Origin of the sequence: Halomonas sp. DP8Y7-1, assembly GCF_019801685.1 — a bacterium.
Classification (GTDB): Bacteria; Pseudomonadota; Gammaproteobacteria; order Pseudomonadales; family Halomonadaceae; genus Halomonas; species Halomonas litopenaei_A.
On the sequence record NZ_JAHVIN010000012.1, the window covers coordinates 1 to 115,343 of the forward strand.

Below are 115,343 nucleotides of genomic sequence, written 5' to 3' on the forward strand. Positions count from 1 at the left end.
CTTTGCCAGCATTGATATACATTGCCTTTTTTCGCCTGACGACCATAGCGAGTGGGAACCACCTGATCCCTTGCCGAACTCAGAAGTGAAACCGCTCAGCGCCGATGGTAGTGTGGGGTCTCCCCATGCGAGAGTAGGTCATCGTCAGGCATTTATTCAGAAGAACCCCGATTATCGAGAGATGGTCGGGGTTTCTTAATTTAAAAAGCCGCATGCATGGGTTCTTGATACGTTCAGCCGCTCTTTAATTGTGGGGCCACGCCGAATACCCCCTCGGCGCGGTCCGGCCCGGCTCTTCTCAAGGGCAGGCTCGTGACGTTCGCCACCCCTTGCAGCTTCGCTGCAGCCCTTGCAAAGAGCTCCAGGGTGGCTCACCCCCATGCGACTCCCCTGTAGGGAACAGGGGAGAACCGCCGCAGTCGGGCCCTGAGGAACGAAGGGCGAGTCTCAGGGATGAGGCGAGTAGAGACATTGCTATCTAAGCGTCATCGTCAGGCATTTATTCAGAAGAACCCCGATTATCGAGAGATGGTCAGGGGGTCTCAACTTAAAAAAGCCGCATGGATGGGCTCTTGATACATTCAGCCCGCTCTTTATTTGTGGGGCCGCACCGATAACCCCCTCGGCACGGGCCGGCCTGACTCTTCTCAAGGGCGGGCTCGTGACGTTCGCCACCCCTTGCAGCTTCGCTGCAAAAGCTTGGGGTGACTCACCCCCATGCGACTCCCCAGTAGGGAACAGGGGAGAACCGCCGCAGGCGGGCCCTGAGGAACGAAGGGCGAGTCTCAGGGATGAGGCGAGTAGAGACATTGCTATCTAAGCGTTATCGTCAGGCGTTTATTTAGAAGAAGCCCAATTTCGAAAGGAGTTGGGCTTTCTTTATTTAAAGAGCCGCATGCATGGACTCTCTATACGTTCAGCCGTGTGCTACACGTGGGCGCGCTTAAGCACTATCCGCTGCGCTCCAGTTCGTCGTGATGAGGGGCTGGGCGTCTATGTCCTGTCGTTAGCGCAGCGATCACGGGAGATCCACCCAAAAGGGCATTGTGGAAATGTGTCGACCTATTCGATAGTAGAGCGAACAGGGATGGGCCTCGCGGCTTTTCTCTACTGGATCATCAGGGGCACGAGTGCCCCGGCAGGGAGGCGAACATGCTGGAAACCTTGGGACTTGCGGTATTGATCGGGCTTGGTGGCACTGCGCTACTCGATGTATGGAACCTGCTGCTGAACAGGATGTTGGGTCAGCCGCTACCGCCCTGGCACCTGATCGGCCGCTGGTTCGCCGGCCTGCCGCGAGGTCAGCTGGTTCATCGTCAAGGTATCTCGTCGTCGGCACCTGTCCGAGGGGAGCTGGCCATCGGATGGTGCATGCACTACGTGGTAGGAATCAGTTTCGCGCTGGTACTTCTGCTGATTTGGGGCCTTGAATGGGCCGCTATGCCGACGTTTGGTCCGGCTTTGCTGGTGGGGCTGGTGACCGTTGGGGCCGGCTGGTTCATCCTGCAGCCGGGACTGGGGGTTGGCGTGGCTTGTTCCAATGCACCCAACCCCGGTCTAGCACGCATGAATAATGTGGTAGGTCATGTGGTGTTCGCGCTCGGCATGTATCTGGCGGCGCGACTCTTCACTGCTATCTGAGCGGCGCTCTGATCAGTGATGCAGGGGTGAAGTGTGGCTCCAGGTAGACGGTATTGGCGCTAAGGGGCATGCCTTGCAGCGCTGCAGTGAGTGACGATCGGGTAAGATCCGGCGCTGCCAAGGCTATCGCTTCGCCGAGCAGGATGCCCAGAGCATAGCCTCTTAGGGACTCTGGCCCTTGCTCATGGGCAGCGGCCCAACTGAGTGCTTGCGGATGAGGAATGGCGAGAATCACATCATGACCGTTGGCGGCCAAGGCTGCGGCGTGATTGCCCAGATGACCAAGGCATCCCGCCAAGGTGCGTGGCGTCTGCCGTCGCTCACCGTCTTCCAGCTCTGCCACGATGTCCTCGCTGGTGACCAGCGCAACGTCGGGCGCTGCCGTCACCGGTAATATCATGGTCAGCAGGCGAAAGCGGAACTCATCGCCATCTTGCCCCAGTAGGCCGACCTGCTCGGCGCTGATGCGGCGTACCTCGGCCAAGGCTGCCAGGAGGCAGGCGGTTTTCAGGCGCTCTTTCAACATGGTGTCCAGCTCCACCAGGGTGAACAGGGCGTCCTGTCGTGTGGTCATTTCAATCCGGTGTGACGAAGGACCCTGCTGGTGGTGACGGGAAATGGCGGCGCTAAAGCCGATATCAAGATCGGAGCTGCCGGAGATACCGATCAAGACACGCTGATCGTCTGCAGCCGGAGCGGCATTCGCCGCGTAGCTCGGGTGACTAGGGTGACTCAATAGGGCAACGCACCCTGCCAGAAGCAGGCTTCGAAGGACGGCTCTCAATAGGAAGGTCCTTGTCGCATGTTGTATTAGCAAACCACCAATAGCGTGAGTGATCAAGCCAGGGTGGCCGTCAGCGGGACCCATGCTTGAGCGTTGCGGCCTCTTGCCGCAAGCGTTCCGCCAGGGCGCGAGCCGGCTCGCTCAGTAAGCTGTCTTTGCGAGTGATCAGGCCGAAGGGAGCCAAGGTTCTTGCCAGAGTGAACGGTAGGAGACGGGCCCACCGTGTACTTACTGATGCAGCTGTGCTCAAGATATCATTCGGCGACGATAAGACAGAACCCCAGGTACCAGCCTGGCCACGACTCACCACAATTTCATCGGTGGCGCCTTCGTTGGCTTGTTTGAGCACCTTTAAGTCTTCGACCCAGCCAGCGGGGGATATTCTGCGGCGTATTTTTGGACCGTGGGAGATCGGGCGTCCTCAGTTTTCTATGGCTGAGCCGCTGTTTCTGGCCCTGATGTCCCGTCTTGACGTCCCCGACCCCGACGTCACTTTCCTTGAGCTCTTTGGACCGGGCCATCTCTATCGTTGCTTGTGTTGCTCTATCGTTGCTTGTGTTTCGTTCCCACCACGCTTAGGCATCAATGCTACTGGTCAGTTGCCGTCAGCTCGGTAGACTTCGGCCTCGGCAGGCAGTTGGTTGCAGTTTTCGATCTATGCGTCCATTCTTGTACAAGTTTGGTACATGATGTGGTGCGTCTTGCTACGCACAGTTCGGACCGTGATGTTGCCGGTAATCAGACGCCGCCCACGGCGCGATGCTGGCATCGCTTCAACAAGGAGGAAGAGACCTGTGACCATCTTTGAAGCCCTGCGCGAGAGCCACGATAAACAGCGCCGACTGCTAGAACTGCTGGTGGAGACGGAAGGTAACAGCGAAGGGCGTGACGAGCTGTTCAAGCGACTCAAGGAAGAGCTTGAGAATCATGCCGGTGCGGAAGAGCGAGCGCTGTACGTGCCGATGATGGAATATGACATGACCCAGGAAAAGGCGCGCCATAGCGTGGCCGAGCACCACGAAATCGATGAATTGATCGAAACACTGGAGTCCACGGACTATAGCTCACCAGGCTGGCTGGCCAATGCCAAGAAACTGCAGCATCTGGTCACCCATCATCTGGAAGAAGAAGAGCAGGAGGTCTTTCAGCTGGCAGGTCGTGTGTTTGATGATGCCACCAAGGCCAATCTGGCCGAGGAGTACCATCAGGACATGCAGGATCGCGAGGCAGGATAGCGCGGCCTGTCGGGTCCACAGGACTCGTCTGGTGGGAGAGCGAAAGTACGACAGTACAACAAAGGCGTCGGAGCGAGACTCCGACGCCTTTGTTGTTGAGCGCCGTCTGACGGAGCTTACTGATTCAGTTCCTGTTCGGTGAACAGTTCCGTGAACAGCGCGGAGGTAAGGTAGCGTTCGGCGCTATCCGGCAGTATCACCACGATGTTCTTGCCGGCGAATTCCGGCAGCTTGGCGATACGAGTGGCGGCCGCAACAGCTGCACCGCACGAGATACCGCACAGGATGCCCTCTTCACGCATCAGCCGGTGAGCCATCTCCATGGCATCATCATTGGTGACCGTTTCGATGCGATCCACCAGACTCATGTCCAGGTTGTCCGGGACAAAGCCAGCTCCGATGCCCTGAATCTTGTGGGGGGCAGGAGAGAGGGACTCGCCGTCCCGGGTCTGGGTCAGGATGGGGGAGTCGCTGGGCTCCACCGCCACCGTGGTGATGGCCTTGCCCTGGGTGTTCTTAATATAGCGTGAGACCCCAGTGAGGGTGCCTCCGGTGCCGACACCAGCGACGAAGACGTCGATGGCGCCATCGGTATCCTGCCAGATTTCTGGCCCGGTGGTGGTTTCGTGGATACGCGGGTTGGCCGGATTGGAGAACTGCTGCGGCAGGAAGTAACGCTCGGGGTCCGACTTGGCCAGTTCCTCGGCCTTGGCAATGGCGCCCGGCATGCCCCTGGCAGGATCGGTCAGCACCAGCTCTGCGCCCAGGGCCTTCAGCACCTTGCGGCGCTCCAGACTCATCGAGGCCGGCATGGTCAGCGTCAACGGATAGCCCTTGGCGGCGGCCACGTAGGCCAGGGCAATCCCGGTGTTGCCGCTGGTGGGCTCGATGATGGTCATGCCCGGCTTGAGCACGCCGCGCTCCTCCGCGTCCCAGATCATCGCTGCGCCGATTCGGCACTTGACGCTGTAGGCCGGGTTGCGGCCCTCAATCTTGGCCCAGATGGTAGCGCCTTCATTGACCCGATTCAGTCGTACCAGAGGGGTGTTGCCGATGGCCGTGGCGTTGTCTTCATAGATCCGTGCCATATCAGGGCTCCTTCGCTTGAGGCCCGCCGTCCAGCGCTGTAGCGGAGACCGCCTGTCGCGTGCGGGCTGGGGTGGTCGAGGTATAAGGCGTCTAGGTGTTCTCACTATGCATCAGTATGGCCTCTATCACGAGAGAGCGAGGACTCGCTAACCTTTCAAAGCTATCAGCGCGAGGAAAAGAGCACGCCCGCGCAGGGCGGGCGTGAGGTCGGTGGCGGGAGCCAAGTGCGTGCGCTCACTCACGGTCCCAGCGAACAAAGGCGTCGACCACCTCCTGGGGACGTTCCAGCGGATAGAAATGGCTGGCGTCCAGGTACTCCCAGGTCGCGTGAGGCATGATCCGGGCCAGGGCAACGCCTGAGACGTAGGGGGGCTGGAAGGGATCATGGATCCCCCACAGCAGCATCGCAGGCTTGTTCCACATCACCATCTGGGGGGAGGCTTCAAGGGTCAGGCGATGGTCCATGGCCTTCAAATATTCAATGAAGTGACGCCGGGTGGAGGCGTTCTCTGCATAGTTGCCGTAAAGGTCGTTGAGTATCTCGTCTGTCAGGGTCTCGTCGGGATTCAACAGCCCCGCAGACGCGAAATTCCTGACGATGTCCCGCACATTTTCTTCGTTGAAGATATCTTCCGCCTCATCTGACTTGGCCTTGGCGATAGCCGCGTTGGCCTCAGGGACCGGCCACATGTCCAGCACGGCGGAGTTGCCGATGACGATCTTGCGCACCGCGTTGTGATCTTTCAGCTCAGGATCGGTCACCATGATTTGAGCGATACCACCGCCAAGGTCGTGGCCGAACAGAATATAGGGGCCTGGCATCACCTGATTGGCAAAGGCCGTCATGATCTCTGCCTGGCCCTTGAGGGAATGGTCGGCGTCCATGGGTCCGTCGGTGTAGCTGAGGCCGAGCTGGCCCGGCGCGAACACATGGTAGCCCTGATCTGCCAGCAGCGGACCGACCTTGGAAAACAGCACGCTGTTGAGGGGGATGCCATGGATGAGCATGACAGCAGGATCACCTTCCTGCCCCCACTCCCGATAGGCGACACGGTAGTCGCCCACATCTGCATATTGGCGGCCGGGAATTTCATCGGCCGCGGCGATCTGGGAACCTGCTGCCAGGGGCAGGCAGAGGGCAACAGCAAGAGCGATAGCAGGGATCGTGCGCATCAATTGGCGACTCCTTCAGGGGCTTGGTCTCTTGTGACGCGGGACGAGGTGACGTTGGTCTGCCAGTCCTGAGGGCGTGGGCGGCAGCGTTGGGGCCGCCACTGCCAGCAGTACAGGCGCCGTTCGATGGCACCCGGCTTAAGCAGTCTGGAGCCCTAGCAGAGAGCACCCAGCGAAGGGGTTGTCGGGCACAGTCCAGGTCAAGATCTATCCAAGACAGGTCCGATCCAAGACAGGTCCGATCCAAGACAGCCCCCATCCACGTCAAGAAAAGGCAGTTCATACTCTAGATCAGCGTATGTCGTTTGAGAGTGGGCCTTGCCTATCAGAAGCATGTTTGAGCATAACGTGATGGAAGCAGGCTGATTTCTGCCAAGTGCCAGCTGAGCACAACCGCAACAGGCATGGCGCACTGGCCATCACGAATCAAGGAATCTTGCATATGACCGAGCAATATCAAGCGTCGCCTGGAAAAGGCAGTGTACTGGTGACAGGAGCCTCATCCGGCATCGGCGATGCCATCAGTCGAGCGCTGCTCGAGGAGGGCTTCACCGTCTACGCCGTTGCCAGGCGTACCGAGCGCATGCAGGCATTGGCACAGCAAGGCGCCCACGTCATGGCGCTCGATATCGCCGATGGAGACAGTATTGCCAGGCTGGTAAAGACGCTGAGTGATGACGGAGTGGTACTCGAGGGACTCGTCAATAATGCCGGCTATGGCAGCTATGGGGTGCTGGAAGAAGTCCCCATCGAGGAAGCCCGGCGTCAGTTCGAGGTCAATGTCTTCGGACTGATGGCCTTGACCCAGGCGTTGCTGCCCGGCATGCGCCAGCGTGGCCGTGGTCGCATCGTCAATATCGGTTCCATGGCGGGACGACTATGGATGCCCGTGGGCGGCTGGTATCACGCCACCAAGTTTGCGCTCGAGGCCCTGAGCGATGCGTTGAGGGTCGAGCTGCGACCCTTCGGGATCAAGGTGAGCCTGGTCCAGCCCGGAATGATACGTAGCGAGTGGGCAGACATCGCACGCGCATCCCTGGAGGAGGATACCGCAGGCGCACCCTATGCTCGCATCAAGCGTGGCATGTCCAGGGTGCTGGCCGATCAGCGCCAGGCCGGCGAGCCTGAGCAGATTGCCAGAGTAGTGCTGCACGCGTTGACTTCAGCGCGACCGCGTCGGCGTTACCTGTTGCCGCTGCACGCCAAGATCCTGGTGGGATTGCACTGGTTGCTGCCCACCTGGCTTTACGAACGCTGTGTTCGCGCACTGCTGGCGCGGCAGGGAGCTTCCACGCGAGATCGTCGATCTTAGGAACTCGATTGCCTAACGTCGCTACGTACCGGCACGTGAGGGTGGCATACCCCTGAATGCGACACGCCCCCAGCCGCAAGGTGGGGGCGCGTTTCGTTACGGGCCGACGGTCATGTCAGGCGCCACTCTAAGCGGTTTACAGTCGGCTGGCGGGACGCAGATCGTAGTCGAAGTACTGCTCCATCAGGCGCTCAAAGGTGCCGTCGGCATAGACCTCGTCGAGGGCCTCATTGAAGGTTGCAGCCAGGGCCTCGTCCCGGGGGCGTACGGCGATGGCGTTGCCCCTGCCAAAGATCGACTCCGGTGAATTGATGCGCTCGCCGACTTGGGTGAAGTCGCCGTCTTCCTGCTGGATGGAGAGCGCCTCTATGGCCACCGGGTAGTTGATGAAGGCGAGATCCAGGCGCCCGCTTTCCATATCCAGGGCCACCTCATCGGCGGTGGCGTAGCGCCGGATGTCCAGCACCTCACGATAGCGACCGGTGATGTAGGTGTCCTGGGTGGTGCCGCGCTGCACGCCGACGGTCATGCCCTCGAGGCTTGCCAGGTCTTCGGGATCGACTACGGCGTCTCGGCGAGCCACCCAGACCTTGGGTGACATGGCGTAGGGCTCGCTGAAGCGTACCTGGCGCTCGCGGGCCTCGGTGATGCGCATGGATGACAGGATGGCGTCGTACTTGCGTGCCAGTAGCCCAGGAATGATGCCGTCCCAGCCTTGCACGATCCATTCGCAGTCGAGTTCAGCGCGGCGGCAAAGCTCGTTGCCCAGATCAATTTCGAAGCCGGCGAGTTCACCGTTGGCATCGCGATATTCAAACGGAGGGTAGGGCACATCCACGGCAATGCGCACCTGGCGGGACTCATCGGCGAGGGAGGGGGCTGCCGCCACCATCGCGCAGGTAAGGGCAAGGGGAGACAGCAAATACTTGGAAAATGAACGCATGGAAGACCTTGTGTTGTCGTCGGGGGAGTCTTGATGACGTTGTCGTTATTTGGACCACGGGGGGCTGCTTGCGCCCCCGTGGTCTATCGGGTGTCGGGTGCCGTCCGCGCCGGGGTCAGGCCGGCTGCAGGCGTCGGGAGCGACGGTGGTGGCGTATCGCCAGCACGATGGACAGTGCCGCCAGTAGCAGCAGTCCTAGTGAGATGGGGCGCGTGAAGAACAGCGTCCAGTTCTCATCGGACATCAGTGCCCGGCGCAGGTTGGTCTCGGCGATGGGGCCCAGGATCACACCCAGCACCAGCGGCGCCAGAGGATAGTCGAGCTTGCTCAGCAGGTAGCCGAAGATGCCGACGCCCAACAGCAGGTAGACGTCGGTGACGCGGTTGTTGAGGGCAAAGGCACCGATCACGCAGCACACCAGCACAACCGGAACAATGATCGACTTGGGTACCTCGGTGACGCGCAGGAACCAGCGCATGCTGAACAGGCACACCACGAGCACCATCACGGCGGCCACCAGCATCGCCATGAACATGCCGTAGACCAGGTCGCCATGGTCCATGATCAGCCGGGGGCCGACGCCGATACCATGCACCATCAACGAGGCCATCAGTACGGCGTCCACGGCGCTGCCGGGGATGCCGAGTGCAATCATCGGAATCAGGCCGCCGCCGGAGGTGGCGGAGTTGCCGGATTCCGAGGCGATGACCCCCTCGGGGGTGCCCGTTCCGAAGGCTTCCGGTGTCTTGGAGGCACGCTTGGCCTGGTCGTAGGCGAGCAGGTTGGCGATGCTGCCTCCGGCACCGGGAACAGCACCGATGAAGACGCCGACCAGCGAAGAGCGCAGCAGGTTGATCGGATAGCTGATGGTTTCCTTCAACGCCTTGAGCGGGCTGAAGCTGACGCTCTCCGGCATCAACGCCTTACCGTGCTTGATGCCGTCTGCGTCCTCTACCTCGGACAGCAGCTGGCTGACCGCAAAGATGCCAATCAGCACCACCAGGAAGGGAAAGCCGTTGGCGAGCAGGTCAGAGTCAAAGGTGAAGCGAGCCACGCCCATCATCGGATCGGAGCCGACAGTCGCGATCAACAGCCCCAGTAGACCAGTCATCAGGCCCTTCAGCATGGACTTGCCGACCAGGCTGGCGACCACCGTCATGGCGAAGATGATCAGGGAGAAGTATTCCCAGGCACCGAGCTTGACGGCGATGATCGCCAGCGGCGGGGCGGCGATGATCAACACCACCACGCTGACCAGGGCTCCGAAGAAGGAGGCCCAGATACCCAGTGCCAAGGCACGACCCGGCTCGCCCTTGCGCGCCATGGGGAAGGCGTCGAAGGTGGTCGCAACCGATGACGGCGTGCCGGGAATGCCGAGCAATGCGGCCGAGATCAGACCGCCGCTGTAGCCGCCGACATACACCGCCAGCATGGTGGCCACGCCTTGCAGCGGCTCCATGGTGAAGGTGAGAGGCAGGGTCAGGACGATGGCCATGGTAATGGTGAAGCCGGGAATGGCCGACGCAATCACACCGGCGATGACACCCAGCAGCATGGCGATCATGGTTGAAACGGTAAAAAGCTGATCCATACCGGACAGCAGCGTATCCATCATGAGAAGTTTCCTCGAGACGTCGTTGCCGGTTTAGCCGAACAGGCCGCGGGGCAGGCTGATGACGAAGACGTCACGGAACAGAGTGTCCACGCCTAGCGAAAAGATCACCGCGATCACCACGGCGATGGCCACCGGCTTTGCGGTGCGGGCACCCAGCATCCATTGACCTGCCAGCAGGAAGCCGAAGGACGCGAGACTAAAGCCCAGCCAGGGCAGCGTGATGATGTAGACCGCAAAGAGTCCTAACACGGCAAAGGCCAGTCGATGCCGCCATATCCAGGCGCCGGCCTGGCCACGAGCCGAGGCGGGCTGGGCCATGAAGCGGCGGCCTTCCTTGACGGTAATGGCCAGGTTGAGAGCGACTAGCGCCGCCAGCACCAGACGCGGGAAACTGCCGGACCCCAGTGGCTCCCACATCGAGGAAGGCAGGTCACGGGCCTGCACATAGAGACCGGTGAACAGCGCCGCCAACCCCAGGTTCAGAAGCACGTGGGCCAGGTGTTCGCCACGGCCCTGGGCGACCGGCCCCCCCTGGGGGGAGCCGGCTGATGGAGCGGTTGCAGGGGACAGGGTGTCGTCGTGGGAAGCACTCATCGCGCCAGCTTCCCTGATAGACGCTCGATGGTGGCATCGCTGGTCTCGAGGTATTCGGCGAAGGCGTCGGGGCCTTCAAATACCACGCTGGCGCCAGCGTTGTGCACGGCCTGGGCGAAGGCTTCATCCTGGCTCATGGATTCGAAGGCGGCGGCCAGCACGTCGATACGTTCCTCGGGTGTGCCCTTGGGCGCCAGGATGCCGCGGATGATGTTTAGCTTCAGCTCCGGGTGTCCCAGTTCGGCGAAGGTGGGCACGTCCGGCGCTTCTGGCTGGCGCTCCTCGCTGCCGACGGCCAGGAAGCGCAAGTCACCGTTCTTGACGAATTCGCCGCTGGAAGAGATATCCCCGATGGCGGCATCAATATGACCGCCTACCAGCGCGCGAATGCGAGGGCCGGTGCCTTCGAAGCCGACATAGCGAAACTGCAGGTCCTCGGCTTCCTCCATCATTGCGGCGTGGATATGTGGCACGCCACCCAGGGTCACGCCGAAGCGCACCTCGCCGGGATGTTGCTTGGCGTAGTCGACGAACTCGTCAAAGGTGCTGTAGGGAGCATCGCCGGGCACGGTCAGGTACTGAGGGGACTGAGTGACGGCGGCTACCGCCTCGAAGTCATCGTAGTTAAGAGGTGTGAGGCCGGTGTGGCTGGCGACCATCAGGCCCTCGTGCACCTGCCCGATGGTGTAGCCGTCCGCATCGCGCCGTGAGAGTTCCTTGAGACCGGTAGTCCCGCTGACGCCGGGCATATTGATGACCGGCAGGGGCTGGCCAAGGTAGGTTTCCGCGTGGTTCGCCACCAGCCGCATCAGGGTGTCGCTACCGCCGCCGGGGGACCAGGGCACGATGAACTCGACGGGGTCTTCTGGAAACGCCTCCTGGGCCATGGCCTGGGGGACGATGGCCATGGAAGCAGCTGCCACGGCAAGGGCGAGGGAGGTAGCGCAACGGCGATGTACAGTGGTCATGTTGATGTCCTGAGCAAGTGATCGTTGTTGATGATTGTTGTGAATGAAGCGTCGGTTGTTATGTGTCGTGGTGTTCACGTCTGTCGTCGTCGGCGTGAGCGGATCAGCCCAGCAGCAAGGCCCCGTAGGCGAGGCCGAAACACACCACAAGGGCCGGATGTACCTTGGTCCGAAGTAGCAGGAAGGCGGCCACTGCGGCGATGATGGCCGTGTGCAGCAGGCCTGACGTCGCCATTCCTTCGCGCAGGAAGCTCACCGTCAGGTAGGCCATGAGCACCATGACAACAGGTCGGACCCATTGGCTCATGGACTTGACCTTGATCGAATCTCGGTAGCGATACAGGGTGCCCAGGGCGGCCAGCATCAGCAGCAGCGAGGGGCCAACGGTGGCCAGCACCGCGACAATGGCACCGCCAGCGCCGGCCACGTCGTAGCCGATGTAGCCTGCCATCTTGGTCGCGATGGGGCTGGGCAGGGCATTGCCCAGAGCGAGAGTCTCGGCAAAGGCCTGATGGGTCATCCAGCCGTAGTGGCCGACGACCTCGTTCTCGATCAGCGGGATGATGGCCGGTCCACCGCCATAGCCGACGATGTTGGGAATGAAGAAGGCCAGAAAGAGCTGCCAGTAGATCATGCAGAGGGCCCTCCCTGAGATGCCTTGCGGCTGGCCTCGGGCCGCAGCAGGGCGGCGACGAGAAGGGCGCCGATGACCAGACCTGGATGTACGCCGAGGCCGTAGATCAGCCCGCCGGCGACCCCGCCAAGCACCAGGGTGGCGATAACGCCGAGACCTGCACGAGACTTGTTGAAGAAGTCAAAGGTCAGCTGGGCCATCATCACCATGACCACCGGTACCACCCCGAGGCCCATGCCCTGGACCCAGCGTTGATCGCCGTAGCGACTGTAGAGCCCAAGCAGGGCGATCATCGCGAAGATCACCGGCACGATGACGGCAACCACCGCGTTGATGGCGCCCAGCACGCCACCGACACGGAAGCCGATATAGCCGGCCATCTTGGTGGCAATCGGGCCCGGTAGGGTATTGCCGATCGCCAGCACATCGGCGAAGGCGTCGTCGTCCATCCAGGCGTGGCGCTTTACCACCTCCTGGTGGACCAGTGGGATCATCGACGGTCCACCGCCGAAGCCGAAGATACCGATGCGAAAGAACGCGGCGAACAGTGAGGCGTGTTGTCCCATGGCTTAGAGCACCGCAATGCTGGAGTCGGTACGCGGCTCGGTACCGCCGCAATAGATGCCGGTGTCCGGGTCTCGCAGGATCATCTGTCCGCGGCCATAGCTGCGGCTGTCGGTGTCGACCTGCATCCGGTGGCCGCGCGCTGCCATGGCGCGAACCAGCGGCGCAGCATAGCTGTGTTCGATACCGATGGTGCGTTCGCCCAGCCACTGCCAGCGCGGCGCATCCAGTGCTGCCTGGGGATTGAGCCCGAAGTCGACCAGATTCATCACGACCTGCACGTGGCCCTGGGGCTGCATGAAGCCGCCCATGACGCCGAACGGCCCCAGCGCCTTGCCATGACGGGTGAGGAAGCCGGGAATAATGGTATGGAACGTCTTCTTGCCAGGCTTGAGGACGTTGTCATGATGCTCGTCCAGGCTGAAATCATGGCCGCGGTTCTGCAAGGAGATACCGGTACCCGGGACCACGATCCCCGAGCCGAAGCCGTGATAGTTGCTCTGAATGAACGACACCATGTTGCCATCGGCGTCGGCCGTGGCCAGGTAGACAGTGCCGCCGGCCTTGGGGTCACCAGGCTCGGGGTCGATGGCCGAGTCGCCAATCAGCGCGCGGCGTGCGTCGGTGTAGTGGTCGGACAGCAGCTCCTCGACCGAGTAGGTCATCGCCTCGGGCTCACTGATGTGCGTCTTGCCGTCGGTGTAGGCCAGTTTCATGGCCTCGAGCTGGCGATGCAGCAGTTCAGGATCGTCGCGATGGGACGGTGCAAAACCGTCGAGCAGGCGCAGCGCCATCAAGGCCACAAGACCCTGCCCATTGGGCGGTATCTCCCACACATCCACGTCACGATAGCGGGCAGAAATGGGGGTGACCCACTCGGGCTGATAGCTCGCCAGATCTTCCTTGCGCAGATAGCCACCGGTACGGCGTGAAAATGCGTCGATGGCCTCAGCCAGCTCACCGCGATAGAAGCTCTCCCCATGGGACGCAGCGATCGCCTCCAAGGTGTCGGCCTGACCGGGGTTGGTAAACCATTCACCCGCCTGCGGGGCACGCCCGTCGAAGGTGAAGGTATCGAACCAGCCCTGGGTGGCCTCACCTTCGAGGTGGCGCTTGAAGGTGGCCGTGTCGCGCTGCCACAGGCTGGCGATAACGGGCGAGACCGGAAACCCTTCCCGGGCCAGGCGAATGGCGGGTGCCAGCAGGCTTGCGAAGTCCAGCTTGCCGAAGCGGCGCGACAGTTCCGCCCAGGCTGACGGCGTTCCGGGGACCGTGACAGGGGTCCAGCCGTATAGCGGCACCTTGTCATGACCCGCCTCGACCAGCATCTCTCGAGTCAGCGCCTGGGGGGCGACACCGCTGGCGTTGAGTCCGTGCAGCTCGCCGTTGCCGTTGTCATCGCTGGCGATCCAGACCAGGGCAAAGGCGTCGCCGCCGATGCCGCAACCGGTCGGCTCGACGACCGTCAGTGCCGCTGCCGTGGCGATAGCGGCATCGACTGCATTGCCTCCGCGGGCCAGTACGTCGCGCCCCACCTGGGCCGCCTGGGGCTGCGAAGTGGCCACCATGCCGTGGCGAGAATACGTGGGGCTGCGTCGAGACGGGAAGGGCGTGGCATCGGGATAGGGCGTGGACAGGTGACCGCAAACGGTTGCGGAAGCAGTGCCAGGGATATCGCGCTGGGAAGACATGGCGTCTCTCGTCGAAAGAAAAGGTGGTAATCGGTATTGTGTTTAAAAATCGATTTTGTGCTTTGACTATGCCGTGCGCTGCAGCGAGCGTCAATCCCTGGGCAGGCGACTGACGTCAGTGCCGTGCGGGCTCTCTCCAACCACCGCCCCTGGGCAAGACAGCAGGGGCGGTGGCGACAGGGCTATGGCAACAGGGCTATGGCGTCAGGGCTATGGCGTCAGGGCTATCGCTTGTCAGCGCAGGGTAGCGGGTTGCTGTTGCGGGAGCTCTTCACTGTCGTGGCCCAGGGTCCAGCCGGTCAGGACATACAGCAGGGAAAAGGCGATAGCGCCGTAGCAGAGGATGGCGTAGACAAAGAAGTCCGCCGTGGCGACGCCCAGGGTGGCGGCGGTAAAGGCCCCGGTGACACCCCAGGGCACCAGCGGCGACAGCGTGGTACCGGTATCCTCGAGGATGCGTGACAGGTTCTTGGTAGGGCTGCCGCTGCTGGCGACCAAGGGGCGTAGCAGCGGGCCGAGCAGAGAGAATGTCACGTAGTAGCTGCCGGTCAGCAGAAAGGCCAGGCTGTGCAGTGCCATCGATCCTCCCAATACCTGGCGGCGCGCGGCGTGGCGGCGGGCCAACCAGGCAATGGCGGCGTCCAGGGTGCCGGCGCTCTTGAACGGTGCTCCCAGCACCGCCGCCGCAATCAGCACCGCCACGGTGGACATCATGCCCTGCAGCCCCCCACGAGAGAGCATCTTGTCCACCATCGCCACGCCAGTATCGGCAACAAACCCTGCGTTCATGGCGCTACCGATCTCGGCGAGGCTGGCGCCTTGCAACACCACGGCGATCAGCGCAGCGCTGACGATACCCAGCATGAAGGCAGGCAGCACCGGCTTCTTGGCCAGGATGCAGCCGAACACGACCAGCGGCGGAAGCAGTGTGAGTAGATTGTCGCTGAAGGTAGCGGCCAGGGTGTCGATGATGGCTTGGGTCTGGTCCGACATGCCGTCCGTCGTCATCGCCGCATCGGCTTCGGCGACACCATTGCCGAGCCATGCATAGACGACCAGGGCGATCAGGTACGCCGGTAGGGTCGAATAGAGCATGTGGCGAATGTGACTGATGATGTTGACCTCGCACACCGCCGAGGCCATGACGGTGGTGTCCGACAGGGGCGACAGCTTGTCGCCGAAGAAGGTGCCGGTGACGATGGCTCCTGCGGCGTAGGCTGGCGGAATACCAAGTCCCAGCGCGACGCCCATCAAGGCCACACCGATGGTGCTGAGGGTGCCCCAGGAAGTACCGGCCATGACCGACATCAAGGAGCACGAGAGACACGCTACCACCAGGAACAAACCCGGCGTCAGTGACTCCAGGCCTAATGTCACCATGGCCGGGATGGTGCCGGACAGCATCCAGACCCCCACCATCATGCCGACACTCATCAGGATCAGGATAGGCATCAGCATCGCCTGTATCCCCTTGAGCAGGTCGGCTTCGAGGCGTGACCAGGCGATACCCCACATCAGGCACAGGGTCATGGCGATGGCGCCGGCGACGATCAATGCCACCGCCGTGGGAATGCCGAGGCCCATGATGCCGACCAGCAGGCTGCCGATGGCGGCTACCAGCAGCAGCGCGTGGCGACGGCCAGAAAGGGAGACCGCTGGTTTCTGGGCGCCTTCGGGGTGGGAAGGGCCTCCCGCGGAGGGGGCACGTTCAGCCGCTGAAGAGGGGAGTTGGGACATAGGGCGCTCCAAGGCAAGTTGTTATGGTTGTGTTGTCGAGATCGACGGTTGAGAGAGCCGTTCAGACAGCCTTCGGCCGCTCTTTACGACAGCTCTCTTCACGCACACCGCCTGGTGACCGTCCCTGCTGAAGGTTCGCGAAGGCTCCAGGTCTGGTCCGGCCTGGACGATGGCGCCTGAAGCGTGGCCGAAGGCTGGCTGACGTGCGGTCGATCTCTGATGTTTCTTGGTTGATGTCGCAATTGATGTAAGAAATATCGTCATATGATGGTAAAATCGATATTTCGGCAAAAACTATGCCCCGGCGCTTGGCGAACGTCAATTGCCGACGTACCCTGCATCTCTGTCCTTCACGAGTCCTGTCATGACCACGTCCCAACCGGCCGAGGCGGCCACCAGCGGCGAGACCGCCGCCAGCCAGGTATTCCATGCCCTCAAGGTGGATTTGATTCGCGGTCGCTTTGCCGCCGGGGAGAAACTCGCCATCAGCGCCCTGAAGGACCGCTATGAGGTGGGCTTGAGCCCCCTGCGGGAGGCGTTGAACCGGCTTGCCGCCTACGGTTTGTTGGAACAGCACAATCAGCGGGGGTTTCGCGTGCCGCCGCTGTCAGCGGATGAGCTTGAAGACATCGCCAGGCTGCGGGTGCAGCTGGAATGCATGGCGCTGACTCAGGCGTTTCAAGCAGGGGATGCGGAGTGGGAGTCACAGCTGCTCGCCGCCAGTCACCGGCTGACGCGTGCCAACAAGGTTCAGGGCGAGGTGGAACAGTGGGAGCAGGCCCACCAGCGATTTCATCGCACCTTGCTGGCGCCCTGTGGCTCTCATTGGCTGCTTCGCTTCATTGAACAACTGCACGATCAGTTCGACCGCTATCGCCGTCTGGCCCCGGGCAATCCTGAGATTCGCGAGCGCCTGGACGCCCAGCACGGTGAATTGGTGACGCTGGCGCTGGAGCGCCGCATTCATGATGCCCGGCATCTGCTGGAGGACCACATCCGTCAGTCCTGGGAAGTGGCCAAGGGCGCCTGCGCTGCCCGCTGATATTGCCCAGGCAGCGCCCTGGTAGCGCCGAAATACGGCCAGTGGTCCAGTGTCAGCGGCGGGTTGGATGCAGCTGAAGGTAGCGATTTTTCGACGGGAGCAGGTGCTGGCGACACAGCTCGCGAAGGGCGTCGCGATCTTGACGGCGGATGGCGTCGATCATCGCTTGGTGCTCATGCCGCGCCCTGGAGAGACTGTCACTATCGGCGATCGCGATAAAGCGAATGCCGTGTGCTTTCTGGGCGAATTCATTGATCGTGTCAGCCAGGTAGGGATTGCCGGTCGCGGCAAACAGGGCCCGATGAAAGGCGATGTTGAGGTGAAAGACACGGCGCAGGTCCTGCGCGTCCACCGCAGCGCTGTAGCGCTGGTGCAGTTCGCTGAGCTCGTCAAGCCATGAGCTCGGAGCCGGCAAGGGCAGGGCGTCGACGCCGGCCAGCTCAAGAATCTCGCGCATGGCGTAGAGGTGTTCCACTTCCTCCGGCGTATAGGCCTTGACGAAGGCGCCGCGATTGCGGATGCGCTCGACCAGTCCAATATCCTCGAGCTGGAACAGTGCCTGACGCACGACATGCCGCTTGCAGTCGAAGCGTTCGATCAGATCCTCTTCCACCAGACGTTCTTTCGGGTGCAGGCGCCCCAGAACAATGTCTTCTTCTACACTGCCGACTATCTCCTCAGCCACACTGGCGGCACTGGGCCGAGTCTCGAGGTCGTCAGCATCCTGCACACTAGATCGGCTCATCTCGCGTCCCCTGCGATGGTGGTGGCGGTCGAGCATCGGCGCGAGGACGATGCTCGTCTAGTCTACCAATAGCGGCGAGCGCCTTCACCGCTGGTCTGGCATTGTCACCGCTGGTCAGGTGTCTGGGCACTGCGGCGCGGCACGCGACAGTGGAGTTCAGGGCGACACACGGCAAAATCACAGCCCTGGTCAGCCTGCAGGATCTGCTCCATGAACAGCCGACGATAGCCGAGCAAAGCGCCCGTGTCCGCAGCGGCTGGACTGTGCTGCCGACGACGGCTTTCCAGGGTCTGCTCATCGACCTCGAGCGACAGCCGGTTGGCGGCCACGTCGAGGGTGATGATATCGCCATCGCGCACCAGCCCAAGGGGGCCTCCCTCGGCAGCCTCCGGCGACACATGCAGGACAATAGTGCCGGCGGCGGTGCCGCTCATGCGCCCGTCGGAGATCCGTACCATGTCCTTGACCCCTTGGGCGGCAAGCTTTTTCGGAATCGGTATATAGCCCGCCTCCGGCATTCCCGGCGCTCCCTTGGGGCCAATGTTGGCCAGCACCAGCACGTCGTCCGGATTGACGTCGAGCTCAGGGTCATCAATGCGTTGGGCCAGGTCTTCCAGCGAGTGAAACACTACCGCTCGTCCGCGATGCTGCATCAGGCTGGCAGACGCCGCAGACTGCTTGATGATGGCGCCGCTGGGCGCGAGGTTGCCGCGCAAGACGGCGATGCCGCCCTGGGCATAGATGGGGCGCGAGCGAGGGCGAACCACCGGCTGATCGATCAGGTGCACGGCCGCCTCGATGTTTTCGCCTAGCGTACGACCGTTGATGGTCGGTGCGTCCAGGTGCAGCAGCGGCCCCAGCTCACGCAGCAAGGTGGGCAAGCCACCCGCCCGGTGAAGGTCTTCCATGTAGCCCTCGCCAGAGGGCTTCAGGTCCACCAGCACGGGGGTCTGCGCGCTCATCTGATCGAAGGCCTCTAGATCGATGTCGATGCCCAGACGTCCGGCAATGGCCGTCAGGTGAATCAGGGCATTGGTCGAACCACCCAGTGACAGCAGCACGCGCAGGGCATTCTCGAAGGCCTCGGGGGTGAGAATCTGCGATGGCGTGATGCCTTCCTTGGCGAGCCGCACGGCCTCGGCCCCCGACTGCTCCGCGATTCGCTGACGGTCAGCGTAGACCGCCGGTGCGGTCGCACTATTGGGCAGCATCATGCCCATGGTCTCGGCCAGACACGCCATGGTACTGGCGGTCCCCATCACCGAGCAGGTCCCCACCGTCGGCACCAGCTTGTCGTTCACCTCGCTGATTTCCGCATCATCGATGTCCTGTCCACGGTAGGCCGCCCAGTAACGCCGGCAATCGGTGCAGGCGCCGACACGAGTGCCACGATGGGAGCCGGACAGCATCGGGCCGGTTACCAGCTGGACTGTGGGAATGTCGGCGCTGGCGGCGGCCATCAACTGGGCCGGCACGGTCTTGTCACAACCACCGATCAGTACGACAGCGTCCATCGGTTGGGCGCGGATCATTTCCTCGGTATCCAGTGCCATCAGGTTGCGCAAGTACATGCTGGTGGGATGGGCAAAGGACTCGTGCAGGGTAATGGTGGGGAACTCCACGGGCAGTCCTCCGGCCAGCATGACCCCGCGCTTGACGCTCTCGACCAGCCCAGGGACGTTGCCGTGGCAGGCGTTGTAGCCGCTGTAGGTATTGGCGATGCCGATGACCGGCCGGGACAGCGCGTCGTCGGTGTAGCCCATGCCCTTGATGAAGGCCTTGCGCAGGAAGAGCGAGAAGTCGGCATCGCCATAATTGGTCAAGCGGTTGGACATGCCCAGGGTGGCACTCTTGTGGTTGTTGTCGGAGTCCTGGCTCATGGTGGGGTCCTCACAGTTCTGGGTGCTGACGGGTGAGCGATAGCGTCCGTTTACCTTGGCGTTGTTATCGCTCCCGAAGGGAGGTGACAGGGAAGGGTGTCACTGGTCCTTCCCGCCTCTCGTTGCAGCAAGATTAGGACGAGAAAAGATGGTTAACAAGATTATTGACAATTTTATTGGCAACCTACTACGTTGATGTTGGCAATCACGATGTGCTCGGTGCCGGACCCGATAACACCCAGCGCCCCAGGGCGTGACCAAAGCTCGACATCGAACCGCACGCAACAACAAGCGCAACTACAAGCGCAACACAATGACAACAGCACGTGAGGTGCAGCCATGAACAAGCGTGGAGCATACGCCGCCATTCTCCTCTCGACCCTGCTCTTGCCTGGCGCCGCCATGGCGGACTATTCCGCCGGCGACGAGATCAAGGTACTTCAGGGCTTCAAGGCGGGCGGGGGGAGCGATGCCCTGGCCCAGTTGACGCAGCCTTTCCTGCGCGAGCAGCTCGGGGTCGACTTCGTCAACGAGTATCTGCCGGGGGCGACCGGGGCCATCGCCTGGACGCGTCTGGCCAAGCAGACCGAGGCCGACGGCACGACCATCAGTATCACCAATACGCCGATGCTGATGACCAACTACATCATGAACGACAGCATCACCTATTCGATTGATGAGCTGACGCCCATCGCCAACGTCGTGACCGACCCCGGCATCATCGTGGTGCCGGCCGACAGCCCCTACCAGAGCGTCGAGGACTTTCTCGCCGCCGCTGAGCAGAGTCCCGGCGCCATCACGGTCGGCAATTCCGGTGTTGGTGGAGACGACTTTTTCTCGACCATTCTGATCGAGCAGGCCACCGGGCTGAGCTTCCAGAAGGTGCCCTTCCAGGGCGATGGCCCATCGGCCACGGCGGCCATGGGCGGGCAGATCGACGCCAGTTTCAACAATCTTGGCAACGTCTACGGGCATATCCAGTCTGGCAGCCTGCGTCCGCTGGCCGTGTTCTCTCGTGAACGTCTGTCGATGCTGCCGGATGTGCCCACCCTGAGCGAGAAGGGCATCGAGGTGGTGGCCGGGTCGTCGCGAGGCTACAGCGCGCCCGCCGGTATTCCCGACGAGGCACGCCAGCAGCTGATCGATGCCTTCGAGGCGCTCAAGACCAACGACGAGTTCAAGCAGGTCGCCGAGGAGCGCGCCATGAACCTGGATATCCAGACCGGTGACGACTACCAGCGGATGATCGAGGAGATGGAAGGTCAGTTCGAGCAGATCTGGGCCAGCGTCAAGGATGACGTCAACGGTTGATGGCAGGGGTGGGAGAGGTCGAGCGCCTCTCCCACCTCGACATCATCGGGAGAAGACAAGATGAAACTTAGCCGTCTGCTGTTTGGCCTACTGGCGCTCGGTGTTGCAGCGCTGTTTGGCGTCACCTCGCTGGGATATCCCAGCGCTGCGGCAAGAATGCCGCTGATCTACGCAGTGGTGGTGGCAGCCTTCGCTTTGGCGATGATCGCTCAGGAAGTGCTCGGAGCCAGGAGGGCAAGGACCGCCGAGGCCAGTCATCGACCGACGCGAGAAGGCAGTCAGTTGCGAGATGTGAAGGCCCATGACCCCGCCGCCGTACCAGGTGAAGCTGATACCGCCGACGCTATCGATTCCGCGGGCCTTGCTCAGACCCAGACCCAGACCCAGACCCAGACACCGCCCGCCAAGCCGGTCAAGGCGCTGATGGTGTTCGCGCTGGCTGTCGTTTACGTCCAGGCCATCAACTATCTGGGCTACGTGATCGCGACGGCGGCCTTCATGGGCCTGGCGCTGGTCCTGGTCCGCCACGTATCGCTGCGCTTCAGTCTGATTGGTATCGCGGCGCTGATCACGGTGGTGTGCCTGGTGTTCATCGGCTTTCTGGGCCTGCCCGTGCCGCTGCTGCCGTCGCTGTCATGAGCCGGATAGTGTCCTGCCAATGTGATCCGCTTCGCCGGAGCCTTCAGCGCATCTGAGCGAACCTGGAGCCTGACCCTATGAACGAAAATCTCGTCATGGTGGGGTTGAGCAATGTGCTCACCCTGACCAATGTGTCACTGATCCTCGGCGGTACCTTGCTGGGGCTGTTTGTCGGCGCCATGCCTGGGCTGTCCGCCACCATGGCATTGGCCTTGTTACTGCCACTGACCTTTACCATGGACCCGGCGACCGGGCTTAGCATGCTGGCCTCGTTGTACGTCGGTGCCTCCTACGGTGGCTCCATCGCCGCCATCTTGCTGCGTACCCCTGGCACCCCTTCGGCTGCCGCGACCGTGCTGGACGGATTTCCGCTGTCCCAGCAGGGGCAAGCGGGCAAGGCGCTGGGGATTTCGCTGTTTGCCTCCTTCTTCGGGGGCTTGATGAGCGGCGTCGCGCTGTTGACGGCGGCACCGCTGCTCGGCGTGCTGGTGCTCAAGTTCGGCCCGGTCGAGCTGTTTGCCATTGCCGTGCTTGGCATCACCATCATTGGTTCCTTGTCCCAGGGCTCCATCGTCAGCGGCCTGCTGTCGGGGGTGATGGGGCTTCTGCTCAGTACCGTGGGCATGGACCTGATCACCGGCACCCCACGCATGACCTTCGGCAACATCAACCTGTTTTCAGGCATCGAGTTCACGGTGGCGCTGATTGGGCTGTTCTCGATTCCCCAGGCATTGATCCTGCTGGAGAACGCCCACGACAACGATAAGGTGGCAAGCAAGATCACCGACCGTCTGGTACCGCGGTTCAGGGAGCTGCGCCAATTGATGCCGAACATTCTGCGCTCAGGCGGTATCGGGATCGTGACCGGCTTGATCCCCGGCACGGGGGGCGATACCGCCAGCTGGTTTGCCTACAACGAGGCCAAGCGCTTCGCCAAGGACAAGAGCCGTTTCGGCAAGGGTGACATCGCGGGGGTCGCGGCCCCGGAGTCCGCCAACAACGCCGTTGTCGGCGGTGCTCTGATTCCCACCATCGCCCTGGGCATTCCAGGCAGTTCTTCCACCGCGATTCTGCTCGGCGCGCTGATGGTCCAGGGCATTCTGCCGGGCCCCAACCTGCTGACCGACTACGGCGACGTGACCTACACCCTGATCTGGGCGGTGATTCTGGCCAATGTGGGCCTGCTGGCGGTCGGCCTGGCTTTCACCCGTGTCTGCGTGGGCGTGACCAAGGTGCCGGACAGCTTCGTCGCCTGCGCCATCATCACGCTCTGCGTGATCGGCGCCTTCGCGATCAACAACAGTCTGTTCGAGGTAGGGCTGATGCTGGGGTTCGGGCTGTTCGGCTACTGGATGAACAAGGCCGGTATCTCGCCAGCTCCGATGGTCATTGGCATGATCCTGGGGCCGGTAATGGAAACCAGCTTTCAGCAGTCGATGCTGATTGGTCAAAACAGTCCCGTGATTTTCCTCAACAGTCCCATCGCCATGGTGCTGCTGGGTATCGCGGTGCTGTCGATCCTCCAGGCAACGCCCTTCTTCCGCTGGCTGCGGGGACGACTGACCGGCGCCTCACGCCGGGGCCGCACGGGCTAGCGCCAGAACGTGGCTAGAGCGCGGCTAGAGTGCGGCTAGAGCGCCGGGGCACAGTGCCCACCCCCGGCGTTTATCCTCCAGGGTGGATCGCCGGGTATCGACCCACGTTTGAAATAGACACGTTTGAAATAGGCACGTCCGACATAGAAACGTCTGAAATAGACACGCCCGAAACAGACAGATCCAACAACAATGTCTCAAGGAGTTCGCCATGACCCGTATTACCGATGTTCGTGCTCGTACCGTCAGCGTTCCATTGGATCACCCCACCAGTTTCTCCAACCGCCAGGTATTCAAGCGTGACTATGCACTGGTCGAGGTCGAAGGCGATGACGGAGTGGTGGGTATCGGCTTTTGCTACGGCGGCAATAACGCCGGCGCACTGGTGTCACAGGCGGTGCGTGAGTTGCTAAGGCCGGTGCTGTTGGGGGCCGACGCCCACGCCACGGAAGGCGTGTGGCAGGCCATGTATCAGGAGTCGTTGCTGCATGGTCGAAGTGGCTCGGTGATGCGAGCCATCAGCATCCTGGATACGGCACTGTGGGACCGCAATGCCCGTGCCGCTGGACTGCCGCTGTTCAAGTATCTGGGGGCCAGCGACAGCGAGTCGGTCCCGGCCTATGCCAGCGGTGGCTATTATCTGGAGGGCAAGACCCCCGCTTTGCTGGCCGAGGAGATGGCCGGCTATGTGGCGCAGGGCTTCAAGGCGGTGAAGATGAAGGTGGGGCGCGATGATCTCGCCGGCGAGGAGGCCCGACTGGCAGCGGTGCGCGAAGCGGTGGGGCCGAACGTGGCGGTCATGCTCGATGCCAATAATGCCTGGCGAGACCTGCCGTCGGCGCTGGCCTTCATGCGCATGGCGGAGCCCTATGCCCCTTACTGGATCGAGGAACCGTTCAGCCCTGATGACATCGACAACCATCGCCGTCTGGCAGAGCGGACGCCGGTGCCGGTCGCCACCGGTGAGATCGAGGCCGGGCGGTGGCGCTTCAAGGAGCTGCTGGAGCAGGACGCGGCGATGATCCTGCAGACCGACGCCGCCGTCTGTGGCGGCATCACCGAGTTTCGTCGAATCACTGCGACGGCGGCGAGCTTTGGCGTCGATGTCTATCCCCATTGGTTCCATGACTTGCATGTCCACCTGGTGGCGTCGGCGCCGAACGCGCGCATGGTGGAATTCTTTGCCGACGATCAGGTGCTCAACTTCCGCCGCCTGGTCGATACCCAGCTGGAGTTTGCCGACGGCAATTTGCTGCTGCCCAAGACCCCTGGGCTCGGCTTCAACTTCTGTCGCGATGCGCTGGAGCGTTACGCCAGCGAGCCATGGTCGTGAGACCGGTTCTTGAGGCCCGTTCTTGAGGCAGCTCTTGAGGCACGGTCTAGCCATGGAATAGCGGCATGTGACGTCGTCAATCTGCCGCCCTGTACAGCGTGAGGAATCCACATCATGAACGCGAACCACCCTGAACGCCGGGGCAGCGCCTGGGCGCCGGTCATTACTCCCTTTACATCGTCGCTGAGCGTGGATACGCCGAGGCTGATCGACCACTGTCGTTGGCTCCAGTCCCACGGTGTGGGGCTGGCGGTGTTTGGCACCAACTCCGAGGCCAACTCCCTGAGCGTCACCGAGAAGCGCGACCTTTTGAGCCGTCTGGAGCGAGCAGGGCTGAATCCGGCGCGGATGATGCCTGGTACAGGCCACTGCGCCATCGATGACAGTGTGGCGCTGACCCGTGATGCCGTGCAGATGGGGGCCGCTGGGGTGCTGATGTTGCCCCCGTTCTACTACAAGGGCGTCAGTGATGAAGGGCTGTTTCGTTACTACGCCGAAGTCATCGAGCGGGTCGGCGATTCCCGCTTGAAGGTGTACCTCTACCATATTCCGCCGGTGGCGCAGGTCCCGCTGTCGCTGGGGTTGATCGAACGTCTGCGTGATGCCTTCCCACAGACCGTGGTTGGCATCAAGGACAGCGGTGGGGACTGGGCTCATACCCTGAACCTGATCGAGCGCTTTGCCGCTGACGGCTTCGAGGTGTATGCGGGCAGCGAACGTTTCCTGCTCGATACCTTGCGGGCAGGGGGAGCCGGCTGCATCAGTGCCACGGCCAACGTCAACCCCGCGGCCATCGCAGCGCTTGCCGGTGCGTGGCAAGACGCCGACGCCGACCAGCGTCAGGCTGGCCTCAACCAGGTGCGTGATCTGTTCGAAAGCTACCCGGTGATTCCCGCCATGAAGGCCGCCAAGGCGAGCTTCTCGGGTGTCGACGACTGGCACCGGCTGCGGCCGCCGCTGGTCGAGCTGGATAGCCAGCGCCGGCAGTCCTTGCTGGCAGCGCTCGAGGCTCAGGGGTTCAGCATGCCGGAAGGCAAAGATGTGTCCCACTAACAGGATGGGTGAACGAGGGCATCAGCATGGCAAGCACGATGGCACGTACTAAGACACGTACTAAGTCACGTACTATGGCACAACACGACCTCAGGATTGTGGCCCTGCGCAGATTGAGCGAGGCGCACCTGGCCGCGCTGCAGGCGGTGGCCCAGGTCGACTACTTTGATGAGCTGCATGACGGCAATCGTGCCGAGTATGACGCCGCGCTGGCCAGGGCTCATGGCCTGATTGGCGGCAAGCTGGAGCTGGATGACGCAGCACTCGAGCGCGCACCGCAGCTGAAGGTGGTGTCGACCATTTCGGTGGGTTACGACAATCTGCCGCTGGCGGCGATGAATCGTCGCGGTATCCTGCTTTGCAACACGCCGGATGTGCTGACGGAAACCACCGCGGATACAGCGTTCGCCCTGATCATGGCCACCCAGCGGCGGCTGGTGGAGCTGTCCTGCATGGTGCGCGAGGGGCGCTGGCAGAACCATGTTGGACCCCAGCATTTCGGCCATGACGTGCACGGTAAGGTGCTGGGCATTGTTGGCGCCGGACGTATCGGGGCGGCCATTGCCAGGCGCGCCGCGCTGGGGTTCAACATGCCGGTCCTGTATGCCGCGTCCACCCCCAAGCCGTCTCTGGAGCAGCAGCTGGGGGCCGAGCGTTGCTCGCTGGACGAGCTGCTGGCGCGTGCCGATATCGTCTGCTTGAGCGTCCCGTATCGGGAGGACACCCACCACCTGATCGACGCCGCCGCGCTGGCGCGCATGCAGCCATCGGCCGCCTTGATCAATGTGGCCAGGGGCAAGGTGGTGGACGAGCAGGCGTTGATCGATGCGCTGCGGCGTGGCGTGATTCGCGCGGCTGGGCTGGATGTGTTTGAACAGGAGCCGCTGAACCCCGACTCACCCCTATGCCGAATGGACAATGTGGTGGTGTTGCCGCACATTGGCTCGGCGACCCATGAGACGCGTGCCGCCATGGCTGGGCGCGCGGTCGCCAATCTGATCAATGCTCTGACGGGACGCGGAGAGGTGGACGCGGTCAATGGCGGTGTCCTGGCCGACGACCCTCGGTGAATAACAAGGAAGGGAGAGAGCGAATGAAGCGGTGTCTCGATGACATCTACAGCCTTGATGACTTCGAGCGGGTGGCCCGTCGTCACTTGCCGCGTCCGCTGTTTGGCTATGTGGCCAGCGTCGCGGAAGAGGGTGCCACGGCGCGTGCCAGTCGCGAGGCCTTCGATCGTTATCAGTGGCTGCCGCGAGCGCTGGTGAATGTCTCGACGACCTCCACCGAAGTGGAGTTGCTGGGACAGCGCTATGCCCAGCCCTTCGGGATTGCCCCGATGGGCATCAGTGCCCTGACTGCCTATCAGGGTGACCGGGTGCTGGCCGATGAAGCCCGCCGAGCAGGGATTCCGATGATTGTCAGCGGCTCGTCCCTGATTCCCATGGAAGCGCTCGCCGAGTCACACGGTGCCGAGTGGTTCCAGGCCTATCTGCCAGGCACCCTGGAAGGCATCGACGCCTTGCTTGATCGGGTCATACAGGCGGGCTATACCCGTCTGGTGGTCACGGTGGACTATGCGGTGCCGCCCAATCCTGAAAACCACCGCAGAGCGGGCTTCTCCAGCCCCTTGAAGCCCAGTGTCAGGCTCGCCTGGGATGGGGTGACGCGGCCTCGCTGGCTGTTCGGCACCTTCCTGCGAACGCTGTATCGCCATGGCGTGCCTCACTTTGAAAACAACTTTGCCACCCGTGGCGTACCGGTACTGGCCAAGCATGCGGCCCGTGATTTTGCCGGGCGTCGTCATCTCGACTGGTCGACCCTGGAGCACGTGCGCTCGCGCTTTCCGGGCAAACTGGTGGTCAAGGGGATTCTGCATCCCGATGATGCGCGTCGGGCGCGGGACATCGGTGCCGATGGGCTGATCGTTTCCAATCATGGTGGGCGCCAGCTGGATGCCACGGTGGCGCCCCTGACCATGCTTCCTGAAGTGCTCGAGGCGACCGAGGGCGCTATCCCGGTTATGATCGATGGCAGCTTTCGGCGCGGTGGCCAGGTGCTGAAAGCACTGGCGCTGGGGGCTGACTTTGTCTTTATCGGCCGCCCCTACAACTACGCCGCCAGCGTCGCAGGACATGCTGGTGTGGCCCACGCCACACGCCTGTTGAGCGAGGAAATCGAGCGCAACATGGCGCTGCTCGGCATCACCCGGCTCGACCAGCTGGGGCTCCACTCATTGAGAAAGAGCGGCTGAATAGGAGATTGTTCCTGTAGTCGGCGGGAAGGCGTAGCGATACAGATACAGCGACAGGGGCGCTCGGCTGAGCGCCCCTGTCCGTTCTGCCTGCTATCTCGAGTAGGCACGGAGCTGGTGTCGGGAGCCGGGCCGTCAGGCGCCGTGATAGCCATCTCGTTCCGGCTCATCCTCGCTTGCTGAGTCAGCGCCTGGCGGCAGCGCAGCGACCCAGGCCATGGCGGCGTCCCGCTCCTTGTGTGAAAAGGTGCGGATCTCGATCTTCTTCACCAGCCGATCTTCCAGATGGGCGACGTGCTTGATCCACTCCTTGTCGGTGATCACGGCGGCGCGATGATAGTGGTCGAGCTCCCCAATCTGCGTCAGCCCGTAGCCAAGGTCTCGCAGCAGCGCGGTCAGCGTCATCCAACGCAGGTCATCAAGCTCGGCCACCATGCTGACCTTGGGGCAGCGCTTCTTGGCGGCTTCGATGAGGTCGATGGCCTGCTGCAGTTCCTGAGCGGTCACGGTGCCACCGGCACGGATGGCCACCACATGATCAGCGGGATGTGGAATCTGCTCGAGCATCGGAAATCTCCTTGTCGGGGGACGGTGGGGGCGCGTCGCCAGGTCGCGGGAACAAACCTGGAGCACCATGTTCAGCATAGTCGCTGCTGGCCGCGACGGGCGCTGCGCGGGCTCACGTTGGAAAGGCCTGACGTTGTACCTGTAAGGCCTCTTGGTCGGTTGGCGACGACGATGGAGCAGGGCGAAGGCCTCTTGCCTCGCCTTCATCATCATGCAAACGAGGGTGGCCTTTATGCAAGCTCGGGCAATCAGTGTTCACGGCGGCAACAGGGGGTGGTGGGCGAGTTGGGCGTTGGCGCTCGGGTTGGCCGGGACGATCGGCTGGACGGCTCCCGCCCAGGCCGCTGAGTCTCACGCCGCGCCTCCCAGGGTGATCGAGCTGACCCAGGTGGGCTGTCAATTCCTGGAAAGCGAAAACGGCACCCACCATGGTGTCCAACCGCGCAGCAAGGCTGACTGCGAGGCCTTTAATGATGAGACGGGCGAGGCACGTCTGGCCGCGTCCAAGGTGATCCACCTGCTCCCCGGCGACTACGTCTTTCGGGTCAAGAACGAAGGTGTCCCCTACGAACTGGGCTTCTGGCTGCGCGGGGATGGGCTGGTCAACCGTGCGCGTCTGCCCAGCGTATCAGGGGGCGGGTTGGCCGCCGGACAGACCAAGGATTTTGCCATCAGCCTGGAGCCCGGAGAGTACGTCTATTCCTGCCCGCTTAACCCGACCCTGGACTACACCCTGGTCGTTGAAGGCTGAGCCTGTTTCCCGCACCCAGCCAGGCCGCCGGCGGGGCCACACAGAATGGCCTAGCCAGACGGCGAATAACTGAACCACACCGATACCCGACAGATACCCGCTGTGTCATTTCGGCACGGCGGGTGTTTACGCATCCAGCATGCAAGGTTTCCCGTCTAGGCTCTCAGCATGGCGTGTAACGCGTCAGCAATGGAGAGTCGAATGATGCCAAAGGTCGAACCCCGCCCACCGGAGCCACGTATCGGGCTGATTACCCTCGGGGTCCAATCGCTTGATCGTGCCATCGAGTTTTATCAGCACGGACTATGTTGGCCACGTCTAGAGGAAGATGACGCCAAGATAGCTTTCTTCACCCTGCAAGGCACGTGGCTGGCCCTCTATGGCTGGAACGCGCTTGCCGAGGATGTGATGGTCAATGCCGGTGGCGAGGGCTTTCGTGGCGTGACCCTGGCCTATATGGCTCGCGACATTGATGAGGTGAATGCGGTGCTGGCCCAGGCCAAAGCAGCGGGCGGCACGCTGCTCAAACCGGGTCAACAGGTGGTCTGGGGAGGCTACTCGGGCTACTTTGCCGACCCCGACGGACACCTCTGGGAAGTGGCCCATCATCCCTCTTTCTGGCCAGGCCCATCCGGCAAACCGGGTCCGTGAATGCCGCGTCCCCGGGTGCCCTGGCTGCCCACTGATATCCAGGGTGTCGATGCCCTGGAACGCCTGGCCGGCTGTCTTGAGCAAGCGGGCCTGTGACGCTCTGCTTCAGTGGGCTTCCGGCGACTGTTCCATTTCGCGCTCCAGCTTGCGCGCCACATCCCCGGGAGACCCGGTGCGCCGTGCCATCAGGTCGTAGGCCACCGGTACCACGAACAGCGTAAAGAAAGTGGCTGCGGCGACGCCGGTGAAGATCACCGTGCCGATGACCATTCGGGTCTCGGCGCCGGCGCCGCTGGACAGGATCAGCGGTACGCTGCCGGCGATGGTGGTCACCGAGGTCATCACGATGGGCCGCAGGCGGGTCATGGCGGCTCGCATCAGCGCTTCACGGAAGGCGATGCCTTCATCTCTCAGCTGATTGGCGAATTCGACGATCAGGATACCGTTCTTGGCGGCCAGCCCCACCAGCATGACCAGCCCTACCTGACTGTAGATATTGAGGGACTGTCCCGTCAGCCACAGTCCGAGCAGGGCGCCGCCGATGGCCAGCGGTACCGTCAGCATGATCACCAGGGGGTGGATAAAGCTTTCGAACTGGGCCGCCAGGACCAGGAATACCACCAGCGTCCCGAGCACCAGCAGGAAAGTGGTCGCGCCCGTGGACTCCCGATAGTCACGGGCCGCCCCTTTGACGTCGGTCTGTACGCCCGCTGGCAGCACCTCGTTGACGGCATTTTCGAGATAGTCGAGGGCCTCGCCCATGGAGTAACCGTCGGCCAGGTCGGCCTGAAGCGTCACCGCACGCAGCCGGTTGTAGCGATTGAGCTGGCTGGGGCCGGCGAAGGCTTCCACGGTGACCAGACTTGAGAGCGGAATCAGCTCGCCGCTGCGATCGGAGCGCACCCGCACGTTGTCCAGTGAACTGGGGGTAGGGTTGGACCCGCGTTCACCCTCGAGGATAACGTCGTACTCCTCGCCCTGATCGGTGAAACGGGTCACTGTGCGCCCGCCGAGCAGGGTCTCCAGGGTGCGGCCAATCTCGCTGACGGTGACGCCAAGGTCCGCCGCCCGGGTGTAGTCGATATTGACGTTGAGCTGGGGCTGATTCTCCTCGTAGTCACTTTCCAGATTGAGCAGGTTGGGGTTGGTCTGGCGGATATGGTCCATCAATGCATCGCGCCAGGTGGCCAGCTGTTCATAGCTGCCGCCGCCCAGCACGAACTGCAGGCCCTGTTCGGTACCCCCACCGAAGCCTTGGCGCATGACCGGGAAGGCACGAATGCCTGGCAGTTCTGCCAGGGATTGGCGAACTTCATTCATGATCGGCCAGGCGGGGCGTCGTTCGGCCCAGTCCGACAGGCCAACGATGCTGAAGCCGGAATTGAAGTTCTCGGTATTGCCGCGGCCCTGGGGGGCGATGATCAACACGCGCTCGACTTCTCCACTGTCGCGCAGCGGAAGCAGTCGGGCCTCCACCTCGTCCATGTAGTCCTCCATATAGGAGAAGGTGGCGCCAGGGGGACCGCTGATGATGACGAAGAAGGTGCCGCGGTCCTCTCTGGGCGTGTACTCGGCGGGTAGCTGGGGGTAGAGCCAGGCGATGCCGGCGAGCATGGCGACGAAGCAGGCCACCACCAGCCAGCGCGCTTTCAGGACCGCCTCGAGGCAGCGCCGATAGACCCCCTGGGCACGCTGCAAGCCTTGATCGACAAGGTGAGCCAGGCGCCCTTCGTGGAGACTCGATGACAGGATCTTGGAGGCCATCATCGGTGTCAGGGTCAGCGCCAGTAGGGTGGAAATGGCCACCGCCGCCGACAGTGTCAGGGCAAATTCGGTGAACAGCTTGCCGACGTCTCCCTGAATGAAGCTCAGCGGCACAAATACGGCGATCAGCACCAGGCTGGTGGCAATCACCGCAAAGGCCAGCTGGCGGGCGCCACGGAAGGCAGCCACCAAGGGCGTTTCGCCGTACAGGTGCATGCGCCTGTGGATGTTCTCGAGCACTACGATGGCGTCGTCCACCACCAGGCCGATGGCCAGCACTAGGGCGAGCAACGTCAGCAGGTTGATGGTAAAGCCCATGGCGGCCAGGGCCGCGAAGGTGCCGATCAGGGTGACCGGCACGGTGACCGCAGGGACCAGGGTGGTGCGCAGGTTGCCGAGAAACACGAAAATCGCCACCACCACCAGGCCAATGGCGATCAACAGGGTACTGACCACCTCGCGGATGGCGCCGGAAACGAAGGTCGAGGCGTCATAGTTGAGCGACAGGCTCATGCCATCGGGCAGGCGAGGGGAGAGGCGCTCCATCTCGGCGCGCACGGCACTGGACAGGGCCATGACGTTGGCGGTGGACTGCTTGACCATGCCGAGCCCCACCACCGTGTTGCCGTTGCCGCGAAACAGCGAGCGCTCCTCCACGGTGCCAAGCTCTACCCGGGCGACATCGGACAGCCTGACCAGGTAGCCGCCTTCGCCGCGGTCCAGCACCAGCGCACGGAAGTCTTCCGGGGTCGAGAAGCTGCGCGGCAGGCGTACCATGAACTGGCGGTCCTGGGATTCCACCGCGCCCCCGGGCAGCTCCACGTTTTCTGCCCGCAGGGCCGACTCCACGTCGCTGACGGTCAGCCCGCGGGCGGCCAGGGCATCGTTGTCGAGCCACACCCGCATGGCGTATTCCTTGGCGCCGCCGACGAACACCCCGGACACGCCTTCCTGGACAGAAAAGCTGTCCACCAGATAGCGTTCGGCGTAGTCGGTCAGCTCTGCCGTGGTGTAGCCCTCGCCAGACAGCATCAGCCACATCACCACCTCGGAGCTGGTGTCTTCCTTGCGCACCTCCGGTGGGTCGGCTTCATCGGGCAAGTTGTCGGCGGCGCCAGAGATCCGGTCGCGCATGTCGTTGGCGGCGGCGTCGATATCGGTGGACAGGCTGAACTCGACGTTGATGTTCGAATTGCCGTCGGTGGAGGTAGAAGAAATGACCTCGATCCCGGCGATGCCGGCGATACGCTCCTCCAGTACTTGGGTAATGCGGGTCTCGACCACATCGGCTGAGGCGCCAGGGTAAGCGGTGCGAATGCTGACGATGGGCGGGTCGATGGTGGGATATTCCTGCAGCGGCAGGCGGGTCAGGGCAAGCAGGCCAAAGGCGACAATCAGCGCGGCCATGACGGTGGCCAGCACCGGTCGCTGGACGGACACATCGGACAGGCGCATCAGCGGTCGCCCTCCTGGCGCTGCTCAAGCAGGATGTCGCTGACGCTGGTGGTCTCGTCCTCGATGCCGATCAGCTCGACCCGGGAAGCCTCGTGCAGTCGATCGTTGCCGTGGGTCACGACCAGCTCTCCAGCCTCGAGTCCGTCGATGACCTCGACGTCGCCCTCGCGGCGAGAGCCAACTTCGATATCTCGCTGCACCACGTCGCTGTCCTCCCGTGAGGGCAACACCCAGACCCGCTGGCGCTGGCCTTCGGGGACCAGGGCCGACTCGGGAATGACCAGCGCCTGGCGGGGGCTTCGGGCAATGGTCACACGCATCAGCATTCCTGGCCGCAGCAGGCGTTCGTCGTTGTCGAGCAGAGCACGCACGGTGATGCTGCGACTCACCGGGTCCACTCGAGAATCGATGGTGGCGATCTCGCCCTCGAATACACGCTCTGGATAGGCGGCGGTCGTGGCGGACAGACTAAGACCACGCGATAGCGACCCCAGCTGCACCTCAGGAACGTCGAAGTCGAGCTTCATGCGCGAGATGTCGTCGAGGGTGGTCAGCTCGGTGCCCGGCGTGACCAGGGTACCCACGCTGATATCGCGTACCCCGACCACTCCGTCGAAGGGCGCGCGGACGCGGTAGTTGTCGAGCATGGCTTCGAACCCGGCGATGGTGGCATCCACCTGCTGCAGCTGGGCACGACTGTCTTCTACATCGGCTCGCGGCGCCAGGTTGCGGCTTTGCAGTTGGGCGAACCGGTTGACTGCGTTCTGGCGCTCGGTACGCAAGGCCTCGGCCTCGCGCAGGGCCGCACGCTCTTCGGTATCGGATAGCTCCACCAGAATATCGCCCTGGCTGACTTCCTCACCGCCCTCGAAATTGATCGCCGACACCGTGTCCGTCACCGTGGCCGATAGGGTGACACTTTCATTGGCGGACAGCGTGCCCAGAGATTCCAGCGGGTCTGACCAGTCGTCTAGCACCACTTCTGCAGCGATGATCGGGGTCGGCGGCGGTCCTTGGGGTGTGGCTCCGGGGGGCTGCTGAGCGTGGGAGGGGGTAGCAAAGAGAGCGAGCGCCGGGAGCAGGGCGTTGGCCCATGCCAGGCAGCCTTTCCGGTGCCGTGATGCAGTTTTCGGCAAGAAAGGTGACCGTGGTAAGCGTAGTGGCATGGTAATCGTCCTGATAAACATGGGCGAAGCAGCGGCGTCGACACCCGGCAGCCCTTCGGCGGAGCGTGACAACGAAACGGGTGGGTCACCTTGAGTGACAGAATGTCCGAGTATAGCGACAGCATGCCGGAGACATGGCGTTGATAGCCCGAGCCTGGTGCACTTGCACATTGTTTTCGCAAGTCGTTCGCCGGATAACAACAGAGCGTTGCACACGCCCGTTTCACCCGCGAGACGGCAGAGCGTGACGTCAGGCCGTCGAAGCTGGGCGATTCATGGCGCACTGTTTGCTAGTATTGGCGGCTTTGCCAGGGTGTGGGGAGCAGTCGGATGAAGGTGGATGTGGTCATCATTGGCGCGGGTGCCGCGGGGCTAATGTGTGCGCTCACGGCCGGCTACGCCGGTCGCTCGGTCATGGTGATCGATCACGCCAACAAGCCGGGCAAGAAAATCCTGATGTCAGGCGGCGGCCGCTGCAACTTCACCAATATGGCGACCTCCGCTGCCAACTTCTTTTCCGCGAACCCGCACTTTTGCATTTCGGCTCTCAAGCGCTATCGCCCCGACCATTTTGTCGAGCTGGTGGAGCGGCACGGTCTGGAGTACGTGGAAAAGGCCCCCGGCCAGCTGTTCTGCGCCGACTCCGCCAAGGATCTGCTCAACGTGCTGTTGACCGAGTGTGACTGGGCCGGTGTCGAGCTGTGCTTGAAGACCCGCGTCGAGCGCATCGAACGCCAGGGGGAAGGCATGCGCCTGACGACCTCGGCCGGACGCATCGAGGCGGGAGCCGTGGTCATCGCCACAGGAGGCCTGTCGATTCCGACCATGGGTGCCAGTGGCTTTGGCTACGATATCGCCCGCCAGTTTGGGCTTGAGGTCACCGAGACTCGGGCGGCCCTGGTGCCGTTCACCCTGACATCGCAATGGAAGGAGCGGGCTTCGGCGCTGTCGGGTCTGTCGACGGATGTCGTCGCCCGCTGTCGCGGTGGCGAGTACCGCGAGCCGCTGCTGTTCACCCATCGCGGGCTGTCGGGCCCTGCCATGCTGCAGATATCAAGCTATTGGCAGCCCGGCGATGACCTAGAGATTGACCTGCTCCCCGGTGAAGACGCCTTTGAGGCGCTGTGTGTCGCCCGCCGAGAGACGCCGAAGCGGCGCCTGTCGACCTGGCTGTCCGAGCGCTACCCGAAGCGCCTGGCTCAGGCGCTGGTGGAGTGGCACGGGGATGATGGCGTGCTGGCCGAGCGTTCCAACGCAAGCCTCGCGTCCTGGGCCGAATCCCTCAACCGCTGGCGCATCAAGCCCGCCGGCACCGAAGGCTGGCGCACTGCGGAAGTTACCATGGGGGGCGTGGCGGTCGACGCCATCTCCTCGAAGACCTTCGAGGTCCAGGGCCTGCCGCAGCTGCGCTTTATCGGTGAGGTCCTGGATGTGACCGGCGAGCTTGGCGGCTACAACTTCCAGTGGGCATGGGCCAGTGCCGTCGCCTGCGGGCAGTCGCTGTAGGCAATCAGCTCAAGTAGCACAGGGCAGAGCTTCCATCTCGCTGACCAGGTGGTCGATAAAGCGACGAATGCGGGTGGGCAGGTGGTCGGCGTAGGGATAGACGGCGTAGATGTCGGCGTTGGGGAGCTGATAGTCGGGCAGTACCTGTACCAGTCGTCCCTGTGCCAGATGCTCGTGCACGTCCCACTCTGCCCTTACGGCGATGCCGTGTCCGCGCATCGCCCAGGTCAGGACACTCTCACCGTCGTTGGCGGACAGGTTGCCGCGGACCTTGATCTGATGGTGGCGCTCGCCGCGGGTAAAGCGCCAGTTGCCGTAGGTGTCGTCGTTCTGCCTGAGCACGATGCAGTTGTGATCGCTGAGTTCCTCCGGTGTTCGGGGATGGCCGTGTCGGTCCAGATAGGCTGGCGAGGCGCACAGCAGGCGGCGATGTGAGGCGATCTTGCGGGCATGCAGTCCTGAGTCAGGCAGGCTGCCGAAGCGAATGCCGATATCAAAGGCATTGGCCACCAGGTTGAGCGGGTGGTCCGATAGCTGAAGCTGGCAGTCGATACCGGGATATTGTTCGACAAACGTCGCAACAAAAGGGGCGATATGTCGGCGGCCAAAACCGAAAGGCGCGTTGATCCGAATCTGTCCCGAGGTGTCGTCGGAATTGACCTTCAGGGCGCGTTGTAGTGATGCCATATCCGCCAGCATTCGCTTGGCATAGCGCAGCATCACCACCCCATCCGGCGTCACACTCATCGCACGCGGGGTGCGATAAAACAGCTGAGTCTCCAGCGCTTTCTCCATGTTTGCCAATCGCTTGCTGGCCGCAGCGGGAGTGATATCCAGGTCCTTGGCGGCGCGGGACAGGCTGCCGGCTTCGCACAGGTAGACAAAGAATTCGAGATCGGCAATGGATTTCATGGTTAACCCTAGGGTCAAGGTAGCTTCAACCGCCAGTCTATTGCCGCTATTTCCTGCTGTCACTTAGCCTTCGTTGACACCATCAATGACCAGGTTTTCTGGTAAGTCAACGAGGTCCAAGACAAATGAGAACACACAAGGTAGCGATCATGCCCGGCGATGGGATCGGGCTGGAAGTCATCGAAGCGGGCAAGCAAGTACTGCAGGCTCTGGCCAAGAAAAGTGGCGACTTCGGCTTCGAATTTGAAGACTTTGACTGGAGCTCCAAGCGCTACCTGGAGCAGGGGCAGTACATTCCCGACGGTGGACTGGAGCGTCTGAAGGGCTTCGATGCCATCTATTTCGGCGCTGTGGGCAGCGAAGACGTGCCCGACCACGTGTCACTGTGGGAGCTGCGCCTGGCGATCTGCCAAGGGTTCGATCAGTACGCCAATGTGCGCCCGGCCAGAGTGCTGCCGGGGGTCAAGAGTCGCCTGCAAGGCGCCGACAAGATCGACTGGGTGATCGTCCGTGAAAACAGTGAGGGTGAGTATTCCGGCAACGGCGGCCGGGTGCATCAGGGGTTACCTGACGAGATTGGCACTGAGCTCTCCATCTTTTCGCGCAAGGGCATCGAGCGTATCCATCGCTTTGCCTTCGAGCTGGCCCAGAGCCGCCCGCGCAAGAAGCTGACGCTGGTGACCAAGTCCAATGCCCAGCGTCACGGCATGGTGCTTTGGGACCAGCTGTTTTTCGAAGTGGCCAAGGACTTTCCCGAGGTCGAGATCGACCGGGAGCTGGTGGATGCGGTGACCACCCGCATGGTGCTCAAGCCTGAGACCCTGGACGTGGTGGTGGCCACCAACCTGCACGCTGACATTCTGTCTGATCTGGCGGCGGCGCTGTCCGGCAGTCTGGGCATCGCCCCGACCGCCAACCTGAACCCGGAACGCAACTTTCCATCGATGTTCGAGCCGATCCACGGCTCCGCCTTTGATATCGCAGGCCAAGGCATTGCCAACCCGGTGGGGTCGTTCTGGACGGCCGCGATGATGCTTGAACACCTCGGCGAAACCACTGCCGCAGAACGCCTGATGGCAGCCATCGAACGACTGACAGCCTCCGGCATGCAGACCAGGGATCTGGGCGGTGACGCCACTACCCGAGACGTGACCGCCGCCATCTGTGCAGATATTGAAGCCCAGGGATAAGCCTGACTCCCCCTGGTGCCGTGGCGTCGGGGGGCGATGACGTGACTCGCGCAGCGTCATGTCCACCTGCGTGAGTCTCTGGGGAGCCGGACATCATCGGCTCTCCGCTCCACAAGCCCAGCAAGAGGCTTGTCAGCAACAATCACAATATCGAGGAGCAACGCCATGAACACCACACCGCTTATTGTCAGCGCACTGATCGCTGCCGCCGCCAGCCCGGTCTTCGCCTCCGACGACTCGGCAGACTGGCCGCAGAGCGTCACCATCGGTACCGGCAGCCAGGGTGCCACCTATTACATCTACGGTAGCGGCTGGGGCAACCTGGTCGGCGAGCGCACGGGCATTTCGTTTGGTGCCGAGGTCACCGGTGGCCCGGTGCAGAACGACACCATGGTGCAGATGGGCGAGCATGAGTTCGGCATGGTCACCATGGGGCCCGCCTATCAGGCCTGGCAAGGCAACAGCCAGCTGGCGCCAGGAGTCGAGCACACCGACGTGCGGGCGGTCTTCCCGATGTACCAGACCGCACTGCAGGTCATTGCGCTCAAGGATTCGGGTATCGACTCCGTCGCCGACCTGGACGGCAAGACCATCGGCATCGGGCCTGCCGGTGGAACCGGTGATCTCTACTTCCCGCAGATCTTCGACAAGCTGGGTATCGAGGTCGACACCCGCAATGGCGGCGCCGCTGATCAGGCGGGGCAGGTCCAGGATGGCCTGCTCGATGCCTTTGCCTTCGCTTCCGGTATACCGGTTTCCGCGTTCAGTCAGCTCGAGGCGCAAGCCGACGTCAATATCTTCTCGTTCTCCCCGGAGGAAAGCGCGCAGTTCCTGGAGGACTTCCCTGCGTTAAGCGCCTCGTCGATTCCGGCGAGTGCCTATCAGTCGCTGGAACAACCGACCCCAGCCGTGTCGATCTGGAACTTTGCCATCACCCACAAGGACATGCCCGAAGGGCTGGTGTATGAGGTGACAAAGACGGTGATGGAAGAGCACGAGCGCATGCTCAAGGTGCACGGCTCGGCCAAGGAAACCCTGCCGGAGAACGTTTCCCAGAACAGCTTCATGCCCTGGCACCCGGGAGCGGTGCGTTGGTTCGAGGAAAACGGCTACGACATCCCGGACAACCTGGAAGGCTGATGCGCATGGGCCGGCCGATGTAGCGGCTGGCCTTGATGCCCTTGCGCCGAGGCCCTGGATGGGTCTCGGCGTTGGTGATCTGAGGGACGACTAACATGACCACGACAAGACAAGCGGAGCCCGCTGGCGAGGTGGCTCCTCCGCACACGGTGGTGGCTGAGGGCGCCGATGACCTGCCCCGTGCCCATAATGAGCGCGTGCTTGACGGCCTGGTCGGCCGGACGGTGATGCTGGGGTGCGTGCTGTTTACGGCGATGCACCTCTATGCGCTGAACATTGCGCCGATCGAAACCTGGACCTTTCGCATTCTTCACGTGGCAGGCGGTCTGCTGGTGGGGTTCGCGATCACCGCGGCAATGTCGGTAGACCCTGATGCGGTGACAAGCGGAGCGCGCCGGCCGTCTGGTGCCGAGCGGGCGATGGCCACGCTGACCCTGGCAGCGAGCCTATATGCGGCGGGTTGTGCCCTGGTGCTGTGGGGACTCAGCGATGCCCGTGGCGCCGCCTTTCATCCTGCTTTACCGATGCATCTGGCCGTCTCGCTGACGCTTGCCAGTACGCTCGGCGTGCTCGCAAGCTGGGCCTTCTGCCGCGCGCCGAGCAGTCGAGGGGACCGGATTCACTGGCCGGATCTGGCGTTGATGGTGTCGGCACTGGTGGTGGCCGCTTACCTGATCTTTGTCCTGGGCCGTTGGCGCATGGCGGCGGGCACACCGCTGGTCGGCACCGCTGAGTGGCTGGTCGCGGCCAGCGGTATCCTGCTGATCATGGAGCTTACGCGGCGTATCGCGGGACTGGCGCTGATCGTCATCACCAGCGTCTTTCTGGTCTATGCCTTCGCCGGCCCCTACCTGCCCGGCATCCTGGCCCACGACGGCTACACCGCCAAGCGCTTCTTCACTTATCTGTACACCGACAGTGGGGTGCTTGGGCCGACCACGGCGGTATCGTCGACCTACATCATTCTGTTCATCACCTTTGCCGCCTTCTTGCAGGCGTCCAAGGTGGGCGACTACTTCGTCAACTTTGCCTTTGCCATGGCCGGGCGCTCCAGGGGTGGGCCCGCCAAGGTAGCCGTCTTTGCCTCGGGACTGATGGGCATGATCAACGGCACCTCTGCCGGTAATGTGGTGGCGACCGGGTCGCTGACCATTCCGCTGATGAAGCGGGTTGGCTATCACCCGCTGAGTGCCGGAGGAATCGAGGCGGCGGCCTCCACCGGTGGCCAGATCGTGCCGCCGATCATGGGGGCCGGGGCCTTTATCATGGCGGAGATTACCGGTATCCCGTATACCGAGATTGCCTTTGCCGCGCTGATTCCGGCGGCGTTGTACTTCCTCGCCATCTACCTGATGGTGGATCTGGAAGCGCGCCGGGATGGCATGCAGGGCCTGCTCAGGGAGCAGCTGCCCCAGGTGGGGGAGATGGTCAAGCGGGTCTACCTGTTCCTGCCGATCATCATCCTGATCGCCACGCTGTTCATGGGGTATTCGGTCATCCGAGCAGGCACGCTGGCCATGGTCAGCGCCGCCGTGGTGTCCTGGCTGACGCCGCACTGGATGGGGCCGAAGGCCTTGCTCAGGGCGCTGGAGCTGGGCGCGCGGATGTCGGTGCCGTTGATCGCGGTGTGTGCCTGCGCCGGGATTATCGTCGGCGTCATCTCGCTGACCGGGGTGGGCGCGCGCTTTGCGTCCATGCTGCTGGGAATTGCCGATACCAGCCATTTCCTGGCGCTGTTCTTCGCCATGTGCATCTCGATCCTGCTGGGCATGGGCATGCCCACCACGGCAGCGTACGCGGTGGCCGCCTCGGTGGTGGCACCAGGGCTTCAGCAGATTGGCATCTCGCCGCTGGTGTCCCATTTCTTCGTGTTCTACTACGCGGTGTTGTCGGCGATCACGCCGCCAGTCGCGCTGGCCGGTTATGCCGCAGCGGCGATTTCCAACACCAATGCGCTGAAGACCGCGGCCACCTCATTCAAGTTCGGCCTGGCCGCCTTTATCGTGCCTTTCATGTTCTTCTACAGCCCTGCGCTGCTGATGCAGGGAGCCTGGTGGGAGATCGTCCGGGTGGCGGTCACCGCCAGTATCGGTATCTATCTGCTGGCGGCGGCGCTTCAGGGCTACTTCCTGGCCGCACCTGTGGGCCTGGCGGCAAGACTGGTGCTGGGTGTCGCTGCCCTGGCGATGATTGCCGGCGGACTGGTGACCGACCTGGTGGGGCTGGGGCTTGGTGCGACGATCTGGGGCGTCCAACGCTGGCGCCACAAGAGCGCCGGCACGCTGCCCTCCTGAGTCGCTACGCTGCCCTGTCAAGAACGGCAAGGCAGCGAAGACAGGGCGCAGCGATACCTGGCGTCTTGAAGCAGAGCGCAAGCCCGGGTGGCAAAGCGCGGGGAGGCGGCCTACGGGCCGCCTCTTTTTTATGCTACTACCTTGCACAGACGTGGAGGCTTCCTGTTCAAGGGATGCTGCCTGCGGTTTTTTTTCTCGGCCGCCCAAGGATCAGGGCATCAGCGACGTCTTTACATGAAGACGCCCCCCTGTGGGGTGATGTGATTTTCCGAGAGTCCGACCGCGAGGAGCGGCCACTTGTCGATTCAACAGCCCGAAGCCCGGGTACCAACGGATATAGAACTGGTGAAGGGCGCTGCCGGAGGCGAGCGTGAGGCCTTCGCGCGCCTGCTGTCTCGCCACTACGATCGGCTGTTTGCGCTGGCCTGGCGGCTGACCGGAAGCCGCGCCGAGGCCGAGGATCTGACCCAGGACATCTGTCTGGCACTACCCGATAAATTGCCGAGTTTTGACGGGCGTGCTGCCTTTTCCACCTGGCTGTATCGGGTCGCGGTCAACGCCGCCCATGATCGCCGCCGGCAGCAGGCTACTCGGCGCAAGGCTGCCGAGGGCTGGGAGGCTTGGGAGCAAGACCGACATCGGCGCAATCGACAGCGCGACGATGAGCAGCGCTGGCTCGCCAGGGCAATGGCGACGCTGTCGATGGAGCTGCGTGACACCGTGGCGCTGTCGCTGGGTGAAGGCATGACCCAGGCCCAGGTGGCCGAGGTGCTGGAGGTATCTGAGGGTACCGTGGCCTGGCGCATGAGTGAGGTGAAACGACAACTGAGCGCGCTGGCCCGGGGGGAGGAGGAAAGATGAGTGATGAGCTGAAGCGCCTCGAACGGGCTCTTTCATCTGCACCCGCGCCAGAGGCGGAGGTGAAGTCCGGGCATCTCAAGGCGGCGCTTGACCGGTTCGATCAATGTCAGGCCACCGACCAAGAGTCCAGGGCCGAGCCACGTCTCTTGGGGGAAGGTCGCGACGATACCAGGTCGCGGCCACGTTTCCCCCGGAGGGGTACCCCCATGAATCGATCAAGCACACATCGACCCTTGCACCGTCGACCATCGGTGGCTGCAGCCGCCTCGCTGGCGGCGCTGTCACTGGGGCTTTACCTGCTGTGGCCCCAGGGCCAGGACGTCGACGTCGTGACGGGGTCCGAGCCGAGCCAGGATGCCGAGATGGTCGTCGCGCCACCTCGAACGGCCAGCAAGTCCGAGTCCGCCCTTGAATCGACCGAGCGTGGGCGTCTGGCTTCTTCACCATCGGCGTCACTCTCTCCTGCGACATCGACATCGACATCGACATCGACATCGACGGCGATGCGCGGCCTGATGCCGAGTCAGGAGGTCGCTCGGATAGCGCCCTTGCCGAGCCCGGGGCCTTCGGCCCAGGTGTCTACCGCCACCACGGAAGCCTATCCCGAGTTCGATGCCTCAAGCCTTAGGGTGACCGCCGAGGCGCCGGTGTCGACCTTTTCGGTGGACGTGGACACGGCCAGCTACGCGGTGGTGCGCTCGTCGCTGATGCAGGGACAGTTGCCGCCGCCCCAGGCGGTGCGCATCGAGGAGATGATCAATTACTTCAGCTACGACTACCCGCAGCCTGACGTAGAGGCCTTTCTCCCGATCGTTGACGTCTTTGCCTCGCCATGGAACTCCGGGCGCCAACTGGTACGAGTAGCGCTTCAGGGCAGGGCGGCCACGCCAGGCCCCCGCCCGCCGGTCAATCTGGTGTTGCTGATCGATACGTCTGGCTCGATGCACTCGCCGGATAAGCTGCCCTTGCTCAAACGATCCATGGCGCTGTTGCTGGGTGAACTGGAAGACGACGATGAGATCGCCATCGTCACCTACGCTGGCAGCGCCGGTATAGCACTGAAGCCGACCAGGGTCGCCCAGCGTGATGACATCATCAGCGCACTGGAGCGCCTGACGTCGGGCGGTGGCACCGCCGGTGAGGCGGGTTTGCGTCAGGCCTACCGAGTGGCGAGGCGGATGAGCGGCGAAGGCGAGACGACCCGAGTGGTGCTGGCCACCGATGGCGATTTCAACCTGGGCATCAGCGATCCCGAAGCGCTGGAGCGCTTTATCGCCGACCAGCGCGACGATGGCGCCTACCTGTCGGTGTTGGGCTTCGGGCGCGGCAATCTTGACGATGCCGTGATGCAGTCCCTTGCCCAGCATGGCAACGGTCAGGCGGCCTACATCGACAGCATGGCCGAGGCGCAGAAGGTGCTGGTGGATCAACTGTCGGCATCGCTTGAGCCCATCGCCAATGACGTCAAGGTGCGTGTCGAGTTCAATCCGGCGCGAGTGCAGGAGTACCGCTTGATCGGCTATGAAACCCGGGCGCTGAGGCCTGAGGACTTCCGCAATGACCGGGTAGATGCCGGTGATATAGGCGCAGGGCACCAGGTCACCGCACTTTACGAGATCACCCCGGTGGGGTCCTACGCCGCCATGAGCGAACCGCGGCGTTACGCCAAGGAGGATCACAGCCCGGCGGGCCGCTACAGCGATGAGCTCGGCCATTTGGCGCTTCGCTACAAGGTGCCGGGGGACGATCGCAGCCGTCTGATCGAGATGCCGATCAAGGCGCCGACGGGAGCAGCCTGGCAGCTGCCCGATAGCGAAGCGTCCTTCGCCGCCGCCATCGCAGGCGTTGGTCAGTTGCTCGGTGATGACCGCTATCTCGGTGACTGGGGCTGGGACGATGCCATCGCCCTGGCGGAGGGCAACAGGGGCGAAGATCGCGTTGGCTATCGTGCCGAGGCTGTACGCCTGATGCGACTGGCCCGAGACCTGTCGGAGCGCTGAGGTTTTACGCTACGCTTGGATGTATCACAACTTTCTTGTTCAGGAGGGGGCATGGCCAAGGCGTTGGGGCGACGGCGTGTAAATGCGGCCATGGCGTCCATCATCAGCGCTCTTCTCGATGAGGCGCGCCAGGCCTATCCGCGTATTCGCCAATCCCATGAGCCGGAAGGGCTTCACGATTTCCGGGTGGCCCTTCGTCGCCTACGCTCCTTGCTCAAGGATTTCCGCTCACAGCCCGGCGTGGCTGTCGATAAAGAGCTCTATCGTCAGCTGACAGCGCTGTCACGTGCGACCAACGACGCGCGTGACAGGGAGGTCATGCTGGCTTGGCTGGACGAACAGGTGGCGACCAGTGGAGCCGCTGAGCGGGGCGCACTCGGTTGGTGGCGTGAGCGCCTGGCGCCTCAGGTCGACAGGGAATACGCCAGGCTGGATGCGCCGATCGCGAGCTTCCCTATGCTCGATGCCAAGCTACGCGAGGCGGCCAACCGAGCGCGGGGTAAACGGGCGGCACTGGGCAGCAGCGCCAAGCGGAAGTCGACGCGCAAGCAGGATGTGCGTGAAGCCCCCCGTTTTGGGGTTGCCAGTGCCGAGGTCCTGGAGCGGCTGCGAGACCAGTGGCTGGCGGAGCTTGCCCAGGTGCGCGTTGGCGCTGAAGAGGAAGCGCTGCATCGTCCGCGTATCACCGGCAAGCGATTGCGCTATCTGCTGAAACCCTGGCGAGAACAGGGCAGTGCCTTTGTTGAGCTGGAAGACGAGATGAAGCGCTTTCAGGATGCCTTCGGAGATCTCCATGATGACCTGGTGCGAGCCGATGCCCTGACGGCCGCAGCACTGCAGCACGCCGAAGATGAAATGCTGGAGCGACTGGCAAGCGCTGCGACGGATGCGCCAGTGCGGGCTAGCGCTCCCCGCCATTTGCGCGGATTCATGCTGCTGCAGGGACGCCAGCGAGAGCAGACAGAGGCGCATTTGACCCGTGTCATGACCCTGTGTCGCAGGCCTCAGCTTGGACGCCTGGCGGCCAGGTTCGAAGAAGCCGCTCAGCAGATGAGGGCATCGTCTTGACGTCGGCAGTGACTCACTTCAAGCGCTGGGACACTTCCTTCCACAGGCCGGCATAGGCGTGTGCAGCCGGGCTTGCTGGGGCAAAGTGACGGACCGGGGCACGCTCAAGCCCCATGCGCTCGACCGCACTTGCCGCCGGAATCACCGTCGACAGTCGCAGTGGCCAGCGCTTGTCGAAGCTATCGATGACCTCCCGATGCAGACTTCTGCGTCGATCTGCCAGAGTCAGGAAGGGCCATAGCGGGCAGGTAAGATGACGATCGTCGAGGAAGGTCTCGAGCTGCTCAAGGGTGCGCAGCGACAGGGTCGACGGCACGACCGGCACCAGCAAGGCATCGACACTGGTGAACATGTTTTCCGACATGTGCGAAAGGGTAGGCGGGCAGTCGAGGATGACCAGGTCGTATTCGTCTCTTACCCGCGCCAGTATCTGGCGTAGGTGGCTGGTCCCCTGATGCTCCAGCAGGTGGTCCATTTCCCTCGAGTCCAGCGATGCCGGGAGCACATCGAGACCGTCCACATTGGTCGCGCGAATGACCTTGTTGAAAGCGGCCTTGCCTTTGACTAGCTTCTCGACGCCACCGCGAATCTTTGGCTTCACCTTGAGATAGAAGGTGGTGGCCGCCTGAGGATCCAGGTCCCACAGCAGCACGCGCAGGCCTGATCCAGCGGCTTCACTGGCGAGATTGACGGCGGACGCGGTCTTGCCGACGCCGCCTTTGATGCTGTAGAGCGACAGCATTCGCATCGCCGATTATCCCTGATAATTGATGACGTTATCGAAGGACTCTAACACAGCTTTAGCAGCTTCGCTGTGTCATGGAACGGAGGTTGAGTCTTCCGTCAGCAACGCGCAGATTGCACGGCCGAGTCGTTGTAGGATAAGCCCCTGTCGCGGCAGAGCCCATGCCGGGCTGGCCAAAGGCTGGCGCTCGATAGAGGTAGACGTTGGGACCAGGTTGAAGGCGGAGCAGAGGAAGCGGGGCAGAGGAAGCGAGGCAGAGGGAGGCAGAAAGAGTCGGTCAGGAACAGCGTGGCAAGAGAATGCCAGGCAAGGACCACCAGGCTAGCGCTGGATCAGGCGCCTGACCCGCTGCACGGCCAGCGCGGTCACGACCAGCTTGCGTCCCCAGCGTGTCAGTCGACCTGGGTGGCGCAGAACCGGAATGAGCGCGGCACCGGCTCCAAGCAACACCGGGGTGCGGTAGCGGCTCACGGCCTGCCAGCCAGCGTCAATGCGTCGGCCGGCCTGCTGGTAGCGGTGGGCGGCCAGCAGAATGTCCAGCCGCTGCTGTTCGATAGTGGCTTCGAGCGCTGCCTTGCGCTGCGTTCGAGTGGCAGAAGGTTGATCACGATTCATGCCGAGGGTCCTCGCATATCCCGATGCGCGCCAGGATCGTCGTTGAGCGATGACTCTGCCAGTTCGCGATCCAGCGCCAGGTGTTTCAGCGTGCTGACCAGCAGGGTGCGCTGGCGTGCCATGCGCATGGCCACCAGCGCCATGCCCACTCCCGACAGCAGCAGGACGGCCGCACTGACGGCGATGGCGGTCAGCCGATACGAATCCCAGAAGACAATGATCACGAACGCCGTCAGGGTCGCGATGCCCAGCATCAGCAGTACCATGCTGAGGCCCAGCAGCAGTGCCATGGTGACCAGTCTGGCGCGTTCTTCTTCCAGCTCAAGCACGGCGAGACGCAGACGCGTCTCGCCGGTGGCGATCAGGCTGGAAAGGACACGCTTCCCTGCGCCGAACAGTCGCTGTGCCGGTCCTTGGCTGTCAGACATCAGCGACGCCCGAGCAGCATGCCGATCACGACGCCAGCGGCGGCGCCGATACCGATGCTCTTCCACGGGTTGTCGTGGACATAGCGGTCGCAGGCATCCACTTGCTCGGTCACGCTGTCACGGGTCTGGCGATAGACTCGCTCACCGGTGGCCTCGAGACGAGCGCGGGTATCCTTGAGGCGCGCTTCGGCCTTGCTGCGCCATTCCTTCACCGCTTCACTGGAGTCATCGGCGGTGGCGCTGAGCAGATCCTCCAGTGTGGTGGACAGCTGCTTCAGGTCTGCGCGCAGCTGCTCCGTGGAGGCGCTTGAAGAAGCGGCTTCGGCGGCATCGGCTTTGGCGTTGGTCTTGCTGGTGGTGCTGGAGCTTCGTGTAGCCATCATGTCTTCCTTTGACGTGGGTGGACAGACGCTGAAGAGGCATCAGCCATCTTCTTTATGCTCGCATTAGAGTAGCAGGTGCCGCAATGGCCTTGGCGCCTGGCAAGGCGGCTCGCCAGGGCGCCGGACCTGCGACTCACGCTAGCACCTTATCAGGGACTGAAGCTTCCCGCCGAAAACAGCGGGTTCAAGCTGAAGCCAATCCCCAAGCGGTTGGTACGCTCATCATAGTCGATCAGGCTTTCGCCGTAGCCGTAGTAGTACTGCAGGTGGCCACGCACCTTGCCGAACAGCGGCCAGGAGTAATCCAGCTGGCTGCCGTAGTTACCTTCGTCAGGGTTGCCCCTCATCATCAGGCTAGCTTCATGGGTTCCGAACATTTGCCGCGCCACGGTGATATCGGCGTAGCCCATGTAGTCCTCGATGTCCGGGTTGTCATCGTCGTTATCGTCTTCCGGCACGCGCCAGTAGGGTGCGACGGCCACTGCCCACTCGTCGTTGACCCAGGCGGTGGTGCCGATGACGCGGTTCCAGCTGCGCGACAGCGGATCCGAGCGGCCGTTGGACTGGTGGTTGAGGGAAATACGGTTGCTGACGTTGGTCCAGCCCCAGAGCTTGTAGTCGTTCTGGAATTCGAGGAAGAACTCCGGCTCGTAGTTGGTCTCACGGAAGGGCGATGACTCATCACCGTTGTAGGCCTGCCACCAGCTCTTCTGGGTGTAGGCGAAATACAGATCGCCATTGTCGAACACGAGATCTTCCGCCAGGTTGAACTTGGCACTGAACTGGAACTTCAGTTCGGTGTTGTCCATGTTCGGGTCGTCGTCGTCCGCGCGGAATGCATCCTCGTTGGGGCTGCTGTTGTAGGTCACCGGCAAGATGTAGTTGCGGCGGTGGGTGGTGATCGCGAAGGGGTTGCTCGCGGACTCACGTTCCAGCAGGCGACGCTGTTCAACCGTCTCTTCAATAGGTTTGCCGGACGCCTGGGCGACGATTTCTTCAGACGCTGGCAAGCCAGTGGTATCCGGAGCCTCACCGGCCGTGCCCGTCAGGGCCTGGGCGGTCTCCTGCTGGGCTTCATCGTCGTTGAGCTCGCTTTCCAGCCTGGCAAGTTCGGCCTTGAGCGCTTCAACGCGGGCTTCCTTGGCCGAGCGTTCTGCCTCAGTCAGGCTTGCCGCCTGGGCCGACTGCCCAGCGATGGCAAGCACCAGCAGGGTGGGTAGCAAGGATAAATGGAGGGCGGGGCGGCTCATAGGATGATCCAATGGACAGGTTGAGGCGTTGTTCTACCATGGCGGCAGCACGAGTCAACTTCATGAAAGAATCTTGCACTGGATTGCCATACTGACACACTGGGTTGAAAATCGCGCCTTTCACCCCGTTGCGACAGGAAATTTCCTTAAGATGCCAAGCCCTCGTTCCGCGCTGTTTGTGCTGCTGTCCTGCTTGCTCTGCCTGGCGCTTGCGGCCTCTCCGGTGGCCGCTCAGGAGGCTCCCGACAGGGGGCTGCCCGATAAGCAGGAGCTGCAGTCCCGCCTGGACGAGCGTATCGCCAATGCCAGTGATCCCCCCAGTGCTGCGGCGCAACAGGATATCGATGCGTTGACCTCGGCGATTGACTCCCTGGAGAAGCTTGAGGACGTCAAGCGAGACATGGCGAGTCTCGAGCGACGCCTGGAGGAGGCCCCCGAACGTCTGGCGGCGCTGGAGCAGGCGTTGCGCCAGCGAGAGGAAGATGAGTCCCATGACCTGTCGGAGCTGGAAGGGCTACAGATACCTGCCGTGGAGCAGCGTCTGAGTGACGCTGCTCGTGTGCTTCAGTCGACCCAGGACACGCTCACCAGTGTGCAGAGTCAGCTGTTGGGCGCACAGACGCTTCCGGAGCGCGCGCAACAGGCCATCACGGAGGCCAATCAGGCCATGGACGATGCGCGTCTGTCGCTGGAGGAGCTGAACCGTCGTGATCTACCGGACGACGCTCCACAGCGCCTGGCGGCGAGAGCCCAGCAGGCACTGGCCGACGCACAGCTGGATTTTCATCAGCGTCAGTTGACGACCAATACGCGGATGCGCGAAGTGCTGCAGCAGCGCCTGGAGCTGCTCGAACTGGAAGCCGCCAGCGAGGAAGCCTGGGTGTCCGCGCTACAGGGACGACTTGATCAGCTGCGTCGTGAGCAGACCGAGCGGGCGATTGCCGATGCGGTGCGTGACGAGCCTGAGGCAGTGTCGCAGCATCCGGTCATTCAGGCGGCCCAGGTCACCAATCGGGAGCTGTCGAGGGACTTGCTCAATGCGACGTCCCGGGCCAATGATCTGGTGCGGGATGGGCTCGAAGTCAGGCGCCAGCTTGAAAGGGTGCGTCGCCTGCAGCAGGGGCTCAGTCAGAACATCGAAGCCGTGCGCGGCAGTATTCTGCTGTCTCGCATTCTCCGCGAGCAGCGTCAGTCACTGCCCGAAGTGCAGCCGCGACCCGGGCTGCGTGATGAGATTGCCGATGTGCGCCTGGCCCAGTTCGAGCTGGATAGCGAGCGAGAGGCACTGCGATCCCCCGAGAGCATGGCACGCAAGGCGCTTGACGAGGCCGCGGTAGACAACCCGGAGCCCCTGGTCCAGCCCCTTGTGCAGCTGCTTGACTCCCGTCGGGAGCTGATCAACCAGCTGGAACCCACCTACGGTCAAATCCTGAGTGCGGCCATCGACCTGCAGCTCAACCAGCAACAGCTGCTGGATATCAGTGCTGAGCTGCGCTCGAGTATCGACGAACAGCTGTTCTGGGTCGCCAACGCCCGCCCCATCGACCTGGGGTGGATGATGAAGATTCCCCAGAACCTGCTGATGGAGTGGCGCGAGGGAGAATGGCGGCAGGTGCTGCCGACACACTGGCAGTGGCCCGGACCTGGGGGATGGATAGCGGCGCCGGTGCTGCTGGTCGTGGCCCTGCTGTTGTTACTGCGCCGGGCCATTCTGCGCAGGCTAGGCGAAATTCATGAACAGATCGGCCGCCTGCGCTTCGATAGCCAGCTGCACACGCCGAGGGCGATTGCCCTCAACGCCTTGATTGCCGCGCCGGGGCCACTGTGCCTGGTGGCCTTTGGGCTGCTGCTGACGCTGGGCGGGTCTGAGGTGGCGGTGGATATCGGTCACTCTGTACTGCAGCTGTCGCTGGCCTGGGGCGTGGTGGCCTGGTCGCGCCGGCTGCTGGTGAACGACGGGGTCGCGACCCGGCATTTCCATTGGCCGGTCAAGTACGCCGCCAAGCTGCGCTGGTGGATGCTGTGGCTGGGGGTGAGCTTGGCCCCGGTGCTGCTGATTGCTCCCCACGCCCGGGATGCCGCGCTGACCTTCAATCAGCGTCCGCTGGGGCTCGGGTTGCTGCTGGTGGGGCTGCTCGGCATGAGCGTGGCCCTGTCCAAGCTGATCCTGGCGCATACGCCATTCTTCGGGGTCAAGCTGTTCCGGTTGGTGCTCGGGCTTGCCCTGGCGCTGGTGCCGATTGCGCTGGCTGGGGCGGTGCTCTACGGCTACGTCTACTCTTCGCTCAGCTTGATCAGCCGTTTCGTGATCTCCCTGTATTTGCTCGGTGTATGGATACTGGTCGAGGCGACCGTGGTCCGCGGCTTGGCCGTGGCGGCCAGGCGGCTGGCGTACCGCCGCGCCTTGGCGCGGCGGCGGGCCTTGAGCCAGGATGACAGCGGCCTGGATATCGTCGAGGAGCCACCGCTCGACATGGAACAGGTCAACCAGCAATCGCTGCGGCTGTCCAAGCTGCTGTTGACCATCGGCTTCGCCGCCATGCTGTATGTGGTGTGGGCTGACTTTCTGGCGGTCATCGGGTATCTCGACAATGTCACCCTGGTCGAGGGTGCCATGGGCGAAGGCGGCGAGGCGCTGGAGGACAACCTCAGCGTGGGCGACGTGCTGGTCGCGCTGTTTATCGCCGGTATTACCATGATGCTGGCACGCAACCTGCCGGGTCTGCTCGAGGTGATGGTGCTGTCGCGGCTGGAACTGAAGCAGGGCAGTGCCTATGCCATCAGTTCGCTGCTGTCCTACGTGATCGTCGGTACCGGCTCGGTGATGACGCTGGGTGCCCTCGGCGTGTCCTGGTCCAAGCTGCAGTGGCTGGTGGCTGCGCTTGGTGTGGGTCTTGGTTTCGGCCTGCAGGAGATCTTTGCCAACTTTATCTCCGGCCTGATCATCCTGTTTGAACGCCCGGTGCGTATCGGCGACACCATTACGTTGGGGAACCTGACGGGTACCGTCAGTCGTATTCGCATCCGTGCGACCACGGTGACGGACTTTGATCGCAAGGAAATCATCATCCCCAACAAGACCTTTGTTACCGATCAGCTGATCAACTGGTCGTTGTCAGATAGCGTGACGCGGGTCACCCTGAAATACGGGGTCAGTCATGACGCGGATCGCAGTCTGGTGCATCGTCTGCTGGAACAGGCGGCCCAGGAGAACGAGCGGGTGCTGACCGATCCGCCTCCAGAGATCTACTTTATGGCGTACACCGCCAGCACCATGGAATACGAGCTGCGTATCTACGTGAATGCGCTGGGGGACCGTCTGCTCGCTACGGATGAGCTGAACGGTCGCATCGGGGACCTGTTTGCCGAAAACGGTATTCGTATCGCCTTCGATCAACTCGATGTGCATATACGGCGGTCGGGCCAGCGAGACGTGTGGAAAGGTATTCAGCGCCAGTATGCCGACCCTAGCGATGGTCACCCCCCTCCCGGCGCCAAGGGGGACCCAGGGGATGTCGGTATCGGCGGTGGAGAGGGTGGCGCAGATGGCGGTGGCGATGCCGGGGGGCGCTGATCGCGAGCGCGCAGTGTGGATTCAGGCCCTTGCCGTCAACGGCGTCGGGCCTGAAGCAGGAATTCACGGTTACCGTCGCCGCCAAGGATCGGGCTCTCCTGCCAGTGCAGGATGTCGAATCCGTGCAGGTCGCAGCAGCGGCGAATCCGCTGTTCGACGTCGGCGTAGCGGCGCGGGTCGCTGACCAGTCCACGCTGATCGACTGCGCCTGGCCCCAGCTCGAACTGCGGCTTGACCAGTGACAGTAGCAGGGCGTCGGACGCCAGCAGCTTGGCCAGCTCCGGTAGAATCAGCGTCTGCGAGATGAAGGATACGTCCATCACGGCGACGTCCGGGCGCCCATCCCTTTCCAAAAGCTCGAGCAGCGGCGCGGCGCTTGCCATGTGGCGGGCGTTTAGCCCCTCAAGGCAGGTGACCCGGCTGTCGGCGCGCAGGCTGGCATCCAGCTGATCATGGCCGACTTCGACACCCACCACGTGCCGCGCCCCGGCTGCCAGTGCGCAGTCGGTAAAGCCGCCGGTCGATTGGCCCACATCCAGTACGCGAAGGCCTTCCAGAGATAACCCGAGGGTCTGTAGCACGGCTTCCAGCTTGAGTCCTGCCCGTGAGACGTAGCGATCTTCCGGATCCTGCTCCACCTGGAGTGCCAGGTCTTCAGGGCACTTCTCACCAGGGCGGGTGAGCACCTTGCCATCTGACAGGCGGCTGACGCGGCCGTGGCGTATCAAGCGCTGCGCGCGGGTACGAGAGCGGGCGAACCCCTGGCTCACGAGAAGCTGGTCGAGACGAAACATGGCGATAGAACGTTCCTGACGTGAGATGCGGCGGCATTATGCCATGGGCGCCGCCACTCTCACGACGGGTGCGCACACGGTTTGAATGAGAGGTTGCTCGAGAGGTCGCTTGAGGGATTAACCAAAAGGCCGGTCAGGAGATGGGGCAGAATTCACCGTGCTGCGTGTCACCCAGGGTTGCTGCTGTCCACGGCCTGCAGGCCCCCCGCGGGAATCCTGTCTGCCCCCCAGCTCTCCTGAATCATGGCGATGACCCGGTCCAGCTCTTCTTGCCTCACCTGGGCGAGCTCGCCATGCTCCAGTGGATCGTAGTGGTAGATGTAGAGGCGTGAGGCAAACTGTTCGAAGGACAATGAGGCTTCACCGAAGCGCTCGCCCTGGCCAGAGGTGCTGACCTTGACGCCCAGGCCCCAGTCCTGACCACTGTCGTTATTGGGGTTGAAAAAGTAGACCCGCATGTCGCCGGCGGGGTCGAGAGAGGCGCGCAGGATGGTGATGGCGTGCCAGCCAATGAAGCGGCCGGCGCTGTCGGTGACCGCGATGCCGGCAGGTTGCGGGTGAATCAGCGGTTGGTTGCCGTTGTAGTAGGGGTGGTAGCTGGCATAGAAATGGCGCAAAAAGATGTCCACATCGGCCAGTTGCCCGGTGGCGACGTCGACGTTGATGCCAAAGCCACGGCCGGCCCACCAGCCGTGAAATTCCGGATTGACCCAGCGGTGGGGGTCTCCCTCGCGACCGATACAGCGGCGCCCCATTTCCGCATAGATGCGATCGAGGTGGGGAACGACCAGCAATGACACCGGGTCGAGATCCAGCGGCAAGGTCTGGGCAACCCCTGACTCGCTGTCGCGGGACGAGATGGGCTGGCCCTCGAAGTGCATGATGATTTCATCATCCCTGGCTGCCCAGGTCACCATCTGCAGCAGGTAGTCCGGATCGTTGTAGGCCCACATGGACAGGGCGCGAGCGGACTGGCAGGTGGGGTTGTTGCCCTGGCCGACCCCCAGGGGCAGGCCCAGCATGCACAGCACGCCCTCCATCAGTCGGGCGCGGTGTGACACTGCGTCCCCGAAGGCGGCATGCAGGCGCGCCTCTGACCAGTCCGACAAGGTGAGACCCAATTGCCTCCACAGGGCGGGGGCTACGGGGGGCTGATAGAGAATGCCGCGCTCCAGGGTCAGGGCCAGGCCGTAGACCGCCTGGGCCGTCTGGGGATGAATCGCGGTGCGAATCATGCTGTGCACCAGGTCCCGATAGCACAGCAGACAATCACGTCCGGTCGACGACAGGCCAAGGGCTTCCGACAGTAGGTTGTCGCCCAGGTCCAGCAGGTGCCTGAGCAGGACCGGGTGATAGGGTGACACCAGTCCCGTGTCATGCATGGCCCGGGCAAAACCGCTGGCTTCGTATTGCAGTGCCCTGGCATCCATGGCGGTCAGGCGCTCCCGATAGACTTCCACGCCGGGGTCTTCGCGACAGCCCTGGGTCGGGCCGAACAGCGAGCTGACCAGGCGGTCCGCGCCTTGGCCGCTGGCGCCCAGATCAATATTCGGGTTGGCCTGGCAGAGTGCGATCTGGGTCACCATCTGCTTGACCGGCTCGACCTGAATCGGACGCTGCTGGAGTATCCGCCAGATTTCGCTGATCAGCTCGTCGATGACGTGTTCGTAACCGACCCGGTTGGCCAGGTGCTGGAACAGCGCGCGAGGGATCTGGGTCAGTCGTCCCTGGGTTTCCCGCTCGGCTTCGCTGGGAGCCGAGAACAGCAGCGGCAGGTTGATGGCCATGACCTGGGTCAGATAGCGGTGAGCCCCTTCACTCGAGATCAAGGGGTGTCGGTACTGCTGCTTGGCCACTGCCAGCATACGCAGCTCGCTCAGCACCTCGATCACCACTAGCTGCGCGTCGGCACTCTTTAGCGAGTGGCTGGTCAGCGACGGGATGAGAATGTGGGGGTAGGCCCAGTCGGAACCGTCAAAGACACCGGCCTGCTCCAGGCGCTGTGCTCGCGTTTCCAGCTGCGCACAACCATCGGGCTGCAGCAGCACCCGGCGGCAGATGTCGAGTACATGGGGGAGCTTGCCTGGTTTGGCGAACGCGGCAGCGGCCTCAAGACCAGCGATGGCATCGTCCAACTTGACCAGCAGTCGCTTCAGCTTGTCGTTGTCGGTGGGGGAGATGTCAGGGGAGGTCACTCCGGCTCCTGGGCGGTTGGTGGGCGAGGGCGTCTAGCCGTTCCGGTATGATGCGTGACGCTGGCGCAAATGTGCAACGCCGCCGCGTGCCACGGTGTCGTTGTGCAGGCATCGGCACCGTGGACGGGGGCAATCACCCGTGGTGACATCTTTACGATCGGTTGGCCCGGCGCCTAGACGTAGTAGTCCTCGTCTTCCTGGGCTTTCAGCAGGTCTCGAAGGGTGTGCGCATCGTCACCACGGAAGTACACCAGTCCCCAGTGGGTGCCGAAGGCGGTGCGCTTGGTCACCGTCTCTTCCAGGGGCGCAGTCAGTTCGTGGGACTCGAAGTAGGGGTGGTCCTCCACCGACTCCGGGATTTCCAGACGGCTGACCACACGACGACGGGGGTAAACGCCAAAGCAGCCTGCGAATCCGTTGGCGTCGACCACCTCTTTGGGGAAGAAGTCCGCGACTTCCTCGGCCGTTGTCTTGGGGTCGAAGACCAGCATGCTGGCCTGATAGGCGTTGAAGCCGTAAACCCGCTCCAGCAGTTCGAACACCTTGAAGCCAGGGGGACGATAGGCCACTTCACCGAAGTACATCTCGCCGTCGCTGGTGACGAAGTATTCCGGGTGAATCAGGCCGAAGTCGATATCGAAGGCCTTGATCAGCTTTTCGATCTGTACCCGAATCTGCTCCCGGTAGCGCTCCAGCTCCGGTGAGGCCGGGACAAACACGGAGTAGCCCAAGGTCACGTATTCGGAAATGTTGAGGAATGCGATCTTGCCGTTGTGAATCCATGCCTCGACGGCGAACTCCCAGCCATCCAGGTGGGACTCCATCAGGACCGGGAATTCTTCCTCCGGGATGGTGTCCACCTCGTCTGGCGTGCGAATGACCCGATGACCCAGGCAGCCCGCCTTGTCGAAGGCCTTCAGATGGATGGGGTCGTTGGGGTCGCCATCAAGCTTGAGCAAGGTCTGGTTGACGCGCTTGAGGAAGCGAATCACGTCCTGGTGATCGTGGGCCTCTTCGAAGATGCCGACGCGGATGCCCCCAAGCTGGGCGCGACGCTTCATCAGTGCCTTGTCGCGCAGCAGCAGCGACTGGCCGTAGAGGCGGGGGTTGTCCAGCAATACCGAGTTGATGGCGCCAGACCATTCGACCGTTTCCTCGAACAGCGGAATGGCGACGTCCACGCCCATGTCGCGCAAGGTTTCGGCGATTTCCATGGAGCGATCATTGAGTCGCTCAAAGTTCCAGGAGACATAGGGGATGTCGTGCTGCTTGCAGTAGTCCTCGGCCCAGTCCGGTGCCACCACAACGTAGCGGCGATCGAAGTTCTCGGCGGCTTCGATGGCATTCAAGCTCCAGCCGAGCAGGGCGATGTAGCCTTTATTGGGGTCCTTGTTCATGCAGCGCCTCCTGTAACAGGCATGTAGGTGCGTGAGGTCGGAATCGTCGGTCGTCGTTATCCTCAAATGACGGTGCCCGGAAAGGTGCGCTCCCAGGCAATAAGAGGCTTTCACCATACAGCTTTAGGGGGTAAGAGGCTTTCACCATACAGCTTTAGGGGGGAAGTCTCACATATCGGCCGTCTTTAGGCCGGAAAGGCAAAGTCTACTGGGTTTACCCTTGTGGCCAAGGCGCGACCTTGGTATAGTGCACACGCTCTGAGGCAAGGGGCTGATTTCGAAGGTCTTGTCCTTGAGGTGTTCACCAAAAGAGTACCTCTTGAAAGGCAAGACGAGAGAGTTCAGCATGCCAGCGCTTCAGACACAGGCAGTAGAATCGTTACTCTGCCTCGCTGTGGTGGCCCCGTCGGTCCTCCCGCAACGCTAGACCGCAAACCCCGCCAGGCCCGGAAGGGAGCAACGGTAGTGGTGGACGCGTGTGCCGGGATGTGGCTGTCGGGGCCGCCTCCATTTCAGGCCCCCTCCTTGATGATTCGCAGGTTTTCCCCTCTTTGACCCGCAGTGGTACAACGAGGTGGTACAACGATGCCCGAATCAGCGCCTTCCTCTGTTGAAATGCCAACAGACCAAAATGCTCTGAAGCCCTGTCCAACAAAGCCCGGCCATCAAAGCCCCGCCTATCTTATCGGCAGCGCAAGCGCCCCAGTATGCTCTACCTGTTTAGATCCCCGTCATGGGGGCTGGTACTGTCGCGTTGTTGTGCCTCTACGGGCAAGGGCGGTCATCGGCAAGACCGAGATTCGACGTTCGCTGAGGACTACTGGCCAATGCTCATGCTCAGCGGTATGCATGGGGGCAAAGGCACCCCTCCTGACGCTGGCGATAGCCGGCGAGGCTCAGAAGGGGGCATGTCAGGTATGGCCCTGGTGGGGCGGGAGAATCAGCGAATCTCGCGGTCGAGGGCGAAGTACTCGTCTGACTTGAGCTTTTGAATTTCTGCCGAGAGGGTAGTGCCCTCGTTACGGGCCAGCAGCACACTCGCCACGGCACTCAGCGAGCACAGGACTTCCTTGCACTCGGTACGAGTCCGTTGGATCGACTGACGCGCCAACAGCAGGCACATGGCCTGTGGTCGAGCGGGGTGTTTCAGCAGGCTCCCGTAGAGGTTGCCGATGACCTGGCCGCTTAGCTCGCGATCCTGAATTTCCCGATTGTCGTACTCCCGGTAAAAGGCCTCTTCCTGACCATCGGGAATAAAGTAGTGGGTGAAGTCCTTGTAGTCTGGATCGTAGGCGATGCTACTGACGGCGTTGACCAGCTTTTTCTTGATCTCGGGGTGCTGAGCGTCGTCCTCATCGGTGGCCTGCAGCTCTGCCGCCAGGGCCACGGCGGTCTCGAGCTCGCGCATCAGGTGCGCGTAGCCGGAGTTGATTTCGTCGTGGCAGCGGGCGATATCATCAAAGTCCCGCTTGACGCTGGCTACCATCTCGTCCCCTTCGGGTAAGCTTCCGAGCACGGGAAACAGCAGATACTTGTGAACGTGGCAGCTCTCGTAGTAGCGAGACACCTCGCCCTTGAAGTCCTGGAGATCGCTGCTGACATCCTGCAGGTAGCTGTCATTGTTCTCGATATGCCGTTGCACGGCATCGACGCCATCCTGCTTCCACAGCCGATTCAATCGACGCTCGATCTTGCCGGCGATGGTGATCATGCTGTTGAAGTCTTTTGACAGCTGAATGGTGGTTTCCTGAACCTTGGTGACCGCGATGGCGCGTGCCTGGTCATTGATGCCGACCTCTCTGGCCATGCGACGTTGGCGATGGTTATCCAGGGTCCAGGAGACAAAGGCACCGAGAATCGCCAGGCTGGTGGCGATGTCCACGCCGATCGAGAAGTTTTCCACTGCGTTGCTATCCTTTGGTGGGGGTTCGTTTTTTTTCTGATGGAGGCGCGCTATCTTCGTCGGGCACAGGACGTTGCCGATGCTTCGCTGGTCCTGGGGGGCCGTGGGACGAGTCTGTTGCGCGACAGCTATATGGTAGGGGCGAAATGATTCGCCTAGAAGGATTAATATCAGCATCGTACGATGAGTGTTCTGTTACCTTTTCATGACCAATCCATGGAGCCGACATGTCTTACGTGGTTCAGCGCCTTGCCCGCTTGAGTGCACCAGCGATCGGTCTGGGCTGTATGAACGTCTCCCATGCCTACGGCAGTCCCTTGCCTGAGGCCCGCGCGGTAGAGGTGATTCGTGAGGCATTCGACGCCGGGTATCGGCACTTCGATACCGCCACGCTTTACGGCAAGACACGCAATGAGCAGGTCGTGGGGCAGGCGCTGAAAGGACTGCGAGAGGAGGTCTTTCTTGCCAGCAAATGCGGCATGGCCTTCGATGCATCGATTGGCGCCAAGCGCATCGACGGACGCCCAGAGACTCTGCGACGCCAGTGCGAGGAGAGCCTCGCACGGCTCGGTACGGATCATCTGGATCTCTACTACCTCCATCGGCTGGATCGCCAGGTGCCGGTGGAGGAGAGTGTCGGGGAGCTGGGGCGGCTTGAGCAGGAAGGCAAGATTGGCGGGGTAGGCTTGTCCGAGGTATCTGCCCCGACGCTTCGGCGTGCCCAGGCGGAGCACCCGGTGGCGGCGGTCCAGTCCGAGTATTCGCTGTGGACGCGAAACCCCGAGATTGCACTGCTCGACGCCTGTCGCGAGGCTGGCACGGTGCTGGTGGCCTTCAGTCCGCTGGGACGTGCCTTTCTTACCGGTCGCCTACGCCACCCTGAGGACCTGGAAGAGGGCGATATGCGGCGTGGCATGCCGCGCTTCTCCAGCGCCAACTATGCACACAACCTGTCGCTGCTGGCGTCTTTTGAAGATATCGCCATGCAGCAGGGCTGCACCCCTGCGCAGCTTGCGCTGGCATGGCTGCGAGGGCAGGGGGCGGATGTCATCCCGATCCCGGGTTCCCGTGACCCGTCGCATCAGCGAGAAAATCTGGCCGCCGAGGCGCTGAGCCTGGATGCAGGCGTGCTCGCCTTGCTCAACGCAGTGCTGACCCCCGACCAGGTAGCAGGGCGACGCTACAGTGACGTCCAGCAGGCCGATATCGATACTGAGGAATTCGATCCTGCCGGCTGACCCGAGCGTCATGATGGTGAAGGTCGGTGCCAGGTTCACAAGGTTCATGCCAGGTTCAGAAGGTCTATGCCAGGTTCAGAGGGTTTATACCAAGTTCAAGAGTATTGTCTGGCGGCGGCGTCGAACTCTGGTGGATTCGACCTGTCAACGCCACAAGGCCCCGGCTATGCTGTTGGGTTCTGATATCACCAGAGCGCTTCTGGTCTAGCGTCGGATAGCTCGGTTCACGGTTAACACAGATCTCTTTTACCCCAAGTCATTACCAACACCACGTTGAAAGGAGAAGCCTCAATGAGTCACTACAAGGTCACCAACCCCGCCACGGGAGAGGTAGAGGCGACCTATCCGGATGCCAGCGACGCCCAGATTGCTGAGGCTGTCGAACTGGCCCAGCAAGCCTATCTGGCATGGCGTGGCGTCACCCCGGCTGAGCGTGCAGCCCTGCTGCACCGTGTGGCTGACCTGCATGAGGAACGTCGTGATGCGCTGGCGGACATTATCGTGCGTGAGATGGGTAAGCCGAAGTCCCAGGCGTTGGGAGAGATGTCGGTCGTAGTCGATATCTATCGTTACTACGCCGACAATGGTCCGGCCTGGCTCGAGCCAGAGCCCATCGTGACGGCAGGCGCCAAGGCCGAAGTGCGCAAGCAGGGTCTGGGCGTGCTGTTGGGCATCATGCCCTGGAATTTCCCGTACTATCAGGTGGCGCGGTTTGCCGCTCCTAACGTGCTCAATGGCAATACCATCCTGCTGAAACATGCGCCCCAGTGCCCCGAGTCGGCCAAGGCCATCGAAGACATTTTCCACGAAGCAGGGGCGCCGAAAGGTCTCTACACCAATCTGTATGCCAGCAACGAGCAGGTTGGTGAGCTGATCGCGGACAGTCGCGTGCAGGGCGTGTCGCTGACCGGTTCGGAGCGAGCGGGTGCCGCAGTGGCCGAGCAAGCTGGTCGTCAGCTCAAGAAGGTCGTACTGGAGCTAGGTGGCTCCGATCCCTTCCTGGTACTGCCCGATGCCGACCTGGATCAGGCGGTCAAGCAGGCGGTGCAGGGACGTTTCGGTAACTGCGGCCAGGCCTGCAACGCGGCCAAGCGGATCATCGTCGATGCCTCGGTGCATGACGAGTTTCTGGCGGCCTTCCGCCAGGCGGTCGAGAACATCAAGGTCGGTGATCCGATGGCGGATGACACCGTGATGGGACCGATGTCCTCCCAGCAGGCGCTGGAGAACCTTGATGCCCAGGTGCAGGATGCCGTCAGCCAAGGCGCCACCCTGGTGACCGGTGGCAAGCGCCTGGACAAGGCGGGCGCCTGGTACGCGCCCACCCTGCTGACCGGGGTGACCCGGGACATGCGTATCTTCCAGGAAGAGCTGTTCGGACCGGTCGCCGTGGTCTATCGCGCTGCTGACCTGGAAGAGGCCATTGACCTGGCCAACGACACGCCCTACGGGCTGGGCGCGGTGATCCAGACCACCAATCCCGAGGCGGCGCTGGACCTGGCCAACCGCCTGGAAGTGGGCATGGTGCACATCAACGAGCCGCCCGGCAGCGAGGCTGAGCTTCCGTTCGGTGGGGTCAAGCGCTCTGGCTTCGGGCGTGAGCTTGGCAAGGATGGCATGGACGAGTTCGTCAACCGCCAGATGGTGAAGATGGCGCGTTGAGCGTTGTGTCCTGAACCATCCTGCGCTGTCACGCGCGAAAAAGCGTGAGGCAGCGTGAGGCCGCCGCCTCTCAGGCCCCGTCGAGCTAGCTGGCTCGACGGGGCCTGTTTATAAGAGCCTGTTGACAGGGGCTGTTGATAAGGAGCGCATGTGCAGGATGTGTCGCTGGGGTGACGGGTGTAGGGTACAAGGAAGGACCCGAGCTCCCCCTTGGCGCCAAGAGTGCGGCGCAGCGGTTGCCGGAGGCGGTTAGGGTGAACCTGGCAGCATCGGAGATTCAGGCTCCAGTGATGAGCCCGTTCACGCAGCTTGCGGGGAACCTCATTGCGCTGGAGTATTCCAACGAAGACACGGTTGTCTCACGACCAAGGAGAGCGTCATGAATGCCAAGTTCCTGCTGGACCAGCTGATGAAACAGGCGGGCGGAGGATCCTCATCGTCTGGGTCTTCGCGCGGTGGCTTCGATGTACAGGGGTTGATCAATAGCGTGTCGTCCCAGCTGTCGGGCGGATCGTCCTCCCGCGGGGGGATGGACATGAAAAGCCTGTTGGGAGGTGGTGCGCTGGGCATGCTGATGGGCTCCAAGCGGGGACGCAGCATGGGTGGCAAGGCGATCAAGTACGGTGCCATTGCAGGGGTCGGCATGCTGGCATGGAAGGCGTGGCAGGCATCCCGTTCCGGAAGTACCGATGCGACTCACGCAGCGTCGGCTCAGGAAGGCGCCCCACTGGAGGAGCTCAATGGGGCGGCTCAAGAACAGCGTAGTCTCGAGGTGTTGCAGGCCGTGATCATGGCGGCGCGTGCCGATGGCCATATTGACGCCGAGGAGCGTGCCCTGATCAGCGAACAGATGCAGCAGCTAGGGGCGGATGACGAGCTGCATGCCTGGGTCGAGCAGCAGCTCACGGCTCCGCTGGATGCCGAGGCACTGGCTCGCCAGGCAGATTCTCCGCAGGCTGCCAGAGAAATGTACCTGGCCAGCGCCGCCGTGATCGATGAGCAGAATGCCATGGAGCGGGCCTGGCTGGAGGAGTTGGGTACGGCTCTGGGGCTGGACGAGTCGATGCGGCGTGAGCTGGAGCGGCAGCTGGAAAGCCTGAACTGACGGCCTGACCTGCTTCTGCGATCAGCGATTTGCGTTTGCTATCAGCGCCCGACCGCTTGCCACTCCAACGGGTCGGGCGTTGCTTTACCCTCCGATGTCTTGCCTTCCACGGTGTGCACTGGGCCCACACCGCAGAACAGTGAGCTCACTCGATCATAAGGATAAGGTTTTCCATGCAGGTGTTTCACAGCGAAGCGACCAAATTGCGTCGCGCCAAGACCGAGCTTCACGACGGTCAATTGATGACGCCCTTCGAGTGCCCCGAGCGGGTAGACCTGGTGCTGGAGCAAATACGTCAGCACGAGGTAGGGCAGGTGAGTGAGCCGCAAGCCTTCGGTCGCGATCCCGTTGATGCCGTTCACGACGCCGCCTATGTGGACTTTGTGGCCAACTGCTGGGATGACTGGCAGGCAGCGGGCTATCAGGGCGAGGCGATACCGACCACCTGGCCTACGCGAACCATGCGCGATGACCGTATCCCTGGCCATATTGGGGGCAAGCTTGGCTACTATGCACTCGGTGGGGATACCTCGATTTCCCAGGGCAGCTTCGAGGCGGCGATGGCGAGCAAGGACGTGGCGCTTGCTGCCTACCGGCACACGGCCGCCAGTGGCGAGCCCAGCTTTGGCCTGTGTCGGCCGCCTGGCCACCACGCCGCCACGGATCAGTTCGGCGGCTACTGCTTCTTCAACAATGCCGCGATCGTGGCACAGCATGCCTTGAGTGACGGCCATGGTCGGGTGGCGATCCTCGACGTGGACTTCCATCACGGCAACGGCACCCAGCAGATCTTCTACGCCCGTGACGATGTGCTGACACAGTCGATCCACGGTGACCCGGACCAGTGCTTCCCCTACTTCCTTGGGCATGCCGACGAGCGAGGTGAGGGTCGGGGGCTCGGCTTCAACGTCAACTATCCCTTGCCGCCAGGCACCGACTACACCACCTGGTGTGAGCAGCTGGAGCTGGCGCTGGGCGAGATTCGCCGTCACCAGGCTTCACTGCTGGTGGTGTCCCTGGGGGTAGACACCTTCGAAGGCGACCCGATCTCCAGCTTCCGTCTGAAGAGTGACGATTTCCACGATATGGGGCGGCGTCTGGCCAGCCTGGAGCTGCCCACCGTCATCCTGTTGGAGGGCGGTTACGCGGTGAAGGAGATCGGTATCAACGTGGTCAAGGTGCTGAAGGGCTTCGAGCAGCGCTGATGCGACACAATGATGCCCGCCACACCGAGCAAGAGGTGTGGCGGGCATCGTTACATCTGTAGCGGTCTTCTCGAGAGGTATTTATTCCACGACCCCATGGCAGAGGTTCAGCGTCTGTCGTCTTGGTCGCGATCTGTCCCAGGGGCGGGCAGCATCGGCAAGGGTTGCGGGGGCCGAGCGTAAAGCGCACGAAACAGCTTCATGCCGAGCCACAGGAACAGCAGGGGAATGACCAGGGTACGCAGTACGAACAGCGCCATCAGCTCTAGAATGGCATTGGTACCGGACTCCACGCGGCTTTGGATGGCCGCCAGACTGAGGCTGTCGGTCAAGGCGGAGAAGCGCTGACTGAGGCTAGCCAGCAGGCCTTGGTCTTCCCCTGCCAAGCGACTGCTCAAGGCGTCTCGCCGGCGGTCCAGTTCGGCGAGTTGTTCAAGCTGATGCTCGCGCTGTTCCGTCAGCGCTGCGAGTGAGTCGCGGCGCTCTGTCAGCTGCTGCTGCAGGCGGTCGATCTCGGGGTTGTCATGGAAGGGATTAAGGCGTTCCTTCAGGCTGAGGCGAGCAGTCAGCAGCGACAGGCGTCCACGGCTCTGCTCAACGCCTTGTTCTGCCAGGGCGATCCGACGGTTGAGCGTGATCAGCCCGCCACGCAGCTGGTCGCGCTGGTCCTCGGCGGACGCCAGTTCGCGTTCGATCTGTTCGCGTTGCTCCGCAGGCAGGCCATCATCGGTGTGGGCTTCGCTGGTGGCCTGAACGTCCTCGGACAGGCGTTGGACCTCCTCCATGCTGTTCGTGGTGCGCTCGTCGAGGAAGGCGTGATCGACCAGCGCGCTGGCGGCCAGGGTCAACAGCAGCAGGAAACGGCCCAGGCCGATGAGGGCGAAGGCGCGCCAGGCCATTGCTGTCGTCGGCCAGCCGCGCCAGAGGCTGAGCAGCAGCCACAGGCCGGCAGCGGTGAAGGCCACCTTGAATGCCAGCGTGGCCGTGATCTCGAGCAGCAGGGTCTGGCCTATCAGCGAGCCGATGGCCAGCTTCATCACGCTGGCATAGTCCTCCACCAGGTCGTTGATCGGGTCCAGCACCTCGAAGGGATGGGTCGACGCTGCCACCACCCCCACTTCGGTGGACTGCAGGACGGATATCCCCGCGTTGAGGCCCCTCGCCGCAGCGAAGGCGAGCAAGGCTTGTGTGGTGGCGCCTTCTACCTGGCGCTGGGTGGCGCGGTCGAGTATCCCAAGCCATGACACGGCGATGATGGCCGCAATGGCGAGGGTCATGATCAACTTCAAGCGTGAATCCGTCAGCAGGAGCAAGGGGCGACCGGAGCGCGGGCCGGGGAGGTTGTCAGGCATAAGGTGTTCCGTCGGATGGCGAGGGCGGCAGTCGTGAGTGGCGTGTCATGGCGTGTCGATGATAGCCGCCTTGGCCTGTCGACCGGCGCCGGTGACGGTGTCATGGGTCACGGCCTTTGCGGCGTGAGTCCCACCCGGTAGAATGCCACGACCATCGAGCGGGAAATACTGTTGCGTGCCCGTCACGCCTTGCCCCCGCCTTGTTGACATAGCGGGTCGTCAGGCCCGAAGCCCAGCCGCAGGAAATGACGTTCAATGAGCTATCAGGTTCTGGCCCGCAAGTGGCGGCCTCGCACCTTCCATGAACTGGTGGGGCAGGAGCATGTCCAGCGAGCCTTGGTCAATGCCCTCGACCAAGGGCGGCTGCACCATGCCTACCTGTTCACGGGCACCCGTGGCGTGGGCAAGACCACACTGGCCAGGATTCTGGCAAAGTGTCTGAACTGCACCGACAAGGGCGAGGGTGACGACGGCGTGACGTCGACCCCCTGTGGGCGCTGTGATAGCTGTCAGTCCATCGATCAGGGGCGTTTTGTCGACCTGATTGAGGTCGACGCTGCTTCGCGAACCAAGGTGGAAGACACCCGTGAGCTGCTCGACAATGTCCAGTACGCGCCGACTCAGGGCCGCTACAAGGTGTACCTCATCGACGAGGTGCACATGCTGTCGACCAGCAGTTTCAACGCCCTGTTGAAGACCCTTGAGGAGCCGCCGCCCCACGTCAAGTTCCTGCTGGCCACCACCGATCCGCAGAAGCTTCCGCCGACGGTGCTGTCACGCTGTCTGCAATTTACCCTGAAGCACATGCCTCCTGAGCGCATCGTTGGCCATCTGTCGAAGGTGCTGGAGGCGGAGCAGGTACCTTACGAGGAATCCGCGCTGTGGCTCTTGGGCAAGGCTGCCGCGGGCTCCATGCGTGACGCCATGAGCCTGACGGATCAGTCGATCGCCTTTGGCCAGGGCGAGGTGCGTCATGCTGACGTGGCGGCCATGCTCGGAACGCTGGATCATCGTCATGTGCTGGCGCTGATCGAAGCGCTGGCCGAGGTCGATGCGGCAAGGGTGCTGCGCGAGGTGGCGAGCCTGGCTGAGCAGGGCCCTGATTTTGGTGCCGTGCTCGATGACTTGACCTCGGTGATGCATCGCCTGGCGATCGGTCAGATGGTGCCGTCGGCGCTGGATAATGGCCACGGTGATCGCGAAGCGTTGCTGGCACTTGCCGCGCAGTTTGCGGCTGAAGATATCCAGCTGTACTACCAGATCGGCGTGCAGGGGCGGGCGGACATGGCTCATGCACCGGATGCCCGCACCGCACTGGAAATGACGCTGCTGCGGATGCTGGCCTTTCGTCCTCAGGGCGTGCCGCGACCTGCCAAGACACCGTTGCCGATGCGCGGGGAACCCGAGCAGCCCCAGCCAGCAAGGGCCGAGCAGCCTCCACAGCCTGAACCCGAGCAGCCATCGTCTTACGAGGAGCCTTCGGCAGGCTCAGCGCAGGTCGCTGCTTCCATGGATGCTCCGCCCCCCGATCCGAGTGAGCCGAGTGGGCCGAGCCAGCCGGTGGCCGATCATGAGCCGCCCACCGCTGCTGACAGCCTTCCGCCCTGGGAGGGCGGCGCTCCCGAGGACCCTACGTCGGGCGCTGATGCGCCCGCAGAAAGCCGAGAGCCCGCTGATGCGCCCGCAGAAAGCCGAGAGCCCGCTGATGCGCCCGCAGACAGCCGAGAGCCCGCTGACGCGCCCGCAGACAGCGTAGCGATCGCAGAGGCGCTGCCTCAGGTGGGCATGGATGCCGAGGGTCCCCTCGAGCCCCAGGCGCCGGTGCTAGACGCAAGCCCAGCCGCCTCCGCTGCCTCCGCCGAGGCGTTGGCAGTGTCCCAGGTCGATGCCGCGGCGGCGGAGGTCGCGGCAACGTCTGCTGGCGAGCTCGAGCAGGAAGGCGTGTCCACCGCCGCCGCTGGCAGGCCGACGGACAGCAGTGGGGCCATCTCGGAGGCCGCTACAGAAGCTGCTAGAGAGGCGGCGACAGAGGCCACTAATGAGGCCACGACAGAAGCCGAGGCTGAGGCGGTCACGACTGCGCCACTCGACGGGCAGCGACTGACCCACGCACTGTGGCTGGAGCACTTCGACGATCTGGCCATTTCCGGGCTTACCAGGAACTTGGCGGCGCACTGCATCGTGGCCGGAGATGATGGCGAACGGCTGCACCTTCAGCTGGACCCGTCGCAATCTGCGATGAATGCCGACGTCCACCAGAATCGCATTCGTGATGCGCTGGAGGCCCTTGGCTATGCCCGTCGGCTGGAGGTCGACGTTGTCGAGCTGGATGGTCGCGTCGAGACTCCGCGCCAGATGGCCGAGCGCTTGGCTGCGGAACGCCATGCACAAGCGGTTGAGGCATTGAAACGTGATCCCCATATTCAGCAGTTGCAGCAGACTTTTGGCGCCAGGCTTGTGGAGTCCACCGTGACTCCCGCTGGCGAGACGCGCAAGGCCCGGCGCTGATGACAGACATCGCCGCCGCATTGATCAGAATGTGTTCTTTGCTGGGCCCGGAATCTATTTCTGTCAGGTAACGTACCTGGCAAACGCTTTGCTAAACCGTGTCGTTTGAGAGGATCAGATCATGATGAAAGGTGGAATGGGCAACCTGATGAAGCAGGCCCAGGAAATGCAGGACAAGATGCAGCGCGTTCAGGAGGAGATCGCCAAGGCCGAGGTGCTGGGTGAAGCGGGTGCCGGCATGGTCAAGGTCACCATGAACGGCCGTCACGACGTCAGCAAGGTCGAGATTGACCCCTCCGTCATGGAAGAGGACAAGGAGCTGCTCGAGGACCTGCTGGCAGCGGCGGTCAATGACGCCGTTCGCAAGGTGGAAACCAGCTCCAAGGCTAAGATGGAAGAGGTGACATCTGGCCTCAACCTGCCGCCTGGTTTCAAGATGCCGTTCTGATTCGGCGTCCACCTGCGGCGTTCCGGGCCTTGGCGGGCCCGGACAATATCTGACTGGCGGGGGGCGCTTGCGGCCCCGCCCCGGACGAGACTGTCATGAGTTTTTCTCCCCTGGTCGAGCAACTGATGGACGCCCTGCGCGTGCTGCCCGGCGTCGGCCCCAAGACCGCCCAGCGCATGGCCATGCACCTGCTGGAACGCCAGCGTGAAGGCGGTAGACGCCTCGCTGAGGTGATGCTTGAGGCCGTGGAGCAGGTGGGCTACTGCCAGCGTTGTAGAACGCTGACGGAGGAGCCGCTTTGCGGTCTCTGCCAGAGCGCGCGACGTGACGACAGCGTGCTGTGCGTGGTCGAGTCTCCCGCGGATATGCTCGCCATCGAGGAAGCTGGTGGCTTCCAGGGACGCTATTTCGTGCTGCACGGGCATCTGTCGCCGCTGGACGGGATCGGTCCGGAAGACATCGGTCTCGACCAGCTTGAGGCGCGCATGGATGAGGGGCTGGTCAAGGAAGTGGTGCTGGCAACCAACCCCACCGTGGAAGGTGAAGCAACGGCGCACTACATCGCCACTCAAATCAAGCGCCACGGTGCGCGCCTGTCTCGCCTGGCCTATGGTGTGCCCATGGGCGGCGAACTCGAGTACGTCGACGGGGGAACCCTGAGCCGTGCCTTTTCTGGCCGCCTGCCTTTCGATAGCGAATAACCTAGGCCCGTGCCGTTGACTGAATTGGAAGCCTGAATGCCTGTTACCCCCGATATTCGATGGATCGATAACGACGCCGCACTTGATGAGGCCTGCAAGGCCCTGTCCCAGGCGCCTGTGCTGGCGCTGGATACAGAGTTCTTCAGGGAGAAGACCTTTCATCCGGTGCCAGCACTGATTCAGATCTATGGCGGCGAGGCCACCTACTTGATCGACCCGTTGGAAGTGGCCTGCAGCGACGCCTGTCGCGAGTTGCTGACCAATGACGCCTTGAAGCTGTTGCACGCCTGTAGCGAGGATCTTGAGGTGTTTGCCCATTGGGCGGGTGTGGCACCGACGCCACTGGTCGATACCCAGGTCGCCCAGGGCCTGCTGGGTGAAGACGCCGCCATGGGGTATCAACGTCTGGTGGAGTTCTGGGTGGGCGAGACCCTGCCCAAGGAAGAAACCCGTTCCAACTGGCTCGAACGCCCGCTGAGTGACGCACAGTTGAGCTATGCCGCCCTTGACGTGGTCTACCTGTTGATGGTCTGGCAACTGCAGCGAGAGTCTCTTGAACGGCATGGTCGCCTGGAGTGGGTGCTCGAAGACTGCGCCGATCTGGTAGCCCAGTCGGAGCGCTCCAGCGACAGCGATGGCCAGTGGTATCTGCGTCATCGCCAGCTGTGGCGCCTGGCGCCGCGCCAAGTGGAGGCGTATCGCCTGATGACCACCTGGCGCGAGGGGGAGGCGCGGGCGCGAAATCTGCCGCGCAACTGGATTGTGCAGGATCGCGTGCTCTACGCTATTGCAGAGAAGCTGCCGGCCAACCGCCATGAGCTGTCCCGCGTCGAGGGCGTCAAGCCTCCACTGATCAAGCGCGAGGGCGATGTGTTGCTGGCGCTGGTCAAGCAAGCCGCCCACGCCGATGCGGCAGCGTTGGCGCCGGTGCCACTGGCGCCAACGCTGCCACCCTTCAAGGCGCGCATGAAGGCGTTGAAGAAGGTGGTCAATGGCGAAGCAGAATCCCTTGGGGTGGCCCCTGAGGTGCTGCTGCGGCGCCGAGAGCTTGAAGCGCTGGTGACGGCCAGCATGCGCAATGCGCCGTTACCGCTGGCTTCCGGCTGGCGCGGTGAGCGACTCAACCCAGGCCTGCAGGCCGCCCTGGGCGACCTGGCCCAGGCGGGGTGACATAGGCGGGCTGGCATACCCCGGCTGACGGGGGACGCCGCCTGCTGCCCTCCACTGACAGGGATGCACCCAACCACACCCGTGACAGGGCCCATCAGGGCCCGATGAGACAGCCATGACGACAATGCAAGGCAAGCTGCTGTGCGAAGTGTTCAAGAGTTCGCGCAAGGAAGAGATGTATCTTTACGTGGACAAGCGCCAGGGGCTTGAGCGGATACCGGAACCGCTGCTGGAGCGCTTTGGTGCGCCGGTATCGGTGATGACGATGATCCTGACCCCTGAGAAGACGCTGGCACGTACCAGCGGCGCCGACGTGATGGCGGCGATCGAGGAGAAGGGGTTCTACCTGCAGATGCCGCCGGCCAAGGACGAGTATCTGCTGGACCTGTACCGCACGCCCACGGAAGCTCGCTATTAAACGATTACCTCCAGAGGGAGGAAGACAGAGGTCGGTTTGGAAACATCGCTGAGAGAGCGCTTCTGGGAGCGTTATTCATTGCATGAGCTCAACCCCCAGGAGTGGGAGGCGCTGTGCGATGGCTGTGGCCAATGCTGCCTGCGCAAGCTCGAGGATGAGGACACCGGTGACCTGGCGGTACTGGGGCTCGCCTGCCGTCTGCTCGATGTCCACAGCTGTCGCTGCAGCGACTATGAAAACCGCTTCGCCAAGGTGCCAGACTGTACTCAGCTTACCCCGGAGCTGGCCCACCAGTTCACATGGCTGCCGCACTCATGTGCCTACCGGAGGCTGGCCGAAGGGCGCAAGCTGGCAGGTTGGCACCACCTGATCTGTGGAGATCGCGAACGGGTGCACCGCAAGGGCATCAGCGTGCGCAGCTTCGCCATTTCCGAGACTGAGGTCGACGAAGCCGACTTCGAGGATCACATTATCGCGGTGATCCCCGTAGACGGTTGACCGCCAGCCTGACGGGGCTGAGGGCTATGTGTTGGTCTCTGTGCTCTCGGCCTGGGCCTCATCAGTCCCGTTTTCTTCCGCCGCTGACGTGTCATCTGGGTCCGTATCCTCGTCGTCAGAGGTCGTCATGGCCTCCATCTCGCCTTCCATGGACCCCGTGATCTCGGCGTCGCCATCGAACAGTGGACGCGCGTCCTCGAGGCTACCGAAGTCTGCGATGAGGGTCTCGCCGGCAGGGTCAGCGATCGCTTGCTCGTCTTGGGTCTCGACGTAGCTGTTGCCGTCAAAGCGCAGGCGAACGGTCTGGGCAGGCTCATCGGCAGCGACGTGGCGCCGGACCAGCAGGTCCTGCCAGCCTTCGTGGGCGGCGTCGCCCAGTTGAATGGGAGGTTGGGTGGTGGGCTGGGCGCTGATGACGCGATAGGTATCTCCCTGGGCTTCAAGGATCAGCGTGTCACAGCCGCCGGTGCCACAGACCATGGGGCCCACGACGTGGACGATGGCTTCTTCCCGGCCATCATCGTTGAGGTCGCTCCAGCCAATCAGGTAGCGCACCTCGCCGAGCTGCGGGTCGAAGTTGGCCTTGAGCGAGTCCTCGAGGGCGGCGCGACGCGCATCCCCTGACAGCGCCGGTTCAGCATCGTCAGTGCCTTGTTCCGCGGTGTCGTTGTCGGCAGAACTGGCGGCAGCGCCGTCGGCCGCAGCACTGTCGCTGTGTGTCGCCGCACTGTCCTGGCCGTCCGTGTCACTGTCATCGGAGCAACCGGTCAGTGCAGTGCCGAGCCAAAGGGCGGCGGTGAGGGCGAGCATGGGTTTGGCGTTCATGAAAATCCTTGTCATTTCAGTGGCCGCACGCAGCGGCCAGTGGGTATTCCGTCCTACTACCATATCAGCGCGCCGATCAGCGCGCAGGGGTGTCTGTCGTGGGCGCGGGTGAGTCGCCTTCGTCGGCCAGCCCCAACGCCCAGAGGATGAAGGCATCCTGCTGCGCCCCATCGCGCCAAGCCTTGAAGCGGCCGGATGCGCCGCCATGGCCGGAGTCCATATCCGTCTTCAGTAGTGTCACCCGGTTCGACAGGGCGGGGCTGGCGATGTTCGCCAGGCTAAGCCGTGCGTACAGCTTGGCGGGCTCCCAGTAGGGCACCCGGCTATCGTGCCAGCTGCCTTGCAGGAACACCGGTGGCCAGGCGTCTTCCTGCAGGTTGTCGAGGGGCGAGTAACTGCCGATACGGCGGGCATCGGCGGCATGATTGGGGTTGCCCCACTCGGTATATTCGGCGGTGGTCAGCGGTAGGTCGGGGTTTTCCATGGTGCGTAGAACATCCACGAAAGGCACGTCGAGAACCGCTGCGCAGAAGGCCTGGGGCGATTGGTTGAGGCTGGCCCCGACCAGCAGGCCACCGGCGCTGGCGCCGTAGGCGACGATCCGGTCCGGGGCCGATTGGCCGGCGTCGACCAGGGCATCCCGGGCGGCCAGGAAATCCTCGAAGCTGTTGGGCTTGTGCTCCAGCTTTCCGGCCAGGTACCAGGGTTCCCCCCGCTCGCCGCCGCCACGCACATGTGCCACCGCAAAGGCGACACCGCGGGCCAGCAACTCAAGGCGAGCCACCGAGAACCAGGGATCCAGCGCTTCACCGTAGGCCCCATAGCCGTAAAGCAGAGTGGGTAGCGCCTGATCTGCCAAGTCCTTGCGACAGACCACGGATACCGGCACCTGCTCCCCATCATGGGAGACCGCCCACAGCCTTCGACAGCTCAGGTCTTCGGGCATCAGGTCACCGTGCAGCGGCTGACGCTTGAGCAGCTGTCGCTGGCCACTGTCCAGGTCCAGTGACCACCAGCTGGAAGGACTGCAAAAGGACTCTTCGCGCAGGCGCAGCACGCGGTCATCGAAATGCGGGCTATCCCCCAGGTTGAGGCTGAGGGGACCTGGCGAGCAGGGCAGCGCTGCGTCCAGCGTCAACCGGTGGTCGCCATCGAACTCAAGGCGGCGCAGCCTGACTTGGGCCTCTCGGTGGTCACGTTCGGCCACGACCAGTCCCCAGGCGTAGGCGTCGATGCCTTCCAGCGTGCTGTTCTCGCGGTGACCGATCACCACCTGGCGCGACCCGGAACGGTGCTCTTCTTCTACTTCCAGCTGAAAATGCTTGGCGCCTTGGTTATGCAGGATATAGAAGTAGCCGGGTCGATGATCGATGGCATATTCGACCCCGGTTTCCCGCACCTGGTAGCAGCGGGGCGCAACATGGGGCGTGTGAGCGGGGACCACATGGGTCTCGCTGGTGTCCTTGGAGGCCGCTTCTATGGTCAGCCAGGCGCGGGAACGCGTCTTGCCAAGTCCGATCCAGAACTCGGGGTCGTCCTCGCGCAGCACGAGCTGCTCCTGCTCCACCGACGCTGTCGCGTCAGCGATATTCAGCGCAAGGCGCAGCCGCCAGGCACTGTCGGGTCGCTGGGTGGCATCGTAGCGAGTGAACAGCAGAGTGCAGCGGTCTTCCGCCCAGCACAGCTCCGGACCGATATCGTCCAGCAAGGGGATGGCCTGCCCGTTCGGCAGGCGCTTGATGAACAGGCGATACGTCTCGTCACCCTGGGTGTCTTCGGTCCAAGCCAGCCACTCTTCATTCGGCGACAGAGCCATGTCACCCAGCTCCAGGAAGGACTGCTCCCGAGCGCGTGCTTCCAGATCAAAGAACGTCTCGCGCTGATCGGGCGCGTCGTTGGGGTGGCGCCACCACACCGGGTAGTCGGCATCAGCGGCGGTCTCGCTCCACAGCGTGTAGTGATCCAGGCGGCTGGGTAGCCCGGTCACGGCGAGTTCGCGCCGGGCCAGGTGACCCGCATAGAGGCGCTCTACCAGCGGATCCAGGGGCCTGAACCACTGGTCCGTCTGTGTATTGGCGGCATCCAGAAATCCGCGTACCGCGGGCTCGTCTCTCTCCTCAAGCCAATGCCAGGCCGCGTCATCTTGACGAAGATAGGTAGTGGCGGGGGCAGCCTGTGTGGCGGCTGTTGCATTTGGCGGCTGTGCTTTCATGGTGCGAGATGTACCATACTCGGAACGAGTGTCGTCATGTGCGTTGATGTCGGGAAAAACGGCAATGATGTGAACGGATGATGGGGCAGGGAACCGACCCACCTGCGTGGCTGTCCCAGCGGTCTGGCGATTGGCCTCTGGTGCCAGGCTACCGGCCACGCTGGCATCGCGGTGTCATCTATGCAGTCTTTCCTTAACAGTTGATGGGAGCAAGTAATGTTGATTTCGGATTCCATGTCCACGCTGTGGTTGATCTACGCAGCATTGTCGCTGGTCGTACTGCTGACTGGCTACCTCGGACTGGCATTTTTACCGCGCATGCCAAGGCTGGTAGTGACCTGGGCCGTGGCGGGTGTGATGTGGATGCCGTCGGCATTTGACCTGCCCTTGGTGGAAGAAGGGCAGGTCTACAACGGTCAGGCTCCTGCCATCATGGTGGCCGCAGTTGCGTTCATGGATGGGCGTCAGGGCGTGATGCTGCCGGCGGCCACACGAGTGATCATCGGTGCTGCCATCGGTGCGGTGTTTGGCCTGGCGCTGTGGTGGGCCGGACGTCGTCGTCGCGTGCGCAAGGCAGCAGAGGCCGCCTCTCGCCAGCAGCAGCAAGAGGGCGGTCAAGAACAGCACGAACGTCAGGAGCCTGTATTGAGGTGAGCGGTCGGCGGCGATGGGCGCCATCGCCGTCTAGCGAGACTCGCCTCTCATCGCAACACGCTACCACGTCATGCTGCCGACTCCAGGAGCTGCCATGAAGAAGCCGAACCCCTCGATGTCCGTGCTGGTCGCCGGCTTGGTGGCCGGCGCCATGGCGTTCACGCTGGCGTCCTCGGTCATGGCCCAGGACGTGGGTGATGACGCCTGGGCGGAGCAGCCTCCCGATGTGCGCGTCGTCGTGGACGTCTCCGGCAGCATGAAGACCAATGATCCGAACAAGCTCGCCGGCAGCGCGCTGGACATGTTGGTGGCCCTGCTGCCAGGGGGCGTCAATGCCGGTATCTGGACGTTCGGCCAGAGCGTCGATAATCCGTTGCCCCCGGCCCGCGTGGACGCCCAGTGGCGCGAGCGCGCGCTGGCCTTGCCGCCTGCGCTCGAGCAGTACCAGCAGTACACCGACATTGAAGCGGCGCTGAGCACCGCCGCGGCCGCCGAAGCAGAAGGCTGGCGTCATCTGGTGCTGCTGACGGATGGGGTGATTGATCTGGCGCCGGGCAATGGCAGCAAGCCAGAGATCGATCTTGCCTCGCGTGCCCGCCTTGTCGACGACGTGGTGCCCGCGCTGGCGGACCAGGGAGTGGCGATCCACGCCATCGCCTTTTCCGACGGGGCTGATGTGGCATTGGTGGAACGGCTGGCGCAGCGAACCGGCGGCCTGGCAGCGGTGGCAGAGACGCCGAACGCGCTGCTGGGGGCCTTCCTCGACATCGTCGAGCGTATTTTTCCGGTGGACCAGGTGCCGCTGCAGGATCAGCGCTTCACCGTGGATGCCAGCGTCGACGACTTCTCTGCCTTGGTGTTTCACGAGCCCGGACAGGGCGAGGTGACGCTGGTGGCGCCGGATGGACGTCGCTATACCCGTGATACTGCCCCAGCGGGGGTCCGCTGGCAGCGGGAGCCCCGTTTCGATCTGATTCAGGTGCCTCGGCCCGAGCAGGGGGAGTGGCGCATCGAGGGCCCTGTGGCGGACGATTCTCGGGTGACGGTGAACAGTGACCGGCAGCTGGTGACCGGGGCACTCCCCGCGACGCTGTATTCGGGCTTCTCGGTGCCGCTCAGCGTCAGGGTGGAGCAGGGCGATGACGTGATGGTGCCGGAGGGGCTGCAGGTCACGGCGGAACTGACCGGCGAGGCCGTGGAAGGCTCCCATGTCGTCTCCCTGGTCAATCAGCAAGGCGTATTTCGCGCAGACCTGGCCGCGCCGGCAGGTGTCGGAGCCGCCCGCTTGGTGATCACCGCCAAGGCAGATGACTTTCATCGCCAGCGGGTTCAGGCCGTCAACGTGTTGCCCGCCATCGGGGTCGCTCTGGATCGACAGCAACGCAGCGTGTCGCTGGTCGCCGAGCATCCTCGCCTGGAGCATGGGAACACTCGGTTTGAGGCCGAGCTCACCGGGCAGCCGTTGGAGGTAAAGCCCGCCGGTGATCGTCGCTGGACGCTGCAGCTGCCCGAGCTTGAGGATGACGTGCGCCGGCCAATGCGTATCGTGGCAGTGGCCGAACTCGACGGTGATGAGACCCGTTGGGAGCTGCCGACGGTGTGGATCAATGCCGACGGTGAGGTCGGGATCGATCGTGCTCTGGCAGGCCCTACCTTGAGCGGAGAGCGGTTCGCGTCGGCCAGTGAGGACACCGCTGCGCCTGCCCAGCAGGCCCCCCTGGCAGATCGCTTTGTGGCGTTGGTCAATGAAGGGCCAAAGCGGCTGGTGCAGTGGTGGCGCGATGGTCGTCCTGGACTGGCCCCGGTGATGGAACAGGCCCGCAGCGATCCGCGCGTGCTGGTGTCGTTGGTCATGGTGTTGGTGGTCTGCGTTGTACTGTATCTATGGCGACGCCGCAGGCAGCGTCAGCCCGAACGTGAATCAACAAGAGAAGAGCCGCATGTGTGAGCTTCTGGGCATGAGCGCCAATGTGCCCACCGACATCTGTTTCAGCTTTACCGGGTTTCTCCATCGCGGCGGTGGTACCGGGCCACATCGTGATGGTTGGGGCATCGCATTCTATGAAGAAGGCGGTTATCGCGAATTTCGCGATCCCCACCCCTCCGTGCATTCACGTATTGCCCGATTGATCTGCGAATACCCGATCAAGTCGCATATCGTGATCAGCCATATTCGTCAGGCCAATGTGGGGCAGGTAAAGCTCGCCAATACCCATCCCTTTGTGCGGGAAATGTGGGGGCAGCCTTGGTGCTATGCCCATAACGGGCAGTTGACGGACTGGCAGCAACTGGAGCTCGCCAGCTATCGACCGGTGGGCTCCACCGACAGCGAACATGCCTTCTGTCATTTATTGGGTGAGCTGCGTCGACACTACCCGGACCCACCCGAGGATCGCCGTGGGCTGTGGCAGACGCTTCATCAGCTTTGCGAGAAGTTGCGTGGCCTTGGTGTGTTCAACCTGCTGCTGGCAGATGGGGAGTATCTGTATACCTTCTGCTCAACCAAGCTGGCGCACATTACCCGGCGCGCCCCGTTCGGCGAGGCGAATCTCTCCGATGCGGATATGGTGGTGAACTTCATCGAGCATACGACCCCTAATGACGTGGTGTCGGTGCTGGCCACCGAGCCGCTGACCGATAATGAAAAGTGGACACGCATGCTGCCGGGTGAGCTGCTGGTGTGGCGTGACGGCGAAATCGTGGCGCGCTTTCTCAGCGAGCAGGACTCCGCAGAGCAAGGATAAGCGACGTTAATCTGCCCGGTTTTAAACGAAAGTTTGAATCGGTTGTATTACAGTTTGTTGCGATCCTGGGCTATGGTAGCCATAGTCAAGCAAGCGCTGAATCAGGCGCTGAAGTTCGATAATAAGCAGGAGGCCATGTCCTCCAGTGGAGAACGCCCATGAGTGAGAACGCCGCTGCATCGATCGTCCGGGGGGAGGCTCTGGAAGGGCTTGATGATTACCACTCGGTGATGGACATCTTTCATCGCTCCGTCAAGCGGTATGCCGACAAGGTGGCCTTCTCATGCATGGGCAAGTCATTGACCTATGCGGAGCTGGATCGATTGTCCGGTGACTTTGCCGCCTGGTTGCAGAACGAGACCCAGCTGCAGCCCGGTGATCGCGTCGCCATTCAGCTGCCCAACCTGCTGCAGTTTCCGGTTGCCGTATTTGGTGCCATTCGCGCTGGCATGGTGGTGGTCAATACCAACCCGCTCTACACCGAGCGGGAGATGGCGCACCAGTTCAAGGACTCCGGCGCCAAGGCCATCCTGATCCTGGCGAACATGGCCGACAAGCTGGAAAAGGTGCTCGACAAGACCGATATCGAGCATGTCGTGATCACCGAGATTGGTGATCTGCACGACTTTCCCAAGCGACCACTGATCAATTTCGTGGTCAAGTACGTCAAGAAGATGGTGCCTCGCTATTCGTTGCCCAAGGCGATCGGCCTGCGGCAGGTGCTCAAGCGCGGCGCAGCGCTCGAGCATGCGGAGGCGGACGGCAAGCTCGATGATATTGCCGCCCTGCAGTACACCGGCGGCACGACGGGACTGGCGAAGGGGACCATGCTCACCCATCGCAATCTTGTGGCCAATATGCTGCAGGCCAAGCAGATCATCGGAACAGGGCTTGGTGAAGGATGCGAGGTGGTCGTGGCGCCGCTGCCCGTCTATCACATCTACACCTTCACGGTGAACTGCCTGTTCATGCTGGAAGGGGGGAACCACTCCCTGCTGATCACCAATCCGCGTGACCTGGATAACTTCGTCAAGGAGCTCAAGAACACCCGCTTCACCGGGTTCGTGGGGCTCAATACCTTGTTCAACGCGCTGTGCAATCGCGACGACTTCAAGGCGCTGGACTTTTCCGACCTGCGCCTCACCATTTCTGGTGGCATGGCGCTGACCAAGGCGGTGGCCAAGCGCTGGGAAGAGGTGACCGGCTGCCCGGTGGCCGAAGGCTACGGCTTGACCGAGACATCGCCGATTGTCAGCTTCAATCCGGTCGAGGCGATTCAGCTGGGGACGATTGGTCGTCCTGTCGCGGGTACCGAGCTCAAGCTGTGCAACCCGGATGGCGGTGAGCCACAGCCGGGTGAACCGGGAGAGCTGTGCGTGCGAGGGCCTCAGGTGATGAAGGGGTACTGGCAACGTGACGACGAGACCGCCAAGGTGATCGATGCCGACGGCTTCTTTCACACCGGTGATATCGCGGTGATTCAAGATGATGGCTACGTGCGTATCGTCGACCGCAAGAAAGACATGATCCTGGTGTCAGGCTTTAACGTGTACCCCAACGAGATCGAAGATGTGGTGGCGGCGCACCCCAAGGTGGTGGAGTCCTGTGCCGTCGGGGTGCCCGACGAGACCAACGGCGAGGTGATCAAGCTGTTCGTGGTGGCCAAGGACAGCTCGCTGACCACCGAGGAGCTGCGTAGCTGGTGCAAGAAGGAGCTGACCGCCTACAAGGTGCCCAAGCTGGTGGAGTTCCGTGATGAGCTGCCCAAGACCAACGTCGGCAAGGTGTTGAGGCGCCAGCTGCGCGATGAAGGAAGGGGTGGCGAAGCCGCTTGACCCTCGCTGCAGGGTTGGCAGCGGCCGCTTGAGCGTTACAATAGTGTGTTTTGCGCGCCCTTTGCGGCGACGCCTCCCCCAAGGGATGGCGTTGTCTCGCGAAGGGCGCCGTCGTCCTGACCGGAGCGACGCTCACGCCCACCTGGAGCCTGCGACCCTATCGTGTGTAGTTCGACGTCCACTTCCCCGCAAGATACCACTGCCGCCGCGCGACTCGAACGCCTGAGCTCAGGCCTCGATGAGGTGATGCTGCGCGACCGGCCCGTGTTGACCAAGCGACTGTCTGGCCTGGCGCGTCGCTTGCGCGAAGACAAACCCATTGACCGCGGCCTAGGGGAGCTGGAAGCCCAATGGCAGCGCTCCAACCGCACCCTGCAGCAGCGCCGCGAGCGTCCAGTGACGCTGGAGTATCCCGAAGCACTTCCCGTCGCCGAGCGTCGGCAGGACATCCTGGAGGCGCTGGCCTCGAATCAGGTAGTGGTAGTGGCGGGCGAGACCGGCTCTGGCAAGACGACCCAGCTGCCCAAGCTGTGTCTTGAGCTGGGCCTCGGTCGTCGAGGTTTGATTGGACACACGCAGCCAAGGCGTCTGGCGGCGCGCTCCGTCGCCACGCGCCTGGCGGAAGAGCTCCAGGTGCCCGTCGGCGAGCAGGTAGGGTATCAGGTCCGCTTCACCGATCAGACCAACGATGACACCCTGGTCAAATTGATGACAGACGGGATTCTGCTGGCGGAAACCCGGCAGGACCCTGACCTGCTGCGCTACGACACGCTGATCATCGACGAGGCTCACGAACGTAGTCTCAACATCGACTTTCTGCTGGGGTATCTGAAGCGACTGCTGTCTCGCCGCAAGGACCTCAAGGTGATCATCACGTCGGCCACCATCGACGTGGAGCGTTTCAGCCAGCATTTTGCGACTCGTCACGCCGACGGCTCTGTCCAGCCTGCCCCTGTGGTGGAAGTGTCGGGGCGTACCTACCCGGTGGAAGTCCGCTATCGCCCCTTGATCAGGGACGCCGAGGACGAAGAAGACCGGTCTCTCAGCGAAGGCATACTCCACGCGGTGGAGGAGATTGAAGCCATCGAGCGGGAAAAGCGCTGGTTTCATGGACCGCGAGATATTCTGGTGTTTCTGCCGGGAGAGCGTGAGATCCGCGAAACCGCCGATGTGCTCAGGCGTGCCGACCTCAAGAGCACCGAGGTCTTGCCGCTTTACGCCCGCCTTTCCAATGCTGAGCAGAATCGCGTGTTTGCGCCCCACGGTGGACGTCGCATCGTGCTGGCCACCAACGTGGCAGAAACGTCGCTGACGGTGCCAGGCATTCGCTACGTCGTTGATCCGGGCCTTGTGCGAATCAGCCGCTACAGCTACCGCGCCAAGATTCAGCGCCTGCCGGTAGAGGCCGTCAGCCAGGCCAGTGCCAATCAGCGAATGGGGCGTTGCGGGCGCGTCGCGGAAGGCGTCTGTATTCGGCTGTATGACGAAGAAGATTTTCTGGCGCGCCCGGAATTCACGGACCCTGAGATTCGCCGTACCAATCTGGCGTCGGTCATCCTGTCGATGCTGTCGCTCAAGCTGGGTGACATCCAGGCGTTTCCGTTCGTCGATCCGCCTGATTCACGTTTTGTCACCGATGGCTTCAAGTTGCTGTTCGAACTGGGCGCGGTCGATGACAAGGGGCGGCTGACGCCGATCGGTCGGCGCCTGGCGCGACTCCCCATCGACCCCCGTCTTGCACGGATGGTGCTGGCAGGCGACGAGCATGGCAGCCTGCGGGAGGTGCTGGTGGTGGTCTCCGCGCTGGCGGTGCAGGACCCGCGTGACCGGCCCGCGGACAAGCGTGAAGCGGCGGACCAGGCGCATCGGCGCTGGCAGGATCCGGAGTCGGACTTTGTGGCTCTGCTCAACCTCTGGCAAGGGTTCGAGACCGCTCGGGACGAGCTGTCCGGGAATCGCCTGCGCCGGTGGTGTCGCGATCATTACTTGAATTACCTGCGCCTGCGGGAATGGCATGACACCTTCCGTCAGCTGCGCCAACTGCTGCGTGACATGGATATTCAGGTGCCACCGCCGCGACAGCAGCTACCGGCCGAGTCCGATGAGGCAGACCAGCGCGAGCATGAGGCTCAACGCGCGCAGACCGTTGCCATGCACAAGGCGCTGTTGGCGGGACTGCTCAGTCACCTGGGGACGCTGAACGAAAACCGGGAATACCTGGGCGCGCGTAATCGCAAGTTCATGATCCATCCTGCATCGGGGCTTTCCAAGAAGACCCCGAAATGGGTCATGGCGGTGGAATTGGTGGAAACCTCCAGGCTGTTTGCCAGAACCGTGGCCAAGGTGGATCCGCAGTGGATAGAGCCGCTGGCAGGTCATCTGGTCAAGCGCAGCTACAGCGAGCCTCACTGGGAAATGAAACGTGCTCAGGTGGTCGCCTTTGAGCAGGTCACCCTGTTTGGCCTGCCCATCGTCAGTCGTCGCAAGGTGCACTACGGCCCCATCGCCCCGGCCGAGAGTCGCGAGCTGTTCATTCGCCGCGCGCTGGTCGAAGGTGAGTTTCGCACCAAGGGCAGTTTCTTTGCGCATAACCGTGCCTTGATCGACGAGGTCGAGGATCTGGAAGATCGCGCCCGGCGGCGAGACATTCTGGTCGACGAAGAGCAGCTGTTTGACTTCTACGACGCGCGTCTGCCCGAGGATATCGTCAACGGCAAGGGGTTCGAGGCCTGGCGACGCAAGGCGGAGCGTGATGACCCGCAACTGTTGAAGTTCGACCGACAGGCGTTGCTGGCCAGGGACGCCTTGGATGTGACCGGCGAGGCCTATCCGGATGAGCTGGTCATCGAGGGCGTGCGCTATCCCTTGAGCTACCATTTTGCTCCTGGTGCCAAGGACGACGGCGTGACCATGACCGTGCCTGCGGCGATGCTGTCCCAACTGGATCCGGCGCGACTGGAATGGCTCGTGCCAGGCCTGTTGCGCGACAAGTGCATTGCGTTGCTGAAGTCGCTGCCCAAGTCGATTCGCCGTCAGGTCGTGCCGATTCCGGATTGGGTCGACGCTGCCCTGGAGGCGCTGGTACCCGGTCAGGGGAGTCTGACCGAGGCGCTTGCGGAGTTCTTGCGGGTCAAGACAGGGGTGCGCCTGACCCAGGATGATTGGCGCTGGGACCAGCTTGAGGATCATCTGGTGATGAATCTCAAGGTGGTGGACCACGCTGGCAAGGAACTGGGGCAGGGCAGAGACCTGCGCGCGCTGGAGCGCCGTTTTGAGCAAGCTGCCAGCGAGGGCGCCAGGGCATTGGCCAAGAGTGTGGAAGAACAGGTCGAACTCACGACCTTTCCCCGCGATGCACTCAGTGAGTCACGGGTGACCCAGCAGGCGGGTATTCGGGTCGAGGCCTTTCCGGCGCTGGTGCCTGGGGCAGAGGGCCTGAGGCTTGAGCTGTTCGACCATCCTGACAAGGCGCGAGAAGCCCATCGCCTCGGCGTGGTCAAGGCCGCCATGGACCTGTGCCCATCGCTGGTCAGGGCCATCGAGCGGACTCAAGGGCTTTCAACTTGTGCTCTACTGTTCGCCAAGGTAGGCAGCAAGCGCGCACTGACGGAAGATGTGGTGACGGCGGTGTTTGCCCAGGTGGTGGCGGTAGATCCACTGCCTCGCAGTGCGGCCGCGCTGGAAGAGCGCATCGCCGCTGTCGAGCAGGACATGCTACCCCGTGCCGAGAGCATGGTGGCGGTGCTGGAGCGAGCGCTCAAGGGCCATCTGGCAGTGACCAAGGCGTTGAAGGGCAACCTCAGTCTCTCGCTGGCACTGGTATACAGTGATCTCAAGGCACAGATGCAGCGCCTGGTGCATCCTGGGTTCGTCACGGCGGCAGGACCATGGCTGGAGGCGTATCCGCGCTATATGGAGGCGGCCCTGGTGCGTCTGGAGAAGGCCCCAAGGGAGCGTTCTCGGGATCAGATGCTGATGCAGGCGGTGCAGGACTTCGAAGCGAAACTGGACGCCAGGCGTCAGGCGGACAAGCGCGGCGATGTCGAAGATCCTGCGTTGGTGGAATTCCGCTGGTGGATCGAGGAACTGAGGGTGTCGCTGTTTGCCCAGCAACTCGGTACCGCCATGCCGGTCTCAGAGAAACGCCTGGCGAAACGCTGGGCAGAGCTGACAGGTCGGGCCTGATTCGGTCCGACATGAGCGACAGCTCGAGTAGTGAGCCAATGACGTTGCTTCGTGCAGGCGTTGGCGCAACGATGGAGCGTGACGTGAATCTAAGCGGTCGTTGATAGGCCGCGACAGCAAGGTGGCATGCAAGCTGCCCGATGAAGGAGAAAGGCATGACCCCAGCGAAGGTGCTGATTACCGGCAGCGGACTCTATACGCCGCCAAATGCCATCGATAACGATGCGCTGGTGGCGTCGTACAACGCCTGGGTGGATGCCGAGAATGCGCGCCAGCAAGCCGCTATCGACGCCGGAGAGCGGGAGCCGCTTGCCCATTCAAGCAGCGAGTTCATCGTCAAGGCGTCCGGTATCCAAAGCCGCTATGTGCTCGATGCCGAGGGCATCCTGAATCCCGAACGGATGCGTCCCCAGCTGGACGAGCGTGCCAATGACGCCCCGGGTATCCAGTGCGAGATGGCCCTTGCGGCGTCCCGTCAGGCGCTGGATAGCGCGGGTGTTGCAGCGGCGGATATCGATCTGGTGATTGTGGCCTGTTCGAACCTTGAGCGCGCTTACCCCGCGGTGGCGGTGGAGCTGCAGCAGGCGCTAGGTGCAGGAGGGTACGCGTTCGACATGAACGTTGCCTGTTCGTCAGCGACCTTCGCCATCGACAATGCCGTCAATGCCATCCGCGGCGGGGGCGTGCGGCGCGCACTGGTCGTCAACCCCGAGGTGTGCTCCGCCCATCTCAACTTCCGCGATCGCGACAGCCACTTCATCTTTGGTGACGCCTGCACCGCGCTGGTCCTGGAGAGCGAGGAGGTAGCAACGGCGGCATCTTCCTTCGAGGTGGTCGGTACCCGGCTGCTGACGCGGTTCTCCAATGCGATTCGCAACAATGCGGGTTTCCTCAATCGGGTGACCGACAGCGATCCGCTGGCGGTGGACAAGCTGTTCGTGCAGGAGGGGCGTCGAGTGTTCAAGGACGTCTGCCCGATGGTCGCCGAACTGATTCGAGATCACCTGTCCAGCCTGCAGATCACGCCCTCGTCGGTGTCACGGCTATGGCTGCATCAGGCCAACCGCCATATGAATGATCTCATCGCACGGCGTGTCCTTGGCCACGAGCCTGAGTTGGATCAAGCGCCGATCATCCTTGATCGTTACGCTAATACAAGCTCTGCTGGTTCGGTCATCGCTTTCCATTTGCATCATCAGGATCTCGAACCGGGTGCCTTCGGGGTGGTGTGTTCCTTCGGCGCGGGCTACAGTGCGGGCTGCGGCGTGATTCGACGACGCTGAGACAAGCCCTTGCCAGGACGGCAAAGGTGGAGTGCCGCGGCGACCACCTAGCCCCGATGGTGGTCGCCAACCCCTGGATCCGACGGCGGACGCCGGTAGCGGTCCAGGTGGCTGGTCACAGGGCCCGTAGCGCGACAGTAGAAGACGCAGGGAAACAATAATCGGTAGTGTGCCTCGACGACACGGCATGCTACGGGTGAATGGCAAGCCTGTCTGGCGATGCCACATGCTGTAGGAGGGTTCGCCAGGTCAGGCGGTGATGTCGAGCGCTGGCGCCCTCAAAGTGATGATGGTGACATGGACAGGCAATGGAGGCAGTCGAAAATGAACGCTAATGAATGCGGTGTCCTGAGTAAAAGTGCGCCGAAGGGCGTTGTGGTACTGGCAGCCGCACTGGCGGTCAGTGGATGCGCCAGCAGCGGTGTGAATAGTGAGCCTAACCCGGCGGATCCCTGGGAAGGCTTCAACCGCCGCGTGTTTGCCTTCAATGATGTCCTGGATCGGTATGCGCTGAAGCCGGCTGCTCAGGGCTATCGCTATATCACCCCGGACCCTCTGGAGCGGGGGGTGAGCAACTTCTTCGACAACCTCGGTGAAGTGCGCACGGTGCTCAACAGCCTGCTGCAAGGCAAGCCCGCCAATGCCGGCAATTCCAGCATGCGGTTCTTGATGAACACCACCTTTGGCCTCGGTGGCCTGCTCGACCCCGCCAGCCATGCCGGCTTTACGGCCGATACCGAGGACTTCGGTCAGACCCTGGCGGCCTGGGGTGTCGGCGAGGGGCCTTACGTGGTGCTGCCGTTCCTTGGACCAAGCACGGTGCGTGACACGGCAGCGCTGCCGGTGGACTGGTACTCGTATCCGCTGACCTATGTGGAAGACGACACCGTGCGCTATTCGCTGCGCGGGCTCGAGCTACTGGACGCCAGGGCGCAGCTGCTTGACCAGGAAGACCTGATTCGTGGCGACCGGTACAGCTTCATTCGAGATGCCTGGCTGCAGCGCCGCATGTTCGAGGTCAACGATGGCCAGCTGGGTGAGGACAACTTCATCAACGATGATTTTGACTACGACGAAGATGCGTTCGCCGAGTAAGGCCGCGTGACCATGCTAGCTGCCAAGCCCCTGATCGGTGTCATCGACCATCCGGGCCGTCATCGCGACGCCCTGGTGGATGCCATTGCACGAGATGGCCTGGCGGTGTTCGCCGCGGCGAGTGCAGCAGAGCTGCCTGAGACGACGGCACTGGTGGTGGCCCACTCGCTGGCGGTGCCGAGTCGCGAGTGGATGACCCTGGCCGAGCGCTGGCCGACTCTGGTGGTGAGCGAAGATCGTCGCGACGACGATCTGCTGAAGGCGGTGGATGCCGGACTGATCGATTACGTGATCGAGCCCCTGCGTCACGCTCACTTGCTGCGGCGCATGATACGTCGGGTGGTCGATGTCAATCGCCTGGCCCGAGAGCGCGAGCAGGACCGGCTGCGTCTGGAAGAGCTCAATGAAAGCCTGGAGACGCACCTGGCCATGCTGCGGCTGGATCAGCAGGCGGGGGGGCAGATTCAGCGGCGAATGCTGCCCGTGCGTCCACAGCAGCTCGGCAGGGTGGGGTGTGACTACTGGTTGGCACCATCGCTCTATCTGTCCGGCGACTTTCTCGATATCCAGGCGTACAATGAGCGGTATACGTTATTCTACTTTGCCGACGTGTCGGGTCACGGTGCTTCTTCCGCCTTTGTGACGGTGTTGCTCAAGTACCTGTTCAACCGATGGCAAGGCGAGTGGAATGGAGAGGCCCCAGAGGCCTTGCCGCCGAGGTGGCTGGCGCAACTGAACCGGGAACTTCTGGATACCGGGATCGGCAAGCATGCCACCCTGTTTGTCGGCGTTATCGACCAGCAGAAGCGTTATCTACACTATTCATTGGGGGCCCAGCTGCCGATGCCATTGCTGAAAACGAGCGAAGGTGTGGTGACGCTGGAAGGAGAAGGCATGCCAGTCGGGCTGTTTCCTGACGTGTGCTACCCGACGCTTGGCTGTGACCTGCCGAGCGATTTTTCTCTATGGCTGTGCTCTGACGGCGTGCTGGAGTGTTTGCCGGGGGCTAGCCTGGAGGCGAGATTGGACGAATTGCAGCAGCGGGTCGCCAGCAGCGATTCATTGGATACGCTGCGACGAGGCTTGGCCTTGGGCACCTTGTCCAGTGATGAAGAAGCGCTCGCCGACCCCACCTCGGGTCGCGAAGAGCTGCCTGACGACTTGACGATCATGTTGGTGAGCGGGTTTGGCGATGAAAGTGCATGAAGGCCGCCTGAAGGCAGCATTTGATTCTGGTGTGTTCGTGCTCAAGCTGTGTGGCGATGTCCGCCTCACGCTGTGCGCAACACTGGACCATCAAGCCCAGCAACTGGCACAGACGCCGGGGCTGACGGCTGTCATGATTGATCTGCGGGATGCGAGCAATGTGGACTCGACGGCGCTGGGCTTTCTCGCCAAGGTCGCCATGGCCCTGCGGGGCAAGCTCGAACAGTCTCCGACCATCGTGGCCGACAACCCTGACGTCAAGCGCATGCTGGAGGTGATGGGCTTCGGCAGCTTCTTTACCCTGGTCGAACGGCCCATTGCCGAAGTCGACGAACTGCAGGAATTGCCCGAGGTAGCAGCTGATGAAGAAGGGTTACGTCAGCGCATTCTCGAGGCCCATCGTATTCTGATGCGCATGAACGAACACAATCAGGAGCAATTTCAGCCCCTGGTGGAGATGCTCGAAGCGCAGAGCGAGAGCGCGCACAAGGCCTGATGTCGGCGCGTCAACGGGTAGCCTGTTATTCGCAGGGCTGGTGTCGCAGCCCCAGTGTCTAAACGTGAGTCTGGGGCTGGTGTGTTGCCAATTGGCGTGCCCAGGGCGTCACGCAGCCCGGTTTGGTACCAGAACCAGAGCCAGAACCACAAGCGTTTCAGCGTTGACCTCGCGAGGGCGTAGCTCGACCTGCCGTGGGCCAGCGCCCCGGACTTTCGCTCATGTCCTTGAACGACCTCCGGAGCGTTGGCCACATACGGCCGGATCAGCTGCTGCGCAGGTCAGCGAGCAGGGTTTCCAGCTTGCGCTGATCGGCCATGAACTTGCGAATGCCCTCTGCCAGTTTTTCGGTTGCCATGGCGTCCTCGTTCATCGCCCAGCGGAAGTCGGCCTCGGACTGCGGTTCCGGCGGGCGGGTCTCGGCGTCACTGGCGGTCAGTCGACGAGGCAGGTCGCCTGATGCACTCTGCAGTTCTTCCAGCAGGTTGGGCGAGATCGTGAGGCGGTCACAGCCTGCCAGCGCCTTGACCTCATCGGTATTGCGGAAGCTGGCACCCATCACGATGGTGGAGTAGCCGTGCCCCTTGTAGTGGTCATAGATGCGCTTCACCGACTGAACGCCAGGATCGTTGTCGCCGGAGAAGTCGGCGTCGGGCTGCTGCGCCTTGTGCCAGTCCAGAATGCGGCCGACGAAGGGGGATATCAGGGTGACACCGGCGTCGGCGCAGGCTTGAGCCTGAGCGAAGCTGAACAGCAGGGTCAGGTTGGTTCGAATGCCTTCGCGCTCGAGTACCTTGGCGGCACGAATGCCTTCCCAGGTCGATGCCACCTTGATCAAGATGCGCTCGGCGCCGACACCGTGGCGGCCATAGCGTTCGATCAGTGAGTGAGCGCGCGCCAGGGTCGCATCGGTGTCGAACGACAGCCGTGCGCTGACCTCGGTAGACACATAACCGGGTACCAGCTCACTGATTTCACTGCCGATTTCGACCGCCACCGCATCCAGGGCGTCGTCAATGTCGTTGGCTTCCTTGGCAATCGCGGCCAGACGTGCGCGTCGGTCGTCGTGGCCGGCGGCCTGCAGGATGAGCGAAGGGTTGGTGGTGGCGTCGGTGGGCTGGAAGCGACGGATGGCGTCCAGGTCCCCGGTGTCAGCGACCACGGTGGTCATCGCTTTCAGTTGATCGAGCAGATTATCTGCCATGCAGCTCTTCTCCAATGTCAGAAGGTGTCGGTGGGCTGGGGTTACTGTATCAAGCGGATGAGATTGACAACAGCCGCGAGCGCTGCCGAGCGCGAGGGAGTGAGGCCGTCGGCACATGGCCTGGCCCTGGTGCGACCCTCCGGTCGTCGCTGCGGCATATGGGTTGTCCTGTCATCTATCATCGTCTGGTGACGGCGAAACGCCTCGTCGTCTAGACGTCTTTCTATTGTCATGGAGTGTCCGTGTCTTTGAATGCTCGACGAGTGGCGCTGCTGGTCGCCGCCAATACTGCACTTGCCCCCTTTGCGATCGATGCGTATCTGCCCGCCATGCCGGCGCTTGCAGAGACGGTCGGGGCCAGCGTTCACCATACCGAGCTGTCACTCAGCGTTTTCATGGTGGGCTTTGCCGTAGGTCAGCTGACCTGTGGCCCCCTGTCGGATCGGATCGGGCGAAAGCCGGTATTGCTGGCAGGGCAGATCCTGTTTCTTATTGCCAGTCTGGTGATTGTCAGCGTCGATTCGCTGACCGAACTGCTGGTGTGGCGGTTCGTCCAGGCGCTGGGGGGAGGGGCGTGTGTGGTCAATTCCGCGGCGATCGTGCGGGATTGCTTCAGTGGCCGCGAAGCCGCCAAGGTGATGTCGACCATGGCCATGATTCTGATGCTGGCGCCTCTGGTAGCGCCCATGGTCGGCAGTCTGCTGTTGTATGTGGCGGACTGGTGGCTGATCTTTGTCTTCCTGGCCGTCTATGCCGCCTTCCTGATGTGGCTGTTGGGTGCCTTTCTGCCAGAGACTCGCCCAGTGGACGCGCCGGTGGCATCGCCACGGCAGGTGCTGCGCAACTATCTCAGTGTGCTGATCGATCGTCGGGCCATGGGCTACATCCTTGCTGTCGCGGCATCCTTTGCGGGAATCTTCGCCTTTGTGACGTCGTCGCCCTTCCTGTACATGGAACACTATGGGCTGTCGCCGGCAGCCTACCCCTTTGTGTTTGGAGCGAATGTCGTGATCATGGCGCTGTCGAATCGCGTCAATATCCGGCTGCTGCGCAGGCGCACCCCACAGCAGAATCTACGGCTGGGCCTGGCGATTCAGCTGGTCGCGGCCTGCGGCTTGATGGCCTTGGTCGCCACCGGACTGGACTCGATCTACACGGTCGTGCCGCTGGTGATGACCTTTCTTGGGGTGGTCGGCCTTATTTCTCCCAACGCCATCTCCTCGCTGCTGGAGCGTTTCAGTCATATGAGTGCCACGGCCACGGCGCTGCTGGGCAGCATCCAGTTCAGCAGCGCCGCACTGTCCGGTGCCTTGGTCACGGCCTTTGAAATCGACTCGGCCTGGCCGATGGTCATCGCCATGGTCACGGTCGCCGTGATCGGGAATGTGGGGCTGCGTGTGCTGGCGGGGCGCCCCCCCAAGCTCGATGAGGTGGTGTCGTGATCGAGGCAGCATGGAGCTGCCTGCTGCAGTGGTGGGCGCTCAGTGAATTGACCCTTGGGACCTGGCTGTGGGTCGGTGGGGTGCTGGCACTCGGGTGCTTCGTACAGCGCACCACCGGGTTTGGCATGGCGGTGGTCGGGGCGCCACTGATACTGCTGAAGGCTCCCGCCATGGTGCCGGTGGTGCTGGTGGTCTACGGTTTTCTGGTGTCGTGCCTGGTGGTCAGGCGCTATCGTCGCGAAGTGGCGATGGGTGACATCTCCATGGCGCTGGTCGGCAAGGTGCCGGGCACCTTGCTGGGGGTGTGGTTGCTGTTGATCGCCCCCATGGCAACCCTTGAAGTCATGATCGCCGCCATCGTGCTGTTCGCCGTGCTGGTCACCCTGTTCAAGCTACGCCTGCCGGTCAACCGCAGCTCGCTGTTCGGTGCGGGATTTCTCTCGGGAATCTTTGGCGCCGTCGCGGCGATCGGAGGTCCTCCCATCGTCCTTTTGATGCATGGCATGCCGATGGATCGGTTGAGGGGCAACTTGGCGGCCTTCTTCCTGATATCGTCGCTGATGACGCTGGCAAGCCTTGCCGCCGTGGGCAAGGTGCCGCTGTGGTTGCTGGCGGTCAGCCTGAGCTTTCTGCCGATGGTGTTGGTGGGCCATGGGCTGGGGGCCGCGCTGGCGCCACGACTGCCGAGACGGCTGTTGCAAGGGGCATCCTTGACCCTATGCGCTGCGGCGGCGATTGGACTGCTGTTGAGCTGATCCCCTCTGATCGCGCCGGCGACAACGCCGCCCGCTGCCGCAAGGCGACGGGCGGCGTTTTTTTAGGGGAGGGGGGAGGAAGTGTGGCGACCGGTGTCTCGGGAGCCGAGACGGAATGTCAGCCGTTGGGACACGCCTGTCAGGTATTGCGTGGTAGGGCATATTGCGTTTCGAGGTGGGCTGTCATGAAGCTGTCATTTTTCTGCGGCATTGTGTGCATCGCGAAGGTTGACCATCTCATCATCAGGAGACTTCTCCATGAATCGCATCCTCAAGACCACCGCTATCGCTGCTGCCGTCATGGGCGTGGTGGGTGTCGCTCAGGCACGTGACCAGGTCCGCATCGTGGGCTCCAGCACTGTCTACCCGTTCGCCAGCTACGTGGCAGAAGAGTTCGGCGCGACTACCGACTTCCCGACGCCGGTCATCGAATCCACCGGTTCCGGTGGTGGTCTGAAGCTGTTCTGCTCCGGCGTGGGTGACGATACCCCGGATATCACCAACGCCTCGCGTCGCATGAAGACCTCCGAGTTCGAGACCTGTGAAGCCAACGGTGTGACCGACATCACCGAAGCCTTCATCGGCTATGACGGCATCGCCTTCGCCCAGTCCGCCCAGAATGACGCCATGGACGTGACTCGTGAGCAGATGTTCATGGCCCTGGCCGCCAAGGTGCCGGTTGACGGTGAGCTGGTCGACAACCCCTATACCAAGTGGAGCGAGATCGACCCGTCCCTGCCGGATCGCGAGATCGCCGTCTACGGTCCGCCCACCACCTCCGGTACTCGCGATGCCTTCGCTGAGCTGGTAATGGAAGCGGTCTCCGAGGAAATGGACGCCTACGGTGGTGAGGGCTACACCGACATCCGTGCTGATGGCGCCTTCATCGACGCCGGCGAGAACGACAACCTGATCGTTCAGCGCCTGGCCGAGAACACAGCGGCCTTCGGCATCTTCGGCTACTCCTTCCTGGAAGAGAACGCCGACACCCTGATCGGCTCCAACATCGACGGTGTCGCGCCGACCCCCGATGCCATCGGCAGCGGTGAGTACCCGGTGTCGCGCTCGCTGTTCTTCTACATCAAGAACCAGCACGCCGACGACGTGCCGGCGATGTACGAATACGCCAACACCTTCATGAGCGAGCAGATGATTGGTGATATCGGCTACCTCAAGGGTATTGGCTTGATTCCTGCCCCTGAGGCGGATCGTGCAGAGGCTCGCAGCGCCGTCGAGAGCCAGACTAGCCTCGAGCTGGCCGACCTGAAGTAAGGGACCCGGGTCCCGATCACGCCGGCCGGCATCCTCGATAGGGTGTCGGCCGGTACACGTTCCAGCGAGTATGCGCTCGTTTTGGCACATAACTCCGAGAGACACCCATGCAGACCAATCAACTCCTGGCGATGTTCAGCGGCTCGCTGCTTCTGCTCGGTCTGATCGCCTACTTCCTGGCCCGCGGCAAGGCGGCCAGGGTCCGAGCCTCAGGCACCTCCATGTACGCCCAGCCCGATCAGTACGGCTGGTTCACCGTCATGTCCACGGCGGGTCCGGCTCTGGCGGTAGGCGCTGTCGGTAGCTTTGTGATGCTGCTCGTGGGCGCCGAGATTCCGCCGCTGCTGTTGCTGGCAGGTAGTCTGGTCGTTGCCTGCGCCGGTCTGGTGATCGGTGTCGCCATGGTGCGTCCCGACTTTCACGCGCGTCAGGCGATCGAGCGGGTGATCCGTTTCTTTCTGGCCGGCGCCGCGCTGATCTCCATTTTCACGACCCTGGGGATCCTCTTGTCGATCGTCTTCGAGGCGATCCGTTTCTTCCAGATGCAGAGCTTCTGGGACTTCATTACTGGTACGACCTGGAATCCGGGCGCCAGCTTCCTGGCGGCGGCAGGTCGTGCAGAAGAAGGCGCCAGCGCCGCGCAGTTTGGTTCCGTGCCGCTGTTTGCCGGCACCTTCATGATTACCTTCATCGCCATGCTGGTGGCGATTCCCATCGGCCTGCTGGCTGCCATCTACATGGCCGAATATGCGCCGCCCAAGGTGCGTACCTTCGCCAAGCCGGTGCTGGAAGTCCTGGCCGGTATCCCCACGGTGGTGTACGGCTTCTTCGCTGCCATCACGGTGGCGCCGATCATCGTCGGGATTGCTGGCTTCTTCGGTGTAGAGGCGTCGTTCAACAATGCCCTGGCCCCGGGGATCGTCATGGGCATCATGATCATTCCGTTCATTTCCTCGCTGTCGGATGACGTCATCAACTCGGTCCCCAACAGCATGCGCGAAGGGTCGCTGGCACTTGGCCTGACCAAGGGCGAAATGATCCGCGATATCGTCGTCCCGGCAGCACTCCCCGGGATCATCTCGGCGTCGCTGCTGGCGGTGTCCCGCGCCCTGGGCGAAACCATGATCGTGGTCATGGCAGCCGGCATGCGCCCGAACCTGACGGCCAACCCCCTCGAGGACATGACGACCGTGACCGTGCGCATCGTGGCCGCGCTGACCGGTGACCAGGAATTCGCCAGTGCCGAGACGCTGTCAGCCTTTGCCCTTGGCCTGGTGCTGTTCGTCGTGACGCTGAGCCTTAACCTGGTGTCGGTGATCATGATTCGTCGCTTCCGCGAAAAGTATCGCGTCAACAACCTGTAAGCCGTGGAGCCCAAGCAATGAGACAATCCTTCGACGACATCAGCGCCCAGCTCCGCGCACGCCACCGCAAGTCGGCTCGGCTGAAGTGGATTTCCATGGGGGCGCTTGGCCTGGCGGCACTGTTCCTGGTGCTGTTCTTCGCCGACATGCTGGTCAAGGGGCTGCCCGCCTTCCAGCAGGCCAAGATCCAGGTGGAAGTGGACTATTCCGAGCAGGCGAGCCAGCTACCTCTGGCCGCGGTCAATGAGGACGTTCGACCGCTGGTCAGCCGTGGATACCTGCGCCTGATCCCCGGGCGCATGCGTGACAATCCGGACCTGTTGGGAACGACCCGCATGGAGTGGGTGCTGGCAGATGGCCAGGTGGACCAATATCTCAAGGGACACCACGCCAGGCTCAGCGACAAGGAGAAGGCGGTGGTCGATCGCTTGAAGGAAGAGGGCCGAGCGGAGCTGCCGTTCAACACGACCTTCTTCACCAGCGGTGACTCCAAGATGCCTGAACTGGCGGGTATCGCCTCGGCGGCCATGGGCACGGTGTTGACCTTGCTGGTCACCCTGGCGGTGGCATTCCCCATCGGCGTCATGACCGCGGTGTACTTAGAAGAGTTCGCCCCGGACAACCGCTTTACCCAGTTGATCGAGATCAACATCAACAACCTGGCGGCGATCCCGTCCATCCTGTTTGGCCTGCTGGGCCTGGCCATCTTCATCAACTTCTTTGGCGTGCCACGCTCGTCTCCGGTGATTGGTGGCCTGACCCTGGCATTGATGACACTGCCGGTGATCATCATCGCCACCCGTACCGCTCTGCGCAGCGTGCCAGACTCGATCCGCCACGCCGCCTTTGGCGTGGGATGCTCTCGCTGGCAGATGGTGCGTGACCATGTGCTGCCGCTGGCACTGCCCGGCATCATGACCGGTTCGATCATCGGCCTGGCCCAGGCCATGGGGGAAACGGCGCCGCTGATCATTGTCGGCATGGTGGCGTTCATTCCAGATGTGACCACTTCGTTTACCGACGCAGCGACCGTGCTGCCGGCGCAGATCTTCACCTGGGCGGGTGAGCCGGATCGTGCCTTTATCGAGAAGACGTCGGGCGGCATTCTGGTGCTGCTGGCTGTTCTCATCACGCTCAACGCCACCGCTGTGGTGCTGCGCAAGAAATTCGAGCGGCGCTGGTAAAGCGGCCCCCAAACAGGATACGTTGCCATGAACATGAAAGTTGCCCAGCGCGGAGAGAACGTGATGAAGCAGGATCAGCCCGGCCAGCCGGTCACTCGCAACGACGACGCCAATCATGAGTTGAGCGTTCGGGTGAGAGACCTGGACCTGTGGTACGGCGACTTCCACGCGCTGAAGTCGATCAACATGGATCTCTACCAGAAGAACGTGACGGCACTGATCGGGCCGTCGGGTTGTGGCAAGTCGACCTTTCTGCGCTGCTTGAACCGCATGAACGATCTGATCCCCAGTGTGAGCATCAAGGGTCTGATCGAAATGGACGGTCGCGACGTGAACGAGTCGAAGATGGACGAAGTCGCCTTGCGTCGCAGGGTCGGCATGGTCTTTCAGAAGCCCAATCCGTTCCCCAAGTCGATCTACGACAACATTGTCTATGCCCCCAAGATGCATGACCTGGTAAGCCGCAAGGCCGATCAGGATGAGCTTGTCGAGCGTGCGCTGCGTGACGCTGGGCTGTGGGAAGAGGTCAAGGACAAGCTGCACCAGCCGGGAACATCGCTGTCCGGTGGACAGCAGCAGCGTCTGTGTATTGCACGGGCGATTGCCGTGCAGCCTGACGTGATTCTTATGGATGAGCCGACGTCGGCACTGGATCCGATCTCTACTGCCACCATCGAAGACTTGATGGACAAGCTGAAGCAGCAGTTCACCATCATCACCGTGACCCACAATATGCAGCAGGCGGCACGCGTGGCGGACTACACCGCGTTCTTCCATCTGGGTGAAGTGGTTGAGTACAACGACACCAAGACCATGTTCTCGACGCCGCATACCAAGAAGGCCGAGGACTACATCACCGGCCGCTACGGCTAGACCAGTGATGATGGTAGCTCTGGCGCACTGACCGATCCCGCGTGAACCCGGGAAGACGTCATCAAGCACAGACAAGCGTCAGCAGACCATGACATCCGTGAGGGAGGCCCAGGGGCCTCCCTCATTGTGTTAGGCGATCATGACGCGGTGACGCTCTACGCTGTCGTTCTGCGCGGTGATGTCGGTCGGAAGGCATGCACGGTGATGCTCAAGCCATGCGCCACGAGTGAGGCGAGACAGCCACGCCGGTAGAGAAGAGCCACGCCAGTAGACAGCCATTCCTGTAACCAGCCATGCCCGTCAGGCACCGCCAGTCAGGCAGGTCTGGCGACCCCTCGCATGCACAGCAGACCCAGTAGCGGGCCAGGCAGCAACAGCCACAGCACGGCCACATCCAGGGTCTGCCACAGGCTGGCGCCAAGCCAGATGCCTGGCAGTGTCAGGCTGAAGCCGATGGCGTTCATCACAGACAGGGTGGCACCAATACGTTCTTTGGGCGCTGCACTCGAGGCCAGTGAAGAAAATTGCGCCGAGTCCGCAATGACGCTGAAGCCCCACAACATCAGCAACAGCATCAGCAGGGCCGGGTTGACGTTGGCCAGCAGGGGGTAGAGCAGGCACAGGCTGCCAGAGGTGGCCAAGGCGAGATTGGCGGCCCTGGCACTGCCGTAATGCCGGCTGTAGGCACCGGCGGCAATACAGCCCAGGGCACCCACCGCGATCACCGCAAAGCTGAGCCAGGGGGTCCAGTGGCTGGCCACCGCAAGTCGCGTTACCTCGCGGCTCACCAGCAGTGGCACCAGCATCCAGAAGGCGTAGAGCTCCCAGCAATGACCAAAGTAGCCCCCGGCCACACGCAGGAACTGGAGGTCACGAAAGGCCGCCAGCCCGTCGCGCAGCGACGCCCGTCCAGAGGTGTGCGGCAGATGGGGGCCATCCCCCAGCAGGCCGACAGCAAGCCCGCCAAGGACCGCCAGCAGAGACGCCAGCGCCAGGGTCCAGGCCCAGGGAAGGTCAAGGGTCGCGCCTCGCAGTAGATGCGGCATGGCCGTGCCCAGGGTCAACATGCCGACCAGCCAGGCCAGCGCTGCGCCGGTGTGCTTTGGGGTCCAGCCGATGACCAGCTTCATGCCCAGCGGGTAGATGCCGGCGAGGCAAAGTCCGGTGGCAAAGCGCAAGGCGACGGCGAGGGCAGGGCTCGAGGCCGCGAGGACGAACGCCAGGTTGATGGCGGCCCCTGCCAGGCTCGAACAGAGAAAGATACGGCTGGCTCGGTGGCGGTCCGCCAGACCGGAGCCCGCGATGACCAAGGTGCCCACGATGAAGCCGAGTTGAACGGCGAGAGTGAGCAGACCGATGTCGGCTTCCTGCAAGCCCAGGTCATCGCGAAGGGATGCGGCAACGCCGTTGACGCTGAACCAGAGCGAGGTGCCACACCACTGGGCCAGTACGATCAGTGGCAGGGCGAGTCGAGAGCGGTCCATCCATGGTTCCTGTGAGGGGAGGCATAGGCCGAAAGCACCAGTGGCGCCTTGGGCCTATGTCGATGAATGACGGGCCACACACATGGGCACGCATGACCGCCTCGTTCTCAGTGGGTGAGGCGGTATCAGTCGATCAGCTCTACCGCGACGGCCGTCGCTTCGCCGCCGCCGATGCACAGGCTGGCGATACCGCGTTTGCCGCCCTTGGTGCGCAGGGCATGGATCAGGGTAGCAATAATCCGGGAGCCGGTAGAGCCCACCGGGTGGCCCTGGGCGCAGGCGCCACCGAAGACGTTGACCTTGTCGTGGGGCAGTCCGAGGTCATCCATGGCCATCAGCGTGACCACCGCAAAGGCTTCGTTGATCTCGAACAGGTCAACATCGTCGACCTTCCAGTCAAGCTTCTTCATCAGACTGTCGATGGCCCCGACCGGGGCAATGGTGAACTCGCTCGGATGACGCGAGTGGGTGCTGTGTCCCACCATGCGAGCCAACGGCACAGCGCCGAGTCGATCGGCCGCCGCCCGAGTCGACAGGATCAGCGCAGAGGCGCCATCGGAGATGGAGCTGGCATTGGCGGCGGTAATGGTGCCGTCCTTGGCAAAGGCCGGTCGCAGGGAGCGGATCTTGTCGAGGCGAGCCTGGAAGGGTTGTTCGTCCTGCTCGACCAGACTATCGCCCTGGCGGCTGGTGATGGTCACCGGGGCCATCTCGGCGATCAGGTGTCCTGCCTTGGTGGCCTGCATGGCGCGCTCAAGAGAGGCGATCGCGAAATCGTCCATGCGTTCCCGGTCATAGCCGCGCTCATTGGCCACGTCCTGGGCAAACCCGCCCATCAGGCGACCGGTCTCGGCGTCCTCGAGCCCATCCAGGAACATGTGATCCTTGAGTTCGCCATGGCCAAGGCGATAGCCGCTGCGCGCCTTCGTCAAGACATGAGGTGCGTTGGACATGGACTCCATGCCTCCGGCCAGCATCACCTCGGCCGTGCCGGCCTTGATCAGGTCGTGGGCCAGCATGGTGGCCTTCATGCCGGAACCACATAGCTTGTTGATCGTGGTGGCGCCGCGCTGGTCGGGAATGCCTGCCTGACGCATGGCCTGGCGTGCTGGCCCTTGCTTGACGCCCGCCGGCAGAACGCAGCCAAAGATGCCTTCTTCAATGGCGTCGGGGGGGATGGCGGCTCGTTCGATAGCCGCGGCGATCGCGCAGGCGGCCAGTTCTGGAGCAGTCTTGCTGGAAAGAGAACCGAGCATGCCGCCCATGGGCGTACGGGCGGCGGCAAGAAAGACGATGTCGGTCGGGTGCATGGCGTGCCTCCTGTGACCTTGATGGCCTGGCCCGTTAAGGACCGGCCATGACGGTATTGTGGTTGTTGGCTATCGCGAGCTGGCGCCTGCGGAAGACCTTCAGTGTGGCCCAGCCCGGCGAGATGCGCTTGCAGGTCCCTGGCGTTGACAGGATCAGTCGGCGTTGACCCTGAGGGTGCGCTATGCTTCCCTCATCAAAACCAAGCAAGCGCTAGTGTAACTGTCGATGAATGTAATGAATGACTCGCCTCGCCGCAAGGAGCTGATCCGCCTCGCTGCCCAGCTGTTTGTCCAGGAAGGCTTCGATCGCACGACCGTGCGCATGCTGGCTCAGGAAATGGGTATCAAGTCGGGTAGCCTGTTCCATCACTTCAGGGACAAGCAGGAAATTCTGGCCGCTGTCATCGAAGAGGGGACGCAGAATGCCTTGACGCTGGCTCGCGCGGCCCTCGACGATGCAGGCTCAGACCCCTTGTCTCGGCTGCATGTCATGGCGCGTGCCCATCTGGATACGCTGTTGACCGATCGCAACGCCCACGTCGTCGCGCTCTACGAATGGCGACGCCTGGACGACGCTGCGCGGGATCATCTGACCCACCTGAGGGACGCCTACGAGGGGCTGTGGAACGACGTCATCGACGAGGCCATCGAAGCCGGTCTGGTGGCCGGTGATCGAGCGCTGGTCGCGCGTTTTGTGCTGGGGGCGCTGAACTGGACCGTGCGCTGGTACGATCCGGACGGTCCGCGCAGCCCAGAGCAACTGGCCGATGAATTGGTCAATATGCTGACCCGCCGGACCTGAGCGCCACCTTTACCGCGTCCTGGCGGCGCTATCCCGGGGCAGGGGGCTCAGGCGATAGGCTCCCTCTCCAGTGATCCCCACCCAATGAGTTCATCTCATTGGTCCGCACTCCGTGAGCTCCTCTCAATGAGCGCCTCTGGGTGACTCCCTTCTGTTTACTCGCATTGCCTTTGTTCATCTCCCTTCTTGCGTTGGCATGAGTTTCCCCCTGAATCCTGTCTGCAGCGGCGCTGATGACCTGGCGGCGGTGTCAGGCTAGACGATGGTCTATTCCGGTTGTGCTTGTCACTCCTGTACGAAGGATCTAGTTTTCACCCTAGCGCTTGCTAGGTTTACGCTTACGTCAACGGAATGCTTGGGCCGGGGCAGCGCTCTCCAACAAACACAACGTAAGAGGCACGTCATGAGCCATGCCACACTCCCATCGGCCGAGTCCTATCGCGAGACGTTTGATATACAGCAGGTGATTGACCGCTTGGACGATCATGGTGACGGCTGCCTCAACGCTTACTATGCCTGCTGTGGGCGTCATGTAGCGCAGGGCCGTGGCGAGGTGCTGGCGTTGGTGCACGAAGCACCGGATGGGGCCGTTACACGCCTGAGCTATCGCGAACTGGATAGCCTGAGCGCACGTCTCGCCGCGTGGATGTCGGCCCAGGGGCTGGCAGCAGGGGACCGTATCGCCTGCATGCTGCCGCGCTCGCCCCAGCTGTTGATCGCAGTATTGGCGAGTTGGCGGCTGGGGGCCGTGTATCAGCCATTGTTTACGGCATTTGGCCCGGATGCCGTCGACTACCGTCTTGGGCGAGCCGATACCAAGCTGGTCATCACCGATGGCGCCAATCGTCACAAGTTTGACGGTCTGGCGTCCTGTCCCTCGGTGCTGGCGCTGGGTGGCGCCAGCGAGGCACATCCGCAGGATCTCGACTGGGATCACGCCCTGTCCAGTGAGCCATCGTCGGCTACGCCACCGCGCCTTGGCCCTGAGCAGCCGTTTCTGCAGATGTTTACGTCAGGCACGGTCGGCAAGCCCAAGGGGGTTGCCGTGCCGCTCTCCGCAATGCCCGCCTTTGCGCTGTATATGGAGCTGGCCGTCGACCTGCGTGGGGAGGATCGCTTCTGGAACATGGCAGATCCCGGCTGGGCCTATGGCCTCTATTACGCGATCACCGGACCCTTGCTGTTGGGCGTGACCACGCATTTTTGCGAGGCCGGCTTCAGTGCCGAAGGCGCACTGGCCTTCATGCAGCGCCATGACATCACCAACTTTGCCGCCGCTCCGACCGCCTATCGTTTGATGAAGGCGTCCGGGCTCTTTGATCAGGCACACGAGACACTGTCGTTGCGGGCGGCGAGTTCCGCCGGGGAGCCGCTGAATACCGAAGTGGTCAACTGGGTCGAAAGGGCGCTGGGCTGCGCGGTGATGGATCACTATGGCCAGACCGAAACGGGCATGACCTGCAACAACCATCATTGTCTCGACCATCCCAAGCATGTCGGCGGCATGGGCGTGCCAATGCCGGGCTATCGCCTGGTGATTCTTGATGCGGAATATAACGAGCTGCCGCCGGGCGAGCCCGGTGTGCTTGCCGTCGACGTGGCGAGGTCGCCGGCGCATTTCTTTCCCGGCTATACCTGGCAGGAAAAGCATCCGTTTGCCGAGGGCTACTACTTGACGGGAGATGTGGTCATCCGCAACGACGACGGCAGTTTTCAGTTTGCCGGAAGAGATGACGACATCATCACTACCGCAGGTTATCGGGTAGGCCCGACCGATGTGGAAAACTCGGTATTGACCCATCCTGCCGTGGCGGAGTCGGCTGCGGTGGGGCAACCCGATGATATTCGTGGGGAAATCATCAAGTCCTACGTGGTGCTCCGGGAGGGCTTCGAGGCCAGTGATGAGCTTGCCGAGGATATCCGCCAGCAGGTCAGAGAGCGCCTGTCGACCCACGCCTTTCCAAGGGTGATCGAGTTTGTCGATGAACTACCCAAGACCCCCAGTGGCAAGATTCAGCGTTTCAAGTTGAGGGCGGATGCTGCCGCCAAGGCGTGACGCCTGGCGCCATCTTCTGACGCCCCGAGGGAGCCCTCGGGGCGTGTGTTGTCAAGCACGTCTGGTAAAGAGAGAGAACACTTCATGGATATCAACGATGCCACCTTTGTGATCACCGGCGCTGGCTCCGGGCTTGGTGCCGCCTGTGCCAAGAGACTGGTGGCAGCCGGAGCCCAGGTGGTGCTGTGCGACCTCAGCGACAAGATCGACCAGCAGGCCAAGGACCTGGGTAAGGGCGCTATCGCCATGCACGCCGACGTCACCTCAGCAGACGACATGCAGGCGGTGTTCGATGCGGCACGTCAGCATGGCGAGCGCGAGGGGGTCGACGGCGTCATCCACTGCGCCGGCGTGGTTAGCGTGGCCAAGCTGGTGGATCGCCATGGCCATCCTGCCGACCTGGAGGCCTATGCCCGGACCATCCAGATCAATCTTGTGGGGACCTTCAACGTGATGCGCCTGGCCGCGGCGACGATGGTACACAACAGCCCGGGTCCGGACGGTGAGCGGGGTGTCATTATCAATACCGCGTCCGTGGCCGCTTTTGACGGCCAGGTAGGGCAGTGTGCCTACAGTGCGTCCAAGGCAGGGGTGGTCGGCATGAGTCTGCCCGCCGCCAGGGAATTGTCACGCCATGGGGTGCGGGTAATGGCGATTGCCCCAGGGGTATTCGAGACGCCGATGATGGCCGATATCCCTGAGGACGCTGTCGCAGCGCTGTCGCAAGCCGTGCCGTTTCCCAAGCGGCTGGGCAAGCCGGATGAGTTCGCCCGGCTGGCCGAGCAGATCATCACCAACAGCATGCTCAATGGCGAGGTCATTCGCCTGGATGGCGGTATTCGCATGCAGTAATGCGCAGTGTGCCGGCGAGGCGCGGGCGACGGCCGTCTCGTCGGCTGTCACCCACAGGGTGATGGCGTAGCGTCAGTGACCAAGATGCTTGTGGTGCCAGTACGACCGACGACAGGACGGGTGATCAAGGCATGGCTGACCATGGTGCCAGGGACGATCGTGCCATCGGCACTCAGTGTCTCTGGGATGCCAAGGGTTCAAACGAACGCTTGACTTGTGGTCGGTTGCGCCGCTATTTTCAAACACATGTTTGAAAGCCCGATGAGCCATGGTGGCACGGGCATCGCCTCGGATCGACAGGAGTGACCCATGCCAGATTATCAGGCACCGCTGCGCGACATGCGCTTCGTGATGGATGAGCTGTTCGACTATCCGGCTCATTACGCCCGCTTGCCCGCTGGCGACGACGTTTCGCCAGACGTGGTGTCTGCCATTCTGGATGAGGGAGCGCGCTTTGCGCGTGAAGTGTTGCTGCCGTTGAATCAGAGCGGAGACAAGCAAGGCTGCCGTCTGCAAGACGGCGATGTAAAGGCCCCCGACGGCTTTCGTGACGCCTATCGTCAGTACGTCGATGGTGGCTGGCCCGGGTTGGCCGCAGAGCCCGAGCATGGTGGCCAGGGCTTGCCGCCGTCACTGTCGATGCTGTTGTCGGAAATGATCTGTGCAGCCAACCTCTCCTGGGGCATGTATCCCGGCTTGTCTCACGGTGCAGCAGATGCGCTGCGCCATCACGGCACGCCGGAGCAACAGCGGGTCTATCTGACCAAACTGGTGGAGGGCAGCTGGACGGGCACCATGTGCCTGACAGAGCCCCATTGCGGCACAGACCTTGGCCTGATCAAGACCAAGGCTACGCCGGACGAGCAGGGCGGCTACCGCATCAGTGGCACCAAGATCTTCATTTCTGCGGGCGACCACGATCTTTCCGACAACATCGTGCACCTGGTGCTGGCTAAGTTGCCGGATGCGCCGGAGGGTTCCAAAGGCATCTCGCTGTTCCTCGTCCCCAAGTTTCTGCCCGATGCCGAGGGTGAGCCCGGTCAGCGCAATGGCGTGACCTGCGGTTCGTTGGAACACAAGATGGGGATTCACGGCAATGCCACCTGCGTCATGAATTTCGATGGCGCCACGGGTTACCTGATCGGAGCTCCCAACAAGGGACTCGCCTGCATGTTCACGATGATGAATGCGGCTCGGATCGGGGTGGGCATTCAGGGGCTGGGCCTGGCCGAGGCCAGCTTCCAGAACGCGCTGAGCTATGCCCGTGACCGGCTGCAGATGCGCGCGCTATCGGGGCCCAAGGCGCCGGAGAAGGCCGCGGATCCGATCATTGTGCATCCCGACGTGCGGCGCATGCTGTTGACCCAGAAAGCCATCGCAGAAGGCGGTCGGATGCTGGTGCTGTATACCGCTCAGCTGATCGATGTGGTCGAACAGACGCCGGCTGGGGAAGAACGGGAGCGCGCCGAAACGCTGTTGGGGTTACTGACGCCCATCGTCAAGGCATTTCTGACCGAGCTAGGCTTCGAGGCAACCAATGAAGGCGTACAGGTCTTCGGTGGACACGGTTTCATTCACGAGTGGGGGATGGAGCAACTGGTGCGTGACGCCAGGATTACCCGTCTCTACGAGGGCACCACTGGCATCCAGGCCCTCGATCTGCTTGGACGCAAGGTGCTGATGAACCAGGGCGAAAGCCTGAAGGTGTTCACCAAGGAGATCCATCTGTTCTGCAAGGCGGAAGCAGACAACGAGGACATGGCCGCCTTTGTTGCTCCTCTGGCTAAGTTGAACAGTCAGTGGGGCGAACTGACCATGGCGATCGGGATGAAGGCGATCAATGATCGGGAGGAAGTCGGCGCGGCGTCGGTGGACTACCTGATGTATTCCGGCTACGTCACCCTGGCCTATCTGTTCGCCAAAGCGGTGAAGGCATCCCGCCAGGCGCTGGCACAGTCGCCAACCGATGCGGCCTTCTACGAGGCCAAGATCCATACCGCCCGTTTCTACTTCGAGCGCCTGTTGCCGCGCACCAGAGCCCACGCCGCGCAGATGCAGTCAGGTGCAGAGAGCCTGATGGGATTGGATGAAGGGGCCTTTGGTCTGGGCTTCGAGCGGTAGTCGTGAACCGTACCGGCCTCTGCGTGTCGTCGCTGAGGTCGGTCAATCGAGCTCTCTCGGTCAGGTGACTGATCGTTGGCGGCGAGCCTGGCTCGCCGCTTTTTTTATATGTTGTCGATCGGCTGGCCAGCGCCTGCATCGGTATGTGAGTTATTTGATATCAGTAAATTCATAAATATCAGACTACACTGATGAGCGCGTTCATTAGCGGACATAGGGGTTTCATGGCATGATGCGCAGCAAGTGAATGTTACCTCCAGTGAAGCCCAGGGCTCACGCTGTTGTCTTCTTTGCCCCTCCAAGGAGTTCTGATGAGTCGTCATCTGGGCTTGCGCGTCAAGTCTCTGCTGGTGCCGCTGTTGTCGTTTCTCATGGCGTTGGTGCCCATGGTCTGGATAGGCATGCACGCGCTGCAGGATCTGGAACGTCACTTCGTTCAACGTTATGCCGAACAGTACAGCCGCCTGCACCTGCAGCGCATGCTCACGCCGCTGTCCCGCGAGCTGGCGTTGGCCAAGCGCTTTGGCGACATGGCGGTCACCCGCGAGTGGCTGGCAGATATCGATAACCAGGAACTGAAGGCTCGCTTTTTCCGTGAGGCCGAGGGGTTTCGCCAGCAGTTTGATGGGGATGACTACTACGTCGTGCACCATCAGACAGGGCAGCTCTACTACAACGACGGCAGGCTCGAGGAGAGTCGCGACCCGCGCTATAGCCTCGACGCCGACAGCGACGAAGATGCCTGGTACTTCCGTGCCATGGACAGCGGCGCGCCATTTGGTGTCCAGGTGGCTTACAGTCGAGCGCTGAATACCACCCGGGTGTGGGTCAACGTCCGCGTGGATGGTGTTGACCAGCCGCTCGGTATGGTGGGTGGAGGTCTGAATTTCCAGCACCTGCTGGCCAGCAGCTTCGACGACCAGTCACAGGGTGTGTCTTCCTACGTGCTTGACCAGCAGGGGCAGGTGATGGCGACCGCCGAGGGAGGCGACTTCCAGGCCACGGACCTTAGCCGTGATGCGGGTGAAATGAAGACGTTGTCACCCTTGGTAGAAGACGCCGATGCTTTGCAGCAGATGCTTACCCAAGCTCGAGACGGTGATGAGGATGTCATCAACAGCACCCTGGTGTGGGGCGGTGATGAAAGGGAAGTGGCGGTCAGCTACCTGCCAGAACTGGACTGGTGGCTGGTCTCGGCGATAGACCCCTACGCTATGCAACTGCTGGAAAAGCGTTGGCTGATGCCGTTGCTGGTGGCGCTGCTGTCGGGTCTTGCCATCATGCTGGTGGCGGTCGTGTTCACCCTGCAGCGTCTGATCGTGGGTCCGGTGCAGCGCCTCAGCCGCTCTGCTCAGGCGCTGGCAAGAGGCCAGTACGATGTCGAGCTGGACAGCGACAGGGGCGACGAGATCGGCGATCTGTCCCGGGACTTCCAGCGCATGGCGGATCAGGTCATGGCGCATACCGATGAGCTTGAGGAGCGAATCCGACACCGCACGGCGGCATTGGAGAGCGCCAATCATCAGATGAGCGAGGCCAAGCGCCAGATCGATGATTCGCTGGAGTGCGCCAGAGCCCTGCAGCAAGCGATACTTCCCCGCCGTGACCTGACCCAGTGCGCCGGACTCCATCATGGCGTGCTGTGGAATCCACGGGATGCCGTGGGCGGCGATATCTTCGTCTTCCGCAATGCGGGCCACGGCTACCTGCTGGGCGTCATCGACTGCGCGGGTCACGGGGTTCCTGGGGCGTTGATGACCATGCTGGCACGTGCGGCCTTCGACAACTCCGTGAATCAGGTCGGGCCAGAGGACCCGGCGGCGATCCTGACAGAGATGGACCGTCGTATACGGCGTACCTTGCTTGGCGAGACCGAGTCCGAGGCCGTTACCCCCCATATGGATGTGGGTCTGGTATGGGTAGAGGCCGATGAGCGACGGTTGACCTATGCCGGTGCCAAGTTGGATCTCTATGTCACCGACGGCAGCCAGCTTCAGGTATTGGCGGGAGGGCGCCGCGCACTGGCTTACAAGCGTCCAGGTGAATATCGTAATCAAACGTTGGAAGTTGCCCCTGGCTGGTCCTGTACCCTGTGCAGTGACGGTTTTCTGGATCAGGCGGGGGGCAAGGATGGCTTCGGCTTTGGCAAGCGTCGCTTCGAGGCCATGCTGATGACTCACGCTGCGCTGACGCCAAGCGCTCAGGTGGCGGCATTCCTGCAAGAGCTCGAGCACTTCCAGGGCGACCAGCGCCAGCGTGACGACATCACATTGCTGTGCTTCCAGCCTGTTGCTGCCACATCAGAGCCGTCAGCTGAGGCGACCACCCACATCTCCCATGGTCTTGATGAGGACACCCCATGGACCTCTTGACGCTACGTGAGCAGTTCGACCAGCAGCGCGTCCTGCTTAGCTTCAATGGCCCGATTTCTCATAGCCTGATCGAAGAAATCGGCAAGGCCATTCGCAATTATCTGAACAGTGAGTCGGCAGAGCCGTCGGCGGCGATGGACGTCTTCTCGACCTACATCGAGATGACGCAGAATATCAGCCACTACGCTACCGCCATGGGCTACGACGACCACCGGGCGACGGCCACGGTGGCCGTTGCGCGCAGTCCAGAAGGGCATTATCAGGTGTCCGCGGGCAACGTGGTCGAGCATGCCGATGGTGAGCGCTTGATGGCTACCGTCGGCGAGCTGAGCGGGCTGGATGCGAGTGAGTTGAAGCGGGTCTACAAGCAGCAGCTGAGGAAGCCTCGGGAAGAGGGCTCCCGGGGTGCAGGCCTGGGGCTGATCGACATGGCGCGCAAGTCCTGTCAGCCGTTGCGGTCCACGCTCAAGCCGATGTCGGACCAGCAAAGTTTCTTCTGCATTACCGCTACCATTTGACGGAAAGTCATCACCATGATTAACGACCTCGCGATTGACGGAACCCAGTCGACACCAGACATCCGCTCTGACTGGGAAGCCGGGCGCCTGACGATGCGCGGCGACTCGTATCCGGAAAACACCTTCGAGCTCTACAGCAGCGTCTTGAGCTGGGTGGATGCCTACCTGCGTTCCGGCGATAAGCCGCTGTGCGTGCAGCTCGACCTGGTGTATCTCAACACCAGTTCGGTCAAGGCCATGATGGATATCTTTGACCTGATGGAAGAAGCGCATCAGGAGGGCACCGAGTGCAGCGTCGACTGGCGCTACGATGTGCGAAATGAACGCATCGCCGAACTTGCCGAAGAGTTCAAGGAAGATTGCAGTTTTCCGTTCGCGATCACCCCGATCGAGGAAGTGACTCCATGACGGAAAGGGATCGTCAGCTGCTTCGCGACATCGAGGAAATGCTGGCGTCACCGGAGTACGCAGAAAACCCTCTGCGCGCGCCGCTTGAGGCGCTGTACCTGCGGCACACCGATCAGCTCGAGCGGCTGGAGCGTATGGCCGCCATCTCAGATGGCTTTCAGCGGGGTGTGAAGTCGGATCTTACCACCGCCGAGCGGCGGCTCGAGCGCCAGCAGCGGCGCCAGCGCAAGCTGTCGCGCATCGCCGATGGCTATCAGGAGCTACTGTTCGAGCGTAACCAGACCCTGGAAAGTGAGGTGATGCTGGACCCACTGACCAAGATTCCCAATCGTCGTGGTCTGCATACTGAGCTGCGACGGTTGATGGCGGCCAATCGGCGTCAGCAGAGGCCGTTCACCTTGGCCATGGTCGATATCGATCATTTCAAACGTTTCAATGATGACCACGGCCACGATGTGGGGGACCAGGCCCTGCTGACGGTGGCGCGGGTGCTGAGCGACACCCTGCGCGGCGGCGACATTGTCGGTCGCTGGGGCGGGGAGGAGTTTCTGCTGGCCCTGCCTGGTGCTTCCTTGTGGGCGGCAGAACCTCTGTTTGAGCGGCTGCGCGGCAACCTCAAGGAAACTCGCCTGATCGAGGGCAGCGATCTGACCGTGACGGTGAGTATCGGTGCCGCCGAGCACCGGGGTGACGAAACCTACGAGCAGACCATGAACCGCGCGGATCAGGCGCTGCTGGAGGCAAAGCGCAGCGGTCGCGACCGCTGGCAGGCGGCACCATGAGCCGTCCGTCGCTGGCATCTCTGCCCGTCTCCAACCAGCTGTGGCTAGAGCCGCTGGCGGCGGTCCACGGTGACGGTATCTGGCAGGCGGTGGAACACAGCCGTGACTCGCTTGGCCCATGGCTGCCCTGGGTGGATACGACCGTATCCCCCGCGGATTGTGAGGTCTTTGTCACTGCAGCCATGGCCGAGCGACGACTGGGCATCGCCCGTCATTTCGCCCTGATGGAAGGCACTGAGGGTGGCGGCAGCGAACTGATCGGGGTGGTCGGCTTCAATCGGATTGTCGAAGGTCACCGCTGGGCGTCGATGGGTTACTGGCTGCGGCACGACAGGCAAGGCGCCGGGCGCATGGCAGCGAGTGTGTCTGCGTTGGTGGCCTACGGCTTCAATGAACTGGCGCTGCATCGCCTCGAAATACGCTGTGCCGAATATAACACCCGCAGCCGTGCCATTCCCGAGCGACTCGGGTTCAGGCAAGAAGGTGTCTTGCGCGACTGCGAATGGGTTCGAGGCCGCCCCCTTTGCCACGTGGTCTACGCCATGCTGGCCGTCGATAGGATTCCTGAGGCTCTTACCCCGGCGAGGTAGGAGGGTGACATGGGCATGCCACCCAGCTTTCACGCTGGCTCAGTGCATGATGAAGCGCTATGCCCAGCGCTCCTCAGCGGTAAAGGCCACGATAAACCAGCGTCGCTCCGGCGGAATGCTGAGTCGGCGCGAGATATCCTCGCGAATCTCGTCCATCTCGACCATACCGCGCCCGCTGGCAAAGTGGGGCGCGGTGACAATATGGATTTCAATGCGGTGGCCTCGGCCACTCTTCGCCACATGGCTGTAGTAGTGGCTAAGCCCTTCTCGCTGCATGACCTCGGCCATGGCGGCGTGGACTTCACGATCGATCGCGCTGGGTGCCATCAGGAAAATGTCCTTGGCGGCACGACGGATGATACCGACCGGTACCGGGATGAAGACCAGGGTCAGCACCACCAGTAATGCGGAGTCGACGTAGGGCGTCCAGTGGTCCAACGCGGTGTCCTCCAGCAGCAACGCGATCACGAAGGCGACCAGCAGCGCCCCGGTGATCAGTGCTGCCATCAGCCAGTTCTTTTGATCAATACGCAGAAATTCCGATCTCGCCCGACGATTGATCCTCTTCAGGTAGATGGCCATGGTGCTGCAGATGACCAGTACCGCCACGGCGTAAAGCGTCGCCGCCCCGAAGGCCAGGGCGTGTCCCCCGCTGAGCAGCTCGCGTAGGGCGTTGAGAAACGCATAAAAACAAAGTAGCAGCAGAATCGCGCCATTCAGCGCAGCGACCATGGGCTCAAAGTGCCAGAAGCCATGCTGGAAGCGCTGTGTCGCTTCACGCATGACCAGCCGTGACACCGCCAGGGCCAAGGTCGACATGGCAGCGTCGATGGTCGAGAAGACCCCGTCGAACAGGATCGCCTGTGAGCCGGCCATAAGGCCAAAGATGACCCCAAGCAGGGCCACACCGAGGGTCGTGATGATCGAGAGGGTCAGCGCCCGCTGCTCAAGTCTGGCATCCATGATGTGAAGTACCGTCAAGTAAGACTGGGTCAAGAACGTAAGAGGAGTGCCAGGATGACGCCGGCTACAGAGTGGGGTGGGTCAGCTCATTGCCGGGTAGCCGAGCGTCTGGCGCAGCCGCTCGGCGTGTGAGGCTAGCCAGGTCGCGTCGATGGGGCCCCAGTCGACGATGCGGTAATGGCCGATATTGTGGGGTTTGCCTTGTTCATGCTCGAAGTGGCATTCGATGTCCAGCTCTTCCAGTGCGGACAGGGTGTCCTGAGCGGTGCGACGTGGCATGCCGGTCGCTGTCGTGATGGCGGGAACCGTATCGACGCCGCTGGCGATGAGGTGGGCGACATATAGCCGACGATAGAAGCTGGTGCGGGTCTTGCTCAGAGTCGCCATGGAGTGTCTGCCTGATATCACTTAAAGGTGAGTAAGCGTTACCCAATCGTAGGTGTGGTGCAAGTCGTCACGTCTAGTTTGACGCACGTCAGTAGTTGACGACAGGGCCCGACGTACAGTGGCACGGCGCCAAGGGATAATCATTCGTAAATGAAGGTCCCGAGGCGAGCCATCCCTGTCATCTACGCCTTGAGGTTCGTCATGTTCCCACTTGCTCTCCCTGCCCGAGCCTGTTCCCTCGTCGCGGCTGTCGCTTTCGCTGCCGTCTGTTCGTCCGCCTCAGCGCTCGAGTATCCCATCGGAGAGCCAGCCCTGATCAACGGCATGGAGGTGGCGGCGGTGTATCTGCAGCCAGTCGTCATGGAGCCGGCCGGTGCGCTGGTTGCCGGGGATGCCGATATTCACCTCGAAGCGGATATTCACGCCCTGGAAGATAACGCCAATGGCTTTGCTCCCGGGGCATGGATCCCTTTTCTGCATATCGACTATCGCCTGCAGAAGGAAGGTAGCGACAGCGTGATGGAGGGATCACTGATGCCGATGATTGCCAGTGACGGCACTCATTATGGCAGCAATGTGGCACTGGATGGCGCGGGAGCCTATCACCTGACCTTTCACGTGGAAGCCCCGGAGTTGATGCGCCACGTGGACAAGGAGACCGGGGTCGCGCCCTGGTATGCGCCCTTCGACGTCGAGTATGACTTCGTCTATGCCGGCGTCGGCAAGAAGGGCGGATACTGAGAAGGGAACTCACATTATGCTGTTGTTACGTCGTTCACCGTTGGGGGAAGCCCTCGTCAGAGGGCCGTTGGTGGCCCTGTCGCTGATGTCGCTGTGGGCCGTTGCGGGAGAGGGCCTTGCCGAGGGCCTGCCCAGCTATCGATTGACGCTTGATGACGGGCGTCTCGAGCCTACCCCGTTGCTGGTCAGGGCAGGGGAGCGGTTCAAGCTGGAGTTGCACAACAGTGGGGCCACCCCGGTCGAGTTCGAAAGTCGTCGCTTGCGCCAGGAAAAGGTGATGGGCCCTGGCGTCCACTCCTTTGTGGTCATTCATCCGCTCAAGCCTGGTCGCTACGAGTATTTCGATGAATTCCACCTGCCCGAGGCGCAGGGCGAAATCATCGCGGTTGCCCCAGATGAGCAGGCTGCACCATGAATGGCGCGGCCTTCTTGGTGGTGTTTCGTGAAAGCATGGAAGCCATTCTGGTGCTGGGTGTCCTCTACACTTGGCTGGTTCGCGCCGAGCGCCGTGATGCCCTGAGGTGGCTGTGGGCGGGAGCCATGGTGGGCATCGCGCTTGCCATCTCGTTAGGCGCGGCCTTGATGGGCGTCGGCGACGTGCTGAGCGGAGACGCTCAAACGCTGTTTCAGGTGATCATGTCAGCCGTGGCGGCGCTTCTGATCGTGCATATGGCGGCGTGGATGCGGCGTCATGGCGCGACGCTCAAGGGGGTGCTTGAGCGCGACGCCCAGCGCTGCCTGGCACCGGTCCGTCAGTGGGGGATCGCCAGCCTGGCGGCGCTGGCGGTCGCCCGGGAAGGCGCCGAGACACTGGTATTCCTCTATGGCATCGGTGTCGCGCAATGGCATCAGGGCACGCGCTGGGACTTTGTCCTGTCCGCCGGCCTGGGAATGGTGATGGCAGCGCTATGTTTCTGGGCATTGCAATGGACGTCGCGGCGCTTTGCCTGGCGCCTCTATTTTGTGATCAGCGAAGCATTGTTGCTGCTGGTGGCGGCCGGTCTTTGGGTGTCGGCGCTGGAAGGGTTGATCAATCTGGGCTGGTTGCCCGCTGGCATGGATCCGCTCTGGGATACCAGTCAGTGGCTGGACGACGGTCAGGGAGTAGGAGGGATGTTAGCCTCCATCGCTGGCTATCGGGCCTGGCCGCCCTCCACCCTGGTGTTGGGCTACATCGCGTACTGGTGGCTGGTCATCATGTACCTGCATGTTCCCCTGCGCAGGCAGATCATAGATCGGGTGGCATCGTGAGCATGCGTCGCTGTCTGTCCGCATCAGTCAAGCTCGGCGACGATGAGCGCTCGCGCCTGGATCAGCTAGGACATTGGCTCGCCGATCATCGTCGAACGGTGCTGGGGCTGCAATGGAGCGTCGTGCTGTTCTATGCAGTGTTGCTGCTGATACCCCCCCTGTTGCCGTTGCCCGACTACCAGTCTCACATCCTGGGACACCTTACCGTGTTCGCCGAATTTGTCTTCTGGGGTATCTGGTGGCCCTTCGTGATGGTCAGCATGGTCGTTGCGGGGCGGCTGTGGTGTGGCCTGCTGTGTCCTGAAGGGGCGATATCGGAGGCGGCCAGTCGCGTGGGGCTGGGGCGTGCGATACCGCGCTGGATGCGCTGGGGAGGCTGGCCCTTGGTGGGTTTTGTCATGACCACCGTGTATGGCCAGTTGATCAGTGTCTATCAGTACCCGAAGGCGGCACTGCTGGTGCTGGGAGGCTCAACCGTAGCCGCCGCCCTGGTGGGGCTAGTCTACGGCAAGGGCAAGCGTGTCTGGTGCCGTCATCTGTGTCCCGTCAGCGGCGTCTTCGCACTGCTTGCCAAACTCTCGCCACTGCACGTTCGCACCGAGCCAGCCAGCTGGCATCGCTATGGCCAAAGACGGCGTAGGGGCGAGGTAGCTCGCCAACCGGCTCCAGACTGTCCCGTGCTGCTTCCACTCAAGCAGCTGGACAGCGCCAGTGATTGCCATCTGTGCTCACGCTGCACCGGCTACAAGGGCGCGATCCATCTAGAGCTGCGTGCCCCCGGGCTGAGGTGATCGTTCCCCCTCCCCAGCGGCCGGCCACCGTGTGGGAGTACCTGCTGGTGGTGTTTGGGCTGCTGGGTGTGGCGGTGGGTGCCTTCCATTGGTCTGCGAGTCCCTGGTTCGTGGCGGCCAAGCAATCGAGCGCGGTGTGGCTCTACGGTCATGGTGCGGGCTGGTTGCTGGATGCCACGGCACCCTGGTGGCTGCTGACCCACTACCCTGAGCAACACGATGTGTTCAGCCTGCTCGATGGCGCTCTGCTGTTGGGCTATATCGGCGTGACGGCGCTGACCCTGGGAGGCTGGACAAGCGCGCTGCTGGGGTTGGCCAATCTGCTGATGGGCAGGTGGTCCTGGCGGCGCCTGTGGCACCTGTCCTATGCGCTGATTCCTCTGGCCGGCGGAGGTGTGTTTCTGGGGCTGTCGATGACCACCCTGACGCTGCTGCGTGGGGAAGGCTGGCAGCTGCTGTGGGCCGATGATGTGAGAGCGTTGCTGTTGATGCTTGTGGTGGTGGTCAGCGCTTGCTTGAGCTGGGGCCTGCTCGGGCGTTACGTATCAGGCATGCGGCGTGGCCTGGCCATGGGGCTGATGGTGCTGGCCCAGGCGCCCGTGGTGGGCGCCTGGTGGTTGCTGTTCTGGGGCTGGTGATGCCGTTATCGCTGGGGTGCGACAGGGCTAGGCGGCATCCAGGAAGGGCGCCTTCATGGCGTCGATGATCTGGCGCATCTCTTCGTCGGAGGTGATGTAGGCGGGCATGGTATAAAGCCATCGGCCGAAGGAACGCAGCCACACTCCGCGTGAGCGGGCGATGTCTGCCGCATGGGCAAGAGCGGAGGCATCGTGCACTTCGATGACTCCGGTAGCTCCCAGCACGCGCACGTCAGCGACAGCAGGATGCTGGCGCAGACTGTCGTCGCCGGCAAGCTCACGGGTCAGGATGGCATTGAGGTGCGAGATCTTGCCCAGGTAGTTCTCCTCCTCGAACACTCGCAGGCTCTCCAGCGCGACCCGACAGGCCAGCGGGTTGCCCATGAAGGTGGGGCCATGCATGAAGGCATGCAGCTGGCTGTCACCGATGAAGGTATCATGGACGCGGGTGGTCGCCAGGGTAGCGGCATGGCCCAGGTAGCCGCCGGTCAAGCCTTTGGACAGTACCATGATGTCGGGCGTGATATCGGCATGGTCGGCGGCGAACATCTTGCCGGTGCGGCCAAAGCCGGTGGCGACTTCATCGAACACCAGCAGGACATCAAACTCGTCACACAGCGCTCGTGCGCCGCGCAGATAGTGCGGTGACGTCATGTTGAGACCACCCGCCGCCTGCAGCAGGGGTTCCATCAGCAGGGCGGCTATCTCGTGGTGGTGCTGCTCAAGCACGCTGCGTAGCGCCGCCAGATCCGCCTCGACCTGTTGCGCAGTGGCGCCGTAAGGCGCCTTGGGTGCCGGCGCGAAGTGGTGTTCGGGCAGGTAGCCGGCAAACAGCGAGTGCATGCCTTCCTCCGGGTCGCACACTGCCATGCAGCCGGCGGTGTCACCGTGGTAAGCCTTCATCAATGACAGCATCCGGCGCTTGCCCGTATGGCCACGCAGATGGTGGTACTGGACGGCCATCTTCATGGCGACTTCCATGCCGACGGAACCGCTATCGGAGAAGAACACGTGCTCGAGTCCGTCGGGTGTGAGTCGCACCAGCTCCCGCGCCAGCTGATCGGCGGGATCGTGGGTCAGCCCGCCCAGCATGACATGGCACAGTGTGTCGGCCTGTTGCTTGATGGCGTCGACCAGGCGCGGATGACCGTAGCCATGAATCATGCACCACCATGAGCAGGTCGCGTCGAGCAGAGATTCGCCGGTGTCCAGGGTGAAGCGGGTGCCGCGCCCGCCGACCACCCTGGGTGCGGCGGCTTGTGTCTTGAGGTGGGCGTAGGGGTGCCAGACGGGAGAGGGCATCTCGGCTCCTGAGGGTTTAGTAAACCAAAAATATTTCGGCGAGTTTACCATTGCTCCCGCGGCTCCCACCAGCCGGGTAGGCTCCGTCAGGCTATTCAGGGATGCTGGGCGTCGACGCGCTTGAGGAAACGCTCGAACAGAAAGGACTCCTCGTTCTTGAGGGACCGGCTGAGGCAGTCGATGAACTCCCGGCGTGGATAGGTGAAGACGCGCGGGGCCTTGTAGGCATCCAGATCGATGGCGATGATCGTACCGTCGACCACCAGGAAGTTGTCGGTATGCAGGCCTCGACAGTGAATGCGGTCACGATACAGCGCTTCCAGGATGTCCAGGTAGCGCTCCTGCAAGGCGGGATCATCGAGTACCAGCTGTTTCAGCGCCACACCATGGACGTTGGCGGTGACCAGACGGTAGCGCTGAGCGTCAAGAATGGTGGGCGTGTCGATTCCCAGGCGCTCCAGGCGACGGGCTACGTAGCGAAAGTTGTGTCCCGGGTAGCGGCGAATGCCCAGGCGGTAGCGCCAGCGATCGCTCGCCTTGGGTGTGAAGGTCTTGATAAAGGCATCCTGGTCCGGGTCGTAGTGGACCTCGGTGTACTTG

Annotated in this window: 97 protein-coding genes, 1 rRNA gene and 1 other RNA gene (1 of these 99 running past the window's edge); 63 read left to right on the forward strand and 36 right to left on the reverse strand. The window is 62.6% G+C overall.

The features are described from left to right. The first annotated feature begins 34 nt into the window (after positions 1-34). Together rrf and KUV41_RS14320 are read left to right on the forward strand one after the other, a co-directional pair. Positions 35-150 (forward strand): 5S ribosomal RNA (gene rrf / locus KUV41_RS14315). Between the two features lie 1,002 nt (positions 151-1,152). Continuing rightward, positions 1,153-1,641, forward strand: a complete 489-nt coding sequence (locus tag KUV41_RS14320) for a DUF2938 domain-containing protein (RefSeq protein WP_222485667.1) — start codon at positions 1,153-1,155, stop codon at positions 1,639-1,641. Here KUV41_RS14320 and KUV41_RS14325 read toward each other — a convergent pair. Next, positions 1,634-2,377 (reverse strand): hypothetical protein, encoded by a 744-nt coding sequence (locus KUV41_RS14325; protein WP_222486598.1) that lies wholly within the window; start codon positions 2,375-2,377, stop codon positions 1,634-1,636. The two genes, KUV41_RS14320 and KUV41_RS14325, sit on opposite strands and share 8 nt — an antisense overlap. An 842-nt stretch (positions 2,378-3,219) precedes the next feature. On the opposite strand from KUV41_RS14325, the gene KUV41_RS14330 reads away from it, so the two are divergent. Continuing rightward, positions 3,220-3,660, forward strand: a complete 441-nt coding sequence (locus tag KUV41_RS14330) for a hemerythrin domain-containing protein (RefSeq protein WP_206936877.1) — start codon at positions 3,220-3,222, stop codon at positions 3,658-3,660. 116 nt (positions 3,661-3,776) lie between these two features. Here KUV41_RS14330 and cysK read toward each other — a convergent pair whose 3' ends face one another. Together cysK and KUV41_RS14340 are read right to left on the reverse strand one after the other, a co-directional pair. Next, the gene (gene cysK / locus KUV41_RS14335) at positions 3,777-4,748 is read right to left on the reverse strand and encodes a cysteine synthase A (protein ID WP_206936878.1); all 972 of its coding nucleotides are present in this window, start codon (positions 4,746-4,748) and stop codon (positions 3,777-3,779) included. 235 nt (positions 4,749-4,983) lie between these two features. Then, a complete protein-coding gene (locus tag KUV41_RS14340) occupies positions 4,984-5,922 on the reverse strand; it encodes an alpha/beta fold hydrolase (RefSeq protein ID WP_222485663.1) in 939 nt (312 codons plus the stop codon). Between the two features lie 442 nt (positions 5,923-6,364). Between KUV41_RS14340 and KUV41_RS14345 the strand changes: the two genes are divergently transcribed. After that, entirely contained in the window at positions 6,365-7,234 is an 870-nt protein-coding gene (locus KUV41_RS14345) for an oxidoreductase (RefSeq protein ID WP_206936881.1), read from the forward strand. 136 nt (positions 7,235-7,370) lie between these two features. Here KUV41_RS14345 and KUV41_RS14350 read toward each other — a convergent pair whose 3' ends face one another. From KUV41_RS14350 to KUV41_RS14385, 8 genes are all read right to left on the reverse strand, one after another. Beyond that, positions 7,371-8,177: a transporter substrate-binding domain-containing protein gene (locus KUV41_RS14350; RefSeq protein WP_222486599.1), complete on the reverse strand. Its 807-nt coding sequence runs from the start codon at positions 8,175-8,177 to the stop codon at positions 7,371-7,373. Between the two features lie 115 nt (positions 8,178-8,292). Further along, complete coding sequence (locus KUV41_RS14355; RefSeq protein ID WP_222561535.1) at positions 8,293-9,792, reverse strand: tripartite tricarboxylate transporter permease; 1,500 nt, start codon at positions 9,790-9,792, stop codon at positions 8,293-8,295. Between the two features lie 30 nt (positions 9,793-9,822). Further along, the gene (locus tag KUV41_RS14360) at positions 9,823-10,386 is read right to left on the reverse strand and encodes a tripartite tricarboxylate transporter TctB family protein (RefSeq protein ID WP_222486600.1); all 564 of its coding nucleotides are present in this window, start codon (positions 10,384-10,386) and stop codon (positions 9,823-9,825) included. Next, positions 10,383-11,354, reverse strand: coding sequence for a Bug family tripartite tricarboxylate transporter substrate binding protein (locus KUV41_RS14365; protein WP_206936886.1), 972 nt, complete (start codon positions 11,352-11,354; stop codon positions 10,383-10,385). The genes KUV41_RS14360 and KUV41_RS14365 overlap by 4 nt, the downstream gene beginning before the upstream one ends. A 103-nt stretch (positions 11,355-11,457) precedes the next feature. Further along, complete coding sequence (locus tag KUV41_RS14370; protein WP_222162924.1) at positions 11,458-11,988, reverse strand: chromate transporter; 531 nt, start codon at positions 11,986-11,988, stop codon at positions 11,458-11,460. Continuing rightward, positions 11,985-12,554: a chromate transporter gene (locus KUV41_RS14375; RefSeq protein ID WP_206936890.1), complete on the reverse strand. Its 570-nt coding sequence runs from the start codon at positions 12,552-12,554 to the stop codon at positions 11,985-11,987. The genes KUV41_RS14370 and KUV41_RS14375 overlap by 4 nt, the downstream gene beginning before the upstream one ends. Positions 12,555-12,557: 3 nt before the next feature. Next, positions 12,558-14,120 (reverse strand): gamma-glutamyltransferase family protein, encoded by a 1,563-nt coding sequence (locus tag KUV41_RS14380; RefSeq protein ID WP_261396074.1) that lies wholly within the window; start codon positions 14,118-14,120, stop codon positions 12,558-12,560. Positions 14,121-14,477: 357 nt separating this feature from the next. Further along, positions 14,478-15,980, reverse strand: coding sequence for a Na+/H+ antiporter NhaC family protein (locus KUV41_RS14385; protein WP_222486602.1), 1,503 nt, complete (start codon positions 15,978-15,980; stop codon positions 14,478-14,480). 364 nt (positions 15,981-16,344) lie between these two features. Between KUV41_RS14385 and KUV41_RS14390 the strand changes: the two genes are divergently transcribed. Next, entirely contained in the window at positions 16,345-17,022 is a 678-nt protein-coding gene (locus tag KUV41_RS14390; protein WP_222162927.1) for a GntR family transcriptional regulator, read from the forward strand. A gap of 52 nt (positions 17,023-17,074) precedes the next feature. Here KUV41_RS14390 and KUV41_RS14395 read toward each other — a convergent pair whose 3' ends face one another. Continuing rightward, the gene (locus KUV41_RS14395) at positions 17,075-17,767 is read right to left on the reverse strand and encodes a GntR family transcriptional regulator (RefSeq protein ID WP_222486603.1); all 693 of its coding nucleotides are present in this window, start codon (positions 17,765-17,767) and stop codon (positions 17,075-17,077) included. A 104-nt stretch (positions 17,768-17,871) separates the two neighbouring features. After that, complete coding sequence (locus KUV41_RS14400; protein ID WP_222485646.1) at positions 17,872-19,647, reverse strand: IlvD/Edd family dehydratase; 1,776 nt, start codon at positions 19,645-19,647, stop codon at positions 17,872-17,874. A gap of 339 nt (positions 19,648-19,986) precedes the next feature. On the opposite strand from KUV41_RS14400, the gene KUV41_RS14405 reads away from it, so the two are divergent. The 7 genes from KUV41_RS14405 (at position 19,987) to KUV41_RS14435 (ending at position 27,832) form a co-directional block, all read left to right on the forward strand. Further along, positions 19,987-20,958, forward strand: coding sequence for a tripartite tricarboxylate transporter substrate binding protein (locus KUV41_RS14405; protein ID WP_206936900.1), 972 nt, complete (start codon positions 19,987-19,989; stop codon positions 20,956-20,958). A gap of 60 nt (positions 20,959-21,018) precedes the next feature. Then, complete coding sequence (locus KUV41_RS14410) at positions 21,019-21,597, forward strand: tripartite tricarboxylate transporter TctB family protein (protein ID WP_222486604.1); 579 nt, start codon at positions 21,019-21,021, stop codon at positions 21,595-21,597. 77 nt (positions 21,598-21,674) lie between these two features. Continuing rightward, positions 21,675-23,192, forward strand: coding sequence for a tripartite tricarboxylate transporter permease (locus KUV41_RS14415; protein ID WP_261396064.1), 1,518 nt, complete (start codon positions 21,675-21,677; stop codon positions 23,190-23,192). Between the two features lie 211 nt (positions 23,193-23,403). Next, positions 23,404-24,525 carry a mandelate racemase/muconate lactonizing enzyme family protein gene (locus tag KUV41_RS14420; protein WP_222486605.1) on the forward strand — a complete coding sequence of 374 codons (1,122 nt, stop codon included), beginning with the start codon at positions 23,404-23,406 and terminating at the stop codon, positions 24,523-24,525. Positions 24,526-24,639: 114 nt separating this feature from the next. After that, positions 24,640-25,578, forward strand: a complete 939-nt coding sequence (locus tag KUV41_RS14425; protein ID WP_222486606.1) for a dihydrodipicolinate synthase family protein — start codon at positions 24,640-24,642, stop codon at positions 25,576-25,578. Positions 25,579-25,652: 74 nt separating this feature from the next. Continuing rightward, the gene (locus KUV41_RS14430; RefSeq protein ID WP_222486607.1) at positions 25,653-26,648 is read left to right on the forward strand and encodes a 2-hydroxyacid dehydrogenase; all 996 of its coding nucleotides are present in this window, start codon (positions 25,653-25,655) and stop codon (positions 26,646-26,648) included. A 23-nt stretch (positions 26,649-26,671) separates the two neighbouring features. Further along, positions 26,672-27,832, forward strand: a complete 1,161-nt coding sequence (locus KUV41_RS14435) for an alpha-hydroxy acid oxidase (protein WP_222162934.1) — start codon at positions 26,672-26,674, stop codon at positions 27,830-27,832. Positions 27,833-27,967: 135 nt separating this feature from the next. Here KUV41_RS14435 and KUV41_RS14440 read toward each other — a convergent pair whose 3' ends face one another. Continuing rightward, positions 27,968-28,399 carry an STAS/SEC14 domain-containing protein gene (locus KUV41_RS14440; RefSeq protein WP_222486608.1) on the reverse strand — a complete coding sequence of 144 codons (432 nt, stop codon included), beginning with the start codon at positions 28,397-28,399 and terminating at the stop codon, positions 27,968-27,970. A 232-nt stretch (positions 28,400-28,631) separates the two neighbouring features. On the opposite strand from KUV41_RS14440, the gene KUV41_RS14445 reads away from it, so the two are divergent. Next, on the forward strand, positions 28,632-29,150 hold the full coding sequence (locus KUV41_RS14445; protein WP_222486609.1) for a hypothetical protein: 519 nt from the start codon (positions 28,632-28,634) through the stop codon (positions 29,148-29,150). 201 nt (positions 29,151-29,351) lie between these two features. After that, positions 29,352-29,801, forward strand: coding sequence for a VOC family protein (locus tag KUV41_RS14450; RefSeq protein WP_242520547.1), 450 nt, complete (start codon positions 29,352-29,354; stop codon positions 29,799-29,801). A 105-nt stretch (positions 29,802-29,906) separates the two neighbouring features. Here KUV41_RS14450 and KUV41_RS14455 read toward each other — a convergent pair whose 3' ends face one another. Both KUV41_RS14455 and KUV41_RS14460 read right to left on the reverse strand, forming a co-directional pair. Continuing rightward, positions 29,907-33,020 (reverse strand): efflux RND transporter permease subunit, encoded by a 3,114-nt coding sequence (locus KUV41_RS14455; protein WP_222486610.1) that lies wholly within the window; start codon positions 33,018-33,020, stop codon positions 29,907-29,909. Then, positions 33,020-34,186 (reverse strand): efflux RND transporter periplasmic adaptor subunit, encoded by a 1,167-nt coding sequence (locus tag KUV41_RS14460; protein ID WP_222486611.1) that lies wholly within the window; start codon positions 34,184-34,186, stop codon positions 33,020-33,022. Before KUV41_RS14460 ends, KUV41_RS14455 begins: the two co-directional genes overlap by 1 nt. 330 nt (positions 34,187-34,516) lie before the next feature. On the opposite strand from KUV41_RS14460, the gene KUV41_RS14465 reads away from it, so the two are divergent. Further along, on the forward strand, positions 34,517-35,692 hold the full coding sequence (locus KUV41_RS14465; RefSeq protein ID WP_222486612.1) for an NAD(P)/FAD-dependent oxidoreductase: 1,176 nt from the start codon (positions 34,517-34,519) through the stop codon (positions 35,690-35,692). 9 nt (positions 35,693-35,701) lie between these two features. Here the strand turns inward: KUV41_RS14465 and KUV41_RS14470 are convergent, their stop codons facing one another. Then, positions 35,702-36,604: a LysR family transcriptional regulator gene (locus KUV41_RS14470; protein ID WP_206936918.1), complete on the reverse strand. Its 903-nt coding sequence runs from the start codon at positions 36,602-36,604 to the stop codon at positions 35,702-35,704. Positions 36,605-36,729: 125 nt separating this feature from the next. On the opposite strand from KUV41_RS14470, the gene KUV41_RS14475 reads away from it, so the two are divergent. From KUV41_RS14475 to KUV41_RS14500, 6 genes are all read left to right on the forward strand, one after another. Beyond that, a complete protein-coding gene (locus tag KUV41_RS14475) occupies positions 36,730-37,794 on the forward strand; it encodes a tartrate dehydrogenase (RefSeq protein ID WP_206936919.1) in 1,065 nt (354 codons plus the stop codon). Positions 37,795-37,959: 165 nt separating this feature from the next. Beyond that, the gene (locus KUV41_RS14480) at positions 37,960-38,934 is read left to right on the forward strand and encodes a TAXI family TRAP transporter solute-binding subunit (RefSeq protein WP_222486613.1); all 975 of its coding nucleotides are present in this window, start codon (positions 37,960-37,962) and stop codon (positions 38,932-38,934) included. Between the two features lie 95 nt (positions 38,935-39,029). Beyond that, entirely contained in the window at positions 39,030-41,228 is a 2,199-nt protein-coding gene (locus KUV41_RS14485) for a TRAP transporter permease (RefSeq protein ID WP_222486614.1), read from the forward strand. A 297-nt stretch (positions 41,229-41,525) separates the two neighbouring features. Beyond that, positions 41,526-42,089, forward strand: coding sequence for an RNA polymerase sigma factor (locus tag KUV41_RS14490; RefSeq protein ID WP_222238093.1), 564 nt, complete (start codon positions 41,526-41,528; stop codon positions 42,087-42,089). Between the two features lie 206 nt (positions 42,090-42,295). After that, a complete protein-coding gene (locus tag KUV41_RS14495; RefSeq protein WP_222486615.1) occupies positions 42,296-44,089 on the forward strand; it encodes a vWA domain-containing protein in 1,794 nt (597 codons plus the stop codon). A 51-nt stretch (positions 44,090-44,140) separates the two neighbouring features. Then, positions 44,141-45,157, forward strand: coding sequence for a CHAD domain-containing protein (locus KUV41_RS14500; RefSeq protein ID WP_222486616.1), 1,017 nt, complete (start codon positions 44,141-44,143; stop codon positions 45,155-45,157). 13 nt (positions 45,158-45,170) lie between these two features. Here KUV41_RS14500 and KUV41_RS14505 read toward each other — a convergent pair whose 3' ends face one another. The 5 genes from KUV41_RS14505 to KUV41_RS14525 all read right to left on the reverse strand — a co-directional run bounded on the left by KUV41_RS14505 (position 45,171) and on the right by KUV41_RS14525 (position 48,578). After that, a complete protein-coding gene (locus KUV41_RS14505) occupies positions 45,171-45,905 on the reverse strand; it encodes a ParA family protein (protein ID WP_222162945.1) in 735 nt (244 codons plus the stop codon). Between the two features lie 318 nt (positions 45,906-46,223). Continuing rightward, positions 46,224-46,517: a YqjK-like family protein gene (locus KUV41_RS14510; RefSeq protein WP_222486617.1), complete on the reverse strand. Its 294-nt coding sequence runs from the start codon at positions 46,515-46,517 to the stop codon at positions 46,224-46,226. Continuing rightward, positions 46,514-46,945 (reverse strand): phage holin family protein, encoded by a 432-nt coding sequence (locus KUV41_RS14515; protein ID WP_206936932.1) that lies wholly within the window; start codon positions 46,943-46,945, stop codon positions 46,514-46,516. Before KUV41_RS14515 ends, KUV41_RS14510 begins: the two co-directional genes overlap by 4 nt. Beyond that, positions 46,945-47,325, reverse strand: coding sequence for a YqjD family protein (locus tag KUV41_RS14520; protein ID WP_206936934.1), 381 nt, complete (start codon positions 47,323-47,325; stop codon positions 46,945-46,947). Before KUV41_RS14520 ends, KUV41_RS14515 begins: the two co-directional genes overlap by 1 nt. Positions 47,326-47,477: 152 nt before the next feature. Then, on the reverse strand, positions 47,478-48,578 hold the full coding sequence (locus tag KUV41_RS14525; protein WP_206936936.1) for a phospholipase A: 1,101 nt from the start codon (positions 48,576-48,578) through the stop codon (positions 47,478-47,480). Between the two features lie 151 nt (positions 48,579-48,729). Here KUV41_RS14525 and mscK point away from each other — a divergent pair, with 151 nt between their 5' ends. Further along, positions 48,730-52,152, forward strand: a complete 3,423-nt coding sequence (gene mscK / locus KUV41_RS14530; protein WP_222486618.1) for a mechanosensitive channel MscK — start codon at positions 48,730-48,732, stop codon at positions 52,150-52,152. A 35-nt stretch (positions 52,153-52,187) separates the two neighbouring features. Here mscK and KUV41_RS14535 read toward each other — a convergent pair whose 3' ends face one another. The 3 genes from KUV41_RS14535 to KUV41_RS14545 all read right to left on the reverse strand — a co-directional run bounded on the left by KUV41_RS14535 (position 52,188) and on the right by KUV41_RS14545 (position 56,538). After that, the gene (locus KUV41_RS14535; RefSeq protein ID WP_222486619.1) at positions 52,188-52,946 is read right to left on the reverse strand and encodes a TlyA family RNA methyltransferase; all 759 of its coding nucleotides are present in this window, start codon (positions 52,944-52,946) and stop codon (positions 52,188-52,190) included. Positions 52,947-53,113: 167 nt separating this feature from the next. Then, a complete protein-coding gene (locus KUV41_RS14540; RefSeq protein ID WP_222486620.1) occupies positions 53,114-55,141 on the reverse strand; it encodes a hypothetical protein in 2,028 nt (675 codons plus the stop codon). 173 nt (positions 55,142-55,314) lie between these two features. Then, on the reverse strand, positions 55,315-56,538 hold the full coding sequence (locus tag KUV41_RS14545) for an acetyl-CoA carboxylase biotin carboxylase subunit family protein (protein ID WP_206936942.1): 1,224 nt from the start codon (positions 56,536-56,538) through the stop codon (positions 55,315-55,317). Positions 56,539-56,942: 404 nt separating this feature from the next. Between KUV41_RS14545 and ffs the strand changes: the two genes are divergently transcribed. Both ffs and KUV41_RS19730 read left to right on the forward strand, forming a co-directional pair. Continuing rightward, positions 56,943-57,039: signal recognition particle sRNA small type (gene ffs, locus KUV41_RS14550), an RNA gene on the forward strand. Positions 57,040-57,153: 114 nt separating this feature from the next. After that, a complete protein-coding gene (locus KUV41_RS19730; RefSeq protein ID WP_409995810.1) occupies positions 57,154-57,522 on the forward strand; it encodes a DUF6538 domain-containing protein in 369 nt (122 codons plus the stop codon). Here the strand turns inward: KUV41_RS19730 and KUV41_RS14555 are convergent. Next, entirely contained in the window at positions 57,479-58,441 is a 963-nt protein-coding gene (locus KUV41_RS14555; protein ID WP_222486621.1) for a hypothetical protein, read from the reverse strand. The two genes, KUV41_RS19730 and KUV41_RS14555, sit on opposite strands and share 44 nt — an antisense overlap. Positions 58,442-58,668: 227 nt before the next feature. Between KUV41_RS14555 and KUV41_RS14560 the strand changes: the two genes are divergently transcribed. The 4 genes from KUV41_RS14560 to KUV41_RS14575 all read left to right on the forward strand — a co-directional run bounded on the left by KUV41_RS14560 (position 58,669) and on the right by KUV41_RS14575 (position 63,651). Further along, positions 58,669-59,679, forward strand: coding sequence for an aldo/keto reductase (locus KUV41_RS14560; RefSeq protein ID WP_222238098.1), 1,011 nt, complete (start codon positions 58,669-58,671; stop codon positions 59,677-59,679). Positions 59,680-59,970: 291 nt separating this feature from the next. Further along, positions 59,971-61,341 (forward strand): NAD-dependent succinate-semialdehyde dehydrogenase, encoded by a 1,371-nt coding sequence (locus KUV41_RS14565; RefSeq protein ID WP_222238099.1) that lies wholly within the window; start codon positions 59,971-59,973, stop codon positions 61,339-61,341. Positions 61,342-61,720: 379 nt separating this feature from the next. Continuing rightward, positions 61,721-62,446: a tellurite resistance TerB family protein gene (locus tag KUV41_RS14570; RefSeq protein ID WP_222162954.1), complete on the forward strand. Its 726-nt coding sequence runs from the start codon at positions 61,721-61,723 to the stop codon at positions 62,444-62,446. Positions 62,447-62,619: 173 nt separating this feature from the next. Beyond that, positions 62,620-63,651 (forward strand): histone deacetylase family protein, encoded by a 1,032-nt coding sequence (locus KUV41_RS14575; protein WP_222486622.1) that lies wholly within the window; start codon positions 62,620-62,622, stop codon positions 63,649-63,651. 107 nt (positions 63,652-63,758) lie between these two features. Here the strand turns inward: KUV41_RS14575 and KUV41_RS14580 are convergent, their stop codons facing one another. Continuing rightward, the gene (locus tag KUV41_RS14580) at positions 63,759-65,003 is read right to left on the reverse strand and encodes a hypothetical protein (protein WP_222486623.1); all 1,245 of its coding nucleotides are present in this window, start codon (positions 65,001-65,003) and stop codon (positions 63,759-63,761) included. Between the two features lie 255 nt (positions 65,004-65,258). Here KUV41_RS14580 and dnaX point away from each other — a divergent pair, with 255 nt between their 5' ends. From dnaX to KUV41_RS14610, 6 genes are all read left to right on the forward strand, one after another. Next, entirely contained in the window at positions 65,259-67,511 is a 2,253-nt protein-coding gene (dnaX, locus tag KUV41_RS14585; protein WP_222486624.1) for a DNA polymerase III subunit gamma/tau, read from the forward strand. A 121-nt stretch (positions 67,512-67,632) separates the two neighbouring features. Further along, positions 67,633-67,959 (forward strand): YbaB/EbfC family nucleoid-associated protein, encoded by a 327-nt coding sequence (locus KUV41_RS14590; RefSeq protein ID WP_045993209.1) that lies wholly within the window; start codon positions 67,633-67,635, stop codon positions 67,957-67,959. A gap of 95 nt (positions 67,960-68,054) precedes the next feature. Continuing rightward, positions 68,055-68,660 carry a recombination mediator RecR gene (recR, locus tag KUV41_RS14595; RefSeq protein ID WP_222162961.1) on the forward strand — a complete coding sequence of 202 codons (606 nt, stop codon included), beginning with the start codon at positions 68,055-68,057 and terminating at the stop codon, positions 68,658-68,660. Between the two features lie 36 nt (positions 68,661-68,696). Beyond that, on the forward strand, positions 68,697-69,830 hold the full coding sequence (gene rnd / locus KUV41_RS14600; RefSeq protein WP_222162962.1) for a ribonuclease D: 1,134 nt from the start codon (positions 68,697-68,699) through the stop codon (positions 69,828-69,830). Between the two features lie 115 nt (positions 69,831-69,945). Then, positions 69,946-70,248, forward strand: a complete 303-nt coding sequence (locus tag KUV41_RS14605; RefSeq protein WP_224908739.1) for a YcgL domain-containing protein — start codon at positions 69,946-69,948, stop codon at positions 70,246-70,248. Positions 70,249-70,284: 36 nt separating this feature from the next. Continuing rightward, entirely contained in the window at positions 70,285-70,746 is a 462-nt protein-coding gene (locus KUV41_RS14610) for a YcgN family cysteine cluster protein (RefSeq protein WP_206936959.1), read from the forward strand. Between the two features lie 24 nt (positions 70,747-70,770). Here KUV41_RS14610 and KUV41_RS14615 read toward each other — a convergent pair whose 3' ends face one another. Together KUV41_RS14615 and KUV41_RS14620 are read right to left on the reverse strand one after the other, a co-directional pair. Beyond that, positions 70,771-71,571, reverse strand: coding sequence for a hypothetical protein (locus KUV41_RS14615; protein WP_222486625.1), 801 nt, complete (start codon positions 71,569-71,571; stop codon positions 70,771-70,773). Between the two features lie 76 nt (positions 71,572-71,647). After that, positions 71,648-73,783, reverse strand: coding sequence for a S9 family peptidase (locus tag KUV41_RS14620; RefSeq protein WP_222486626.1), 2,136 nt, complete (start codon positions 73,781-73,783; stop codon positions 71,648-71,650). A 216-nt stretch (positions 73,784-73,999) separates the two neighbouring features. Between KUV41_RS14620 and KUV41_RS14625 the strand changes: the two genes are divergently transcribed. The 9 genes from KUV41_RS14625 (at position 74,000) to KUV41_RS14665 (ending at position 87,281) form a co-directional block, all read left to right on the forward strand. Beyond that, on the forward strand, positions 74,000-74,437 hold the full coding sequence (locus tag KUV41_RS14625) for a hypothetical protein (protein ID WP_206936964.1): 438 nt from the start codon (positions 74,000-74,002) through the stop codon (positions 74,435-74,437). A gap of 94 nt (positions 74,438-74,531) precedes the next feature. Beyond that, positions 74,532-76,385, forward strand: coding sequence for a VWA domain-containing protein (locus KUV41_RS14630; protein ID WP_222486627.1), 1,854 nt, complete (start codon positions 74,532-74,534; stop codon positions 76,383-76,385). After that, positions 76,378-77,181: a class II glutamine amidotransferase gene (locus KUV41_RS14635; RefSeq protein WP_222162973.1), complete on the forward strand. Its 804-nt coding sequence runs from the start codon at positions 76,378-76,380 to the stop codon at positions 77,179-77,181. Before KUV41_RS14630 ends, KUV41_RS14635 begins: the two co-directional genes overlap by 8 nt. A 158-nt stretch (positions 77,182-77,339) precedes the next feature. Then, entirely contained in the window at positions 77,340-79,016 is a 1,677-nt protein-coding gene (locus KUV41_RS14640; RefSeq protein WP_222238110.1) for an AMP-binding protein, read from the forward strand. A 162-nt stretch (positions 79,017-79,178) separates the two neighbouring features. Continuing rightward, positions 79,179-83,201, forward strand: a complete 4,023-nt coding sequence (hrpA, locus tag KUV41_RS14645; protein WP_315900594.1) for an ATP-dependent RNA helicase HrpA — start codon at positions 79,179-79,181, stop codon at positions 83,199-83,201. 155 nt (positions 83,202-83,356) lie between these two features. After that, positions 83,357-84,484 carry a beta-ketoacyl-ACP synthase III gene (locus KUV41_RS14650; protein WP_222486628.1) on the forward strand — a complete coding sequence of 376 codons (1,128 nt, stop codon included), beginning with the start codon at positions 83,357-83,359 and terminating at the stop codon, positions 84,482-84,484. A 324-nt stretch (positions 84,485-84,808) separates the two neighbouring features. Further along, positions 84,809-85,579 carry a VacJ family lipoprotein gene (locus KUV41_RS14655; RefSeq protein WP_206937108.1) on the forward strand — a complete coding sequence of 257 codons (771 nt, stop codon included), beginning with the start codon at positions 84,809-84,811 and terminating at the stop codon, positions 85,577-85,579. 12 nt (positions 85,580-85,591) lie between these two features. Then, the gene (locus tag KUV41_RS14660) at positions 85,592-86,785 is read left to right on the forward strand and encodes a PP2C family protein-serine/threonine phosphatase (RefSeq protein ID WP_222162976.1); all 1,194 of its coding nucleotides are present in this window, start codon (positions 85,592-85,594) and stop codon (positions 86,783-86,785) included. Next, on the forward strand, positions 86,772-87,281 hold the full coding sequence (locus tag KUV41_RS14665; protein ID WP_206937113.1) for an STAS domain-containing protein: 510 nt from the start codon (positions 86,772-86,774) through the stop codon (positions 87,279-87,281). The genes KUV41_RS14660 and KUV41_RS14665 overlap by 14 nt, the downstream gene beginning before the upstream one ends. Before the next feature lie 265 nt (positions 87,282-87,546). Here KUV41_RS14665 and tal read toward each other — a convergent pair whose 3' ends face one another. Beyond that, positions 87,547-88,485: a transaldolase gene (gene tal / locus KUV41_RS14670; RefSeq protein ID WP_206937116.1), complete on the reverse strand. Its 939-nt coding sequence runs from the start codon at positions 88,483-88,485 to the stop codon at positions 87,547-87,549. A 242-nt stretch (positions 88,486-88,727) separates the two neighbouring features. Here tal and KUV41_RS14675 point away from each other — a divergent pair, with 242 nt between their 5' ends. The 6 genes from KUV41_RS14675 to pstB all read left to right on the forward strand — a co-directional run bounded on the left by KUV41_RS14675 (position 88,728) and on the right by pstB (position 95,375). After that, on the forward strand, positions 88,728-89,927 hold the full coding sequence (locus tag KUV41_RS14675; protein WP_222486629.1) for a Bcr/CflA family multidrug efflux MFS transporter: 1,200 nt from the start codon (positions 88,728-88,730) through the stop codon (positions 89,925-89,927). Further along, positions 89,924-90,682, forward strand: a complete 759-nt coding sequence (locus KUV41_RS14680; RefSeq protein ID WP_315900595.1) for a sulfite exporter TauE/SafE family protein — start codon at positions 89,924-89,926, stop codon at positions 90,680-90,682. The genes KUV41_RS14675 and KUV41_RS14680 overlap by 4 nt, the downstream gene beginning before the upstream one ends. Positions 90,683-90,940: 258 nt before the next feature. Beyond that, positions 90,941-91,954 carry a PstS family phosphate ABC transporter substrate-binding protein gene (locus KUV41_RS14685; protein WP_222486630.1) on the forward strand — a complete coding sequence of 338 codons (1,014 nt, stop codon included), beginning with the start codon at positions 90,941-90,943 and terminating at the stop codon, positions 91,952-91,954. A gap of 107 nt (positions 91,955-92,061) precedes the next feature. Next, on the forward strand, positions 92,062-93,318 hold the full coding sequence (gene pstC / locus KUV41_RS14690) for a phosphate ABC transporter permease subunit PstC (protein WP_206937123.1): 1,257 nt from the start codon (positions 92,062-92,064) through the stop codon (positions 93,316-93,318). A gap of 17 nt (positions 93,319-93,335) precedes the next feature. Further along, entirely contained in the window at positions 93,336-94,502 is a 1,167-nt protein-coding gene (pstA, locus tag KUV41_RS14695; RefSeq protein WP_222162979.1) for a phosphate ABC transporter permease PstA, read from the forward strand. Between the two features lie 63 nt (positions 94,503-94,565). After that, positions 94,566-95,375 (forward strand): phosphate ABC transporter ATP-binding protein PstB, encoded by an 810-nt coding sequence (gene pstB / locus KUV41_RS14700; RefSeq protein WP_206939114.1) that lies wholly within the window; start codon positions 94,566-94,568, stop codon positions 95,373-95,375. Between the two features lie 314 nt (positions 95,376-95,689). On the opposite strand, the gene KUV41_RS14705 is transcribed toward pstB, so the two are convergent. Further along, positions 95,690-96,859 (reverse strand): MFS transporter, encoded by a 1,170-nt coding sequence (locus KUV41_RS14705; RefSeq protein ID WP_222486631.1) that lies wholly within the window; start codon positions 96,857-96,859, stop codon positions 95,690-95,692. 125 nt (positions 96,860-96,984) lie between these two features. Continuing rightward, positions 96,985-98,169 carry an acetyl-CoA C-acyltransferase gene (locus KUV41_RS14710; protein ID WP_222238116.1) on the reverse strand — a complete coding sequence of 395 codons (1,185 nt, stop codon included), beginning with the start codon at positions 98,167-98,169 and terminating at the stop codon, positions 96,985-96,987. 235 nt (positions 98,170-98,404) lie between these two features. On the opposite strand from KUV41_RS14710, the gene KUV41_RS14715 reads away from it, so the two are divergent. From KUV41_RS14715 to KUV41_RS14755, 9 genes are all read left to right on the forward strand, one after another. Further along, on the forward strand, positions 98,405-98,971 hold the full coding sequence (locus KUV41_RS14715; RefSeq protein WP_222485577.1) for a TetR/AcrR family transcriptional regulator: 567 nt from the start codon (positions 98,405-98,407) through the stop codon (positions 98,969-98,971). A 403-nt stretch (positions 98,972-99,374) separates the two neighbouring features. Continuing rightward, positions 99,375-101,027 carry an AMP-binding protein gene (locus KUV41_RS14720; RefSeq protein ID WP_222238118.1) on the forward strand — a complete coding sequence of 551 codons (1,653 nt, stop codon included), beginning with the start codon at positions 99,375-99,377 and terminating at the stop codon, positions 101,025-101,027. Between the two features lie 84 nt (positions 101,028-101,111). Continuing rightward, a complete protein-coding gene (locus KUV41_RS14725) occupies positions 101,112-101,879 on the forward strand; it encodes an SDR family NAD(P)-dependent oxidoreductase (protein ID WP_222486632.1) in 768 nt (255 codons plus the stop codon). Positions 101,880-102,188: 309 nt separating this feature from the next. Continuing rightward, positions 102,189-104,000, forward strand: coding sequence for an acyl-CoA dehydrogenase C-terminal domain-containing protein (locus KUV41_RS14730; protein WP_222486633.1), 1,812 nt, complete (start codon positions 102,189-102,191; stop codon positions 103,998-104,000). 311 nt (positions 104,001-104,311) lie between these two features. After that, entirely contained in the window at positions 104,312-106,372 is a 2,061-nt protein-coding gene (gene siaA / locus KUV41_RS14735) for a biofilm regulation protein phosphatase SiaA (RefSeq protein WP_222486634.1), read from the forward strand. Beyond that, complete coding sequence (gene siaB, locus KUV41_RS14740) at positions 106,360-106,890, forward strand: biofilm regulation protein kinase SiaB (protein ID WP_222162987.1); 531 nt, start codon at positions 106,360-106,362, stop codon at positions 106,888-106,890. The genes siaA and siaB overlap by 13 nt, the downstream gene beginning before the upstream one ends. Positions 106,891-106,905: 15 nt before the next feature. After that, entirely contained in the window at positions 106,906-107,298 is a 393-nt protein-coding gene (gene siaC / locus KUV41_RS14745; protein ID WP_261317430.1) for a biofilm regulation phosphoprotein SiaC, read from the forward strand. After that, positions 107,295-108,080, forward strand: coding sequence for a diguanylate cyclase (locus tag KUV41_RS14750; RefSeq protein WP_222238121.1), 786 nt, complete (start codon positions 107,295-107,297; stop codon positions 108,078-108,080). Before siaC ends, KUV41_RS14750 begins: the two co-directional genes overlap by 4 nt. Further along, positions 108,077-108,670 carry a GNAT family N-acetyltransferase gene (locus KUV41_RS14755; RefSeq protein WP_222486635.1) on the forward strand — a complete coding sequence of 198 codons (594 nt, stop codon included), beginning with the start codon at positions 108,077-108,079 and terminating at the stop codon, positions 108,668-108,670. The genes KUV41_RS14750 and KUV41_RS14755 overlap by 4 nt, the downstream gene beginning before the upstream one ends. A gap of 57 nt (positions 108,671-108,727) precedes the next feature. On the opposite strand, the gene KUV41_RS14760 is transcribed toward KUV41_RS14755, so the two are convergent. Both KUV41_RS14760 and KUV41_RS14765 read right to left on the reverse strand, forming a co-directional pair. Further along, positions 108,728-109,633, reverse strand: a complete 906-nt coding sequence (locus tag KUV41_RS14760; protein WP_222486636.1) for a cation diffusion facilitator family transporter — start codon at positions 109,631-109,633, stop codon at positions 108,728-108,730. 81 nt (positions 109,634-109,714) lie between these two features. Further along, on the reverse strand, positions 109,715-110,020 hold the full coding sequence (locus KUV41_RS14765) for a helix-turn-helix domain-containing protein (protein ID WP_206937177.1): 306 nt from the start codon (positions 110,018-110,020) through the stop codon (positions 109,715-109,717). Positions 110,021-110,221: 201 nt separating this feature from the next. On the opposite strand from KUV41_RS14765, the gene KUV41_RS14770 reads away from it, so the two are divergent. Genes KUV41_RS14770 through KUV41_RS14790 form a run of 5 tightly spaced genes read left to right on the forward strand, consistent with a single transcriptional unit; the run spans position 110,222 to position 113,441 of the window. Further along, entirely contained in the window at positions 110,222-110,761 is a 540-nt protein-coding gene (locus tag KUV41_RS14770) for an iron transporter (RefSeq protein ID WP_222162990.1), read from the forward strand. A 16-nt stretch (positions 110,762-110,777) separates the two neighbouring features. Continuing rightward, positions 110,778-111,176, forward strand: a complete 399-nt coding sequence (locus tag KUV41_RS14775; RefSeq protein WP_224852041.1) for a cupredoxin domain-containing protein — start codon at positions 110,778-110,780, stop codon at positions 111,174-111,176. Next, complete coding sequence (locus KUV41_RS14780) at positions 111,173-112,012, forward strand: FTR1 family protein (protein ID WP_222486637.1); 840 nt, start codon at positions 111,173-111,175, stop codon at positions 112,010-112,012. Before KUV41_RS14775 ends, KUV41_RS14780 begins: the two co-directional genes overlap by 4 nt. A 2-nt stretch (positions 112,013-112,014) precedes the next feature. Then, positions 112,015-112,803: a 4Fe-4S binding protein gene (locus tag KUV41_RS14785; RefSeq protein ID WP_261396079.1), complete on the forward strand. Its 789-nt coding sequence runs from the start codon at positions 112,015-112,017 to the stop codon at positions 112,801-112,803. Beyond that, positions 112,800-113,441, forward strand: a complete 642-nt coding sequence (locus KUV41_RS14790) for a hypothetical protein (protein ID WP_222486639.1) — start codon at positions 112,800-112,802, stop codon at positions 113,439-113,441. The genes KUV41_RS14785 and KUV41_RS14790 overlap by 4 nt, the downstream gene beginning before the upstream one ends. Positions 113,442-113,468: 27 nt before the next feature. Here KUV41_RS14790 and bioA read toward each other — a convergent pair whose 3' ends face one another. Both bioA and KUV41_RS14800 read right to left on the reverse strand, forming a co-directional pair. Further along, entirely contained in the window at positions 113,469-114,743 is a 1,275-nt protein-coding gene (gene bioA, locus KUV41_RS14795) for an adenosylmethionine--8-amino-7-oxononanoate transaminase (RefSeq protein WP_222486640.1), read from the reverse strand. A gap of 95 nt (positions 114,744-114,838) precedes the next feature. Then, positions 114,839-115,343, reverse strand: partial view of a hypothetical protein gene (locus KUV41_RS14800; protein WP_206937188.1) — the 3' portion only. 20 nt of this gene lie beyond the right edge of the window; only the last 505 of its 525 coding nucleotides appear in the window; its start codon lies off the right edge, out of view; its stop codon occupies positions 114,839-114,841.

Bases quoted from the DNA above. Each gene is read 5' to 3' on its own strand.
- KUV41_RS14340 (WP_222485663.1), bottom strand. From the start codon at position 5,922: ATGCGCACGATCCCTGCTATCGCTCTTGCTGTTGCCCTCTGCCTGCCC.
- KUV41_RS14660 (WP_222162976.1), top strand. From the start codon at position 85,592: ATGCTAGCTGCCAAGCCCCTGATCGGTGTCATCGACCATCCGGGCCGT.
- KUV41_RS14560 (WP_222238098.1), top strand. From the start codon at position 58,669: ATGTCTTACGTGGTTCAGCGCCTTGCCCGCTTGAGTGCACCAGCGATC.
- KUV41_RS14460 (WP_222486611.1), bottom strand. From the start codon at position 34,186: ATGCCACTACGCTTACCACGGTCACCTTTCTTGCCGAAAACTGCATCA.
- KUV41_RS14630 (WP_222486627.1), top strand. From the start codon at position 74,532: ATGAAGAAGCCGAACCCCTCGATGTCCGTGCTGGTCGCCGGCTTGGTG.
- KUV41_RS14520 (WP_206936934.1), bottom strand. From the start codon at position 47,325: ATGGCTACACGAAGCTCCAGCACCACCAGCAAGACCAACGCCAAAGCC.
- siaA (WP_222486634.1), top strand. From the start codon at position 104,312: ATGAGTCGTCATCTGGGCTTGCGCGTCAAGTCTCTGCTGGTGCCGCTG.
- KUV41_RS14535 (WP_222486619.1), bottom strand. From the start codon at position 52,946: ATGTTTCGTCTCGACCAGCTTCTCGTGAGCCAGGGGTTCGCCCGCTCT.
- KUV41_RS14395 (WP_222486603.1), bottom strand. From the start codon at position 17,767: ATGAGCCGATCTAGTGTGCAGGATGCTGACGACCTCGAGACTCGGCCC.
- KUV41_RS14470 (WP_206936918.1), bottom strand. From the start codon at position 36,604: ATGAAATCCATTGCCGATCTCGAATTCTTTGTCTACCTGTGCGAAGCC.
- KUV41_RS14590 (WP_045993209.1), top strand. From the start codon at position 67,633: ATGATGAAAGGTGGAATGGGCAACCTGATGAAGCAGGCCCAGGAAATG.
- KUV41_RS14380 (WP_261396074.1), bottom strand. From the start codon at position 14,120: ATGGTGGCCACTTCGCAGCCCCAGGCGGCCCAGGTGGGGCGCGACGTA.
- KUV41_RS14750 (WP_222238121.1), top strand. From the start codon at position 107,295: ATGACGGAAAGGGATCGTCAGCTGCTTCGCGACATCGAGGAAATGCTG.
- KUV41_RS14320 (WP_222485667.1), top strand. From the start codon at position 1,153: ATGCTGGAAACCTTGGGACTTGCGGTATTGATCGGGCTTGGTGGCACT.
- KUV41_RS14430 (WP_222486607.1), top strand. From the start codon at position 25,653: ATGGCACAACACGACCTCAGGATTGTGGCCCTGCGCAGATTGAGCGAG.
- KUV41_RS19730 (WP_409995810.1), top strand. From the start codon at position 57,154: ATGCCAACAGACCAAAATGCTCTGAAGCCCTGTCCAACAAAGCCCGGC.
- KUV41_RS14435 (WP_222162934.1), top strand. From the start codon at position 26,672: ATGAAGCGGTGTCTCGATGACATCTACAGCCTTGATGACTTCGAGCGG.
- dnaX (WP_222486624.1), top strand. From the start codon at position 65,259: ATGAGCTATCAGGTTCTGGCCCGCAAGTGGCGGCCTCGCACCTTCCAT.
- KUV41_RS14665 (WP_206937113.1), top strand. From the start codon at position 86,772: ATGAAAGTGCATGAAGGCCGCCTGAAGGCAGCATTTGATTCTGGTGTG.
- KUV41_RS14565 (WP_222238099.1), top strand. From the start codon at position 59,971: ATGAGTCACTACAAGGTCACCAACCCCGCCACGGGAGAGGTAGAGGCG.
- KUV41_RS14620 (WP_222486626.1), bottom strand. From the start codon at position 73,783: ATGAAAGCACAGCCGCCAAATGCAACAGCCGCCACACAGGCTGCCCCC.
- KUV41_RS14685 (WP_222486630.1), top strand. From the start codon at position 90,941: ATGAATCGCATCCTCAAGACCACCGCTATCGCTGCTGCCGTCATGGGC.
- KUV41_RS14730 (WP_222486633.1), top strand. From the start codon at position 102,189: ATGCCAGATTATCAGGCACCGCTGCGCGACATGCGCTTCGTGATGGAT.
- recR (WP_222162961.1), top strand. From the start codon at position 68,055: ATGAGTTTTTCTCCCCTGGTCGAGCAACTGATGGACGCCCTGCGCGTG.
- KUV41_RS14760 (WP_222486636.1), bottom strand. From the start codon at position 109,633: ATGGATGCCAGACTTGAGCAGCGGGCGCTGACCCTCTCGATCATCACG.
- rnd (WP_222162962.1), top strand. From the start codon at position 68,697: ATGCCTGTTACCCCCGATATTCGATGGATCGATAACGACGCCGCACTT.
- KUV41_RS14650 (WP_222486628.1), top strand. From the start codon at position 83,357: ATGACCCCAGCGAAGGTGCTGATTACCGGCAGCGGACTCTATACGCCG.
- cysK (WP_206936878.1), bottom strand. From the start codon at position 4,748: ATGGCACGGATCTATGAAGACAACGCCACGGCCATCGGCAACACCCCT.
- KUV41_RS14725 (WP_222486632.1), top strand. From the start codon at position 101,112: ATGGATATCAACGATGCCACCTTTGTGATCACCGGCGCTGGCTCCGGG.
- KUV41_RS14505 (WP_222162945.1), bottom strand. From the start codon at position 45,905: ATGCGAATGCTGTCGCTCTACAGCATCAAAGGCGGCGTCGGCAAGACC.
- KUV41_RS14755 (WP_222486635.1), top strand. From the start codon at position 108,077: ATGAGCCGTCCGTCGCTGGCATCTCTGCCCGTCTCCAACCAGCTGTGG.
- KUV41_RS14580 (WP_222486623.1), bottom strand. From the start codon at position 65,003: ATGCCTGACAACCTCCCCGGCCCGCGCTCCGGTCGCCCCTTGCTCCTG.
- KUV41_RS14385 (WP_222486602.1), bottom strand. From the start codon at position 15,980: ATGTCCCAACTCCCCTCTTCAGCGGCTGAACGTGCCCCCTCCGCGGGA.
- KUV41_RS14455 (WP_222486610.1), bottom strand. From the start codon at position 33,020: ATGCGCCTGTCCGATGTGTCCGTCCAGCGACCGGTGCTGGCCACCGTC.
- siaB (WP_222162987.1), top strand. From the start codon at position 106,360: ATGGACCTCTTGACGCTACGTGAGCAGTTCGACCAGCAGCGCGTCCTG.
- KUV41_RS14775 (WP_224852041.1), top strand. From the start codon at position 110,778: ATGCTGTTGTTACGTCGTTCACCGTTGGGGGAAGCCCTCGTCAGAGGG.
- KUV41_RS14345 (WP_206936881.1), top strand. From the start codon at position 6,365: ATGACCGAGCAATATCAAGCGTCGCCTGGAAAAGGCAGTGTACTGGTG.
- KUV41_RS14715 (WP_222485577.1), top strand. From the start codon at position 98,405: ATGAATGACTCGCCTCGCCGCAAGGAGCTGATCCGCCTCGCTGCCCAG.
- mscK (WP_222486618.1), top strand. From the start codon at position 48,730: ATGCCAAGCCCTCGTTCCGCGCTGTTTGTGCTGCTGTCCTGCTTGCTC.
- KUV41_RS14370 (WP_222162924.1), bottom strand. From the start codon at position 11,988: ATGATCTACTGGCAGCTCTTTCTGGCCTTCTTCATTCCCAACATCGTC.
- KUV41_RS14425 (WP_222486606.1), top strand. From the start codon at position 24,640: ATGAACGCGAACCACCCTGAACGCCGGGGCAGCGCCTGGGCGCCGGTC.
- pstB (WP_206939114.1), top strand. From the start codon at position 94,566: ATGAAGCAGGATCAGCCCGGCCAGCCGGTCACTCGCAACGACGACGCC.
- KUV41_RS14625 (WP_206936964.1), top strand. From the start codon at position 74,000: ATGTTGATTTCGGATTCCATGTCCACGCTGTGGTTGATCTACGCAGCA.
- KUV41_RS14655 (WP_206937108.1), top strand. From the start codon at position 84,809: ATGAACGCTAATGAATGCGGTGTCCTGAGTAAAAGTGCGCCGAAGGGC.
- KUV41_RS14365 (WP_206936886.1), bottom strand. From the start codon at position 11,354: ATGACCACTGTACATCGCCGTTGCGCTACCTCCCTCGCCCTTGCCGTG.
- KUV41_RS14640 (WP_222238110.1), top strand. From the start codon at position 77,340: ATGAGTGAGAACGCCGCTGCATCGATCGTCCGGGGGGAGGCTCTGGAA.
- KUV41_RS14410 (WP_222486604.1), top strand. From the start codon at position 21,019: ATGAAACTTAGCCGTCTGCTGTTTGGCCTACTGGCGCTCGGTGTTGCA.
- KUV41_RS14515 (WP_206936932.1), bottom strand. From the start codon at position 46,945: ATGTCTGACAGCCAAGGACCGGCACAGCGACTGTTCGGCGCAGGGAAG.
- KUV41_RS14710 (WP_222238116.1), bottom strand. From the start codon at position 98,169: ATGCACCCGACCGACATCGTCTTTCTTGCCGCCGCCCGTACGCCCATG.
- KUV41_RS14545 (WP_206936942.1), bottom strand. From the start codon at position 56,538: ATGAACAAGGACCCCAATAAAGGCTACATCGCCCTGCTCGGCTGGAGC.
- KUV41_RS14605 (WP_224908739.1), top strand. From the start codon at position 69,946: ATGACGACAATGCAAGGCAAGCTGCTGTGCGAAGTGTTCAAGAGTTCG.
- KUV41_RS14480 (WP_222486613.1), top strand. From the start codon at position 37,960: ATGAACACCACACCGCTTATTGTCAGCGCACTGATCGCTGCCGCCGCC.
- KUV41_RS14570 (WP_222162954.1), top strand. From the start codon at position 61,721: ATGAATGCCAAGTTCCTGCTGGACCAGCTGATGAAACAGGCGGGCGGA.
- KUV41_RS14445 (WP_222486609.1), top strand. From the start codon at position 28,632: ATGCAAGCTCGGGCAATCAGTGTTCACGGCGGCAACAGGGGGTGGTGG.
- KUV41_RS14780 (WP_222486637.1), top strand. From the start codon at position 111,173: ATGAATGGCGCGGCCTTCTTGGTGGTGTTTCGTGAAAGCATGGAAGCC.
- KUV41_RS14415 (WP_261396064.1), top strand. From the start codon at position 21,675: ATGAACGAAAATCTCGTCATGGTGGGGTTGAGCAATGTGCTCACCCTG.
- bioA (WP_222486640.1), bottom strand. From the start codon at position 114,743: ATGCCCTCTCCCGTCTGGCACCCCTACGCCCACCTCAAGACACAAGCC.
- KUV41_RS14475 (WP_206936919.1), top strand. From the start codon at position 36,730: ATGAGAACACACAAGGTAGCGATCATGCCCGGCGATGGGATCGGGCTG.
- pstA (WP_222162979.1), top strand. From the start codon at position 93,336: ATGAGACAATCCTTCGACGACATCAGCGCCCAGCTCCGCGCACGCCAC.
- KUV41_RS14450 (WP_242520547.1), top strand. From the start codon at position 29,352: ATGATGCCAAAGGTCGAACCCCGCCCACCGGAGCCACGTATCGGGCTG.
- KUV41_RS14355 (WP_222561535.1), bottom strand. From the start codon at position 9,792: ATGATGGATACGCTGCTGTCCGGTATGGATCAGCTTTTTACCGTTTCA.
- KUV41_RS14440 (WP_222486608.1), bottom strand. From the start codon at position 28,399: ATGCTCGAGCAGATTCCACATCCCGCTGATCATGTGGTGGCCATCCGT.
- KUV41_RS14720 (WP_222238118.1), top strand. From the start codon at position 99,375: ATGAGCCATGCCACACTCCCATCGGCCGAGTCCTATCGCGAGACGTTT.
- KUV41_RS14485 (WP_222486614.1), top strand. From the start codon at position 39,030: ATGACCACGACAAGACAAGCGGAGCCCGCTGGCGAGGTGGCTCCTCCG.
- KUV41_RS14770 (WP_222162990.1), top strand. From the start codon at position 110,222: ATGTTCCCACTTGCTCTCCCTGCCCGAGCCTGTTCCCTCGTCGCGGCT.
- siaC (WP_261317430.1), top strand. From the start codon at position 106,906: ATGATTAACGACCTCGCGATTGACGGAACCCAGTCGACACCAGACATC.
- KUV41_RS14375 (WP_206936890.1), bottom strand. From the start codon at position 12,554: ATGGGACAACACGCCTCACTGTTCGCCGCGTTCTTTCGCATCGGTATC.
- KUV41_RS14525 (WP_206936936.1), bottom strand. From the start codon at position 48,578: ATGAGCCGCCCCGCCCTCCATTTATCCTTGCTACCCACCCTGCTGGTG.
- KUV41_RS14575 (WP_222486622.1), top strand. From the start codon at position 62,620: ATGCAGGTGTTTCACAGCGAAGCGACCAAATTGCGTCGCGCCAAGACC.
- KUV41_RS14465 (WP_222486612.1), top strand. From the start codon at position 34,517: ATGAAGGTGGATGTGGTCATCATTGGCGCGGGTGCCGCGGGGCTAATG.
- KUV41_RS14495 (WP_222486615.1), top strand. From the start codon at position 42,296: ATGAATCGATCAAGCACACATCGACCCTTGCACCGTCGACCATCGGTG.
- KUV41_RS14785 (WP_261396079.1), top strand. From the start codon at position 112,015: ATGCGTCGCTGTCTGTCCGCATCAGTCAAGCTCGGCGACGATGAGCGC.
- KUV41_RS14350 (WP_222486599.1), bottom strand. From the start codon at position 8,177: ATGCGTTCATTTTCCAAGTATTTGCTGTCTCCCCTTGCCCTTACCTGC.
- pstC (WP_206937123.1), top strand. From the start codon at position 92,062: ATGCAGACCAATCAACTCCTGGCGATGTTCAGCGGCTCGCTGCTTCTG.
- KUV41_RS14500 (WP_222486616.1), top strand. From the start codon at position 44,141: ATGGCCAAGGCGTTGGGGCGACGGCGTGTAAATGCGGCCATGGCGTCC.
- KUV41_RS14360 (WP_222486600.1), bottom strand. From the start codon at position 10,386: ATGAGTGCTTCCCACGACGACACCCTGTCCCCTGCAACCGCTCCATCA.
- KUV41_RS14765 (WP_206937177.1), bottom strand. From the start codon at position 110,020: ATGGCGACTCTGAGCAAGACCCGCACCAGCTTCTATCGTCGGCTATAT.
- KUV41_RS14390 (WP_222162927.1), top strand. From the start codon at position 16,345: ATGACCACGTCCCAACCGGCCGAGGCGGCCACCAGCGGCGAGACCGCC.
- KUV41_RS14400 (WP_222485646.1), bottom strand. From the start codon at position 19,647: ATGAGCCAGGACTCCGACAACAACCACAAGAGTGCCACCCTGGGCATG.
- tal (WP_206937116.1), bottom strand. From the start codon at position 88,485: ATGGCAGATAATCTGCTCGATCAACTGAAAGCGATGACCACCGTGGTC.
- KUV41_RS14420 (WP_222486605.1), top strand. From the start codon at position 23,404: ATGACCCGTATTACCGATGTTCGTGCTCGTACCGTCAGCGTTCCATTG.
- KUV41_RS14635 (WP_222162973.1), top strand. From the start codon at position 76,378: ATGTGTGAGCTTCTGGGCATGAGCGCCAATGTGCCCACCGACATCTGT.
- KUV41_RS14510 (WP_222486617.1), bottom strand. From the start codon at position 46,517: ATGAATCGTGATCAACCTTCTGCCACTCGAACGCAGCGCAAGGCAGCG.
- KUV41_RS14705 (WP_222486631.1), bottom strand. From the start codon at position 96,859: ATGGACCGCTCTCGACTCGCCCTGCCACTGATCGTACTGGCCCAGTGG.
- KUV41_RS14615 (WP_222486625.1), bottom strand. From the start codon at position 71,571: ATGAACGCCAAACCCATGCTCGCCCTCACCGCCGCCCTTTGGCTCGGC.
- KUV41_RS14405 (WP_206936900.1), top strand. From the start codon at position 19,987: ATGAACAAGCGTGGAGCATACGCCGCCATTCTCCTCTCGACCCTGCTC.